Origin of the sequence: Methanocorpusculum sp. GPch4, from assembly GCF_012062385.1 — an archaeon.
GTDB classification, from domain to species: domain Archaea; phylum Halobacteriota; class Methanomicrobia; order Methanomicrobiales; family Methanocorpusculaceae; genus Methanocorpusculum; species Methanocorpusculum parvum.
Map to the genome: position 1 here is coordinate 1 of NZ_SIJA01000079.1, position 105,938 is coordinate 105,938.

The window sequence follows — 105,938 nt, forward strand, 5'->3', positions numbered from 1 at the left end:
CGCGTGGCCGGGACGGCGGAACGAAAAATGCTGGAAAACCCGCGTCGCGGGTTTTCTTTAAAGATTCTCAAATCTTTGTAATAATTATGCAGATTGGTTTTTAATCAGGAGAAAACCCGCGACGCGGGTTTTCCAGCATTTGTCCAAGAGCCAAAGGCTCTTGAGACGTCTCACGAGCTTTCAGCTCGTGGACTTTCCACGCTGGCGTTCCGTCCACGCGGAGCCGATGAGGCGAAGCGTAGGAACGCGGCCGAGGAGTGAAACGACGAGGACAAGAAGACAGCGTAAGGAAAATGCGATTCGCGAAGATTCGCGAAGATTCGCGGAGATTCGCGGTTAAATAATCTCAGGTATCTAAACAAATACGGTACACGAAATCGAAGTACATCCCATAACTAAGTTAGCCATTTAGTTGAGAGAACAGCGCGTAAGTTCTAATGGAAATAGAAAAATAAGAAATTATCTGTAGGTTTTCGTCAGATGCAGGACTTTGCAGCAGTGTTCCGCGAGCGAGGTGTAGAGATATGCCTGGTCGAGGTCTTTGCCGCCCGCAAAGGTCCCGTGTCCTTTGGCGATGACGATGTTTGCAGATGTGAGGCCTTTTGCCACGACGTCGGCAAGCTGCTGTGATCCGCAGGGTCCGTCAACGACCTGGATCGTCGGGGCAAGCAGTTTTCCTTCGCTGTCAATGGTCGTGATCTCGGCATCGCCAAGAAGGGAGAGGGCCACCGCATACGGCGGGTGGGCGTGGACGATCGCCTGATGTTGTGAGGCATTGTAGACCGCGGTATGCACCCGCCATTCGCTGGAGGCGCTCGGCGTGACCCGGCCGTTTAAGGGCATCAGGACGATCTGTTCCGGGTCGGCGTCCAGATATGAGCCGGTTTTTGTGATAAAGTATCCTTCATTGGCCCTGACACTCATATTCCCGAAGTTGCCGCCGACCAGATGTTCCAGAAACAGCCTTTTCCCGATACGGGTGAAATCTGCCCGCATTTCAGTGTCCCAGGCTCATCAGCCGGACGAGAATGGCTTTCTGGGCATGCAGGCGGTTCTCCGCCTGATCCCAGACCCCGCTCTGCATGGAGTCGATGACTTCATCGGTGATCTCTTCGCCCCGGTGTGCCGGCAGGCAGTGGAGAACGAGAGCGTCCGAGGCTGCCTTGTTCAGCAGCGCGGTGTCGAGCTGATAGCCGACGAAGTCTTTGAGTTTGGACTCTTTGATGTCCTCTTCGCCCATAGATATCCAGGTGTCGGTATAAATTGCATGGGCATCGGTCACGGCCCGCACAGGGTCGTCGTAGACGGTGACTTTGCCGCCGTTTTCTTTGGCGAATTTCACCGCTGCCGGATCGGGTTCGTAGCCTTTCGGCGTTCCGACCGCGATCTCCATACCGGTTTGGACGGAGGCCATGATGAGCGAATTGCAGACATTGTTTCCATCGCCTATCCACGCGATCTTCAGCCCGTCTAAGTCGCCGAACTTTTCCTTGAGGGTGAGTGAATCGGCCATGATCTGACAGGGGTGTTCCTTGTCGGAGAGAGCGTTTATGACGGGGATGGATGCGTATTTCGCGAACTCGGTGATGGTTTCGTGTTTGTAGGTCCGCATGATCGCCCCGTGAACATACCGGGACATAACGCGTGCCGTATCGGCGACGGTTTCTCCCCGGCCGAGCTGGGTCTCTTTGGCGTTGAGGTAGAGCGCATAGCCTCCCAGGTCGTACATGCCGACGTCAAACGACATCCGGGTCCGGGTGGACGCCTTTTCAAAGATCATTGCCAGGGTTTTTCCGGCGAGGAGGGGGTGGGGAACGCCGGCATACCGCTGGCGTTTGAGCCGGGCGGCGAGGGTGAGTATGTCTTCATACTCTTCGGCGGAGAGGTCGGTGATCGAAAGAAAGTCTTTTTTCATGAGCGAAGTTCCTTCATGTGGGCGATGCGTTTTGCAAACAGGGTCTCGGTTCCGATGTCGCTTCGGTATCTGACGTTTCCGGTGACGTTTCTGCAGGCCGCTTCCGCATATTTTTCCGCTTCGGCAAGACCGGCGCCGACGCCGACGTAGGCCATGGTCCGGGAGGTGAGTGTTTTCAGAACGCTGTTTTCCAATTCAACGTTTGCGTAGTAGAGGATGGTATTTTCCGCCGGACCCGGGGTGATAACGTCGCCTGCATGGGGTTTGTCAGGGTAGCCGGTCGGCACGAGATATTTGCAGACCGTGGCTTTCTTTTCAAAGGAGACGTCCTCTGCTGAAAGCGTGCCGCTGATGATGTGTTCTGCGATGGTGAAGAGGTCGGAGTTGAGGATGGTCAGGACGTTCATTGCTTCGGGGTCGCCGAACCGGGCGTTGAACTCGATGACTTTGGGGCCGGTTTTTGTGTTCATGAACTGACCGTAGAGGATGCCTTTGTAGGGGCTGCCCTCTTTTGCGAGGGCGTTGACGGTTGCCTGCATGATCGAAAGGGCACGGGCGTAGTCGGTCTCGGTGACGAAGGGGAACGTGTGGTCTTCGAGCGAGTAGGAGCCCATTCCGCCGGTGTTTGGGCCGACGTCTCCTTCGAATGCCCGTTTGTGATCCTGAACGAGCGGCATGGGAACGAGGGTTTTGCCGTCGGTGAATGCCATTAAGGTGAACTCTTCGCCGAGAAGACGTTCTTCGAGGATGATGACCTGATCTTTCAGGGTCATGGCATATTCGACGGCGCCTTCACGGTCGACCTGTTCGCCCATGACTTTGACACCTTTTCCGCCGGTAAGGCCGGTGGGTTTGACGGCGAGGTCGCCGGGATATTGCCGGATAAATGCGGCGGCTTCCTCCGGGGTTTTGCAGAGTTTGTAGGCCGGGCAGCCGTCGATTCCGTGCTTATTCATGAGTTCGCGGCAGAAGCCTTTGTCGGTTTCGATCCTGGCGGCTGCTTTGACCGGACCAACGCAGCCGATGCCTTCTTTGGTGAGGGCGTCGGCAAGACCTGCTTCCAGCGGAGCTTCGGGGCCGATGAAGGCGTATTGGATATTGTGTTCTTTGGCGAAGGCTCGTACTGCCGGAACATCCGTTTCTGCGTGGATGAGGGTTTCCCTGGCTATTTTGGCGATGCCGGGGTTCTTTTTACCCATGACGGAGTAGAGTTCGACGTTCGCATTTTTGGTGAGTGCTAAGCAGATGGCGTGTTCCCTTCCGCCACCTCCGGCCACTAGTATTTTCATATCCTTATCTATGGCGCGTCAACAGTCAAATAATGTTTCCACGAACACGGGATTTCCTGCGTGTCTGCAGACCTGATTCTGCTCTCCGGCAAGGAAATCTGTTCGCCCTGCCGCCATTTTCCGGCCGGGATGGCCGGATATCGATCCAGGTGTCATGTCTGCAGGTTCATTCGTCTTCGAAGGAGAACAGCTCCTCGACCGGGATCTTGAGGATCTTTGCCAGTGTGAAGCCGAGTTTGAGCGAGGGATTGTATTTGCCTTTTTCCAGATGGACGATCGTTTCTCTGCGGACGCCTGCGCGTTCTGCGAGTTCTCCCTGGGTCATTGCGAGTTTCTGCCGGCATTCGCGGATCTTTGTCTGCATCACTCCTCCCGGGATCTGACGTTTTCCGCCATTTCATAGATGATCAGACGGAGAATAAATACCATGACCGAAAAGACGAACACCAGAGTGAACAGGGTCGGGATCAGGGCAGGATCGCCGAGCAGGACGACTGCACAAAGGGCTGCGCAGAACAAGACGACCGAGGTAAAAAATGCGGTCGTTGCGGCTTTTTTTACATAGGTGTCAAAGAGTTCGTCGTATTTTTTCAGGGCATAAGTGAAGAACACAAAGAATCCAAAGAATCCGAAGTATCCAAAATTCCCGGTATAGAATCCGAGAAAGCCGAGGAACCCGATAAGTCCCATCAGTGCGATCATATTCATCTGTGATGTATTTGTCACAATATGTTATAAATATGTCACTTGAAAAAAGTTATGCGAGGAGTTCGCTTGCTTTGACGAGGGAATGGAGCGTGACTCCGTCTGCTGCGAGCAGTTTTTCTGCCCCGCCTTCCCGGTCGACTACGGTGATGACCGTATCGATCAGAGCGCCGGCTTTTCTGAGTTCATCAACGCCGTACTTTGAGGAACCGCCTGAGGTCGTGACGTCTTCGATCAAAAGGACGCGTTTTCCTTTGACGTTTCCGATGATCATTTCATTTTTCCCATGGTCTTTTGCTGCCGCCCGGATAACGGCGCAGGGTTTGTCTGCTGCCAGAGATACTGCTACGGCGAGCGGGACTCCTCCGACGGCCACTCCTGCGATGCACTCGAACTCGAAGGAAGCAGCGACCTCCGCGGCGATCTCTTGAAGCAGTTTCGGCTGCATGATCGCTGTTTTCACATCGATGTAATACCTGCTTTGGGCACCGGACGCGAGGGTGAAATCCCCAAACTCCACTGCCTTATACTGAACCAGAAGATCTAATATTCTGTTTACCATGGTACGTCCTTTAATCCGAGTAAGTATCCGATAATATTTGTTCCTCTATGTAATAGAGGTGACAGTATGAGGATCGCAATTAAGGTCGCGATGAAGAATCCGGCCGAGTCGAAGTTCTCGGCAAACCAGCCGATGTTTCCGGTCACGAGCAGAGCGAGCGTCATCAGAACAAGGGATCCGACGACCATGTCATACATGTCGGCGATCGGCCATTTGGCTCCCCGGTCCTTTCCCATCCTGCGCTTGAAGTAGCTCTTGATCATGTCGCCGAGAAGAGCGCCGGCAGCCAGGGAGCAGATGGTTACAAGGGTGTGTTTCGGCAGGAAATCCAGCTGGAAGCAGTCAACCAGAAATATCTGGACAAGACCGAAGATGATACCGACAATAATACCGCCGATCAGTCCGCGCCATGTTTTTCCGTCGCCGAGGATCCGGCGTCCGTCTTTTGCACATCTGCCGAAGTCTACCGGCGTTCCTCCGCCGAGTAAAGCGGCGGCAGGATTTGGAATGTAGGCCGGGATCATGATCCAGACTGCCCAGAGGCATGCCATTGCGGCTGTCATCAGAAGTTCCATACTCAAACTCTCACTCTCATTCTTTTATAGTTACACGCGAATTAGTATAATACTTCTATTTCAAGGGAGTTAACCATGACGCTCGTAAAGAAAACCAAAAGCCTGTGCCCCGTCTGTGGTAAATTGCTTGACGCGGAGATTACTGAAAAGGACGGCGCAATATGGATATGCCGGACCTGTCCTGAACACGGGTATGCAGAGACCCTCTACTGGTCGGATGCTGCGATGTACCGGAGGTTTGACACGTATGACCGCGTCGGCAGAGGCGTCGAAAACCCGAATGTGACGCTTTCCGGCGAGTGTACGACCCGCTGCGGGCTGTGTGCGAATCATAAATCCGGCACGCTTCTTGCAAATATCGACGTGACGAACCGATGCAATCTGAAGTGCGAGTTCTGTTTTGCCAATGCAAAAGCATGCGGGTATGTGTATGAACCGACCTTCGATGAGATCGCCTCGATGCTGGCGCTTCTCAGGAACGAAAAACCGGTCCCGTGTCCGGCAGTTCAGTTTTCCGGCGGAGAGCCGACGATGCGAGATGACCTGGCGGAGCTCATCAAAAAAGCCAGGGAACTTGGATTCAGTCAGGTGCAGATGGCTTCAAACGGGGTCAAGCTTGCCCAGAATCCCGAGCTGGCAAAGACGCTTCGTCAGGCAGGACTTTCGACGGTGTATCTCCACTTTGACGGTATTTCCAAAGAGACGAACCCTCTTCTGGAAAAGACCAGTCTTCCGGCGATCGAGAACTGCCGGAAAGCCGGTCTGGGCGTAGTGCTTGTCCCGACGATCATTCACGGGCAGAACGATCATGAGATCGGGGGCATCATCCAGTTTGCCGCGAAGAATGTCGATATCGTCCGCGGGATCAACTTCCAGCCCGTCGCTTTCACCGGCGCGGCAAAAGCGGATGATGTGCAGCGTGAACGGGTCACGATCCCTGATATCACCCGGTGTGTCGAGGAACAGATGGGCGGGCAGCTGAAGTCTTCCGATTTCTATCCGATCCCGTCGGTAATGACGATCTGTGATCTGATCGAGGCATATACCGGAAAGCCCCAGATCATGTTCTGCGCCCATCCTCACTGCGGGGCGGCCACCTACGGATTTATCAACGATGACGGGGATATCGTCCCGATCACGCGGTTTGTCGATGTGGATAAGTTCTTTGCCGAGGCAAATCTGATGGCGGAGAAGTTCAAGACCGCCGGCAAGACCGGGAAGTATCTGGCGATGGCGTCGGGTCTTGGCAGGATCAACAAGGCTCTTACAAAAGAAGAGGTCGAGGGGATCAGGATCGATCTGAAGAAACTGATCTACGATGCTCTCGTCAAACATGATTACGAGTCGCTTGGCAAGTTCCATGAAAAAGCGCTCTTTATCGGGACGATGCATTTCATGGACGCCTTCAACTATGACACCGACCGTGTTTCCCGGTGCTGTATCCATTATGCGACGCCGGACGGCAGACTGATTCCGTTCTGTACATATAACAGCGGGCCGACGTATCGGGAAGAGGTCTGGAAGAAGGGCGCAAAGCCGTTGAACGAGTAAGGTGGGCTGATGGGGTTTTGGAACCGTGAGGGTGTCTCCCCCTCGGGAACACTTTTTTCCTGGGATGAGCTTTCCCGTATTTCACGAAAAGGCGCACTGCTTTCTGCTCTGAAAGAAAAAGGTCAGCTGTATTCTCCGGAAGATCTGGAGCTGATGCTTAACCGTTATGCAAAAAAGCTTGAGAATGTGCCCAAAGACTACGGCGATTCTCTGCTGTATTATGCCCGGATCCAGATCGTCGACGGGTATCACCGGATGATGACCGATGAGCTGAGCGAGATCCGGGGGGCCGTTCCCCTTGCTTCTTCATGGAAGAAGTTCACGGCGGATGCAAAGGCGGCGGCATCGAAAGGAACGCCCGGTGACCGGCTTCGCTCTCTCAAATATCTGATCGCCGCCTACACGGTTTACATCAGGGAAGAGCCGGTTCACCCGGTCGGTATGCCGTTTCCCGGCGGGTTTTCCGTTGAACTGTATGACGGGGAGTATTACTGCCCGGTCCGCGCTGTCTGGAATGATATCGATGATGCATTCTGTAAATTCTGTCCCGCGATCCAAAGCAGGGAACGCGATCTTCTTTTGTCGAAATCCGAGCGTGATATTGTGACAAAAAAAGAGAAACTCAATAATTATTTTTATAATTTTAAAGGATAACTTTCCTTGACCGGCTTCTGCCCGGTCAACCATATATATTTTAACCAGACGGCACCAACTAACTACTGCAATGAACAGTGGCATCTGCCCGAAATGTGGTTTACCAAAGGAACTCTGTATTTGTGAAGAAGTCGCAAAAGAACAGCAGCGTATAAGTGTTAAAGTCAGCAAGAGACGGTACGGCAAAGAAGTGACGGTTGTCGACGGTCTCGATCCGTACGAGATCGATTTAGAGGATCTGTCCAAGTTTCTCAAAGGCCGGCTTGCATGCGGAGGCACCGTGAAGGAAAACTCTATTGAGCTTCAGGGAAATCATCGTGACAGAGTAAAAACTCTTCTGACGTCACGCGGATACAGTCTCGAAAATATCAATTAACCATATCCAATATTTTTCATCCGCTCTTTTTTCTGTAGAGAAACGGCCTTAAAAAAAATAGTTAGCTTTCGATGAATTCCTTGATCTTCTGATACAGGAACTCATTTACTTTTTCGATCTCTTCTTTGCTGCCCCGGAATGCCAGGAGTTCACGTTCGTCGTTGACCATGTTGGCATAGTTCAGCGGGCGGGTGACTCTGACAAGTTCGACGTTGAATTTCAGCGCCGCGTCGCGAATGACCGTTCTTGGAGTGCCCGGGGGGATAACTAAATCAAATTCTTCGTCTGCCATATTACTTACCTATCTTTTGGCGTTTTGCCATTATACAATGTCCGCCCCGGACCCCGCCGATCGGGCATTTTGGATTGCCGATACTGTTCATACACCGTCCCATCAGCGCTGCTCCGCGGGCGAGTCCGTCGTCGACGAAGACGAGGTGATCGACAGCATCGTCATAGATGCCGCGCTCTATCACGCCTTCAAGGATGTACTGGGGTTTGTTTCCGGAGATGATCGCACGGCCGGTGAATCCGATCGAGCTGTTTTTCGGGAGGAAATTTCGTTTGATACAGAGGTCGATGATCTTGAGCGCGACGTTTGCACAGACCCGGTCGCTCACTTCCCGGACGACCTCCTTATTTTCGTTTTTGGCAATGTCGGCTCCGATGGATTCCAGGTCGGCTGTCCGATCACCGTTCACGCCGATATCGACGCCTATCAAAACGATGCCCGAATCTTCGGCGACATCGGCGCAGACGGGAACTTTTCCGAAATGCGTGCGGTCACGCGGAACTTCGGTGACGTCGATGATCTCCATGCAGCGTTCGACGTAGGGCAGTGCTTTTTTCGTAGCACGGGTCGAGGAGGGTTTGCATTTTTCGCCGAACAGGTCGAGCGCGGTTCCTTTCTTTTTATCGACGAGACCTGTTCCTCTGATGATCGCATCTGGTATGGCGCCGGCGAGGCCGCAGAAGTTTCCGATGGTTTTTGCAAACGGATTTTCCGCTTTGGAATCGACATCGCTGGTGATACGGCCGTCAAGCGTTGTTCCAAAGTCCATGGAGATGCAGGGGTTTCTGAAGTCGACGCCTGTCCATTTGGCGCCCTCTTTTATTCCTGCCATTGCGAGTTCCCCCTCCATCTCGTTTGCGACCATCTCGACACCGGTGGATCCGATCGGGGGCATTACGCCGGCGATTGCTCCGGTGAAAACGAGCCGGTCGGCATAGGAAAAGTCTCTGAGTTTTTTCGGCAGGCTGTTGATCCCCATCGGGGGGGTCATCTTTTTTGGCGGGACGCCGGCGAGCAGGCATCCGTTTGCGAGTGCCTTGACGAACTCGCCGACCTGATCGGGCGAGTCCATTGCGGCAACGACGCCTGTACTTCTGACAACGAAGTCGAGTTCATCCTTGATGCTCAGATCTGCATCTTTGTGGCATTTGATCAGCGTGTCTTTGACAAGTTCGGTGACGGATTCCCGTGTGAGTTCCGTTCCGTCAAGGGTGGCTCCAAAGACTTCTTCTCCGTTTTTTGGTTTTCGAACGTCCCTGCTCATGGAAACGGTTTTGTTGATGATATAGGATTTTCCGGTATCAAGGTTCGTACCTGTCAGGATGCATTTGGTGGTGGTGTTTCCCATCTCTACGGATGCGACGATGAAATAAGGATTGGACTTGTATTCGGGCACCTGCATTCCTGCCCCGTGACCTGTCGAGGGCGGCGGTACACTCTCAACGATCCAGGGTTTCTTTGCAGCGAACCGGTCAAAAAAACCTGCCGACATAATACACTGAATCTGTATGCAATGGGGAAATAGGTTTCGTTATTGATTGGCTGGGTAAAAAAGAGGGTTATTCAAGTTCGTCGAAGACCAGTTCATAGATCCAGTCTTCAAGCATTTTGCAGTGTTCGACGGTACACTCCTCATCACAGGCTACACACGGAACGATGCAGTCTCCTGCCATCAGAAGGCTGGGGTCGACAGCCTGGGAGGTGTGGACAACGGTAATGAGATACGTTCGTGTCCCGTCCTTTTTGGTTTCTTCCCGGGCTATAAGGCCTGCATCCTCAAGTTTTTTGAGGATGCGCGAACATGTGCGGCTGTCCACCTCGATAGCTTTCCAGAGGTCACTCTGCAGAACACCTTTGGGATGCTCTTTGAGATAGGCAAATGTTTTTTCGTCCGCTTCGTTTAGTTCAGTTTCTCTGGACATATTCAGTTCAGCGGAGAGATGGTGAGGATGTTGTTTCCGCGGATGACGACGGTGCCGATGTTTCTTCGGCCGTTTGCGGTGATCTCGACGGTCTCTTCGAGGTGAAGGTTGAGATACTCGTCCATTGCGACGAGCCGGCCCTCGAATTTACATCCTTCATCTTTTATCTCCACGGAAATTTTTGAGTCAACGAGCGAGTTGACTTTTTTTATCGGAAGGACAATGCTGGATACCATATCTCTAAGTGTTAGTTATATGACGTAATTAATCTGTTCTTTTGTGACAAGGCATGCCTAAAGGATCAGGGATCTTACGGTCGGAAGGCTGCGGAGTTTCTGAATCGCTTCTGCCGGGATCACGCCGTCGATTATGATGACAAGGCGCGGTGTTTCGACCACGTAGGGGTCGGTGACGAAGATCTGCCGGAGCGTGAGGTCGTAGGAGGCAAGGACGTCAACTGCCGAGGAGACGATGTTTTTGTCGCCGGCATTGTTCGGGAGGATGGTGATCACGGAAAGGCCGAGGTTTTTGGCAACGTCCGTCAGGTCGGGGGTGACGCGCAGACGGGAAAAGAGGGACTGCAGTTCATCGATTTCGATGATCCGGCGAAGGGTGGCGTCCACGACCCGCCTGTCGACTTTTATGACTCGGGAAAGGGCGGATGCCGATATTTCTATGCCGTTTACTATGGTTTTTCCTTCGGGAGAGACGCCAAACCCGTTTTCAAGAAGAAAACGGACGACTCTCTGCTGCGAGGGGGAGTCCTGGAACTGATCAAGTATTTTCCGCCACATTGTATCTTTGTGTCTATCACGGAATACATATATACGCTTCCCTGGATTTTTGTACAGAGGTGACCCGGATCTCTGTGTAAATCCAGCAGATTTATTTACTTGACTGACCCACATGTATAGGTCGCACAGTGCGAGGGTAGCCAAGCCAGGTCAACGGCGCTAGCTTGAGGGGCTAGTCTAGTAGTAGTTCTTGGGTTCGAATCCCATCCCTCGCATATGGATGTGATGTTTTTGCATTCAGATTTCTTTTGATTCGTTTTGTACATTTTTGTTCGGAGGTTTACCTCCGTCAGATTTCCATCTTCGACTATTTCTTCCAGCTGTTTTTCTTTGACATTTTCATAAAAGAAACCGCGATTGGTTGTCAGGTTTCTGCATATCCTTTAATACTTCGCCGGATACCTTATTACCAGGAACAAAAGAGCCATGGCAGAAAATCCGAAGGAGGTTTCCGACAGACCCGTTATCGGCCTTGAGAAAGAGCTCCAGGAAATCAATGAGGCCGTTGAACGGTTTGGGGACGGGGTGCCGGCGCACATAGCGATCGTTTCCGAACCGCTTGGCGGCAGGACAACGATCGCCAATGAGATCCGGCGCCTTTACGGCGAAAGGGTCACCTATCTTCCGCTGAAGTTCGTGATGTCACCCTCCTCCCTCCCGGATTTTTCTGCCAGTCCGGGGGATATTATCCTGATAGACAACTGCCGTCTGCTTGCAACGCGGAGGATCGGCGGTTTCGATGTGCTTGATGCATTTTTGCTTGCCCTGATCTCTTCAAAGAAACTCTTTATCACGACATGGAATATGTACAGCTGGCAGTATCTTTCGGCAGTGATGAACATCGAGGCATATTTCTCGACCGTTATCGTTCTTGCGAGGATGGACGCGCCCGATCTCAAACAGGTGATCATGTCCAGGTATAAGCCCGGGGAGATCCGGTTTATCAACGACGGGGTTGCTGAGCGCTCGATGTTTTTCTCTCTGGTCCATAAACAGGTCCGTTTGCCGCTGAAGGGTGCTGAAGTATCAATTCCCTGGATAAAACTGAACTTTACTCTCATGCTTCGCCGGCTTCCCAGAAAAAAACGCATCCAGATATCCATTGAGGACTTGATATTTGAAAAGATCAACAGGATCTCCCGGGGAAATCCGGGTGTGGCCGTCCATCTGTGGGAGGCGAGCCTGGAAGATAATGTTATTTCGCTGAATGCTATCACCGAGACCGTCTATTCCATCAATCTCGATACCAGTGAATCATTCATCCTCACGATCATTTTGTCGATGAAATCCCTGCAGGAGGATGATCTGATCGCGATCGTCGGGTCGGAGATGGATATCCGGCGTGTGCTCTACCGTCTTGTCTGTGAGGGGCTTGTGAGGAATGATGACGGGTATTACAGTATTCCGGCGTTTGCACTTGAGCCGGTTGCCGAGTACCTGAAAAAGACCAGGAGACTGTGGTGATCATGGCTGATACGCTGCTTACAAATGTTACAACGGGTGTCGTCACCGAACTCCCGTTTAAGACCCTCGACCTGAATCTTGTTCTCTATATTGTATTCATCATCGTCTTTGCTTATGTCCTGAACCGGCTGCTCGGTTTTGTTCTGACCCATATCTCGGAACGGATGGGCTGGCACCGGACCACGGTGACCATGGTGATCCCGCTTCTGAAGCTTATCGTTTCGGTGACCGCCCTTTATTACATCATAATTGCCGTTATCGAGCCTTCGCTGACCCAATTGATCGCCTTTTCGGGTCTCTTCGGCGCTGCTGTCGGTTTTGGTTTGAAGGATGTTTTTGCCGATATCATCGGGGGGATCGTCATCATCTTTGAAAAACCCTACCAGATCGGCGACAAGGTATCCATCGGAGGTACGTATGGGGAGGTGAAAAACATCGGGATCCGTTCTACCCGTTTGCAGACCCCTGATGATGAACAGGTCTCGATCCCGAATGTTACGGTATTCAGTCAGCCGGTGACCAGCGGGAATGCGGGGGATCTTGCTATGATGATAGTCATCGATCTCTATATCCATCCGGAATCCGATGCAGAGATGGCTATGAAGATCCTTAAAGAAGCGTTGGTCACATCAAAATATGTGATCATCTCGAAAAAATATACTTATACCGTGCTTCTTGAGGATTTCCCGTTCTACATGCGTGTCCGGGCAAAGGGGTATGTCAATGATCTCCGGCTCGAGTTCGAGTTTAAATCGGAAGTTACCCGGCGGGCGTGGTCGGAGTTCAGAATAGCAGGGATCCGGCCGCCGTCGTTTGTTCCCGCTGCGGGGGATCAGGGTCATCTGCCGGGTGAAGCTGCGGCATAATTTGATTTTCAGGCAGTCGTCATAACCATTTCACAAAACTCGGCATCCAGTCCCCCATCTGATAACGACCGTACTCAAAAATACTGCTGTCCATCAGCTGTCAGAAAAAAGGAGACGGGTTATTTCATTTTCCTGTGACGTTATCCTTCTCCAGATACGAACGGATCCGATCACCCACATTCTTTCTGAGGTTCCCGTAAAAGACCGCATAGTCGTACATGTGGTAGACACCTTCCGGGAAGGTGACACTGGTCGCCGGTAATTCTTCCGGATTGGAAATATTCGTTATCACCAACGCGTTGTGTATGATTTGAGCTGCTGCAAAGTTCGGGTATCTGTCCGGATTTTTTGGATGCTCATGTTTAAAGAACACTGCTTCTATATTTTCCGAAGCAGGTACAAACGTGGTATCGGTTGTCCAACTCAGAGGATTTACCACAAACGTTCCGGGAATGATCGTTGGCCCCTCCTTTTCCTTGTCATCTGCATCGGATATCGTATTATATGTGATAAAACATTCCGTTTCCGTTGCAGATTCACAGATTTTCATCAGGGGATTTTGTTCGAGATCCGACGGTGTGATCGAATACCCGATAACATACGCCGCTACAAGTCTCTTCAGGGATCCTGCATCGCCGGTCAGGAGCTCTCCTGCTTTTGAGAGTTCAACGACCCTGACCGATCCCTGACTGTGGGCCGCGAGAATAATGGGGCGTTCGCCTTTGTTGAAATGTTTCAGAAAATAGTCAAATGCACGGATGAGGTCCTGCTGTCCCAGATCAAAGATAGGTTTTGCCTCGGTCAGCATCAAAGGATTTATTTTTACATTGTTCTGCCGGTAAAACGGTGCGTAAATATTTGCCTGCCCGTCGAATATGCTGGCCTGTTCCACGAGTGTCCAGTGCGCTTTCTCCCGTAATGCCGCATTGCTGATATCCATCAGATAGGTCACATTGTCGGAGAGAATGGTAGGATACACCCAGAACACATCGACCGGCTGTTTTTCCCTGCTGAAGTGTGCGGGCATTACAAGCCAGCTGTCGGGATTTGTATAATTCGGAGAGGCGGGGACATCCGTATCCGGATCAAAGGCAGGCAGTGTTCTCGGAATTCCTAACTCCCGGCCTCGCAAATCATCCAGTGTGAGTTTTCCTCCTTGGTTTACGGTCATAATCTGTTTATATGTCCAAGAAATGCATATTATTTTTGATTTGGGGTAGCTATTACCTCGCATTCTTTTGTTTTCAGAGTCTTGATCTATGATTTATCATCTTCGTCTTAGCGTATCTGCTGATTTTTATGAAAAATACGTAAAAAAAGGTGAGAGTGTTATTTTTATTTCCGGTCTGTATTCGGTCCGGCAAAGTAGAACACGCCTCTTTTTCCCCTCTGGATATGGACCGTTCCCTCTTCAAGAAGGCCGGAGAGGTATTTGGCCACTTCATGATGATGTAATCCGGTCATGGATGCGAGATCTTCGACCGTCGAAGGCCGGATGCGGAGAGTTTTCAGGATCTGTTCATGCGTGCTTTCTCCGGCTCTGCAGACATCGGGCTGCTCACAGCAGACTCCTGCCACATCTACAGGGATCTTGAGTTCGGCAAAGTATTTCCTGATATTTTCCAGCTCGTCCGGATCCGGGGCCGTGACCCAGTCCTCTGCCGCCGGCCGGTCGAGCGTGTTCAGCTGGATGCGTGCAGGTTGGATTTTATCTATAACGTCTCGAAGTGATGCCAGTTCTTCTAAGCTGGTGTTCAGATCCGGTATGAGGAAGATCTCCAGCCAGATCTCACCATGGAATTCCTTTCGAAACTCCAGTATGTCACTGATGATCGTTTTTATTAAGAGGCAGGTATCTGGGCGATGGATTTTTTCAAACGTTTCCTGCGATGTGCTGGTCAGGGTAGGGATAACCAGATCCGCCTGGGATAAATCCGCAGCGACCTCCTTATTCCCCAGCAGGCTCCCGTTCGTGAGAACGGCGACTTTATATTCAGGATAGGCAGTTTTCAGGTGTCTGATGATCCGTCCGATCGAGAGGGAGAGGGTCGGTTCACCGGATCCGGCAAATGTTATGTAATCCAAAGTAGGTCTTTCTCTGAGGACTGTATCCAGCTGGGAGATCACCTCTTCAGTTGGAAAAAACTCGGCCCTTTTTGTCGTGATATGGGTGGTCGCTCCGCATTCACAGTAGACACAGTCATATGAACAGGTCTTGAAGGGCAGAAGATCGATCCCAAGTGACCTTCCGAGTCTGCGGGACATGACCGGCCCGAAGATATGGTTTTCTGTCATTTCAATCCCCCGTATCTGTGCCAAGGGGCGTTTTTCGTCATTGGTATCTCATTTAGTGCTAAAAGATAATAATAGAATTTTTTGAGGGTCGTGCTGATAGTTTGTCTCATCGTTTTGTCTATCACCTGCAGCGTTCATTTATCTGAATCGTTCATCAGCCCTGGCCGACCCTGCGTTACCGGCGGTCTGATCGAGCCATCCTGCTTTTGCATCGGAAAACGCATCGAATGCCGGCACATAGGGTTTTATATCCAGCAGAGGTGTTCCGTCAAGAAGATCGACATTCTCTATTATCAGGACGTTTTCCTCGACCGCGATCAGTCTGACGATCGAGATTCCGATCGCATTCGGGCGTTTCGGCGCGCGTGTTGCAAAAACACCGTGCCGGGCAGTGTCCAGAAACGGCGTGACTTCGAGGGAGTATCCTTTCGATCTGTGAAATGCATAGATGAGGATTATGTGGGAGAATCCTTTCAGATCGGCAAGGCCGGCTGTCAGATCAGGACGCAGAGCGATGGTCCCGCGCACGCCTTTTGCTCCGGCCGGCTGGATCGGCATCCCTGCTGTATCGGTAAAGGGTGACCGAACGATCCCTATCGGCGTGTATCTGAATGAATCCGCCTGGCATACGGTAGAACCCATCTCCTCCTCATCTTTGTTCGCGGTTTTATCCATAGTGTCTGCTTTCATTTTATTTTTTAGATTATATGCGTTTTTCGGGGTTTGTAAAGGCCAGCAGTTTCACTCCTGTGATCTGTTTGAATGACGCTCCCTGTCCGACAGCGGCGAGAACACTTTTCCCGTCGATGACACGGGATCCTGCGATAATATCCGCCCCATGCTCAAACATAACCGGAGAAAGCGGCGTCGTCGGACCCAGAACAATGACCAGAGCATTCGGATCACAAAGGTCCAGGAGGCCGTCCATCGTATGATTTACCAGAGAACTCCCGGTGATCCCTACGACATCTGCACGAGGAATGATCTCAGCAGCTGCCTCTTTAGGATACTCATCTTCCCCGGGGTGTATCTCAAGGACCTGAAGGTTTCCGACGCGTTCCCGGAGTTTTTGAATAAACGGAAAATGCCCGACAAGCGCTACCGTTTTTCCTGCGCCTTTTTCCATCAGCAGATCCGCCGCGTTTATCTCCGCCGCATTTTGTTCATTCACTTCCAGAAGCGAGTTGATGGCGGCAACGCCGATTCCTGCTTCCAGGGGATTTTTCGAGAGAGCGTATCCGGCCAGCTCCTGAGCACTTTTCTCATGAAGATGTCCCGCATCGCGGACAACGATTGTGTGGTCGTGGACCTCCTCGCCGATAATCGTTGCAGCAAGGCCGCAGTGTGTACTGCAGACGGCTGTCCAGTGCGCTCCGATACAGACGGATCGGACGGGTACTGGTTTTTCCGGCAGATCTGCAAGCAGATCTTCAATAATACTGTTTTTGCTCATGTGATCCGTTCCTTTGCATGCAGAGTTTTTCTCTCTGCAGAGGGCAGTATGATTACGATACGATAGTTTAAATTACTTGTGCGCATATGTGTAAAATAATATTGAGGTTATATCTATCATGAAAGTATGTATTACAGCACAGGGTGCACTACTCGAGTCCAAAGTCGAAAACAGGTTTGGCCGGGCTCCGTATTTCATTATCGCAGACACTGAAACAGGATCGTTTGAAGCAGTTGTAAATCCGTTTGCCGACGGATCCGGCGGTGTGGGTCCAAAAGCCGCCAACTTGATCATAGAACATCAGGCCGGAGCTCTCATCAGTGGTCTTTTAGGGGGAAATGCAAAGGCCGTTTTAGATATGGCTGGTGTAGAACAGTTTGTCTATCAAGCTGGCGGAACGGTAAGCGATGCTCTGGACGCGTTCAAAAAGAACACGCTTGATCGGGTGAAATAACGCCCGCAGACCGATGAGATTGATTATCAATTCATTACATAATAATGAGTAAGAGTATGAAATTAGCAATAGCCAGTGGAAAAGGGGGGACCGGGAAGAGTATGACGGCCGCTAATCTTGCCTTCACCCTTGCATCGGATCGCTTGGTCAGTCTCGTTGATTGTGATGTGGAGGAACCTAATCTTCATCTTTTCTTTCCTTCCAAAACCACACCGCGTGACGTAACGCTGCCGATACCGGTGATCGATGAATCTGTCTGTACCTATTGTGGAAAGTGCGGAGAGTTCTGCCGGTACGGCGCTATCTCCGTACTGCCGAAAAAAATTCTTTTTTTTGCTGATCTCTGCCATTCCTGCGGCGGATGCACTCTTCTGTGTCCGGAGCATGCGATCCATGAAGTACCAAAACGGATCGGAACGCTCTCTGTCTCCACGCCGCTTCCCGGCCTGAAGCTGGTGACTGGCACGCTGGATTCGGGCAGCCCACTCGCCGTGCCCATTATCCACGCGGTAAAACTTGAGGCTGAATCGGATCCTCTCGTTATTCTGGACACGGCTCCTGGAACATCCTGTCCGGTTGTCGAGGCTCTTGAAGGATGCGATGCCTGTATCCTTGTTACCGAGTCAACGCCGTTTGGCCTGCATGATCTCGAACTTGCGGTTGATGTGACAAAACGTCTCGGGATCCCGGCGGCAGTTATCATCAACCGGAGTGACGGAAAGGATGAGGAGACACTCAGGTTCTGTGAACAGCAGGATCTTCCTGTTCTGCTGACGATCCCGTTCAGCCGTGAGATCGCTGCCGTTCAAAGCAGGGGCGATCTGCTCTGCCGGGCATATCCCGAGTGGCAGAAGGCGTTTCGTTTGGTCTTTTCCAAGGCTGAATCGCTTATGGAGGCAAAGTCATGATCAGGATAGCTGTTGTCAGCGGAAAGGGAGGCACAGGAAAGACGATGATAACCGCGGCCCTTTCCTGTCTTCTGAAAGGATCTCTCGTGCTTGCGGATTGTGATGTGGATGCTGCCAATCTTTCGCTTGTTCTCTCCCCCCGGCTGATCAGAACGGATCCGTTCATGGGAATGAAGGCGGCGGTGATCGACCCAGATCTCTGTACAGAGTGCGGGGCGTGTCGTGAGCACTGTCGTTTTGATGCTGTTGAGATAGATGACGGAGCCTACCAGATCAATCCTTCGCGGTGTGAGGGGTGTGCGGTCTGTACGCTCGTCTGTCCTGCTGATGCCGTGACAATGCAGCCCAGACAGACGGGCGTGATCATGTATTCGGAGGTCGATCGGGGTCATCTGGTCCATGCACGTCTCGTACCGGGTGCAGGGAACTCCGGCCTTCTCGTCCATGCAGTGAAAAAAACCGCCTTACAGGAGGACGGGGATGCCGAGAAGTTCCTCGTTGACGGACCGCCCGGGACCGGATGTCCTTTGATCTCGTCGGTGAGCGGTATGAACGCCGTGATCGTGGTCACCGAACCGAGCGTGTCGGGTCTTCATGATATGAAACGGGTCATCACCGTCTGCCGGCAGTTCCGGGTGAAGATCTTTGTCGTTATCAACCGGTATGATCTTGATGTAACGAAGACGGAGGAGACCGAGGCTTACTGTCTTGAGGAGTCAATCCCACTTATTGGGAAGATTCCCTTTGATCCGGCAGTGATATCAGCCGTTCGTGCCGGTGTTCCGGTAACGGATCAAGGTCAAGGTCCTGCGTCTCTCTCGATCTGCGGGATAGCGGATACCCTTGAAAAGGAGTTGGTAAATCTTGCCGCCCGGTAATGAAAATGATGAGTGCCGGGGAAGAAGAGGCCGCCCGCGGAGAAATCGGGGGATGTATGATTCGATACATGGCCGGTGTTATGCTCCCCAGTGTAATATCCATGAAAACACTGAAGTGGTGTATCTCTTCCCTGAGGAGATTGCCGCGCTTGACCTGATCGATATCCAGCAGCTTGATCAGGAGGAGGCAGCGCTTCGTATCGGTGTCTCCAGAAAAACCATCTGGCGTGATGTACATGAAGGGCGGCGTAAAATGGCCGATGCCATAATTCATGGAAAAGTGATCGTGATGAAGGAGTGTTCGGATCGGGGGAACGGTGCATGCCCAAAGCTGAATCTGACCATGTGTCCGAAGACGGACGGGGGGGTTTGCCCCCGTCCCTCCGGCGTGTCCGATCAGACGGATGATTCCCGACCTGATGCCTGAACCATATTTGCCGCAATAAATATCTTTATTTATTTTTACGCATATGAGTACATATGGTGCTGTAAACAGCATCAGGGAAGAAATTTTATGCCAGGATTAGATGGAACAGGACCCCGAGCAATGGGGTCAATGACTGGACGGGGCTTTGGGAAATGCCGGGGAACCGGACAGACAGAAGGTGTCATGTCAATGGAACAGGCACTTTGCGGTGCAGTGAAGCCGGGAGAATATCAGACTCAGTCTGCAGCGAAGGCACCTTTCTATGGTGCCGGTCGTGGCGGTATTCCGTGCGGCTGTGGGAACGGACGAAGATTCGGCGGCGGCAGAGGCTGCCGCAGGGATTAATCCCTTTTTTTAATACCATTTATCCTACCTGTCAAAGACGTATTTGTCTGTGCGGTAAGGATTTTTTAATCGAACAGCGCCGAACTCTATTGAAACTTTTGTAAAAAAAGGGTTTGCTTAGTTCTTTACAGGTTTTTGTCCTGCAAGATAATCATCGAACCATTCGGCCTTTGGGTTTGTTGGAAACGTCATGAACTTCCCGATATCATCATCATCTGCTGCCTGATGATACCTCATGAAGACATTCTCATCATCCTTCCCAACCACCTCGACTTTTCCGGTCGAATGGGACATGATGAGCCGTGCCCGTTTTGCAAGGCCGGAGCAGTTTTTCCAGGACTCCTGCAGGATATCATATGAGGTCTCGACCGGAAGCTGGAACAGACCGTTGCCGGTTGCAGGTCTGCACTGGAAGACATAGTAGGGTGAGATCCCTGCAAAGGAGAGTTTTCGAAACAGTGTCGTCAGCGTTTCCGGATCACTGTTGATCCCGTTCAGGATGGGCGTCTGGTTGACAACAATAACGCCGGATTTCTGCAGAGCTTCTGCGGCCTCGATCGACACCTCCGTGATCTCGTTTGGGTGGTTGAAGTGCGCCATCAGATAGATGCGCTTCTCCGGCGTGCTGTACCGGGAGAGAACGAACAGGAGTTCCGGATCATTGAGGATACGGTATGGATCGTATGCCAGCATTTTACTCCCGATCCGGATGATGTTCACGTGCGGGATCTCGCGGAGTTCACGGAGAACGGATTCGAGATGCCGGGTGTCCAGCGTCAGGGGATCCCCGCCGGTCAGAAGGACATTGGTGATCTCCTTGTGTTCCCGGATATACTCAAGATTTTCGGATACGTCTCTCACGGTCTCGCGTTCGCAGGACATAAAAAGGCGTTTTCGAAAACAAAAACGGCAGATGCCGCCGCAGACATCGGTCAAAAGCAGAAGGCCGGTCTGATCGTATTTATGCTGCAGGCCGGGTTTTTTGGTATAATCTTTTTCACAGGAAGGGTCATCTGATCCGCCGGATTCAAGTTCACGGGGATCGGGAACGATGATAGCTTTGATCGGGTCCCTCCGGTCTTTCCAGTCGATCAGGGACAGGTAATAGTCGTTTGCCCGAAACGGGAACACGTCGGTCACTCTCTCCATCATCTCCCGTTCTTTAGGAGCAAGCCCGACAAGATTGTCAAGCGCAGAAATCGATGTAATGTACTTTGGTTTCATTGTATCCCTCGTTTGCTGGGGTAATCTGCCCAAAGGGGGCAAACTTAATCTGTGCAAAAAGACCGGTCACATTGCCGTTAAACAGAAGATCTTAGTGACCTGATGCACAATTCTTTAAACACTTTTCTCTTGGTCATTATCATATAAACCCTTTCCGTATTTTTATCTTTATATGGGGAAACCTGCTGAAATTTGGTTGAATGTTTTCAGATATGTGGTTATATCTGCAAAAAATTGGGAGAATTTCGGAGATATGGTCTAAAGTTTTTTGTACCAGGTGTTCATGCTCTCTATCGATCCGCTGATGTTGGTGTTGTTTGGCAGCATCCCGCCGAAACGGTATCCTGCACCAGCAAAAACAGCGTTCATAGGGAGTGAGGCCGATCTGGCAATAGTATATGCGGTGATGATTCCTTCTCTTCTCATTGTCTTTTCCATCTCTTCAAGAAGGATCCCTGCAAAACTGCGCCCTCTGTAATGAGGGTCAACTGCAAAATCCGTCATCTCCGCCGTCAGACTCTCTTTATCGACCTCACAGGATGATGCAGCTGCAATTTTGTCTCCCTCTTTTATCAAAAAATAGCGTACGTTATCCTGCATGTTGGTTCTGATGTACTCCGGATCGGAGATGGGAAAGGGATAGGTGGGGAAGACTTTACGGAACAGATCTGCGAGTTTCTCGGTATCTTCTGTTCGTGCCGGCCGAAGGGTGAACCCATTAGGCAGAGATCCCCTTTCCTTTCGTCCGGTATGTTCCAGCGCTGCTGCACGTATCTCGGTAAGTTCCGTTGCATTTGCTGTTTTTCTTCGCTCGGGATCAAAGTACTTGGCCATAAATACCGCCTCTTCTTTACCCTGAAAAAAGGAGGGGATGGATGCTTCGACGACGTAACCGGCACTGGCAAACATATCCGCCGATGATGCGGGCACTTTCCCGAATATTTTGGTGTAATTTTCACGCTTGGCCAGATCGTCAGCAAATCCGATGATTCCCGGGAGATCATTTTCTGCAAGTGTCATGATATATATGCGGTTATTGAATCGACCGTGTTGGAGTATGCTGTTTCCATACTTCATAACTGAGTCAGAGGCTTTCATCATCTCTCCTTTCAATCCGTTCATTATTCTCCGGAATCAGGGTCGTCGTCTCGTCATAATCGGCGAGAAGTCTCGCGACCCCGACGACCTTGGATTCATCGGCATGTTCGATGTCCAGCTGGAGTTTGCAGGCATCACAGTTTTCATCGCAAAGGATCCGATCATAGTGTGCAGGTTCCTGATAGGTGCAGATTATCCCTTCATAATTTCGGAGCACGACTTTGTTCACCGACCAGGTCAGTAGGTAATTTGGGGAAACCGGGATCTTCCCTCCGCCTCCAGGCGCATCGACCACATAGCGCGGAACGGCAAATCCGCTGGTATGTCCGGTCAGACTCTCCATGATCTCGATCCCTTTGGATATGGGGGTCCTGAAATGACTGATTCCTTCAGAAAGATCACACTGATAAAGATAATACGGGCGTATCCGGTTCTTCACCAGCTGATGGACGAGTTCTTTCATGATGATCGGGCAGTCATTTATCCGTGCAAGAAGAACCGACTGGTTTCCAAGCGGAATACCGGCATCGGCAAGTTTGGCAATGGCTGATTGTGCCGAGTTCGTCATCTCTTTTGGATGATTGAACTGCGTGTTGATCCAGATCGGGTGATGCTTTTTCAGCATACGTACCAGCTCATCGGTGATCCTAAACGGCAGGACCACCGGGACTCTCGTCCCGATACGTATCACCTCAACATGCGGGATAGCGCTAAGTTCGGTCAGTATCCAGTCCAAAACCTCATCACTCAGCATTAACGGATCACCTCCGGAGAGAAGCACGTCACGGATATGGGAATTCTCCCGTATGTAGGCTATACCCTCCTGAATTTTTTCACGGTCAGGAATCGAGTCTAAGTCGCCGACTTTTCGTTTCCTTGTGCAGTGTCTGCAGTACATGGCACAGGTATTACTGATAAGAAAAAGGACCCGGTCAGGATATCTGTGGGTAATACACTCGCATGGACTGTCTTTGTCCTCGGAGAGAGGGTCGCTGAGTTCATAATTTTCCACGATGAGTTCTGCAGGGGAGGGAAATGCCTGCCGGAAGATCGGATCGTTTCGATAATCCTCAGTGTCAATAAGAGAGAGGTAGTACGGTGTAATACAGAGAGGAAACTTATCGACGGTTTTTTGGAGTTGACTGCGTTCTTCCGGGTCAAATGTGATCCCCAGGACCTGCTGGACCGTGTCGATGCTTCTGATCGCATGGCGGACCTGCCATTTCCAGTTTTTCCAGTATTCTCGTGTATCTATGCCGGCATATCCTCCCTCGGGAAAGGATCCTGCCTCATTTATCGCCGCACTCCCGCATGCGGTTTTGTCCGCGGACTCTGGCGGCAGTGTCATTTACCTGCCTCCCCCGTCCAAATCGGTCCGGAGTCACTTAATTCATAATGATGATCCATCACCCACTCGGCGACAGGATCTATTCTCAGTTCGTTTCCATGCAGATCAGGCTCTGGCTCATTACTAAGCCTGACAAATGATGTAATGTACAATGAATGCATTTTTTTCTCCTCAAAGCGGTGTTCATATCCACTAAAACGTGGTAAAAATCGGTCTGTGAAAACCAGAACCGTATTGAAATACCAAAAATCACCGGCATACGGCTTCACAGTCCGGTGAACACTTTAACTTTGGGCTCACGCTATAAACCTTTTGCCCTAATTCGATTATAATTAAGTGGAATGTAAAAATAGCTTGAAATTGAGTTCTGAATAAAAACAAAACTGTATTCTGGCAGCTCTTTCGTCACAGATATCCGAAGGCTGAATCGGATATTTGCTGGCAAAAAATTAGACTAAGGGTTCCGGCTGTTTACTCATATCCTCGACCGGCAGTTTGGTGTTTTTCACCAGGATCTGCTGATCTGTTTCGCTCAGTCTTTCCATGATCAGGCGTTTTCCTGCCTGGCTCACTGCATACACCGGTACACCCACCCCTCCTTGTACCAATGCTTTGGACACGGCGGCACGGACATATTTTGATGCACAGGCAAAGACCAGATCCGATGCGGCAACCAGTCTCTCTGCATTCTCTGCGCTTTTGACGCCGGACGTGTGAACGGCGATGATCAGTGCATTCGGATATTTTGTGCGGATCTCCTCTGCGAGTTCATGCTGAAATCCTGCAATCGTAACTGCCGTTTTCGTCCAGCCTTCAGTTTTTGCCCGTGCAAGTCCGGAGAGTACGTCAAGTTTCGCGGTCTCTTTATCGATCACGATACCGCCTGCTTCCTCGATTTTTTTGATAACTTCCGGATACGGAGTCGTCGAGACGAGTCCCGACATCCTTCCGCCGAGACCCTGGACAAGGTCCGGTGTCCGAACGATCACCGTACCGGCTCCGTCTGCGCAGATGACTGCCGCATCCAGCGTCTTCGTCCTTAGACCCGTGCTCATCAGCTCAGATGCGCCGAAGAGAACGAAGGTTTCCTTGTCAAGAACCTGACGATCGTTTGTACACATCCCGAAGTTTTTGATCCGCGACTCGATGTTTTTCTGCACAGATTCCTTCGTGATCGGGTCAACTGGTGTTGCAAACCGTTTTGCAAGCGGACAGAACCGAACCTCCGGCTCTCCTACTTCCACGACCTCTCCGTTCCTTATGACGACCCGCGTCATCCCGACTGCCTCGATAATATGTTCGTCTTTCATTTCCGATGGATAGATATGATATCCGAATCAACATAAATCCAATGAGAGGGTCACGCTACTTTGAACTGGATGCGGCACGCGGAGTTGCCCTCATTCTTATGATCCTGTATCATATCCTCTTCTGTCTGTACTTCTTTAAGACCGGGCTTGCCCCCTGGTTCGATCCGTATACCATGTCGGGTGCGCCGATCGCATTTCTCTTTGTAGTGATCGCCGGCGTCTCCCTCGTTCTCTCTACCGGCCGCGAGACCGCCCCTGTCCGTTCGGCGAAGAAACTCTTTTTCCGCGGTCTCTATCTCCTCTGTTTTGCTGCCGTCATTACGATAGTGACCTGGCTCGTCTATCCTGCGGAAACGGTCGTTTTCGGCATTTTGCATCTCCTTGGCGTTTCCACGATTCTTACCATACCGTTTGTGGTGATGAAAGTCAAACCATACATCCCGCTTGTATTCGGCATAATATGTATCGCCCTTTCTCCGATCGTCTCGCTGCTTCGGGGGCCTGCCTTTTTGATCCCGTTTGGTATCACCTACAATGGATTTGCAACTCTGGATTATGAGCCGCTCATCCCCTGGTTCGGGGTCGTTCTTCTCGGCGTGGCACTCGGATCGGTAGTATATAAAGACGGCATTCGGCATGGGATCCTCACCCGGCTTGGCGAGATGCCGCGGGGATTTGCCCCGCTCTGTTTCATTGGCCGCCACACGCTGATCATCTATCTCGTCCATGTCCCGGTCATCATAGGGGTCCTCTTCCTCCTTGGTCTCGTTAGTCTGTAACGATATTTTCTTTTGTCCAGGAGTAGACGTACATAGCATCATGTCACAGCGAGCCGCAGATGCAGTATTTCAGGCTTTGTTCTCCCTAACGGATATCAGAGCCATTCTCCGGACTACTGCCCCGGATCATTCCCTTGACGAGGACCAGAAGGCAAAAACCGCAAAGGCCCTCGCATCGGTGGAGAAACAGATATCCATACTTAGAGAGGAACTCTTATGAAATGCTGTGATAATATCGATGCACGCATGGTCGATGAGACATCCATCAATCTGGATCCTATCCAGGTTGGAGGCCGTCTTACTCCTGAAGCGATGAAGGCGATGATTGCCTGGGGAGATGGTTACTCGGTCTGTGACAACTGCAGAAAACCGTTCCGCCTGGATTATATCGAAAAACCGCCGCTCAAGGATTTCCATGTGGATGTTGCCGAGTGGCTTGGGATGGCCCAGGCACGCACGATCCCCGGAGCACGCCGCGGATTCCAGCAGGTTGCCGGTACGTATGTGGAAAAAGGCGATCCTGTTCTGATCGGTGCGCTTGCCCACTATACTTCGTATCTGTCCGTCGAACTTCAGAAAGGAATCGTTCGCGAGATCCCCAAAACTGCCGACAATCATATCACCGCTGAGGAAACCGCGAACCGGATCGAGGATGTTGTTCGTGAGTTTGGAACTGCCCCAAAGCTGCTCTATATCGATCATGTGGATTATCAGTTCGGCAACATGCATGATGTAAAAGGCATCGCAAAGGTCGCTCATCAGTATGATATCCCTGTCCTCTGCAATGGAGTCTACACTGTGGGCATCATGCCGGTGAACGGGAAAGAGCTCGGGGTCGACTTCATCGTTGGGTCGGGTCACAAAAGCATGGCTGCTCCGGCTCCTTCGGGAATTCTTGCCGCAACCGAGGAGCGGGCCGATGAGGTCTTCCGCACGACACAGATGGAAGGCGACATCACCGGACGGAAATTCGGTATCAAAGAGGTTGGCATTCTCGGCTGCTCCTTAATGGGTGCTCCGATCGTCGGACTTCTTGCCTCGTTCCCGGCAGTAAAAGCCCGTGTCGAACACTTTGACGAGGAGCTTGCCAACAGTAAGATCGTAGTCGAGGCTCTCAGATCGATAGACGGAACGAAGATCCTTTCCGAGTATCCGAGAAAACACACCCTGACACGCGTGGACACCACCGGTTCCTTTGATCAGGTCGCGCAGACCCACAAGAAGCGGGGTTTCTTCCTCTCCAGCGCTCTTTCCAAAAAAGGGATCACCGGCATCATTCCCGGAGCAACGAAAGTATGGAAGATCAATACCTACGGCATGACCAGAAAACAGGCCGAATATGTGGCAGATGCATATCTTGAGATCGCCGAAACGAATGGTCTGACCATTAACTAAGTATGTTCTTCCATCTGATCGTGACCGATGACTGCAATCTCTGCTGTTCGTACTGCAGGGGAAAGATGTTTGAAGAGGAAGACCCAGCGGGTCACTCTCCGGGAACGATCGATGAAACGATATGTGAAAATCTGGCTTTTCCATTGACGGAACTCTATGCATTTCTTGCGAAGGATCCGGAGGCCGTCCTCACGTTCATCGGCGGCGAACCGCTCATCCGCTCCGATCTGGTTATGGAGATCATGGACCATGCGCCGGTGAAACGGTTCATGCTCCAGACGAACGGGACCCTTCTTGGCAAACTCCCCCCTGAATACACAAACCGGTTTGAGACGATCCTTATCTCCATCGACGGGGACCGGGATCTGACCGACAGACACCGGGGGGAAGGAATGTATGATCTTGTGCTTGGCACCGCAGATCTCATCCGTGCGAACGGTTATCCCGGCGAGCTGATTGCCAGAATGACGGTTGCCGAAGACACGGATATTTTTTCTTCCGTGACCCATCTTGCAGAACATTTCAGCTCGATCCACTGGCAGATGGATGCGGATTTCACCGGGGATTTTTCCCACAGGAAGTTTGCCGCTTGGAGCGAAGGGTACAATACCGGTATCCGCCGGCTCGCTGACGAATGGGTTTCCCGGATCGGTTCGACGGGTGTTGTTCCCAAATGGTATCCGTTTCTTTCGACGACCGAGGACCTTCTGCTCGGCCGATCTTCAAAACTCAGGTGCGGCTCTGGGTATGCAAACTACAGCATAATGACCAACGGACGGATAGCCCCCTGTCCGATCATGGTCGGAATGGCGGATTATTATGCAGGCGATATCAGGGATGCCGATCCGCTCAACCTTCCTGAGATCCCTATTCAGGAACCATGTCTTTCCTGCGACATCTACGGATTCTGCGGAGGACGGTGTCTTTACTCAAACATCGTCAGACCGTGGTGTGATGAGTACCGGCTCGTCTGCGGCACTATCAGGAATCTGCATGACGCTTTGGTCGAAAATCTGCCCGGTATCCAGAGAATGCTGGATGAAGGCAGACTGACGATGGATGCATTTGCCCACACGCGGTATAACGGCTGCGAGATAATACCCTGACATCATGGACCCAATCTTCATCTGTATTTTGATCGGGACCGGCCTTCTTGCCGGGTTCATGTCCGGTCTTTTGGGAGTCGGCGGGGGTTTTTTGTATGCGCCGGTGATGTTTTTCGTCCTTCTTGGTTCGGGAGTACCGGGGGATATCGCGATTCTCGTGGCGTTTGGCACCAGTCTTGCAGCGGCATTTCCAACTGTATTGACCGGGGCTGCCGGTCATACACGAAAGGGGAACGTTGTATGGCGCGATGCGCTGATTATGGGGGTGTGCGGTATTCTGACCGGATTTATCGGCGGCACGGCTGCCACCTATCTCCCGGTTCAGATCCTGACGATCCTTTTTGGCGTGATGCTGATCATAGGCGCGATCCGGCTGGTGACCTGTCTCCCATCAGGAACGGGTGAGAGAATGGCCGCTCCCCTGGCGGGAGGTATCGGAGGTGCCGCTGGATTCCTGTCCGGCCTTCTGGGTATTGGAGGGGGAACCGTCCTCGTGCCGCTGATGGTGCTTCTGGGGAAGTTCAGCATGAAAAAAGCTGCGGCCACCTCCTCAGCAGCGATCGTTTTTATCACGCTTGGCGGTATCCTCTCTTATCTGATCAATGGTTTTTCTGCGGGAGCTGATCTGTCCTCATATGGATTTTATCTCTTCGGCTATATCGACGTCATGATGTGGGCAATCCTCGTCATCACGGCGATACCGATGGTAATATTTGCCGTCAGGATCTCAGGGCATGTACCGGATGTCTGGCTTCGCCGGATATTTTTCATCCTTATGCTGGTGATCGCTTTCCAGATGCTGATTTCCGGATAAATATTGAGATGATTGATTATGCGGATAAGCTGCCGACGAATTCTTCGATCAGCTGATCCTCGTTATGTTTGCTTTTCATGATGTCCAAAACCGACATATACCCGTCCCGCTCTTTTAAATTCATGCCGCCCGATGAGACGATCAGATGCACTTTTTCTTTTGGAACTTCGTCCAGCAGTTTTCTGATCGCCGGCGTGATTTTTCCGCACCACATCGGGCTCACGACGACATACTCGTCTGCTTCCCCGATTTGACCGTGAATCTGAATCGCAACAGCACCATTTTTCATGGCGTGTTTTGCAGCACGCATATAACCCAGCGCCCCATCCCAGTCCATGTTGTCGGTCACCTCGATCGGTTCAACTGAGAGTTTTTTTGCGATTTTTTCTGCAATTTTTCTGCTTGTTCCGCTTCGTGTAAAGTAAATCACAACGTATTTCATGATAATTTCACCCTCTGGTTACTAACTACATCACCGTATTTATACATAAAGGTAATTGCGGATACGGATCAAATTCCGCATTATTTAGTTTTTCCGTGCCTTTGCCCATCTCATACGGATTATATTCAGCATTACCAGACAGATGATCAGACCTAGTTTTGCCCAGAGGTGGATCGGCGCAATAATCGCAATAAGAAGCAGAATGCATCCAAGAAGGGCGTGCGCCAGCAGATTTTTCCAGTCGGTCAGATATGCTGCAAGACCTTTGCCGGCTTTTTTTGCGAAGATGGTTTTTTTGTTCATTCTCTCTCCCGGTTACATGCGGTCTTGGCATTTTGTGCAAGTCGTGCAAGCATATCATTCATCAAATCGATCTCCTTTGGTGTGAATCCATCCAGCACTTCGGCGTTCCATTCTGTCATGATAGTCATCAGCACTGCTTTGAATGCCGACCCCGCTTCTGTCAAACTAAACACAAACGATCTGCTGTCCTTTGGGTTTACTGCCCGGATAACATACGCTTTGGCTTCAAGAGACTGCATCGTCCGGGTCATAACGCTTTTGTCGTAATGCAGTTCTTGTACCAGTTGATCCTGGGTTGTTTCCGGTTCACTGGTCAGGATTCTGTCGATATTCTCTCCCTCGTTTTCCCTCTCCTTTTCCCGGACTGAGAGAAGAACCATTCCTTCGGCGATATTGAGATCATAATCATTAAGGCAATTTTTCAGATACACTCTGAAATATTTGTCAAATGCCATAATGTTGTGGCCGATACCTCTCTCTAACGGATTTTGCTGCATTATCATGTTATGGTTGCATTTGCAACTATTCATCTATGTTTGAAAAAAAAGAATTATTCCTCTTCTGCCTGTTCTTCTTTGATAAAGAAACAGAGGATCAGGATCCCTGCCGCCAGGATCACCGAGACGACAAACGCCATGTCAAAACCGAGTGCGAGGATCGATGCGCTGATCTGTGCCGGCGGCATCTCCGTGATACCTGAATTTCTTATGAGCGTGACGATCCCGACGATCAAAATCAGGTTGTAGACTGCCACGCCGATCGTCATGGGGGCGTAACGCTCCAGTCCTGTCAGACCTGATATCATTCCCTGTTTCGATGCAGGCACGGCTCCCATGATCAGTGTTGTAAGTGGTGTCGTCGTAAGGCCAAGGCCGAGACCTATCAGCGAAAGTGCGGTGATGATGACGCCTAATCCGGTGACTGGGCTCAGATGCGTGAGCAGATAATATCCGGAGCCGATCAGAACGACTCCGGCCATGACCATATACTTGATCTTTCCAACAAGTCTGCAGTAGATCTGCCCGGAAACAACTCCGGTGACCATCATCCCGACCGACATCGTCGTCAGGATCAGTCCTGCGTTCGAGGTCGAAAATCCGTGCACGTACTCAAGATAGAACGGGAGCATATAGTTCGCTCCGGCAAACGTGAAAAAGAGCAGCGCCAGGATCATGTTCACGATAACAAACGATCTGCTTTTGAACATGCCCAGGTCGATCAGCGGGTTTTCGTAGTGCCGCTCCCGGAAAATGAAACCTCCGATACAGAATACGGCAAGGAGCAGTGAAATGATGATCAGAGCTGAGGTCCAGCCAAGGGAGAATCCTTCCGAGAAGGCGAAGAGCAGCGCCGCAAGGCCGACAAAAATAAGAACTGCCCCGGCCGTGTCGAATTTTTTGAGCGAACATGATTTTGCCTCAGTCTTTGGAATCACGAACAGTCCAAGGACGACTGCGATGATCCCGACCGGGACATTGATGTAGAAGATCCAGTTCCAGGAAAGATATTCGGTGAGATATCCTCCCAGGGTCGGGCCAAGCGCCATGCCGACGGCGGCAAAGAGCATCACAAGCGAGAGGCCTTTTGCCCGCCGTTCTCCAGGCATGAATCGGGAAAGCATCGCCGGGGCCACTACCATCATCATCACGCCGCCGATCGCCTGAACGATCCTTGAGATCAGAAGGATGTGAAAAGAGTTTAAAAGTTCCGGAAAAAATCCGCAGGAAAAAGATCCGATCACAAAGATGGAAAATCCTGCCAGAAATATTTTTTTAAGCCCGATAGTGTCGGTAAGTTTGCCGACGATCAGCAAAAGTCCGGCAATGACAAGAAGATAGATGGTGCTTACCCAGGCAACCGATGATGTGGTGAGGCTGAATGCTTCAGCGATACTTGGGAGAGCGATATTGACGATCGTTCCGTCAAGGGATGACATGAATGCGGCAAGAGATGCCGAGATGAGTATGAGTATCAGCGTTTTTCCGGATGGAAGAGCATCTTTCATAGACAGTAATGGTTTTTCCCCTAATAAAGAGTTCAGAGAAGTGCGTATCCAAAGTCATTATTAGGATGTCAGGCATATTTGTGTGCATAATGGATCTTGTAGCGCAAGCAAAAAAAAATGCCGGGCATCGTGCGGCTGATATGGTTAAGGACGGGATGATCGTGGGGCTAGGAACCGGCTCGACGGTATTTTTCGCGATGGAACGTCTGGGTGAACGGATAAAAACCGAGGGTCTCTCGATCCTCGGGGTCCCGACGTCTCATCAGACCGCGATGCGTGCCGAGGAATACGGGATTCCTCTGACGACCCTCTCTCTTCATCCGGTACTGGATATCGCCATCGATGGAGCGGATCAGGTAACTCCCTCAAAGCAGATGATCAAAGGACGCGGTGCGGCGCATCTCAGAGAAAAGATCGTGGCTGATGCGGCAAAGCAGTTTGTCGTAGTGATCGATTCGGCAAAAGAGGTGCCTGTTCTTGATGCCGCGGTTCCAATAGAGATCCTGCCTTTTGCTTATGGGAGTGTCTGTAAGAAACTCGTTGAGCTTGGGGGCGAGCCTGTTATGCGTAACGGCGTAAAAAAGGACGGTCCTGTCATTTCCGACAACGGGAATTACATATTCGACTGTGCATTCGGGAAAGTGGGCGATCCTGCTCTGCTCGAGTCTGCAATCAATTCGATCCCGGGTGTGCTGGAGAACGGCGTCTTTGCAAAGATGACGGAAAAGACGATCGTCATCGTCGGAAAAAGCGCCTGATCCTTTTTTCACACTCTTTTTTTGAAATTAATTCCGTTGAAAAAACGTGATCAGAACCACGCATCCAGCGTGGCCTGCCCCTTTTTCGCACCGAATCTTTCCAGTCCCGCCTCCACCCTCTCCTGAGTAAAACCGTGCTTTCCGCAAAGCAGATCGATGACCCGGTCCGGATCCGGTGATCTGTTTTCGATATTGTATGATGTCTCAACCGGCGGGTCGAGGAAGTAGTGTATCAGCTGGTCCGGGTCTGCGGCATTTTCGGATTCGCCGATCCTGTCATAGAATGTACCCTCTCTGACGATCTTCACCGCGGTCTTCGGTCCTACGCCCGGCACTCCGCTGTTGTAATCCGTCCCGATCAGCAGCGCGGTCTGGACAAGCTCCTCACGAGTGAGAGATAATCCTGTAAGCACAGCCTCCAGATTCAGCCGCTCGGGATACACCGAAAGAACCTTTCCGCGGAAACGTTTTTTTCCGGATACTGTGATGTTTCGAACCAACTCCGGCGCTCCAAACAGCAGCGAGTCATAATCCTGTGATACTGCATAGGTCACGTCTCTCTGCTGCGCCATATACGAAGACTGGGCTTCCCCTTCCTCAGGTGCCTGGACCCAGGCTATTCCCAGAGCGGAAAGTAATTCCTTTGCCGAATCGATGACAAAGGCATCGACCTTTGAAGATGCCATCGCATATTTTCTCGCGCTCTCCTCATCTCCTTCTTTCAGTGCCTTTTCCCACGAGTCCGCGGCATGTTCCCTGACTTCACGGCGCTTCGCCAGCGTCGATGATTTGAATGCCGGCGGCTTTCCGTCAAAAACATATACTGGAGTGATATTCTTCTCGATCAGGTTCGCGTTTCGAAAGAGAAGACCGCTTAGATGGGAGGTGATGCGCCCCTCCCCGTCCATGAGGGGAGCTCCGTCTGCCTGACGTATTCCTGAAAGAAACTGATAGAGTGCGTTGAAGGCGTCGACCGCCGCAACACCGCCGAGCCCTTCCCATCCGGGCGTTTCTTTATACTCCGCAAGAAGCGGCCGGAGGGCAACACCCATCTAACGGTACATCCGCATCTTGATACTTTCGACCGCCTCGATCACCGTCTGTGAGGTAAGATCCTGTTTGGCGATGAGCTGTCTGCCAAGATCCTCCAGATTGCTTCTCAGCATGCGCTCACGCTGGATCGCCTGTTCCTCCAGCCGGCGGAGACGTATGAGGACCTGCAGGATAAGCCCGCCGAATGCAAGTATAAGCAGCAGAATTCCGACGGAAATAATGGCATCCTGCCATAATCTGCTGACAACCACGATCGCGGATACCGCCATCAGCAGGATGAGCAGTATCTCCGGAATGATGTCGCGAACATTCATAGTTTAACTAAGGTGAGGTGTAATATTAACTTACCTATATATGAGCGAATTTAATCTGCGTTCAGCGGCATCTTATGCCGGTCTGATTCTGATGATGGCGGTGACCAGTCTCCTTGCGATCCTTCTGATCGGTCCGGTGAAGGCGGCCGGTCTTGGCGCATTTGAGGATCCTGATTCGATCCTGAATGCATTTTTGTTCATTTTTGCAATGCTGGTGATTACAGCCGTTCTGCTGATCCTCATCAAATGGAAAGCACAGCAGGTGATCAGCGTCATCATTGGCTTTTCCCTGGCTGCGGTGATTTATTATGTGGTTATGGCTCTTCTGCACCAGGCTGGACTGGGTGTACTGGCCGATGCGGGCGGCGTGATCTGCGGTATCGGGGTCATTGCTCTGCTTTGGTTCTATCCGGAGTGGTATGTGATCAACACAGCAGGGATCCTGGTGGCAGCAGGGTGTGCGGTGATCTTTGGCGTCTCTCTCTCTCTCCTGCCGGTTCTCGTTCTTCTTGTTCTGCTGATGGTCTATGATTTTATTGCGGTAAAACGGTCCAAACACATGCTCACGCTTGCCGACGGCGTGCTTCGTCAGAAGATGCCGATCATGTTTCTTGTTCCGAAGACGAAAGGCTACTCGTATCGGAAGAGCGGTTTTTCGATTCGCAACGAGAAAGGGGAACGCGGCGCGTATATGATCGGTATGGGGGATGTGATCATGCCGGCAATACTCGTGGTCTCGGCCCAGGTGTTTGCCGGAGGTGAGGGCGTCATGTCGGTTTTCGGCATATATTTGCCGGCATTAGGGGCACTTATTGGCGGAATTGTCGGTCTTTTGATCCTGATGATCCCGGTAAACACCGGCAAACCTCAACCTGGCCTTCCGCTGATCAATGGATGTGCGATCATCGGTTTCTTCCTCTGCTGCCTTATTGCCGGTTCCTGGGACTGGCTTGTCTGGTAGAAATCTTTTTATACGAATTTATGTAATAGAATAGGGCACACTAGCATCGATAGTGTAGTGGTTATCACTAGGCGTTGCCAACGCCTAAACTCGGGTTCGAGTCCCGGTCGATGCATCTTTTCTTTTTGAGTTTTTCTCTGTCATTTCCTGCTTAGTCAGTTCATCAGCCGGAATATTATCCGTCCTGTCGATGACAGGGAAAAAGAGGAGTGTATTCTGTTATTGTGTTTTCAGATATTCGTTCAGGGCTTTCAGCGTTCCTTCAAGTGATCCGTCGCCAACAACTATCGGGTCGACTCCTCCCTCCTGCATGCGTTTTGCCGTGATATCTCCTATCGCGATCGGCAGGATCCCTGAAAGATCCGGCAGATTTGCTTGTGAGAAGGAGTTTGCGCTTGTAAACAGTACACTCTCCGCTCCGTTAAGATCAAGCATCTCGCCGGTCGGAACAAGTCCGTAACACCGGTACTCAAAGGCCATTCCGCCTGCCTGTTCTATGGCCTGAATCAGTTCCGGGTTTGGCACATCCGCCCGCGGAATGCCGATCCGCTTTCCCTCGATCCACTCGCCCAGATACGGCACGAAGTCCCGCGAATAAAAAGTCGGGAGAGTCTCCGCCGGGATCCCCTGATCGTGCAGGATCTTTGCGGTCTGCGGTCCGATTGCTATGACCCGGCATTTTTTCGTGATATTCCGGTCCAGATGCATACCAATGTATTTTGCCGGATATGCGCTTGTGAAAAATATCGCATCGAACTCTCCGTCGTTTGCCGCGAGAACAAAGGTCTGGACAAGGCTTGCTTTCAGTTCGGCCTTCAGCGGTGAGATTATTCTGGCTGAATGGCCGTATCTTTCGCACAATGTCTGATCGGCTGTACCTTTTTCTGCGAGGCGGGTGATCGCGATCTGCATGGATATACCATTGTTCTTTCTTGATAAAAAGTATCTCCGTTCGGTTCGCAAAATACTCATGTCCTTATATCAGGAACCGCATACTATTATTTCATGAAAATGTTCTGGTCAGGATCCCTTCCCGCCCCCTCTGTCCGAAGCGTGGGGGATATGGAGAATGTGTTTGCCACAAGACCGTCGAATCGTGATCCGGCTGCACCTCTCTATTATATGTACAGGGATCTTTATCAGACACATGGCGACCATACCTGGCTTGAACGTCACCATCTCAGATACGATATCACAAAAATTCCGCCGGGAATCATTAACGGCGAATACACTAAAACCAAAGGACATTATCATCCCTCAAACGCTGCAGGAGTGCCGTATCCTGAGGTGTATGAGGTATTGTCCGGGTTTGCGTACTACCTTTTACAAAAACGCGATCATACCGATGTCATACTCGTTCCGGCCCACACAGGAGACCTCGTCCTCATTCCCCCCGGATACGGGCATGTGACCATCAATCCGGGCCGTGAGGATCTGATCATGGCAAATCTGGTATCTACGGACTTTTCCAGTGAGTACGGCGAGATCAATGAGATGCACGGAGCAGCCTATTATTATATGAAAAAAGAGGGTTGGGTCCCAAATCCGCATTATGGTGAACGGATCCCGATGCATGTGATCCTTCCGCTGCCTCTTCCGGAGCTTGGTCTTGTTCAGGGAAGGTGTCTTTACGAGATGGTCGGCACGACCGATACTCTGGATGTGATGAACCGGCCTGAGGAGTATATGGATATCATCGGCCGGTTCTGTTCTGACAAAAAACGGTTTTGAATTTTAGAAAGGTATCATTCTAAGACCAGCCGGTCTTCGCACAATTCCTTCAAATCCGTGTGCTGCGACATACTTCAGCCCTTTTGCAAATGCCTGATCGATGAACTTCTGATCGACGGAACCGTCAACAATGATTCCTGCGGCATCATCATTCAGTTTCGGCAGGATTTTCTTGAGTTCCTGGGGGGAGTAGTCACCAATGACGCCGGCATCTTCTGTGAGAACTCTGGTCCTGCCGGTATTTTTCATATACTCGGTATGTTCCCGGATCGTGCTTGGGTTCTCCGGTTTTTTCTGTATGTCTGATTCCGGATTTTCGACAGAGGCCGTTGTTGGTTCCTCTGTTATTGTCAGCGGGGTTTCAGTCTGCGGCGTTTTGGGTTCTGGATTTCTGTCCTCTTCGATCAGTACAACTGTCTCTGTCCTCTGATCGTTTCCTGTGACCGATTCGATCTCGAAGACCAGATCAGAGATCGGTTCGTCCTTTTCGATGTGCGCTTTAAGGACCGATGCAGGAACCTTGTTTCTGAGGGATTTTACGATCTCTTTGCGGCTCATGTCCTCGACACTTCTTCTGCGCGGAGAAAATGCCACGAAGTCTATGTCGGCAACCTGAAGTAGTTCGCGTAAAATCAGATCCCCTCCCCGGTCACCGTCAACGAACACGGTAGTGTTTTTCTTATAGGACAGGTCGATGACCGTTTCCGGGACTTTTGTCCCTTCGACCGCTACGGTGTTGTTGATCCCGCACTTCAGCAGATTGAGTACGTCTGCCCGGCCTTCAACGATGATTATTGCATCGGAGTCCAGAACTGCAGGTCCGGCGGGAAGCCGCTCCGGCCCGATCGCAGTGATCTTTTCGATCCTGCTGGCCTGTCTGACTTCGGCAAGAATGTCGTATGTGGATATGCCTATCTCGTCGAAGGAGTCGAGGAGAAGTTCTTTTGCCCGTTCGACTATCTGCCGGCGTTTGATTGCCCGAAGGTCTTCGATGTTCTGGATCCGGATCACGGCCATACATGGGCCGATACGGTCGATCGTTTCCAAAGCTGCTGCTAATATCGCGGTCTCGGCGCGGTCGAGGGATGAGGCGATGTAGCATTCGCCGGCTGTTTTTCCATGTTTGCTGGTGATCTGGACGTCGATCCTGCCGATCCTTCCGCTTCTCTGCAGATCGCGGAGATCCAGGTCTTCACCAAGAAGCCCTTCGGTCTGGCCGAAGATAGCTCCGACTACATCGGTTTTTTCGACCACCCCCTCTGCTTCGATGTGGAGATGAATGAGATATTTGATACTGTCGATTGAATACATGTAAAGCCTCCATGGATGTGTAAATGAATGTGATAAAAATCCATAGGTACGGGATATATTTATTCTTGTACTACTTAAGGAACATGGAGACTTATTTTTACTCAACCAGAGTTACGGAACGCGAGATTACTTTCCCATCCTCTTTTCTGATGATGTCGATCCGGAGTGTGCAACCAGGCTGGACCATACTATCAATAAGATCAAAATCGCCGGAATTCCCAGGTTCCCATTCATACCCAGTTGGGCCGCTTCCGGAGATAGTACTTATCCCGAAATGATGTGTGTCAATAAAATCGTGGGCCTGCAGTGTATTGATAATGACATACTGTTTTACATCGTTTATATACACTTCAGCAGAGTAATTTTCATTGACGAGGGGCTTGGTTCCAATGTTTCGCAGTTTTACTTTACTGGCAAAGGTTAGCTTTTTGTCATTATAGTGATCGACTGACACGATAGCTAGTATTTCAGGGGGATCTTCAGAAAATTGACCAGATGAAGTGTAGCAATAATTCATTAGGCAAGCGAAAACAATAGCACAAATAATTAGCGTAAGGGCAATAAGAAGTAGCGTGGCAATAACAGGAGATACGCCGTCATCACCTTTGTTAGATGACATTTGTTTCATGGCTGAGAAGATGAATGTCCCCTGCCATTAACCGAGCCCGTTCATCGTATGCTGCTGCATGTTCTCGCGGTTCTTTGACCTGGCAGGAGGCGCCTGTGGCATGTTCTGTTGTCCCGGAACTCATTTCACGCGATCGCGTATAGATCGTACGGGGGCCTAAAACATGTCTGGTATTTTCGGCACGGATACTCTATTTGTTGTAATGGTTTTTACTCTTTTCGGCGAAGCTGACGTGCCCCGGCATTCATCCACATCTGCCCGCCGCCTGATGTGAACTCCCCGTCGTGCCATGCAGGGATCCCGCCGATCACGGTCGTCACCGGAAAAACTCCGTCCATTCCTTCGTAGGGCGTCCAGCCGCATCTGCTGTGCAGAGATTCACCTGATATTTTTACCGGGGTGTCAGCATAGACGGCAAGATCCGCCCGGCTTCCAGGGGTGAGCGAAGGGGCAGGTATCCTAAGTATCCTACATGGGTTTGTGACCGTTTTTCCAATCAATTGACCCAGCGTGATTTTTTGCTCTGTCACCGCGTTCATCAGCAGGGGCAGCATCGTTTCCACACCCGGAACCCCTGACGGTGCGAGGGAAAACGGCTGTGATTTTTCCTGAATTGTATGCGGGGCATGGTCCGAGGCGATAACCGGGATCTTTGCAAAGTTCTGGATGAGTGCGAGGCGCTCTTTTTTTGTGCGGAGCGGCGGGTTCATTTTCCAGAAGGTGTTTTCGGCTGTCGTCTCCTCACAGGACAAAAAGAGATGGTGGGGGGCAACTTCGAAACTATCTTTGATTGTGCCAAATGCTTCTGTTCCGCTGACATGACAGATGTGGAGCTTTGTGCCGTGCGGTGCGAGATCCTGCACAAGCCGAATAGTTTCTGCTTCCCCCTGAACAGGACGTGAACGGGAGTGTTCCGCAAGAGAGTGAACTTCTCCCGGGAGCACTTCTTCTGCGTGAACAGTCACCAGCATGTCATGATCCGCAAGGATCCGCAAAGAATCCCGGATCACATCAGGCGTGAGGGCATTCCCGTAGCTTGACGGAGCGGCAAACATCTCGCCGAATGCAAGGATGCCCGCCTCTATCAGGCCGAGAAAATCGGCATCCGCAGTGACCGATCCGTTGATTCCAAAGTGACATACAGAGTTCTTTGCAGCGAGGTCTGCTCTCTGTCTAAAATTTTCGGCTGTTTCCATCGAAGGGATGGTGTTTGGCTGATCAACGACCGTTGCCACTCCTCCCGCCGCCGCTGCTTCGGTCCCTGTTTTCCAGGTCTCCTTTGCTGCCTGCACTCCGTCACGCATATGAACATGCATATCCGCGGCTGCCGGAATACAGAGCCGATTTTTACAGTCGATCACTCTGTCTGCTGCATCGGAACTGCCGATGTGGGTGATGATCCCGTGATCTATCGAGATGTCCGCGATCCTTCCGTCGGGCAGCCGCGCGTTTGAAAGAACCAGTACGGTCATCTTCAGCAGACTCTTGGAACGGGATCGCCGAGAGGGGGTTCGATGAACCGCTCGCCGCCGATACGTGTCTGCATTACAACACCGGATCCTTCGACCACTTCACCGATGACTGCTGCATTTTTCCCGTAGGGGTGATTTTTCAGAGCGGCAAGAACACGTTCTGCCGCTTCCGGGGCGACACCCATCACACATTTACCCTCATTGGCGACCTGCAGTGGGTCGATGCCGAGCAGTGATCCGGCGGAAGCAACGCTCTCTCTAATAGGCACTGTATCTTCTCTCACAACGACTTTCACGCCGGCTTTGCGTGCCATCTCGTTGATGCAGGCCGCAAATCCTCCGCGCGTCGGGTCCTTCATCGCATGGATATTGCCGTTACCTGCAGCTTTCATAGCTGCTTCGATCATCTTCCAGAGGGGGGCAACATCTGACTTCAGCTGATCGCCGAGGTCAAAGCCTTCTCTGTATGATACGATGGCAAGTCCGTGATCTCCAAGCGTTCCCGAGACGATGATCTTATCTCCGACGGCTAGATTCCTGTCACGGATCAGAAATCCTCCCTCTTCAATTACGCCGACACCCGCAGTGTTGACAACAATACCATCCAGGCTCCCCTTTTCAACAACCTTGGTGTCTCCGGTGATGATCGATGCGCCGACCTCTCCCAGGGTTTCGTCCATGGAGGCTACGATCTTTTCCAGATCGGCGATCGGAAATCCTTCTTCAATGATCATTGCACATGTCAGAGCGATCGGCCGCGCGCCCATGACTGAGAGATCATTTACCGTTCCGGAGATCGCGACCCTGCCGATGTCCCCGCCGGGGAAGAAGATCGGTTTCACTACATGTGAGTCGGTCGTTAAAACGACGGTCTTTCCTCCGACGGTGAAGGTCGAGCCGTCATCCAGAGATTCAAGGCCGATCCCGCCTGCATTATTGTTTTTGAATGCCGTCAGCGTCTGAAGAAGTTCACCCATGACTTCTCCTCCGGCTCCGTGCATCAGATTAACTTCTGTATCCTTTTTCATGATGATTCACCTGTTTCGATCTCAAGATTTTTCACGAAGATCTCTCTTCCCTGGATCATGCGGGGCAGTTTCCCGCAGTTAGGGCAGACAAAGATCTCCGGTCCTTTATATCCGCATTCGCACTCTGCAACTGGAAGGATGGTATTAAAAACGAGTTTTGTTTCTGCGAACATCGGATCGTCAGAAATAAAAGTGCGAAACATGAACTCCACCTGCTCAGGGTTTACCATCGCCATGGAACCGACATCAACAAAAATGGTTTTCACGGTTACTGCATGATTCTCCTCGGCCGCCCTCTTAGAGGTTACGTACACATCATAGGCGATACCGGATTCATGCATGGTCGGATTCTTCCATCGCTTTATAAACTTCTTTAAACAGCTCCCGCGTTTCCAGTCCCTCCTCACGCGAAAGCCGCTGAATAGCAAATCCAACGTGTACAAGGACGAACTCGCCGACTTTCACGTCAACAAGATCGATGCGGACCTCCTGCTGGAGTTCACCGTAATCAACGAGTGCGACATTTCCGTCGCGGATTTCAAGAATTTCTGCGGGAACGGCAATACACATATAATGGTATATTGGTTGATAACCGTGATAAAGAAAGCGAAAAGAGACTGATTCAAAATGGCGCCGAGAGGGAGATTTGAACTCCCGAGGTATTGCTACCAGAGGCTTTCAAGGCCACCGCCTTTCCGGACTAGACTATCTCGGCTCCGGACCTTATGATATTAGTCGTTGTGGTAAAAATAGATTGTGTGTTGTTAAGAGGAAGAACTGATCGTTCACTCGGTGAGGATTTTCTGGAATATCTCTCCGTCCTTTGCGATCCAGAGTTCGGCCGACGAAACTGCTTCCCGGATGAATTTATCCATGTCAAGTTTGTTCTCCTCGGAGTCGATAAGCTCCTGAGTGGAACGGGTTGCCGGTTTTTTTGGGACCGCAAGGCATCCGGTATTGCCCGGACTTTCGTGATATGTGCCGATCCGCCGGGAGATCACTATGATCTCCTCTTTGTCGTAGGTAAGGAGAGGGCGCAGGATCGGGAGCTTCACCGATGCGGTGATCACGCCCATGTTCTGTAAGGTCTGGGAAGCCACCTGACCGAGATTTTCTCCGGAGACGATCCCCTCAATTTTATTCAGTTTCGCTACGCCTTCGGCCACCCGCATCATAAATCTCTTACAGAAGAGGCAGGTATAATGCCTTTCGCATGACGTTGTCATCGCATCGAAGAACGGTTCAAGGTTCACGATCCAGAGAGGAATGCCCCGTCCGGGACACCAGGTGGAAAGGATCCGGGCATTATCCATGGCGAGATCCCGCGTGGCCGGTCCCGCCCATCTCCCGCCGTCCATGAAGACACCAGACATCGCTACGCCTCGTTTCATCATGAGCCATGTGGCGACAGGGGAGTCGATGCCGGCTGAGAGGAGAGCTACTGCCTTGCCGGCTGTTCCCAGGGGGAGACCTCCCTGCCCCGGGATCCTTTCATCGTACACGATCCCTCCATACTCGCGTGCCTCGACAAAAATTTCATATTCCGGATCATCCAGATCGACCACGAAGTCAGGGATCTTCTTCCATATCACATCGGCGATCATGCCGGCAAGCTGCTGGCTCGTAAATCCGCTTACATGCTGGCGTCGTGCCCGGATCGCAAACCGCATCCCGCTCTTGAGTTTTTTCTCGGCAAACTTCAGGGCGGTTTTTGCCATGTCCTCCGGAAGGTTTGTGGTAGTCTCGCAGATACTGACATCAACGATACCGAATATCTTTGAAACGATCGGGGCGATCCGTTTTGTGTCGCCGAAGATCAGGATGCGGCCCCGATACTCCTCGATGGAGTAGTCGATTTTCTGTGCGTCCAGAGCCGTTTTGATGTTCCTCGTCAAAGCAAGCATGAACTGTTTTTTTACCGGCTCGCTTTTGAGCCAGAGTTCTCCGATCCGAACCATTACTGCTGTATTTTGTTCCATGAGTTTTCTCCTCCTGTTTTGTATTCCGTGAATGTAATTGTGGAAAACCCGAAGGTCTTCAGATCATCTGTGTATAATTCTGCGCTGGCACTTTCATTTTTTTCTGTCTCGATAACGGCATGCCCAGATGAAAGACGTACCCGAAGCATTCCTGAAACTCCTTTTTCCCGCAGGAACAATTCGGCTTCTGCGATTTTTTTCAGGTTGTCTCCGGTGATCTCCTCGCCGAATGGGATCCGTGTGGCAAGACATGAAGATGAGGGGATTATCGTGACGCCAAGTTCCTTTGCTAGTGAGTAAATCTCTTTTTTTCCGATCCCTGCCAATGCAAACGGACTGATGATGCCTAGTTCTGTTAGGGCTTTTCTCCCGGGCCGGTCTTCTGCGGAGTCATCCGCATGTGTCCCGTCACAGACCGTTCTGCCGTTGGCGGCTTCAAGCAGTGTGGTCATGACGAGTTTTTTGCAGATATAACACCGATTCGGCGGGTTGAACCACAGACGTTCCTCGGATAACACCGAAACGTCGATGACTTTCCACTCTACACCGAGCTTTCGTGTGAACTCCTCTGCCCGCGTGACCTCTTCGGGCGCGGTGAACTCTGAGCGGATCGTGATGGCGGAAACAGGGAGTCCTTCTTTCACGAATGCGGCGAGCAGAGTCATACTGTCTGTTCCGCCCGAGAGAGCGACAAGTGCGGGCGAATTTTCTTTCATGATTTCTGATAGTGTCATCTCTGATCAACAACCCGAAGTTTTCTGACTGCATGTGAGCTTTTTGCAAAGTATGCCGAGAGGAAGAAGGTGAACTCCGGGGACCAGATCTCCTCGCCGACTAGTACTTCGTATCCTTCTTCCATAGAAATCCTGACATGTTTACCGATCGATCCTGAGAGCATCTTCTGCTTATCCGCCAGAAGGTCATGGGCAGATGTGTATTTGCGGACGACTTCGGTGTAATATCGATCCTCACTGATCCACGGGCCTGCGTACTCATTTTCGCGAAGATATTTTTCCACGAAACTGTCAGCATTGTTATGTACCCAGACCGGCGGCCCTTCCCGAAGAACGATCGCCGGAAGCGTCGCAACAAGCAGTTCGAAGATGATTAGACTGCGTTCCGTCCCCATTGCCACTTCCGCCCGATGAACGGGGAAGTCTTCGCCGACCAGCTGATTACTGATGGATTCCATCGTTTTTCTCAACTGCGGGACAACGGTGTCCGGGACATATGCAGGTGTCTTTAAGGATACGGCAAGCATCGTGGTCCCGCGTTTTTTCAGGGTCGCTGAGAAATCGTTTTTCGATATCGAAGTAGGCGCATCCGGGATGAAGTAACACGGATCCGGGTTGGCGCAGTAATCTCTGGCAAGTTCGACGAACTCGGAGAAACGCGTGGGGGTAAGTGCCGCCGCCACGTTTCTGGTTTTGTCGGTCGGATCAATAACTATCAGCGGTTCGGAGAAAAGTTTTCTGACCGTTTTTTTATCAGGATAGAATCTCTCGATATCGATGACCTCTCCGTAACGGAACGTCGATGCTGCCTGAAGAAGTTCCGTGAATCCTCCATATGCGAGAATCAGCAGTTCGCAAAGGTATCCGGAGAATCCGCCGGTCATATGGTCTGAACCATAGACACCCCCGCCTTTTGTGAACTGTTTCAGGAGAAGAACATCATCACGCAGACCGCCGATCCGGTCAAGAAGATAGCGGGTATGAAACGGTGTCCGGTCAACAGCGCACTGCATCTCGGCGGTCGAATCGATATGGTAGCAGGGGACCAGATCGACATCAAACCCCTCGATTACGGCATTCAGGTAAGGATGTTCAGCATACTTCTCTTCGGAGGATCCCTTGAACATCTCTACAACTGCATATGCGGCGGCAAGTCCCTTTTCCTGCAGTTCCTCACGGGAGAGTGTTTTTGGAAACAGCATGAATATGTCGATGTCTTTATCTCCGCGGACCCATGTTCCGCGGGCAACTGATCCCGTCATCATCGCCGGCACTCCAGCGATCCGGATCACTGCATCGATGAGTTTTTGCCCCATCTCCTGAACTTCGCGCCGCTCCTTATCTGCCGGTCGGACGTTTAGTAATATCTCTTCCTCTATTGTGTTTCTCATAATCTCACCCGCGCAAGTGTGGAATATATTGATCCTTTTGAGGTTAATGTGCTCTGTTTCAGGAGTATCTCCCCGATCTGGCATGTGCCAAACTCTCTGTTCTGCAGGATCTCCGTTTTATCCGCGAGATCGGGCGTATACTCTTTTATGCGGGCAAGGGTGATATGGGGGGTGAACGGGCGTGCTTCTTTGGGAAACCCAAGCGGGAGCAGATATTCGTCGATTTGTCTTGCAATATCCGCACAGCATCCCTGATCGGTAACTTCAGCTTTGATGACCCGCCTGCCAAATGTGCTGACCCGCGCTGCGGTCAACGAAAACGGGGCGCTCCTTACCTTTTCAAGAGCGGCTGCAATGTTTTGGATCTTACTCTCCTGGACCTCTCCCAAAAACTTCAGTGTGATATGCATCTGATCTGCGGTCGGCAGTGTCAGACGTGCATTCGAACCCGAAAGGAACATCCCTGCCTCTTCCAGCCTGTTTCTCATCTCTTCTGCCGGTTCAACTGCTATAAATACCCGTACCATTCTAGGTGATTATTTGCCACTCATGCATTATGATAGTTACATTGGTCAAATAAAATTCCCACCTACCATTCTATAACCTCATAACACGCATATGTACGAAGAATGGAGGAAACAAAAACATTCGCGGAGTTCGCTATCTCTGAAGAACTACTTCAGGCGATAGGCGACATGGGATTTGAGGAGCCTACACCAATTCAGGCAATGGCAATACCACAGATTCTTGATGGGAAAGATGTAACGGGGCAGGCACAGACGGGAACGGGAAAAACGGCAGCGTTTGGGATTCCAATTATTGAAAGGCTTGATCCAGATAACAAAAATGTACAGGCATTAGTTCTGTCGCCGACAAGGGAACTTGCAATACAGACAGCCGAGGAGTTCTCCCGGCTGATGAAATACAAAAAAGGACTCAATGTAGTCCCGATTTACGGCGGACAGCCGATCGAGCGCCAGCTTCGTGCCCTCAAAGGCAGTGTGCAGGTCGTCATCGGTACTCCGGGTCGTGTGATTGATCACATCAAACGCGGGACCCTTCACCTTGACTCGATCAGCATGTTCATTCTGGACGAAGCTGATCAGATGCTCGATATGGGATTCCGTGATGATATCGAGGATATCTTCCGTGATACTCCGAAGAACCGGCAGACGATTCTGTTTTCGGCTACTATGCCGCAGCCGATTCTGGACATTACCAGAAGGTTCCAGCATGATCCTCAGTTCGTGAAGATCACCCGCAAGGAACTTACGGTCCCTCAGATCGAACAGACTTATATTGAAGTCAGAGAGCGCGACAAGCTTGAAGCGCTTTGCCGCACTCTTGATATGAACAACCCCGAACTTGCGCTCGTGTTCTGCAATACGAAGAGAACGGTTGATGATCTCATGAGCCGTATGCAGGCGCGCGGATACTTTGTGGAAGCTCTCCACGGAGATATGAAGCAGCAGCAGCGCGATCGCGTTATGGCACGCTTCCGGGCCGGAACCATCGATGTTCTGATTGCAACGGATGTTGCAGCACGGGGTATCGATGTCGATGATGTGGACATTGTATTCAACTACGATGTTCCGCAGGATGTCGAGTATTATGTCCACCGTATCGGCAGAACTGCCCGTGCGGGCAGGACTGGAAAATCCGTAACGTTTGTTGCTCCGCGCGAGATATACAAACTCAGGGATATCCAGAGATATGCAAAGATCCAGATCGCCAAGACCCCTCTGCCGACCTTAGACGATGTCGCCGAGATGAAACAGCAGATATTCCTGGACAAAGTCCGCGATATCATGTCTGCTGGAAATCTCGAGTTGTATCTGCCTCTTGTCGAACAGCTTCTTGAAACCGAAACCGAGGCCGATTCAGAATCTGCAGCAGAAGTGACCAGTATCCAGGTCGCCGCAGCTCTTTTGAAGATGCACCTTGATTCGGGCAAGAATGCGGGTCAGAGTGAGGAGATCAAACCTCTTCAATCATCCCCCTCGATCTCGGAGAACGTTACTCCGGGTACTGTTGAGAACAGCGGTGCTGAACCGGGAATGGTAAGATTCAGGATATCTCTTGGTAAAAACCAGCAGATACGCCCGAAGGATATCGTAGGCGCCTTTGCAGGCGAGTGCGACATTCCCGGATCTTCTATTGGAAGGATCGATCTGTACAACAACTACTCGTATGTTGACGTCCCTCTGGAGCATGCGAACCTCGTTGCCGAAGTCATGGGTTCCAAGACCATTCGCGGTCAGGAACTTGAGATCTCGATTGCAGCACCACGTACTGCTGAAGAGGAAGAACATGAACGTGACCGGGATAAAGGCGGAGATCGGCGCGGAGGTTCCTCTGGCGGATACAGAAGCGGCGGTTCATCCAACTCAGGCGGAGATCGCCGCAGTTACTCCAACAACCGCAGTGGGTCCTCTTATGGAAATCGCGGCGGAAGTAATTACCGCAGCGGTGACCGGAGCTCCGGAAGCGGCGAACGCCGCAGTTACGGCAGTTCAGGCAGCGGTGACAGAAGAAGTTTCAGCCGCGGAAGCAGCGGATCGGGTGCCCCCAGACGGGATTCCGGTCACGGTTTCTACGGAAGAGACTGACCTTCCCTTTTTTTAATATTCATATTCTATTCGTCCGCTCGAGGATACCTTCATTATTTCCAAGCACCTATAAGTAAAGAGTTTTCAAGGGTACTCCTGAAGAAACTTCCCGGTCTCATCTATGAAACCGGCGGTCTGCGGGATGGACAAGAATATTGCGGGGACTCACCTCCCCTGAGTCTTGTCCGGAGTGCAGTGAACCTCAAAAAGGTGAACAAACATGGATTTCAACTTATCTTTAAGAAGAGCAATGAAAACCGGCGAGGTAACCCTCGGCCAGAACTCTGTTGAGAAAATCGTTGCTGAAAACAAAGCAGAACTCGTCATCATCGCCAAGAATGCCCCGGATAAAGTCCGTGCATTTCTTGCTGCAAATGAAAACGTTCCTCTCTATGAATTTGACGGCAGCTCACGTCAGCTCGGCAAAGAATGCGGTAGAGACCACATGATCAGCGTGCTTGCGATCGTCAATGCAGGCGAATCCGACATCCTCTCCCTTAAGAGTGAATAAATATGAGTGAGATTACCATTTCCGAAGACGCCATGCGTATGATTGCCCAGTTCGAAAATCTCACCGGTGCGGGCGCAAGAGACTGTGTTGTCGATGATAAATTCGGCCGGATCCTCTTTGTCATCAATCCCGGAGAGATGGGACTTGCAATCGGAAAGAAAGGTGCCAGCATCAAGAAGGCATCTGACGCTTTCGGTAAGAAGGTCGAGGTCGTCGAATACAATCCGGACAAGGTTCAGTTTATCAGAAACTGTTTCCTCCCCGTCCAGGTACAGACCGTCACCTTCGAAGAGGATGAAGAGGAAAATACCGAAGTCGCCTACATCGAAGTTGCAGACGCCGACCGCGGTCTTGCAATCGGAAAAGAAGGCAGAAACATCATAAAAGCAAAGAAACTCGCGTTCCGCCAGTTTGATATCGCCAATGTCGAGCTCAAACAGGAAGAGGAAGAAGAGTCTGATGAGGATGAGTTATAACCTCACCTCTTTTTTGAGATAATATCTTTCGAAGTCTGATTTATAAAAATCGGAACTGTGTTACTTTTCCGGATGTTTTTCCTGATATGCAGCTTCGGGACCCATTGCCAGAAGCTCCTCAAGTGTATTCACGTTTCTGAAACTTTCAAGATCGGGATCCACTGTTCGAAACATCTCCGGCGGTATCCGTTTTGTGTTCAGTGTATTCACCATGTCACGAAGTGAAAGAGATTCATGGTTTATGACGTATTCTCTGAGAGCTGATACCCGGTAAACGGCATGCAGAGGTTCGAGATCGGTGTTCTCCCACTCTGGGATGATCGCATCATACTCTTCAATATTCTCAAAAAGATAGTGTACGATGGGTTTGTGAATCGTGGGCATGTCGCACGCTGAGATGAACACCAGGTCTCCCTTGATCTCATTCAGACCTGCTGAGATCCCGCCGATCGGTCCGAGTCCGGGTTTTGTGTCCCATGTACATCGTACGAGCTCCGAAAGTCCGGAGAAATGCTCAGTCTGTTTTTTATTTTTTGCGACGATGACGATCTCATCGACAAGTCCCTCAAATGTCATGACAAGTCGCGAGATAAATGAACAGCCCCTGTACGAGAACAAATATTTTTCGCGTCCGTTTACCCGCCGTGCCTCGCCTCCGGCCAGGATCATTGCTGATCTTTTTATCTGCATGAAAGCTCCTCTTTGAAATGTGTCAGATTTACGATCGTTTCATTTACCGGTGTGGAGATTTTGTGTTTTCTTCCAAGCATCACGATTGCCCCGTTGATATGATCGACCTCGGTTTTTCGGCCGGCTATGACATCCTGATACATGGAGCAGAAATGTGCTGCAGTGGGTGGTATTTTTTTTGTTCTGAGGAATTCCAGATATTCGCCGGCTGTTTTCTGTACAAGAACGACATTTTCTGCGCATGAAACCTCGAATGCCTCCTGAACAATGCTGGTGATGATGTTCCAGGCAGGTTCTTTGAGCAGTTCACCGTAGGGACATTCCATGATGGCCCCGAGAGGGTTGAGTGAACAGCTGTATAATGCTTTTGACCAGATAACTCCTCTGATGTTATCGGTCGAACTTGCCCGCATACCTGATTTCTTGAAAATATCTGCAAGAATGTCGGCTTTTATGTCAGTTCCGCCCGGGAACCTTCCAAATACTGTCTCTCCTCCGTCGACTGATACAAACACTGCGTTGTCAGCTTTCCACTCAAATCCGGTTATGATCATTGCGCCAAGCACATGGTCGGTGTATTCGGCGATGATCTCCTCGTTTCCAATTCCGTTCTGAAGGCTTACGACCTCTGCTTCGCCGAATAGGTGATTGTACTGCTCACATATCTCCCTTGTGGCGGCAGCTTTGGTGGATATGATAATATAATCCCAGGTTTCTTTCGGCGGAACACTTCCGCAGGGAAACCGGACGTTTTCCTCTCCCCAGATCCCTGTCAGAAAAAAACCCTCGTTTTCTATAGATGTGCTGCATCTATCACGGCATACCGCAAAAATCTCGGCATATTTTGATAATTTTGCGGCGACTGACAGACCTACGGCCCCGGCGCCAAGTATTAATATCTTCATTTGTTCTTACTCTATTGTCTCTAAACCACATTAAAAGAAAGGTTTTTCTAAGGAGTTTTTTGCTTTGTTTCCGGATACAGAACATCCAAATTATTTCAATAAATTATACCAAAAATTCTTAAAACATATTTAATGTATATAATATTTATAAATATTATATTTTACAATACGATTAATTAATAATGGAGATACACTAACATACTTGTATGCAGAAAAAGCTGATTCTTATTTTCATGGCTCTCGTTATGTGTGTCATGGTAGTTTTTACCGCAGGATGCACCGAGACCGGCAACGAGAATGCCACCGTTGAGATCCTCTATACCGGAGCAGGAACCATGCCCGGACTTCTCGCTACCGGCCAGATCGACGGTTACATCAACTGGCAGCCTTTCATTGCCGTTGCCTTAGAGGGTGAAATTGGAAAAGTGGTATCCTACAGTCAGGATTTACCACCTAAAGGGACCTGGACCGATCATACCTGCTGTGTGTTCGGCGCCAATTCCAAGGCATTGGAAAATCCGGATGCTGCAGCAAGCCTTTCGGCTCTGATGATCCTTGGAAACAAATATATCAACGACTATCCGGACAATGCCGCAGCTTTGACTGCAGACTGGCTTTTCTCCAGTCAGAACATGACTTACGGAAATGTGATCGTCAGTTCAACTGATGTAATGAAGACCTCGATTCCGACGATCAAGTTCTCCAGCGAAATCACTGACTCGTGGCTGAACAGCAATGAGGCGTTCATCCAGTCACAGCGCGATCTGGGTATCGTTACCGCCAAGCTCGCTTCGACCACAACGGACGAATCTGCAGCTCTCCTTTACGACTTTGGTCCGTATGACTCAGCAGTTAAACAGATCGAAAGCAAAACCTTCGTCACTCCTGCTGCGACCTCGACCATATCGATCGGGTATCTGCCAAGCGATCACGATGCGCCTTTGTTTGTTCTTTTGAAGGACTGGGAGTACTTCAAGAGTGCCTACAACTGTTATCTGAAACCCGTCACGGAGAAAACCGGAAAGATCACGGACGCAGAACTCTACATCAACGGTCAGAAGGTTGCCAATGTCAAACTCATCGAAGGAACCGGCGGACCTCAGCTGATGACGCTTCTCCAGCAGAATGCAATTCAGTATGCACTCGCCGGCACCCCGCCGTTTATCAGTGCAGTCGATAAGAGTACCGGTGATATGGGTCTCAAGATCCTCTCGCCCCTTATGCTTGAAGGCTCAGGACTTGTGGTCTCGACCTCTTCCCCGGCAAACGACTGGGACGGGTTTGTTGCCTGGATCAAAGCACGCAGCGCCGAAGGGAAAAATGTGGTTCTTGGTGACCCTCAGCTCGGGTCTATCCAGGACGTTCAGCTGAAGTCCGCTCTTGAATATGCCGGCATAGGCTACGTGGTTAAATCCGCGTAACCTCACTCACAATTTTTTGTTCTCTTTTTTCGGCATGTTTCTTTGGTTATTCACGCCGGAGTACCGGGGTAAAACAAGTAACACATTTGATATCCTGTAACATGTACATACATAAAAGAGGATGGTGAATAACAAAGATCATGAAATGGTACATTAAGCTGATACTTCCGGCACTTGTTCTTGTCATGTGGGAGGTTGCGGCAATTCTGATGAACAATGCATACATCCTCCCCCGGGTGGAAAACGTCCTTGCTGTTTTTCTGACGCCGTTTGCCGACCTCTACGGATGCGGAAGTCTGATGGAAAACAGCTGGGTCAGTATTTACCGGGTAACGCTTGGTTTTATCATCGCCTGTCTGATCGCAGTCCCGCTGGGTATCATTCTCGGCCGGTATCCGGTTCTTGAACAGTTTTCCGACAGTTTGATCCAGATCCTGCGCCCGATCCCTCCTATGGCGTGGGTGCCTCTTTCTCTCGCCTGGTTCGGTCTGGGGCTTACTCCTATCGTGTTCATTATCGTGATAGGGTGTATCTTCCCGATCCTTGTAAACACGATCGACGGTGTAAAGAGGGTCAAGAAGAGCTGGGTCGAAACAGCCAGGATCTATCAGGCAAATGAACGCCAGATCATCACGAAAGTACTCGTCCCCGCGGCAGGTCCCGCCATATGGAATGGGCTCCGTGTGGGATTTGGGATCGCCTGGATGAGTGTTGTCGCAGCAGAAATGATGCCGGGTACCGTTTCCGGTCTTGGCTATCTCATCATGTATACGTACAACTGGGGCCAGGTCCAGATGGTTATCGCCGGTATGATCGCTATTGGTATCATAGGTATTGTTATGGACCAGTTCTTCCAGTATGTTCTGCGGAAAAAGTTCGCCTGGGAGGTGCTTGACAAATGACTGACTGGGATAAAGTATGGGTGAAGGTGGAGGACGCCACAAAGACGTTCTCTTCCCGGAAAGGTGATGTCACCGCTTTGGAGCATGTCAATCTTGAGGTCCACGACGGTCAGTTCGTCTGTCTGCTCGGTCCTTCCGGCTGCGGAAAAACCACGCTGCTTCGGATGATCGGGGGACTTGATGTTCCGACCAGTGGGAAAGTCTCCATCGATGGAAAAATCGTGGACGGGCCTTCGCCGAAAATGACGATGGTCTTCCAGGAATACTCGCTTTATCCGTGGCGTACCGTTGCGGAAAATGTGGGTTTTGGTCTGGAGATGATGGGCGTTTCCAAAGAAGAGCGGATCATCGAGGTGAATAAGCGTCTCGCTCTGGTAGGTCTGACCGGATTTGCCGACAGTTATCCCTACGAGCTGTCAGGGGGCATGCGTCAGAGGGCTGCCGTTGCCCGGGCTCTAGCCTCGGATCCGGCCGTCATGCTGATGGATGAACCATTCGGCGCGCTCGATGCGCAGACCCGGAATAAAATGCAGCGCGAGCTTCTCCAGATCTGGGAGGAAACGAAAAAGACGATCCTTTTCGTTACACACAGTGTTGATGAAGCGGTTTATCTTTCTGACAAAATTGTCATTCTGACTCCCCGTCCGGGAAGAATATATGAAATATATCCAAATACTCTGCCCAGGCCGCGTGATCGTACCAGTGTGGAGTTTGCGAAACTCAGGAAAGATGTTCTCGCCGAGATCGAGAAATTAGAGGGGGAGAATGAGAACCTTTAATATGGTTTCCAACCAACCTAATTTGCACATTTAAGAGAGCTAGGAGTAATTAAAAATGGTAAGAAAGCCAGCACGAATGTATAATAAGCTCGCCAAGAAGGCATATTGCCGCCGTGAATATATGGGCGGTGTACCGGGCTTAAAAGTTGTAACGTTTGATATGGGAAACCTCTCTGAAGAGTTCCCGGTCGCAATTCATCTTGAAGCGCTTGAAGCATGCCAGATCCGTCACACGGCAATGGAAGCTGCACGTATCAACATGAACAGACGTCTGATGAAAGATGTCGGAAAAAACAATTTCCACTTAAAGATCAGACCATACCCTCACCACGTTCTCCGTGAACACAAACAGGCAACCGGAGCCGGTGCAGACCGTATTTCTGAAGGTATGAGACTTGCATTCGGCAAACCAGTCGGAACTGCAGCACGTGTTGAAGAAAGACAGCGTATTTTCACCGTCTGGACAACCCCGCAGTATATCGACCAGGCAAAGGATGCCCTGCTCCACAGCGGATACAAACTCCCGACTCCGGTCCGGGTAATCGTTGAGAACTAAGGCTTTTGCCTAAGCTCTCAATTTATGATACTTTTTTGTTGAAACTGTATGTTGGTTGCGATCTTGTGCAGGGTACCGTCTGATTCTGCACGTAACTACTGACTCCTCACCGATAGAGATTCGTGGTTTATTTCATTTTGCGGTGTTCGGGCTCTTTTGGTTTGTTCCGCCTTTTTCCTCTCGATGGGAATGTATTAATATCATCCTGCTGGAAACGTTAGGATTATGTTTGATCTGTTTAAAAAATCGAAGGCATCTTCCAATGCGCCTGAGATTGAGGATGATGAGTCTGATGAGGAAAATATTGTCATCTGGGAGCGGTACAACACAAAGACCGGTGAGGTGGAAGATATCCTTGAGCTGGAATGCTATGATGAGGACGGGCTTGAAGCGATGGAAACGCTCACCGACGTGAAAAAACCAAACGGTGAGTGGCAGGGGTACCGGTACGTGTACATATCAAACGGCGTGGAGAAACATATCCGTCCAAAAGACAATAGATATCCCTGATTTTTATATGAGCAACAGTTTTTTTCAGGTGGGGCCCGCGCTTGATACGGAATACATCCAAATATCACTTACTGTTACTCATCTGTGTGTATTATCTCGGCATTTTATGCTTTAATCCGGGGATATTATTCAGAAATGGGTGTGAATGTCCTGAAATTACAATTTGGGCATGATCCCGGGTCTGATGGAGGGAGACGGCATACCGGGTCTATGAACCATTTTTCATCACGAAGTAAGTTAAGGCTGGAGAACTATTATAGAACATCGCGGAACATTTCCGGGAATATCATCTGAACGATCCGCACGAACGGATATCCCGTTATGCGGAATCTGGTATGTGAACAAGCGTTCTTCAAAGCGAAGAACGGGAAAGAAAAAATGACAGAGTTTGTCGCAACCTTACAAAAACAAATAAAGCACCAGAAGCCTCCCGCAAAAACCCCGGGACAGTCTGCCAGAACCATTCGTCGAAAATATGAACTCATCGAACAGCTGAAAGAGTCGGCAAAGTGAGAATATATCTGCCGTTGTATTTAGGAGATGACATACTTTTTTGATCTTGACGCGGTGATATTGTTTCGATTCCCTGTGGAATGGAAATATTCAGGAACCGAAATGTATCCCTGAAGAAATTTTATCTCCTAAAAATGTATGATCTGCTTTTTTAAGCCAATGGTGATATTAATATAATTGGTACAATTTTACTATTGCATAGCAGTAGTAAGGAAAAAAATTCTGCAGAGCAAAAGGATGCGTGCAAAAATGGGAATATACCGATATCAGAAAGTGGATGCGTTTACATCAGACACATCAGCCGGTAATCCGGCTGCCTGCATTTTTTTGGATGAAGAACAATCTTTGTCAGAAAAAGCAATGTTGGAGATTGCCAGGCAGCACAAAGGGTTTGTTTCCGAAGTGGTCTACTGCCGGATGCACGGCGGTGTTTTTCTAACCTACTACTCATCTGAATGTGAAGTGAATTTCTGCGGACACGGGACGATCGCATGTATGTACTCCTTAGTTAAAAACACGGCGAGCCTTTCTGAATGCAGCGAAATACCGATCCATACGAATAGGATGGGGCAATTAACTGTCTATAACAGAATCAGAGATCAGGACACAGTATTTATCTCTGCTCCCAAGCCTGCGTATATCGCTTCGTCTCTGCAGGCAGCGGACATTTCTGCTCCTTTGCATTTGTCCGATGAAGATATAAGCAGGGAATTTCCGCTTGAGGTCATCGACGCCGGACTCCGGACATTGATCGTGCCGCTGAACTCTTTCCAAAAACTTGTCTCCATCTATCCGGATGAACCGGGTCTCAAGGAGTTCTGCCTGCAAAACGATATCGACATCATTCTGATCTTTTCTCTGGACCCGGTCGATACAAATAATATTGCCCATACAAGGGTTTTTGCACCGAAATTTGGATATTTGGAGGATCCTGCTACCGGTTCCGGAAATAGCGCGTTTGGATACTACATGTTAAAACACGATATATGGGATGGTTCATTGTGTTCCATAGAACAAGGGGGAAACAACAGAGTATTTAATTGTATCAAACTTCAGTTTCAGGATGATCTCCTGCTGTTTGGCGGTAAAGCCACGATCCGCATCGACGGTGTGTACTATTATTAACAGAGAACCCCAAAAAAGAATGTCCGACCATCAATTGAGATGAGGGCCTAGATAAAAATTGGCGGGGACTGGATTAAATACTGCCGTGCAGAACGTATCATTTACCTGAGAATATGATCGCAGCCAAACCTGAAAAAAAACAACTGACAAGAGAATTGTTTGCTTTTCTTGCCATAACCTTTGCCGCAACCTATCTCCTTGAGATCTTTGTGATTATGCAGGAGGGGTCCGGGATATTATCCAGCAAGTGGGTGCTCATTCCGATGTACATTCCGGCTGTTGGTGCAATACTGTGTATGGTCGGATTCAAATCAAAGGCTTTGACAAAGCAGTCAAAACAATTCCTTGCCATGTTCCTGCTCGCTTCCGCTGTCACGCTGGTGGAGGGATTATATCAGCCTCTTCTTGGAACGATCGGACCTCTTCCCCTTCTTACCGCGATCATCTCTGTTGCGGCATTCCTACTGGTTCTCCTGCAGAACCTGAAAGCATCCGGGAGGAGAAGCCTCTCTGACTCAAAACTATCCTTTGGACATAATTACCGGTACTACCTCATCATACCGGTAATCTTCTCGGTGCTGTTCATCCTTGCGTATTTCATGATCCATATGCTTGGACTGAGCCTTCCGACGATGGAATACAGTCCTGGCTCATTCTTCGTGTTCATTGGCATGTCCGTATTGACGTTCGTTATTACATGGCCCAAATATTTCGGAGAAGAGTACGGCTGGAGATTTTACCTTCAGGACAGGGTATTTGCCCTCTTTGGCGTTTATCCGGGAGTTGTCATTGTTGGGATCGTATGGGGCTTGTGGCACCTGCCGCTTATGCTCGTCGGGTTGAATTTTCCCGACACCCCCCTTGCAGGAAATATCATGTATATCGGATGGACGATCATTCTCGGTATTATATTCAGCTATGCCGTGCTGAAGACCCGGAGCATCTGGATTGCAGTCCTGCTGCATGCCCTCACGGATGCCTTCATCGGTACCGGGAGCGGGTTGATCGCAAACAGCAATATTCTCATAGCATTTCTGCCGATTCTTCTTCTTATGGGAATATTTGCTGCCGTTCTCATCAGGTCGCGGGTATGGAAGGATGAAACAGGCAGTGAAAGTATCGAAAAACCATCCTCTCTCTGAACAGCTCATCTCTGATCCATGTGAGTTCAACAGAGTTTTATCGACACCGAAAGGTGGTGGAAGTGTCAGCTCACTCTGTTAATTGAGATATTTCCGCTGTTCCGTCTCATAGCGACGAATACTGCCTTAAATCACGATTTAACGACCTTAAAAGAGAGCCGTCGGAGGGACTTGAACCCTCGGCCTGCTGATTACGAATCAGCCGCTATACCGCTAAGCCACGACGGCACACTGTGTGCTTAAACACATTGCCTGTTAGACAATAAATAGGTTATTGATTTATGAATATCCCTGAAGGGTCGGCGTATCCGTTCCTTCGGGATGCGCTCCGTTTGTTATCTGTCCAAACTTCGTCTCGTACTCATTCACACTCTTCTGCAGCGCGGTCAGAAGTTTCTTCGCATGGGTCGGGCTGATCGCGACGACTGCCTTTGCTTTTGCCTGATTTGCCATAGGGAGCTGATGTAAAAACATCATCGTGAACTCGTCATCCTTGAATGCGATCTGGATCATATTGCTGTAGACCGGGTCAAGGTTCTGAGGGATCTGAATGTTGAGTTCGTTGCCTGCCATAATTATTAATAGTGTGTTAAACGAACTTATGTTTATGGAGTCATCATGCCGGACGAAAAAATTTCTGTAACAGATGTGGTGAAAGCAGGCACCTGTCCCATGCAGTTGTACCTGGCAAAATCCGTCGTTATTCCCTACGAAGAGCCGATTGCCTACACGGTTGCAAAGCAACTGTCCTATTATCTTGGAGATATCCTCTCTGCCGAGGATGTCTGGGAAGAGGGGTTGAAAAATATGGTTCCCGAGGATCAGCCCGCGCTTTCGTACCTGGAAAAAATGGTTGCCGCCTGCAGCAAGGTGACCTGGCGTCAGGCCGAACGGTATGATGTATCTGTTTATTCTGAAAAATACGGGATATACGGGAAGGTAGACCGGTTCTTTGATGACAGTTTCTCACTTGTAAAAAGCGGCGAGGCGCCGACCCGCGGTGTCTATCTTCACGATCGCCTCAGAGTGATCTGTTATGCCGTCTGTCTTGAAGAGATGTTTGGAAAACCCTTCTACGGGCGCGTTGAGTATCTTGGTTCGGGAACGATCCGCAGTGTCGTTGTAGAGCCAAAAGACCGCCGCGCTCTTTTTCTTGCACTAAGGGCAGCAGAAAAGGTGATGAATGGGGGGATACCGAAAGTCGTCCGCGGCCCGTATTGTACCTGGTGTAAATTCGTGGACACCTGTTCCGCCGTTGAAAAACCCAAATCTCTCTTTTCCAAAATGATGTCAAAGGCATAACATAGATATTCTGAGAATAAAAGATACTAAGATAATAATGACCTTTGAACTCTCAGAAGATATTCTCGAAGCAATACTCAATACCGGAAAGGAGACAGTAAAGGTTTCGAATCTGGAAGATCTGGTACACGGTGATACCGAAGGACTCAGCAAAGCGGTAACCTGTCTCAAAGACAAAGGGTATCTCACCGAATCTGCTCATGGCCTTTCACTCACTGATAAGGGTTCAGTCAAAGCTGCCCAGGTGGCGCGCAAACATGCTGTCCTGACCAGTTTTCTTACCGATGTTCTTGGAACCGAACCTGATCATGCATCAAAAGAGGCATGCCTCATGGAGCACAGCATCTCGTCAGAAACGATTGACCGCCTTGACACATTTTTGGAAAAGCGCGGCCCGGGACATAAACCCGGCCGCGAAAGAGGATGGGGGAGACGCGCATCCACGTCGGAACAGACGAGTCCCAGGGAACATGAAGGACATGCCGGACTCACGAAACGAAATCCCATCGTGTCTCTCTCCGAGTGCGAGGAAGGTTCTCTCCTGCATGTCTCCATGATCCGGTGCTTTGCAAAACACAGCAGGCTCATCGATCTCGGCGTCATCCCCGGGGAGCTCATCACACTCAGACGAAAACTTGACAATCACGCGGTCGTCATAACCGTAAAAGGATGCGATATCGCATTAAGCCCCGAGGTCGCCGAGAATATCATGGTCGAGCGGTGCAATACCCCATGATGCGCCGGGCCGTTCTGATCGGTAATCCGAGTGTAGGGAAATCCCTTATCTTCAATCACCTGACAGGGCTGGGTGTCGAGGTGAGTAATTATCCGGGCACGACCGTAGGCCTGATGTCCGGACTCGTTCGTCACAACGGAACAGAGTTTTCACTTGCCGATCTTCCTGGGATCTATTCTCTCTCTGGAAGATCCGATGAGGAAAAACTCGTCAGAGAGTATCTTGTCACCGGAGATGCGGATCTCATCGTGGCGGTTTTGGATGCCAAACATCTCGAGCGGAATCTGTATCTTCTTCTTCAGGCCTCCGAGATCAGAAAACCTCTGGTGATCGTGCTCAATATGATGGACGATGCAAGATCTGCAGGCAAGATCATCGATGCTGATGCGCTTTCGAAAAAGTTCGGGGTTCCGGTGATCGAGACGATCGCAACAGAGGGTAAAAACCTGGAAAAGATCGCGGACTATGTCATCGGCGATGAACTGCCTGTGCCCGGGATCGTTCCGCGCTATGATCATCACATCGAAGCAGCGGCCAAGAACCTGCAGAAGTTTCATAATCTTTCGGAAGCCGAGTCGATGTTTGCTCTGGAAAATGTTTCCCTGAGCACTCTCTCCCCCGAGGTGATGGAAAGCGCTTCGGTCATCTCAGACGAGATCCAAAAACGGCATATGATGTCGCCGGATCAGATCATCGGGGCAAACCGGCACAACACGGCAAAGGCGATCTCCGAAGAGGTGACGACCATATCCCCGCAGAAGAAACGCCGCGACCTCGACTCGCTTCTCACGCGCGGGTTTCCCGGCGTTCCCATTCTGATCATCACGATGGTCGGTATTCTCGGCATCGTCTTTCTCCTGGGCGGATTTCTGGAGGAGGGCATCATCGGTTTGATGACGACCTACCTTCTTGATCCGTTTCACACTCTGGAGCTGAATCCGTTTCTGGATACGGTCGGGGGCGCCGTGATCCTTGCTTTGATGTCAGGTCTCGGCATCGCCTTTCCTTACGTGTTTTTGTTCTATATCTTCATCTCGATTTTAGAGGACACCGGATATCTGACCCGAGCTGCTTTCCTTGCGGACCGGGGTATGCACAGATTAGGTCTCCACGGGCAGGGACTGATTCCACTCGTGCTGTCATTTGGATGCAGTGTCCCTGCGATCATGAGCACGCGTTTTCTCCCGACCAGACGTGAACGGGTGATCGCCTCCGTTCTCGTGACGATGCTTCCCTGCTCTGCGAGGACCGTCGTCATCTCCGGGATCGTTGCTTCCTTCGTCGGGTTCGGCGCCGCATTTTCCATCTACGGGATCGTCTTCATTCTGGTCTTTGTTCTCGGCTGCGTGCTTTCCCGGATAACTCCCGGTGAACAGTACGGGATGATCCTCGAGATGGCTCAGCTGCGCCGTCCGATCCCGAAGTATGTGGTGAAAAAAGCATGGATGCGTGTCAGCGAGTTCCTCTACATCGCGATGCCTCTTCTGCTGATCAGCAGTGTATTTCTGGGGATCTTTGAGTACCTCGGACTTGTCACGATGTTCGAGTCATTCATAGATCCGATTTCCACCGCGGTCCTCGGGCTGCCTGGATTTGCGTTCACCGCTCTCATGTTTGGGATCCTTCGAAAAGAGATGGCATTTGAGACACTCGCGGTCTTAGGGGGAACGACCGATCTTGCTTCCATCCTTTCGAGCAGTCAGCTCTATATCTTTGCCTTGGTGTGTGTTCTTTTCGTTCCCTGTATCTCAACGATCGCCGTTCTGATGAAGGAGATCGGGGTAAAAGCGGCCGCTCTTATCACGGTGTTCACTCTTCTGCTCGGCACTTCCCTTGGCGCGCTTCTGCATTTTGTGTTCATGCTTGTATGAGCCGGGGACCCCCTCCCTCTCTCAATAAAAATAACATGAGCGAGAGCCAACAGATGAGTAACAATGCTGACTTTTATCGGGCTTGGCCTCTTTGACGAATCTGATGTATCGGTCCGGGGAATGGATGCCATCAGATCCGCTGACACGGTGTTTCTGGAAGTGTACACCTCGGTTCTTACCGGCGCTTCGATCGAACGGCTCGAAGCCTGTTACGGAAAAAAGATCACGCCTCTTTATAGGGAGGACGTGGAGATCCATGCAGATAAGATCCTCGATGCCGCCGAGTCCGGGAACGCGGTTTTTCTGACCGCAGGGGACTCGATGATAGCGACGACCCATTCGGATCTCCGTATTCGGGCGGCAGATCGAAACATTCAGACAAAAATCATTCACGGGGCCTCGATCACGACCGCGGTCTGCGGTCTTTCCGGTCTGCAGAACTATCGGTTCGGCAAATCCGTTTCCGTCCCGTTTCCGTACGGGAAATGGTTTCCGATGACCCCGATCGAGGTCATCTCGGCAAACCTGAAAGAAAATCTCCACACGCTGGTGTTTCTCGATATCCAGAAGGACAAGGAACGCTACATGAAGATCTCCGAGGCGGTCGATCTGCTGGAAGAACAGGCCCGCCGCGTGGATGCAAAGATCCCGCTGTATGTCGGCATCGCCCGTGCGGGCTCGTCCGAGCCGGCGGTCCATGCAGGAAGTGCCGGGGAGATGAGATCATTTGAGTTCGGCTCCCCTCTGCATATTTTGATCGTCCCGGCAAAACTTCACGACATCGAGCGGGAGTATCTCGAGAGGTTCGCTGGTCTATGCTGATCGATGCATACGGGAAGATCTTTGCGAAGGACTCTGATCCTGAGAAGACCGTGCCAAACGACACGGTTCTTGGACAGACCGCGGACGAGATCTGCGAGATGGTCTCCTGTTATGCATCGGACGGCAGGGTGTTTTACAAAAAAGGTGATCTGGTCAACGCCGTCGCCTCGTTTGCCTATGGGTATGGGTGGCTGGATGCCGGTCGTTATCTAGGCTACTTCGCCGGCTCGCCGTCGGCTCCTCCAAAGATCGATGAATGCCTCCCGGAATCTCTTGCAGAGCATCTGATCGAGAAAACCTACCGGTATCAGAGAATGCTGACGAGCGCCTTGGACGGAGTTACTCCCGCGCCCGACCAAAAGACCGCGATGTATGCGGCGGCATGTTCGATCGAGGAGATGGCACGCTCGTATTTGGACGGAGGGGCCGCTCATCTTCCAGACGATCTTATCAATGCTCTGGTGCTGTTTTCCTACGGATACGGCTGGCTTGACTGCGGGGTTCGTGTCGGTCTGTTTTCGATTTCCGGAGACCGGCATCTCTTCACCATCTAAAACAGTCTTTTCCGCCACTTTTTCACGAGCTTCAGCGTTTTCTCTTTGTAAGGAGGATACCGAAGGGCGATGTCGGGTCTTGTTTTTCGGATCACGACCGTACGTTTCCTCGTGAATGTTTCCAGCGAATCTTTTCCGTGATACTTTCCCATCCCGCTTGTTCCGACCCCGCCGAAGGGTGAATTCTGGTTTGCAACCTGCATCATCACATCATTGATGCAGACTCCTCCGGAGGGATGAAGGTCAAGGAGGGTTTTGCAGAACTGTTTGTTCGCAGAAAAAATGTACAGAGCCAGCGGATCTTTTTTGATCAGCTGTTCAAGTTCATCTTTCCTATCCCAGGTGAGGATAGGGAGGATCGGACCGAAGATCTCATTCTGCATTATCGTGTCGGACATACCGGCTGACAAAATCGTCGGCGCGATCTTTCTTCCTGTCGGATCGTGTTCTCCTGCACGGAAGATGAGATTGTCCGGTGTTTCAAATGAAATCAGACGGTCATATGCCTCTTTTGTCACGATTTTTCCGTAGTCGCCATTTGTTGCCGGATTACTTCCGTAGAGGGTAACGATCTCTTCTTTGAGTTTTCTCACGAGTTCGTCCCGCACTGAGCTGTGTGCCAGCAGATAGTCCGGGGCAATGCAGGTCTGTCCGGCATTTGCAAACTTCCCCCAGGCGATCCGTTTTGCGGCTACGGAGATGTCGGCTGTCTCGTCGACGATGCATGCATTTTTCCCGCCAAGTTCCAGGGTCACCGGCGTGAGATGGATCGCCGCCTTTTCAGCGATCATTTTTCCGGTATCTTTCCCTCCGGTGAAGAAGATGTAGTCATACTGGGCATCCAGATCGACCTCATCCTCTACACTGACCCACTCTTCGGGAAAAACTTCCGCAAGGATCGTCCGGATGATTATCCCAGTCTCCGGGGATCGTCGGGATGTTTTTCCGATAACCACGTTTCCTCCGGCGATGATGCCTGCAAGCGGGAGCATGAAGAGATGGAACGGATAATTCCACGGAGACAAAAGGAGAGCAAGCCCGAACGGATCGTGACGAATAACAGTTTTTGCCGGAAAAAGCAGCAGGGGGGAGCGGACCTTCTCATCTCTCAGGAGTTTTTTCGTGTGCCTGATCAGGTAATCGATCTCGTGAAGGACAGGCGCGATCTCAAATGCGTATGCCTCGAACGGACATTTGCCAAGATCGGCAAACAGGGCGGCCGTGATCTCCGGTTCATGGTCCTCTATGGATGCACGGAGTTTTTGCAGAGCGAGGAGTCTGCGCTTTATCGGGAGCGTATTGCCGGCGTCAAAAAAATACCTGTGAGCTTCGATGGACATATGTTCCACTTGTGCTTCACAAAAATAAAAAGGGATCTATTGATTTTTCAACGTCTGGTGAAGGGTATGGATCCGCTTGCGGGCTGCAGTCGTTTCCTCATCTTCTTTTTCAAATGAGAGTGAGAGGATATCGCCGACGGTTGTGCCTGCCGGCAGGTTTTCCAGAGGGAACACTCCAAGCGGTCTCTCGCCTTTTGGAACGCGAAGCAGGAGCGCGGCTTTGTTGTTTTCTATTTCATCCACGGTCACGAGCAGCTTCATACCCTGATCCCGTCTCCCGACACGAGAATATTTCCTGCGATATGTTCGTTTCTAGTGACGACGGAGTAGACTGATCCGTCGGTCGTCACAACCACATCCCCGTCAAGATCGGTCCGGTAGATATGGTCGGTGTATTGTGCGAACCGTGTCAGGGCTTCGATATGCGGATGACCGTACTCATTGTCTGCACCAAGACTCATGACGATGACGTTCGGGCTGACTGCTTTGAGGAATGCATCCGTGGATGCGGTCGAACTACCGTGATGTCCGGCTTTCAGAATTTCCGCATCAATCGAGGTTCCGGTGGAGAGAATGTAAGCCTCGGCCTTCTTTCCGGCATCTCCCGTGAGAATAAATGAGACATTCCCGTAGGTTACGTTGAGAACGATGGAGTTTTCGTTGATATCGGGCGATGATCCGGTCATAATCAGATCCTGCGGCGGGGAGATGATCTCGATTTTCACGCCGTTCCATGGTGATGGAATAACATCTCCTTCTCTGACAAGAGAGTAACTGACATTTTCGTCAGAGATGTACTGCAGGAGTTTTTCATATGTTGCGGATGTATGTTCCACACCGTTGTCATAGACAACTCCCACGTCGTAGGCCGCGAGAACATCCTTTGCTGAACCGATGTGATCATAGTCCTGATGGGTTAGCAGCAGGAACTCCAGTTTTTTGACGCCGAGTGAGTCAAGATATGCAAATATTGCCGAGCGGGATTCCCGGGCCGAAGGGGACATCGTCTCTCCTGCATCTATCAGCGCATATGTTCCGTCTTTGGCAAGAAGTATCGCATCCCCCTGCCCGATATCGATGACATGCATGGAAAATGCGTGCTCATCGGTGATCAGCGGGGCAAGCGGTGTTGAACCCCCGAAGCCGCCAAGTTCCGCACCTCCAAAGATGACTACAGCGGCGATAACGAGCAGACCTGCGATAAGGCTGATGATCTTTTTCTGTGCCGAAGCTGATGAACGCCGTTTTCTGCCTGATCTCTTTGCCATATGAGGTAATGATATGAACACTGAAGAAAAAAAGAGATTGGTTTGGGTATTTTGGATTATGCGTTCTTTACAGAGCCCGCAGTCCAGGAAAGGATCATCGCAAGGACCAGAACGATGAGTGCCGCAATGATGGTTCCGTCAAGCATCTGAAGGAAGGATGCTGAGTAGTTGTCCGAGGCTCCCGCAAGGAAGATGTTTTTCAGGATGGAAACGATCCCGATGGAAATTGCCATTCCAAGCATTCTGGTGGTGGAAAGCGTTCCTGAAGCCATTCCAAACTCCTGGCGTGTCACGGAGTTCATAATGGCAGTGCTGTTGGGCGTTACAAAGATCGCGATACCTACTCCGAAGAGTGCCTGAACCGCGATCATGCTCCAGATGGCGGTCTCCGTACCGCAGGTGAGAAGAACGACCATTCCTATACTGATGATGAGCAGTCCCGTGGTCGTTGCATATTTTGGCGGGGCGTGTTTGATGAGCCGGTCGATCGCGGTGAGGATCAGAGATCCGATTCCAAATGCGGCGATGCTTGCCGAGAGGATCGCTCCGGTCAGCCAGACAGGTTCCGCGGAAGCTGCGCCCATAAGGAATGCTCCTGCAATTCCTGCGATGGTGAGAAGTACGCCGGAAGCAAGAAGCCATCTTGGGAGAAGGTGATCATAGAATCTGCCCGCCACGATTGTGAATAATACGAGGATCAGTCCCTGTGTGGTGACGATAAGGGCACGCGGGAGCGCGTCTGTTATTCCCCAGACATTTGTCATGTAGAGCGAGACAAGGGACCCCATTGCATAGATAGCCACATAATACAGCAGGTTTGCCGAGTTGTTGAAGGTGAATCCCCTGTTGTGCAGGATCAGGTTGATTGGAATAAGGGGATTTGCATTCCTCTTTTCATAGAAGAAGAATGCGATCAGAAGAATGATCCCTACGATAAGAATCCCGAATGCTTCCGCGTTTGGCTGTTTGGAAAATCCATAGAGCGAAAGCGCCATGCCGATCATAAATAGAACAGCTCCGATCCAGTCGTAAGGACCTTTGTCGGTCGGCTGATCACGCGGAATGAAGGGAAGTGCAAGGAAGAAGGAGAGAAGCGCCACGGGACAGAGGATGAGATATACCATCGACCAGCCGAAGACATCGGTCAGTGCTCCGGCAAGCAGAGGTCCGGCGAGCTGTCCCATAAAGACGCCGGTCATGGCGATCCCTATTGCGGTGCCTCGCAGTTCGATTTTCACGGCCGATGCAAGCAAAGCTATCGCGGTTCCAAACATCAGCGCATTTCCGATGCCCTCTATCGCCCGCATCATCAGGACCATTTCGCCTGACGTTGACATCCCAACCCCGAGTGATCCTATGCCGAGCAGAAGGACACCAATACAGAAGAACCACTTCTTGCTGAATTTATCGGCAAGTCTTGCCGCAGGTATAAGAAAAATCGTGGATGTGAGCAGGTAGACGGTAAGGATCCAGCCGTAAAGACCCCAGTAGTCAGGTCCCATCGTATATCCCAGTCCGTTCAGCATATTCGGGAGGGCGATGTTCGTCGCTTCTCCGATGAACGGGGGCAAAAAGCAGGCAATTCCGACTGTTATGGCAATAAGATATTGTTTTGCACTCAGACGCAATGTTTCCATATACATCTGTATTGTTTTTTGGATGTATTAATGAGTGTCTATTTTGCGTTGTTACTCAAAAAAGAGTTCGATCAATTACGTCTGCGGCCTTCTCTGACGATCTCATCAGCTCTGTTCTCATTCAGACCTGGTGCAAGAAATCGCCACTCGCTTTTTATCTCCCGTTCATCTGCTGGATCCCTATATTTCATGAGCATCGTTACGGCATGCATGCAGGTTTTGCAGAGGGGGACGGTGTTTTCTGGATCGGATTCTTCACCGAATCGGAACTGCTGATGAGGAACCGAAGTGTCTGCTCCGCAGAGATAGCAGACGTTTGGGTGATATCTCACCGTCTGCTTTTTTGGATTCGGTTTTTCTTCGAGGAAGAAAGGAGCGGGTTCATCATCTGATCTTCCGATCACCGATTTATCTCTGGCGAACGTCTGAGACGTCGGATATGTTTCTTCAGAGGGTTCTGGATCGAAAACTGCCGGCTCGCTCATCTCCCGAGGCTCTTTTTCAAAAATGTCATCTTCAGAGGTATCCGTTATCCTATGAGAATGTTTTTCTCCCTCAGGTGTACGAGCATGATCTTTTGTAGGGAATTCTGGGGGTCGTCCTGATGATTTTCCCTGACCGAAGATCCCTGACAAAAACCCTCTTTTTTTTGGTTTGTCCGCCCGTCCGTCCGCCGTCAGGGCATCGATGCCGTAACCAGATAATGGTCCATGATTCGCTTCGTCATAGACGCTCGACGAACCTGTGTGTTCTTTTGATCCAAGAATAGGATTATTTTTTCTGATCTTTTTTGGTTTTTCACTGCTGATGGATCCGCCTAATGGATCAAACTCCTTTTTTCGTGCCAATTCAATGATCCCCTGTTATAGGGAATATACATTTTCGTTTACTTAATACCTCTGTCCCTTCTATCCAGATTTTTTCAGATTGCGTGTTCATTCCTGTATTTGAGATTTGGATCTCTCTACTTTTCGTACAAAAAGAATACATACTAGTGAGAGGTATTGTATAGTATCAGAACTAATTCTGATTAACACGAGAGTGATTCTATGAAAAAGACTTCCTATTTGTTTATTGCTCTGATCGTCCTCTTTCTCTTCGCCGGTGCTGGATCAGCACAAACCATTGGCGGTGACAAAGGTGTCGTTCAGGTAACCTGTGATGTGAACGGGGCATCCGCCTCTCTGATTTCCATCAACGGTGATGTTGTTGAGACCAAGACCATTACCAACGGTATGGCTGAGTTCTACGTGTACACGACCGGCACTCCTGTGAATCAGGTCATTGTTTCTGCAGACGGTTATTACACTGCCAGTGCCTCCGTCTCCGTCCCGGCAGCCGGCGAGACCACTGTTGTCCCGGTAACGCTTGAGGCAAAACCGGTTGGCGGCGACCGCGGTTTCCTCCAGGTAAACACCAATGTCATTGGAGCAAAAGTTGATGTTATGTCGTCAGGTTCAGTCGGCTATTCCGGATACACCGATGTTGACGGCAAGATCCAGTTTGCTGTGTATACGACTGGTACACCAATTAACTCTGTTGTCGTCTCGGCACCCGGATGGGTCACCCAGACCGTTTCAGTAACTGTCCCTGACAAAGGTCAGACTGAGATCGTCAATATTGAGATGGTTTCCACTAACCCTATAATTGGCGGCGACCAGGGCGTTATCAGCGTTACCAGCAATGTTGAAGGCGCAAAAGTCGAGCTGATCTCCATCTCCGGTTCTGTCGGTTACACAGGTATGATCTCCAACGGTAAAGCAGATATTGCGGTTGTCACGACCGGAACCCCGGTCAATCAGGCACGTGTCTCCGCGACCGGTTATCAGACCGCCACTGTCGGGGTAATCATGCCGTCAAAAGGTGAGACCCTTACCTTCAATGCTCCGCTGAACGCAACACCCGCATCCCCGATGGGCTTTGCCATACTCGGTCTTCTTGGTGTAATTGGTGTAGTTGCTTTAGTCCGCAGGGACTAATCTTATTTTTTTCTTTTCTCATTCACATTTCCTGTCAACGGGATTTAATATCTCAAAGTTCTATTCTGATTACAGCTATGAGTGATTTGGAACCGATCGATAATCCGGAAAGCTGGTTTTCAGCTGGTGAACGTGAACGTGATGCAGGAAATCTCCGTCAGGCTCAGTTGTGCTTTGAGCGGGCAGTCGTTCTCGATCCGCACAATGCAGTGTACTGGTCAGAATTAGGGCTCGTGATGCATGAGAACAATGATGAGACCGGCGATCCCCTCCGCTGTATTCGCCGTGCGCTCGAACTGGATCCGCGTTGTGCTGCGATCTGGTGCGCGAAAGGTGTCGTTCTCTTTCGTCAGGGAGATCCGCAAGCTGCAGTGGTGGCATTTCAGCGGGCAACGAAACTTAATCTTCGTGAGGCTGATTACTGGATGAATCTTGGTCTTGCCTACGCAGCTCTCGAAGAGTACAATAATGCTCTTCAGGCATTTGAGATCGGCATCGAACTTGTACCAACCGATGCAGGATTCTGGGAAAGAAAAGGAACGGTCCTTCGTGAACTTGGCGAAAAAGAACGCTCAGAGATATGTCTGGCCAATGCCCGCCGCTTTTCCTGAGGGCATAATCATCTTAAGGTCTCTTCAGGAACATATGCTCACACAGGCCTGATTACGCCTGCAGTTTCGAGTTTATGATAGAGGTATCCGTCCCGCACTCCGGATCTGCTGATGATCACCTTCTTACTTCCATAATATCCAGCGATAGTCTGGAGGATGATCATTCCAGGAATGAGCGTGTGGATCCGTTCGGGAGCCACGTTGAGGATGTATGATATTGCGGTTTTTCGATCTCCATCTGCCAACTCGATCATTTTCTGAAGATCATTGATGGTGTATTCTATTCCAGGAGCGTCTTTGCCATTCAGTTCGCGGTTCAGGCGGCAGCTTGCCCGGACCGTCCCCCCGACGCCGCAGATGGCTGTTGCAGGAATATGTTTACAGGATGCAGGAATCAAATCGAGTTTGGTCTTCACCTCCTTTTCGATACGTTTACGCTCCGCAGGAGTCGGCAGAAGATCTGAAATGAATGAGGTGTAAGCATTCAGGGAACCGATCTGCATCGATTCGGTGGTGAGGATCTCGTTATTCTGATAAAACACCAGTTCAGTACTCCCGCCGCCAATATCCACCAGAAGGCCGTCATGCATATCAACGGTCTGCAAAGCTCCATAGTAGTCGAAAACCGCCTCTTCTCTGCCGCTTAGGACATCAACATCGAATCCTGTATGTTTTCTGATCTCCTCGGTTACTTCCAGCGTATTCTCGATATTTCGAAGCGATGCCGTGGCAAATACATACAGACGCTCCACTCTCACACTCTCCAGTATCATTTTGAAGTCATGTAAGACATCCACTGCTTTTTTTATCCCTTCTGGTGTCAGACGCCGTTTTTTTACATACCCGACGAGTCCTGCTGTATGTTTTTTACTGAGTTTCGGCTCAAGAGCGCTGCCGTTTACGTTGTACAGTACCAGACGTACCGTATTGGAACCAAGATCTATCACGCCGTACATTGTTTTGGTTTCTCCCTCGCCATGCTCTGGTTATAGCTTACACGTGAAGATTCTTAATAGTGTGCTATAGAAAAAAAGAGGAGTGCAGTGAAATTTTCAGTTATTGAATTCTCTGATGACGTTGACCATCTCGATTGCCCCCACCGCGGCATCGAAGCCTTTGTTTCCTACCTTTGATCCGGCGCGTTCAATCGCCTGTTCAAGATTATCTGTTGTCAGAACACCAAACATGACCGGAATTCCGGATCTCAGCGAGACGGTCGCGATACCTTTTGTCACCTCATTACAGACATAGTCGTAGTGGCTTGTTGATCCGCGGATCACGGCTCCCAGACAGATGACCGCGTCATACTTTTTGGACGCCGCCATTTTTTCGGCGATCAGCGGGATCTCGAATGCTCCGGGGACCCAGGCGATCTCTATGTCGTCATCTGCCACATCATGCCGTTTTAGGGCATCCAATGCCCCTCCAACCAGTTTTGCTACGATAAACTCATTGAATCTTGCTGCAACTATACCTATTTTAATGTTTTTTGAAACCAGCTTTCCTTCGTAAACTTTCACACTAATCACCTTAACAGTCCATTGGACTCATCTTTTTCTGTTCAACTGCAAGAGCCGAAGCCTCCTGCTCTCTCCGGTATGTCTGGAGGTCTTTGATGGTCACAAAGATCAGATTATACTTCTTCGCCATCGAGATAAGCTCGGGAGTCCGCATCATTTCTCCATTGTCCGCCATGATTTCACAACAAAGTCCTGCCTCCTTAAGTCCCGCCAGTTTCATGAGATCGACGGTCGCTTCGGTGTGTCCTTCACGTTCGAAGACGCCGTTATCTTTTGCAACAAGCGGGAACATATGCCCCGGTCTTCGAAAATCGCCAGGGCGTGCCAAAGGATCGATACATTTTCGTGCCGTGATGCCGCGTTCTACCGCGGAGATGCCGGTGGTGGTGTCGACATGATCGATGGAGACAGTGAATGCTGTTTCGTGATTGTCGGTATTTTTTATCACCATCGGCGGGAGAGAGAGTTTCTCGGCGAGCTGTCCCGACATCGGCATGCAGATCAGCCCTCTGCCGTATTTCGCCATGAAGTTGACATTTTCCGTAGTGGCATGTTCGGCGGCACAGATCAGGTCACCTTCATTTTCTCTGTTTTCATCGTCGGTGACGATGATCATCCTCCCATTTCTGAGAGATTCCAGCGCTTCTTCGATTGTGTTAAATGTAAACATGGCTAAAATCCTGCTTTGCTGAGGTATTCCTCGGTTATGACACATCTTTGCGGTTCGCTCTTCTGCATTCGGGTGATGAACCGTTCAACGTATTTGCCAATCATATCACACTCCAGATTCACAGTCTCTCCCTGAGATTTTGTGAGAAGGGTCGTGGATCGTTCCGTGTGGGGAATAACGGCAATGCTGAATGAATTCTGAGTTGTGGATGCCACTGTAAGGCTGATGCCGTCAACTGCGATGGATCCTTTTTCAACGATGTATTTCAGAATGCTGTTATCAGCGGTAATGGTGACCCAGACGGTTTTTCCATCCCGGCGGATCATTGAGATAATTCCTGTTCCGTCAACATGACCGGTGACGATGTGCCCGCCGAAACGACCGTTTGCCGCCATGGCACGTTCAAGATTCACGAAACTTCCAGCTCTGAGTGCTCCAAGAGAAGTCCGTGCGAGTGTTTCGCTTGTGGTATCGGCATCGAAACTCTGCCCGGCAAGTTTGCTTACGGTAAGACAGACGCCGTTCACTGCCACACTGTCCCCTAGACGCAGGTCTTCAAAGATCCTGTCGCCTCTGATGGAAAGTATCGAGGAGTTTTGACCTTGCATGATCCTGGTCACTGTTCCGATCTCCTCTACGATTCCGGTAAACATGATCTTTGACTCCTGTGCAGGTTGAACCAGCCTGATTATCTATTCAACCCTCAGCTATTTAATCGTTATCAATTTTGAGTTTCAAATCAAAAATGAGTTAAAATGATTTTTGACCTGCCTGATGCCGGTGCTTTCCGGCTCTATGCAGCTTGATTCCCTCACGTATTTACTATGGCTGGCAGCGTCACGAAAAATCATAAAATAAAAACAAAAACAGTGGACCCGAAGGGATTCGAACCCCTGACCTCCGCCATGTAAGGGTTTTTGAAAAATCGGAAAGTTGTACGAATGATTTATTAGAAAATCAAGATATATCATTAAATCTTGATAAAAATACCCAATTGGAGACACTTAAAAAAGAAACGCAAAATCCGCGCGGTTGTCTTTGTACCTATCTTGATGACCCTGAGTTTAAACATAAGTATCTCAACTTCTGCGAACGGACCGGGACGAACAACGAAAGAACCCGAAGAGGGTATTATTCCGGATTGGAGTCTCTCTTACCCCTCACAACACCACGGGATTTATCAGATTATTCTGAAAATAACGGTAAGAATATCACTTCATCGGAGCGGAAAGGATTATTAAAACTGTTTAAGTATCTCGAAATAAAAGAGATGATAACGGTATTAAACAACTACCCTATTCAATTGTGGAGGGTTAATTTAAATCTTGCAGAAATGACTAAAGGAACGCGGTCTAATGGACGGTTAAAGGATCTCACAGATGATGAAATCTATGATGGTCTGTATAGTATCGAACCGGCATTCAGAGATTATTATCTATTAATGGCATACTCCGGAGCGAGACATTCACAACTGTATGAAGCTTTATCAAAACCACGTGAAATAATCCACGTTTCCGACACTGTCATTAAAATAGATGTCCGCGGTTTAAGTCAGGGGAAAAAGAATGCGTATTACTTTTATTTCCCGTCTGAAATGGAAGAAATTTTAATTAATTACAAACATACCGGATGTATCTATAATCTTAGTAAAGATATTTCTTCGGAGACTCCAAAAGGCAGGAAAATAAACCCCGCGGGTCTGAGAAAATGGCATTATACCTTAATGCGGTCCGGTGATGTCTGTATAGATTCGACTGCCGCAGACCATATACAGGGACGGAGTCCTAAAGGGATAAGCGATATCCATTATCTGGATCTTGATAAGATGAGTGATGAAGGATACTGCCGCATAGTTTCAAAACTTACCCGCGTGTTTTGCATTCCCCACTTGAAACAAACAGCGACAACCGCAGACAAGGCGTGCAATTAGAGAAAAAATAAAAGGAGATTGAACTAAAATGAAATTTTATGAAAATTCAGAACTTGTAGCCACATTGACCAACGAAGAAGCAGTCGAACACTGCATTAAATGCTCATATTGTTACCACAACAACGACGGGTCACACTCATGTATTTTAGGGGTTGAAGATTGGAACCTTGAAGAAGAGTTAGAGAACGAGGACGACAACCAACTTGAATGTTGGATATCCTAACCTTTTTTAATTCTTATGCGCGTTTCAGTATTCACCTTCAGGATGACAAAAGACATACTGAAAAACAAGAAAAATTAATAACCTCAATTTTAACTCTATTTTTAAAATAAAGGTATTATAAACCATATTCTCATTATTATAAGTATATATACCAATAAGCAAGTATATATACTTACAACACAATTAATATTGCATTTTCTGAGATAGATTATTATGCATATCCGTACAGATATTAATATTGTAGTTCGGTATCTTTTTGTATCGTACTGGACTGCGGGAAAAAAATAAAATGTTCAGCCAGAAGGTGAGAGTAGACATATTAATCCCGTATGGTCTACGCATCGAAGCCAAAAATCTAGGGATCTCAATATCACAGGTGACAACCGATGCGTTGAAAAATGCCATCGATGCTAAGAAATTAGAGTTGATTTAATGGAAAGCGAAATACATAAAAGGGGTCTTGATACCGATTGCACTCTGCATCAAGACAAGTTCAAAACACTCACAGTAGATTCGACCTCAAGGGATATATTGTTTTTCCATGAGGTCACGTCATGACGGTTATATCGATACATGATTCCTTAATGGACCTCGTCGATGTGATTTTATTAAAGAGTAGGTCAAAAATGCCTTTAGGATCATGGACGGAAAATACATACTCCCTAAACTCATCTGAGGTCCGGGTACACATCGCAAACGGTGGTAATATTGGATTTTTCCCGAAAAACGGTCTTTGTATTATCGACGCTGATTCTGAGGAATTGTATAACTCCGTCCCTCTTGGATGGAAAGATACGTACACAATCAAAACGGGACGAGCATCCGGTGAAGGTAAGCACGTTTATTTAGTCTGTAAAGATGCACCAACCGGAGCAAAATATGTATTTGGTGATAAAGGAGATATCCGTTTAACCGGTCACCGGTCCTATGTGCTCTCTCCCGGGTCGATTCATCCCGATTCAGGATTAGCCTATGAGGTGATTAATGATGCAGAGCCTCGTATCGTGTCTTGGACGGATTTAAAAGCGTGGATAAGGTCAATGGGTGGGTTGACAGACTCACAGCCGGAAACTCCCATTACGACCTCTTGGAAAGCACACTCTTTGAAAGAAGGAAACGGGTTAGCAGAAAGGCTTGGTTTAAAGGTCACTGATTATCTTATGCCTGTCGGGGAATCCACTTACATTAACGTGAAGGGTGAAATTAGAGGAGCTCATCCGATCCACGGCAGCGAGACCGGGAATAATTTTAGTGTAGACCCTGCCGCAAATGTATTTTACTGCTTTAGACACGAGACAGGAGGGTCCGGTCTCGAAGCATACGCTATAGCTAAAGGGATCATTCAATGTGAAGAGTGTAAACCGGGTTGGTTCATGGGAGAAAACGCAGGAAGGGTTCTGGACTCGTTAGAGAAAGATGGATACAAGACTCATGCCGACCTTGAAGGGATTAACATAGATGAACTCCGATCTTGCTTGAAACCCTCCACGGGAGGGAAGGAGGAACCCCTAACGCTGAATCTGGAGTCTGATAACCTCATTATGCAATATATTGCAACAAGTCAACTCAAAGGTGGATTTTTAGAGTACTCAACCGCGGGAGCCTTCGCTTTGATGAGCACATTAGCGGATCGGAAATTATCTATTACATTCCCAGAGATAGGCAACATTTATACAAATGTATGGGGTCTGATGATAGGTGATGCTTCAAGTGGTAAGACATCCACATTCGACGAGTTGTCTAGGATCTTGGACTTTATCGGGAATACCTCCCCAAAACTCGCAGCAGAGTATAGCGTCCAAGTAGTGGGTGAAATTCTATCTAAGAACGCTCACCGGGTTGTGTTTAACGATGAAATCGCAAAACTCCTAGAAGAATCCCACCGGAGCGGCTCACATATGCGGGGAATCCTTGATCTATTCTGTGTTCTGTACGACAACCCCAACGAATACGTTAAAGAATTAACAGGGAACAGAGAGTTTGCGGCACAAAATGTTTATCTGACTAATCTGTTCGCAACTACCGGATCTAAATTTATAGCCGAAAGTGAAGAGACGGATGTTACCGGGGGGTTATGGTGCCGTTTCTTACTTTTTCAATGTCAAGGTCCAGCTAATCAAAATCCGTTAAGCACACCCCGGAGGGAGAGGGGAGGCGGAGAGAACCCTTGGAACGATGTTATCATACACGCACGGAAGATTCAGCAGGCTCTTGATATGTTCGACCATTTCTCTTTATACCCTAGTGAGAAAGCAATGAACGAATACAACACATGGGATACATCCCGCACAAAGGCTCAACAGAACGAGCTTGAAGGCAGCCTTATCAAACGTCTTAGGATGTATGTATTCAAGCTTGCCATGCTCTTCTACATGGGTTCTATGGGGTTCTGTGAGGACGTGAAACATGAGTATAAACAGACCCCACACGATGGACGAGATTTACTAAGACTATCGTCCATGAATCCCGGCATTCAAAGGAAGGGGGTATGCGAACTCGACATACCGGATCAGTATATCACAGAAGCCAAACGGTTGATTGATGGTTACTTTATCCCTCGATCCTTCGAAACCTACACCCGTACGTGTCGGGAAGGTCGTACTCTGTATGCATCTGTTATGCAGGTTCTCGAAGATGCGAGAGGGACACCGATAAGTAAGGATGATATTAATAAAAGGCTCAAAAACCAGAAATCCTTTTCCAGCCGTGAGGTTATGAACACCCTCCTCGACGGAGAGGGGGATGGGGTTATCATGTTTACAAAAATACCCTATCATCATCCGGTCAAAGGTGAGTGTACGAAAAACGGGTATGTGTTGACAAAGTTTTTTGGAAGAAAAGATAATGTGGAAGTAAAGGGGGTAGTATGTTAAAAATGATAGTAGATATGGTAGATAGTGTAGATAGTATAGATAATTTGAATAATATAGATAGTCTTGATAGGGTAGATAAGGTAGACATCTTGAATATCTTGACATCTTGTCATCTTGTATTCGTACCGGACCATGCGAGAATACAAGATGTCTGCTTTCCTGATCTTCGTGGTGGGTTTTGTAGGTACACCTCGCTTGAGGATAGCGACAGCCGGACCTTCAAGGAGTTCAGATAATAATGTTTTCAAAAAATAAACCACGCGGTCCGGCACATCACAGCCAAAAAACACGGGGACCGCTTCTTAAAAACCAACCAAAAAACCAACCAAAAGGGAGAAAAAATAAATGGTAAATAACGTAACAGATATACCGGAAACAAGCTCAAATTGCGGATATTCTAGAGAACGGCTCTTAGATTTGAGCGGAAAAATCCTAGAAAAGCTTGAGCAGAAATTGACCCAAGGGGAAAGGTTCAAGATGAGTCAGTCTGACCCCACATACCTAGGGTATATTAGAGCGTTCAGCAGTCTCATGACGGCTCATAACTCCACTTTGAAGGATTTTGAGTTAGCCGAATTGGACCTAAGAGTTAAGCAGTTAGAGGTTGAATCGAGCCATAAGGAATTAGTGAGAGTGAAAGAATGACAACAGTAAATAATATTAAAAATAGGGTCGATGCATTAGCACCGGCAGAGGGACCCGTACCCACGGATCCCAAAAAAATGACCGATAAACAGCTTATGACTAGAATCATTAAAGATCGGTATGGGAGACTACCCACGCCGGAGGAGCTCACACCTGAAGGATCCAGTCAGTTAATTGAGACGCTGAGGAGGGAAAGAGATGAATAACCCGGAATTTGATTTGGAGAAATTCAAAGCGACAGAAAGAGAGACGGCCCTACAAAAAATTTTAAAAGACGCGGAACGACGGAGACTCGCCTCGGAAGCCGCAGCATGTATTAAAATTGCCACGGATTTAAAAACCGTCCGGGATATAGAGGAAAAAACAGGAAGTAAGAGTTTTAGAAGATTATGACACCAATCACCAATGATACCAACATGGTCCTTAGGGCCACATCCGACGCTAGAAAGCTTGAATTGATTTCCGCACATCTTAACATAAATTTGGCTGAAATTATCTTAGAGGAGACCGCGAAGGAGCAAGCAGAACAGTTAGCTGAACTTAAGAGGCAAGAGGAAGAGCTCCAAAAGGAACTCGTTCGTAAACTCAAAGCACAGCGCGAGTTCATTAAGCAGGGATTTTTGAGCGGATCCATAATAGCTATCACACCCAAGCGCAAACTTTGGAGCGATGTGGATCAGCTCACAGACTCGCAATGTTATACTATTAAAAATGCAGTCCATGAGATCTTAAACACAAACTCGTTCCCTGTATACGCAAGGGAAATTCATATCGACTGCGATGGGGTGGATCTTTTGATTCTGTGCCGCAAGTCAGCTTAAACCCCATACCATTCCTTTTTTGATTACACTACCACACTGTCTTAACACTGTCTTATATTGGCAATACACAAGCGTTTAACGGTCTTTTAAGCGGGTCTGATGTTGAGATGATACAAACACCTTACCCATTGAGAGAGAACCCTTTAACGGCACGCTGTGAAGGTCTGTGTTTTACCTCCTCCCCCACCACGTGGAGGGATTTATTCTATTTTTGCCAAATATCATAAAAAACAGGATTTTTTACTAAACTGTACTTAAGTATATATACCCTTGGGATAACCGCTTATTGTGTACGTACAAGACATTTTGTACTCACAAAACAAAAAGGAGGAAGCTCATGAGCCAAATGGTAAAACAAACCCGCAGGAATAGAGAACGAGTTAATGTTACTATTCCGCAGACCGTTAAAGACATTGCAACGAAAAACGGTTGGAATATGTCTAAAATCTTAGAACAAGCTATTTTAAGCCGTATTAAAAACAGTGGACCCGAAGGGATTCGAACCCCTGACCTCCGCCATGTAAGGGCGACGTCATAACCACCTAGACCACGAGTCCAAATTACCTTACTAAATACTATTTACGGAGTTATTAATCCTGCGGAAAAGGAGTGGGAATGATCCCGACCCGATTTCTGTCTTATGCAAGACCGAATGACTTCAGGGTAACAGCGGTGTCGACCTTTCCGACCTGATACACTTTGCCCGTGGAGACTTCGTTGATGATGACTTCGGCCGGTGAGAACAGGCTCTTGTCGATCTTGTAGAAGTCGTATCCTGCTTCCTTGAAGATCTCATTGAACGGTTTGCCGTATCCGTTCGATGAACAGCTGGGGATCTTCTCAAGATAGTCGACGATCTCCGGAGCATTCATCGTCAGGTTGATCTGTCCGTGGTAGATGGTTGCGTCGTTTGTAACGCCCATGGCGAGTTTTGCTCCTCGTACCGGCGGGATCGGGGCAGTACCTGCGGCCGCAATGATCTTTGTCGTGTCAAAGCCGAGTTCGTTCAGTTTGTACACTGCGGTCTCGACGCAGCGTCCGGCGACCTGAATAGAGCCGACGATGGATGACGTCGGGGCAACGAGTGCGCAGACGTTCGCGACATCGACCTTACACTTCTCTGCGATCATCTCCATGACCGCTCCGCTTGGCAGACGGTCTGCTTCAAGACAGATCACTGCTGCATCTGAGTCATCCTCATAGCCGATCACTTCATAGGTGTGTTTCGGCTGAAGGGACAGGGCGCGTGCGGGTCCGGATCCCATTGCGAAGAAGTTGTCAAGTTTCACGGTCCAGCCGGCTTTCTGTGAGCCGAGGCAGGAGATGGCCGGGAAATCGGTGTTCACATCGATGAAGGTCATCGGGAACTGGCCGACCATACCCTGACGGAAGGCAATGTCTCCAAGGCCGCCCATACAGATGCGGGTGAAGTAGTCACCTGCTCCGTATCCGCCTGGGACACTCACACCACAGTCGACCACACGGGAACCGTTGTCGAGTTCGTGGTATGCAACATTAAACAGATCTGCGTTCTCTACGAGTTCTTCGAAGAGATCAAGTCCAAGTTCGTTTACACTTACCAAAATAAATCACCCTAAGGAATATTATTCAGATATGGAACCGTCAAATAGATAAGAGTTATGAGTCGGGATCGTTTCTCTCAGTTCTTCTTCTGCAGGAGCTTACTGACCCGTTCTTTCTCATATCTGAGGTTCACATAGCGTTTTCTCCCGCTCCCTTTATTAGCATAGTCAACGGTGATCACCCGGAGATGATCGAGTTTTTCGACGATCTCATTGAATCGGGTAAGCTTTGGAGCATCCTTCGTCATCGATCTGCGAAGGTCTCCGGTCGTCAGCAGCGTTTGTGTGCCTGTCATCTTCACCAGCTGTTCGAGGATCTGGAGTTCATCCGGAGAAAGAGTTTTGATCGTTCCGGCAAGATGGAGGTCCTGTGAAGCTGACGCGGCTTTTTGCAGATCTTCCTGCGTGACCGCTCTTCTTGCATCCGTTTCCGCGTACATTACTGCGCGTTTGATCATATCCAGACCTATGCGGATGTCTCCGCAGCGCATCGTCCGGTCCACGATATAATCCAGCTGTTCTGAGGTGAGAACGTTTGGGTAGAGACCCTGGGCGACCCGCTGTGAGAGGATCCCTGCCACCTCTGCAGCGCTGTATGGTTCGAAGTTGACCGTCTCGTATCTGAAAACCGAGGCGACCCGTGCATCAAGTATGGACTCGAGGAGGATATCCGGGTCGCTGATGACGACGATCACCCCGATCGCTATCTTTTGGTAAACTTCGTGGATACGCAAAGCAGCGTAGAGAACATTGTTGAACTCTTTATTGTAAATCAGATAGTTCGCATCATCCAGACAGATAAGCGGGATCACTTCCTCCTTCTCAACATATTTTGCGAGCATGTCCATGAGAGTTTTGAAAGCGGTTCCTGAGGGCGGCTGCCTGTTTTTTGTCAGTTTCGTATATATCCGGGAAAAAACTGCATACTCTGTGCTGTCGATCTGGCAATTGATATGGATCGGAACGATTTTTGTTGCCGCTCCCTCCACCTCTTCAAAAAATTTCTTAACAGATGTGGTTTTTCCGGTGCCGGGAACACCCCTGCAGATTGTATTTAGGATGCTTCCGCCGATCAGGGCGGGTTTGACGGCAAATGCCAGTCTTTCGATCTGTTCGTCGCGGTAATCAAACTGCTCGGGGACATACGTGATCTCAAAGACTTCTATGTCTCTGAAGAGGGTCTGATCCCACATGAGCAGATTTTTTTTCATTTTATCCTCATTTCATACATTTTTTACAGAGTGTCTTCCCCATAAAAAGATTGGAGACGTCACGCTGCACTTTGGATACCGGAACCCCGCATTTCTCACAGACAAATTCTCCTTCATGGATCTCCGGTGTTTCCTTATTTTGGGTCGCGATCTCAGTCTGATCATCCTCCTCTGACTCTTCGGGCTGGATGATCCTTGTATCCTCCAGGATATCCGGGGGGATCTCCTCCCCCTCCTCGTCCACCGGATGGATGAGCGGAACTTCCTCCATTGGGAAGTAGCCGCTTTCCAGATCTTCCGGCGCGTCCCGTTCAAGCACCCGTTCTTTATATCTCTCGACCGCCGCTCTGGTTACGGTATCCTGCACACCGAATTCATCCAGGGTCTGTCCGAGAAAATCGACGAGCTCTCTTACTGCGCCCTCATCCTCGGCTATGTCGGAAACTTCGACCCTCAGGCTCTCATAATTGCCCAGATTGATCGTCACTCCAATCGTAACTGTTCTCTTGTCTACCATAAGCAGTATGATGTGTTAACGTATGTTTTGCAAAGAATTAATGATACTGATGAATGATATAATAGTTAATCGGACAGATGATGAAAGTTACCCCCGCTGAACCGCAAGGTCATGATGATGCGTGGTCCTGATGTCCCATCACTTTTCTTTATCCATGCTCGCTGGATCTTTGTGATCGCAATCTCCGGTTTTTTCATCTTCCCCTCCAAATAATGTACCCTGCATGGCAAAACGCGGTCTGAAAAAATGTGTCGTCTACCCTCAAATCGTCCCTACGGATGAGTCTGATACGATTTCAGCGCAGATCACGTTTCCATATCGTCATCTTAACTACTCATTTACAATTGAGATCCCGCTTTCTCTTTACAAGGGCGCAAAAAGATCGGGAAAGTCCGCCAAAGTTCCGGCAGGGATCCAGGATGCCTGGCTTGCCGGATATTATGCAGCCTTCACTCTCGATCCTTGTCTGAACCGGGTGTATCAGACTCTTCTGTCCAAATTTCGCAAAATCAGAAATGAGCGAAACCTGAATGATGATGAATATCTGGAACTTTTGACTGCGTATGTTCAGTCTCTTCCGTATGACACGGAAAAACTTTCTTCAATCGATCCTGCACCCCGCTTTCCGGTCGAAACGATCGTTGACGGCACCGGGATCTGCAGCGACAAGTCCCTTCTTCTTGCAGGTCTTCTCTCTCACGAAGGGTATGCGGTCTCAGTTCTCCAGTTTGCAAAAGAGAATCATCTTACAGTCGGTCTGCCCGCCCCGCCCGGATATGATTTCGCCGGGTGCGGTCATGCGGTCGTCGAAACCACTGCGATATCATATATCGGTCATCCTGCCGGTGAGTACGCCGACACAACGTCAAGGCCAAAGGTTTTTCCGATCGGGCACGGCACAAAGCGGTACGGCAGTATCCGGGATGTCGCCAAGATCCTTGAAATGCTCGATTCTCTCAATGAAAAGATATCTGAGAACGGGACGCTTACTTTGGAGATCGTCCGTCTTCATGAAAAACTTCTCGATCTTAAAGATGAACTTACGCGGTCCAGTGACGAACTCCTGGTTTTGTCTGCCGAAGAAAAAATTCAGGAGTACGAAGCGCTTCGTCATCGCCACAACGCCAATGTTGCCCGTCTTAAAAAAATGATCGACTCCTACAACAGACTTGTGGGCGAGTATCAGAAACTCGCCGGCCTTGCCGAGTTCATTAAACATAACCGGCTGGATCGTCCGGCTGTCTCCCGCAAACTCAACTCGGCCGTGGATTAATTTCCTCCCGGGTGTGGGAGTCTTATATGGGAAGAAAAACAAAACCTATTCCACATGTTGACCGAGGAACTTCCAAAGACCTACGACTTTGCCTCTGTCGAAAAACGCTGGCTTGACCAGTGGGACGACAGCGACTTTTACTTCGATAAAGACTCAAAAAAACCTCAATACGTAATAGATACTCCTCCGCCGTATCCGACTGGAAAACTCCACATCGGGCACGCTCTTAACTGGGTATATATGGATATCATCGCCCGCTATAAGCGTATGACAGGGTTCAATGTTATGTTCCCGCAGGGGTGGGACTGTCACGGGCTTCCGACCGAGGTGAAGGTCGAAGAGACTCACAATATCACAAAGAACGATGTCTCCCGTGAAGAGTTCCGCACAATGTGCCGCGAGCTCACAATAGAGAACATCACCAGAATGCGGCAGAGTCTGAGAACGATGGGATTCTCCGTTGACTGGAGTAATGAATACATCACGATGGAGCCGTATTACTACGCAAAGACTCAGCTGTCGTTTTTGCGCATGCTCAAGGCAGGTTACATCTATCAGGACGAACATCCGGTCAACTTCTGTACCCGCTGCGAAACGGCGATCGCCTTTGCCGAAGTATCGTATTATGAAGGAGAGACGCTTCTCAACTTCTTTGACTTCGACGGCATCGAGATCGCGACGACCCGCCCCGAGCTCCTCGCAGCCTGTGTAGGGGTCGCTGTCCATCCGGATGATGAGCGGTATACATCTCTCGTAGGGAAAACGCTCCGGGTCCCGATCTTTGGTCATGAGGTCGTCATAATCGCCGATGACGCCGTTGACATGACCTTCGGGTCCGGCGCTGTGATGATTTGTACATTCGGTGACAAGACCGATGTGTTCTGGTGGAAGAAACATCATCTCCCGCTCAGAAAGGCTCTGACGACCAAAGGCACGATGACCGCGATCTGCGGAAAGTATGAGGGCATGCCTTCTAAAGAGTGCCGCGCAGCCATCCTTGCTGATATGAATGAGCTCGGCATTCTAAAAGACCAGAAGAAGATCGAGCAGAGAGTCGGCGGCTGCTGGAGATGCAAGACTCCGATCGAGATCCTCTCCGAGCGTCAGTGGTTTGTGAAGGTGAACGGCGGCGAGATCGTCAAGGCTGCCCGGGAAATCAAATGGTATCCAGAACACATGCTCCAGCGCCTGGAAAACTGGGCGGAACAGATGGAATGGGACTGGTGCATCTCGCGGCAGAGGCTGTTTGCCACCCCGATCCCGGTCTGGTTTTGTGACAAGTGCGGTGAACTGATCCTTCCCGATGAGGCCGATCTTCCGATCGATCCGACGATCGAAAAACCAAAACATGTCTGTCCTAAGTGCGGAGGAACCGAGTTCACCGGCGAGAAGGATGTTCTCGACACCTGGATGGACTCGTCCATCACCGACCTTCACGTCACAGGATGGGACGGAAGCGGCATGCCGCCATACTTCCCAGCCCAGATCCGCCCGCAGGGTCATGATATCATCCGGACCTGGGCCTTCTATACGATCCTCAGAAGCATGGCCATTCTCGGGGAGAAACCGTGGGATGGTATCCTCATCAACGGCATGGTTCTTGGTGAAGACGGGTTCAAGATGTCCAAGTCACGCGGCAATGTGATCGGTCCGGAAGATGTTATGGGGCCTTATGGTGTGGATGCTCTGAGACAGTGGGCGGCTTCAGGCTCGTCGACTGGTCAGGATATCCTCTTCAACTGGAACGATGTGGTCGCTGCATCCAGATTCCAGACAAAGATGTGGAACATCGTCAGATTCTCGCTGATGCAGATCAAAAAAGAGTCGCCTGTTCCGGAAAGCGATGCTCCTTCAACACTGATCGACCGGTGGATGCTTGCTAACCTTTCAAAGACCATCGCTGAGGTCACCGGGGCGATGGAGGAGTATCTCTTTGATAAGGGTCTGAAAACGATCCGCGATTTCGCCTGGAACGTGATGGCTGATGAGTATCTCGAGTTTGTGAAAGGCAGACTTTACAGTGAGGAGCCTTCACGCGCCGGAGCGGTCTATACGCTGAAAACAACGCTTGATGCACTGTGTGCGATGCTCTCTCCCTATATTCCGTTCTTCGCTCAGGAGTGCTATCATCATTTATCCGATGGAAAGAGGATCATCGATCACCCATGGACGACGTTTTCCTACGTGGATGAGGATGCACTGCGCGACGGCGATCTGATCGTGAACATTGTCAGCCTTCTTCGCAAATACAAGCACGACTCGGGTCTCGCGCTGAACGCACCTCTTGGCAGTGTTACGATTTATACTCCCTCACATAACATCGATGACTCCGGCGATCTCGGCAGGACCGTGAACGCCGAGGTTGTGTGGAAAGCTGAGGAACCGGCTCTTGAAAAGAAGGTTGGCGAAGTCGTTTTCAATAAAAGTGTTGTTGGGAAAAACCTCAGAAATAAAGCAGGCGCATTTATGACTGCAGTAAATGCCCTTCCTGATGCTGACAAGATCACGCCTCCGGTCTCTATCTCCATAGAAGGTGAAGAGGTCAGTGTTCCTGACGGGGCCTGGACCACATCGTACATCTATTCAGTTTCCGGTGAATCGGTCGATGTTCTTATGCTCGATGACGTGATGATCACCATAAAACGCACCTGATTTTTCAGGTGTAACACGTTTTTTATATTCTCCGCTCTAACGTAGTAAGCACATGTCTGAAAGCTACGCATGTGGGACTTCCCAGAAACCACTTCTTGGAAGTACCGTAGGATACGTCTTGAACAGCATTGCGGCTAAATACCCCCGCAATGATGCTCTAGTATCCTTTCAGCCGAATCCCTACAGTAAACGGTGTATGTCTGCCGCGGCAAATTACTGCCACGAAGGGCTCGTTTCCGACGAGCCGAACTCGTACCGCGAGTCCGGACTAACCCTAACGACTGCAGGGTCTAAGGTCCTTCGCTACACCTGGGCGGAGTTCCTTGCTGAAACGAATGCCGTGGCAAAAGGTCTTATGATGCTCGGCGTGGAACACGGGACCCGTGTTGCCATCTGGGCAATGAATTATGCTGAGTGGGTACTCGTGCAGTTTGCGACCGCAAAGATCGGGGCAGTGATGGTCAACATCAATCCGGCATACCGGACGTTCGAACTGGAGTATGCCCTTAAGCAGTCTGAGGTAGACACGCTGATTCTGCAGGGCAAGTTCAAGACCTCTGATTATGTCGGAATGTTCTACGAAGCATGCCCCGAGGCATTCGAGGCAAAACCCGGCAAGATCCGGTCCGAGAAGTTCCCGTATCTACGCAACGTCGTATTCATGGGTGAGATCATCTACAACGGCATGTACCGCTGGAGTGAGCTTCTGGAAATGGGTGAGTATGTCTCCGACTTCGAGCTGGAAAACCGTGAGGAGTCCGTCTCCTTTGATGATGCGCTGAACATTCAATACACGTCAGGCACGACCGGATTTCCCAAAGGTGTCGTGCTTTCCCATCACTCGGTATTGAATAACGGTCTCTTTATCGGAGACGGAATGGGCTTTACCGAGAAGGATAAACTCTGTATCCCAGTGCCGTTCTACCACTGTTTCGGGATGGTCCTCTCGAATATGGCATGCGTGACGCACGGATCCACGATGGTCATTCCTGCACCCTTCTTTGATGCCGAGGCTGTTTTGCAGGCAGTCGAAGCTGAAAAGTGTACGGCGCTTCACGGCGTTCCGACCATGTTCATCGCAGAACTGGAACACCCGAACTTCGACCGATACGATCTTTCAAGTCTCAGGACTGGTATCATGGCAGGTTCTCCGTGTCCGATCGAAAAGATGCGGGAAGTTGCCTCACGGATGAACATGAAAGATATCGTCATCGTCTATGGCCTGACTGAAACGGCGCCGGGCATCACCATGTCCACCACCTCTGACACGCTCGAAAACCGTGTTGCGACCGTTGGAAGAGCATTCCCGCACACCGAGATCAAGATCACCGATCCGAAGACCGGAAGGATCGTTCCTCTCGGAGAGAAAGGCGAGATATGCGCCCGCGGCTACATGAAGATGAAATGCTATTACAATAATCCGAATGCAACCAAGCAGGTCATCGACAAGGACGGCTGGCTTCACTCGGGCGATCTTGGCACTATGGATGAGGAAGGCTACGTCCGCATGGCAGGTCGCCTGAAGGAGATGGTCATACGCGGCGGAGAGAATCTGTATCCGCGTGAGATCGAGGAATTCTTCCATCTCCACCCAAAGATCTCCGACATTTATGTCATTGGCGTTCCGGATGCAAAGTACGGTGAAGAGCTTTGCGCCTGGGTGAAATCAGAGCCCGGTACGACGGTCACCGAAGAGGAGATCAGGGCATTTGCTGAGGGCAGGATCGCCCGTCACAAGATCCCCCGTTACTACAAGTTTACGGACTCCTTCCCTATGACGGTCACCGGCAAGATCAAGAAAGGGGATATGCAGGAAGTGTCCATCGCCGAACTTGGTCTCGCTGACGTTGCGAAGATAAAAACTGCCTGATGATAAAAAAGAAAGAGTGATATATCTCGCTCTACCACATCTATTTTATGAAGAAAATTCTTATTGCATTTGTTCTCTGTGTCCTGCTTTTCTCAATCGGAACTGCGGGCTGTATCGGCAGTGAGCCGATCGTTGGAGACTGGCTTATATACGGTACCGAGATTCCGGTCGTATTCAACAATGACGGAACCGGAACAATAACTATAACCTTCTTCGGCATCACTTCCACCGTTCCAATGACCTGGGAGAAGACCGAAGAGAAAACGTATAAGCTCACCGGAACCTCAGAATTATTCAATGCAGGCACCTACACCCTCTCTGCTGACGGGAAATCCCTTGTGGAGGTTTCCACCGGACTTAAGGTATTTGTAAAGAAAACATAACCCTATTTTTTATTTCTTTTTCGGTGTTTGAAGAAATCTGTTCTTATCAGTTTAGAACTCCCATCTCCACCCGTCTGTTTTCATCAGTTTTTCTACGTCTTTGTAATCGGGCATCAGTCGTTTGACCTCATCCCAGTAGTTTTTCTGATGGTGGGGGAATCTCAGATGCACTATTTCGTGAACAACGAGATACTCCGCGACGATTTTTGGTGCGAGCAGCACCCGTGCATTGATGATGATGCCGTTTTTTGGTGTACAGCAGCCCCATTTTTTCTTCTGGAGCCTGATACGCAGCTGCGGTTTATTTACGCCGGCAAGTTTCGCATACTTCTCCACATACGGATCCAAAACCACGGTTCCCAGGCGCCGGTACAATAGCGTGACCAGATCACGTGCCAGATTCTTGGAATCATCTGGAGAAAATGTGTCAGGTATCGATAACCTAAGCTGTCCTTCGAAGATCTCCGTTCTGGCGGGTCCAATTGTGCGCTGTATGGTTAGAGGTTCGCCAAAAAACGATATTTTCTCTCCTTCTTCATAACTCCGCGGGTTCGCCTGTTTTTTTTGAAAAACAGACTGCTGTTTTGCGATCCACTCGACCCTGCTCTGCGCGATCTCTACTGCCCGTTTTTCCGAGATCATCGAAGGAACCCGCACAAGGACTTCTCCTGCGGTCGTAACTTCGATCGCCCAGGACTTTCTTCTGTCTGAGTAGATCACGTTGATCGGGATATAATCTCCATTCCATACAACAGCCGGACCCATATGTGAAACATTATCTCTCATACTCTCCAATATAAGTAACTGAATGTTAGTCCGTGCCATAGATCAGGAAGTGCTTGATCTCCTTTTGGAGATGGGCAGATCAAGTTTTCCTGATGAATATATCGTCATGCTGGGCATGGAAAAAGGGGTCATCAATGTTACCTACCCGATACCCGGCACTACTGTTTCGCAGGACAGCGCCAATATCTTCATGGATATGATCCCGCTGGGGATGCAGATCGCCGGCACCGCTCACAGTCATCCAAACGGCTGTTTATCTCCTTCTGATGCTGATCTTGCCACATTTTCCCAAAGCGGCCAGTGCCATATCATTGTAGGCGCGCCCTTCGATGAAAATTCCTGGAGATGTTACGGAAGGGACGGGAAAGTAAAAACTCTTGAGGTCATATCATGAAACGGGTCGTTGCCACCGGGACTTTTGACATCCTTCATCCCGGACATATCTACTATCTTGAAGAGTCGAAAAAACTCGGTGACGAGTTATGGGTCATCGTTGCGCGGGAAAAAAACGTCGTGCATAAACCCCGCCCTATCGTTTCTGAAGAGCAGCGGCTCAAAATGATCCGGAGTCTCCGGTGTGTGGATCATGCCGTTCTTGGGGATCAGACTGATATGTATAAACCGATCCGGGAGATCGATCCGGCAGTAATAACAATAGGTTTCAATCAGAAATGGTCCGAGGAAAAATTGACACGGGAGATGCGTGAACGCGGAATCTCTGCCGAGGTCGTTCGTATTGCTGAGTATTCCGGGATGCCGTTCACCTCATCAACTAAGATCATCGAAGAAGCCGTAAGGAGAAGATCGCAATGAAATCAGATAAGAAACTGGACAAGATGGACAAGATATCCGAACTTGTCAGATTTGTCGTTGAGAAGGGCGGCGAGGCAACGCTGATCCCGGCAAAAGATATTGTAACGGCTGAGTGGGTGAGACAGAAATGTCTCTTCGGGTGTAATGGATTTGGCCGCCGGTTTTCCTGTCCTCCTTATACGCCAACCCCTGCGGAGACCAGGAAAGTTCTCAAAGAATACAAAACTGCCATCCTCATAAAATTTGTAGGCGATGTCGGCGAAACCACCCCGGAGAGGCTTGTCTCCCGTGAGATGACTGCGTATGTCCAGAATGTCATGTATGATCTTGAGATGATGGCATTCTCAGCAGGTTTTTACAAGACATTCGGTTACACTGGTCATCAGTGCGGGCTGTGTGCTCACTGCAAAGCAAAAGATGACGATGCGGAAATAACTGACTGTGTCAACCGAAGAAAAATGCGCCCGAGTATGGAAGCTGCGGGCATCGATGTGTATGCCACCTGCGCCTCCGTCGGCTGGGGTCTCGAGGTTCTTTCCTGCACGGAAGTCGCGGGCGGATGCGTCCTGGATTCACCGATGACGACCGTTATGCTCCTTTTAATTGAGTGAATCATATGAAAAATTCCCCATTTTTAGCCCCTGTCCCGTTTTACTGGTGTGACAAATGTCATTCTCCGGTGATGGGAAAACTCTGCTCCTGCGGAGAAAAAACCCGTCCCGTCTCAGTGACGCCGCCGGGAGATGTCCGCCCCGCTTTTGACCGTGACAGAAATCTTGTGAACCGCCTTTTCGAAGAACAGTTTGGTGTCCCGCTGATCCCTGAAGGATTTCTTGCAATTCTGAATAAAGTCCCTGACGAGGACAGGATGGAGGAGATAATCATCGGCGGAGCGGTAGTCTGTGCGATCAGATATATCCCGGCTGAGTCCCGATGGGAAGTTCTCCCAAGGGAAGCGGCGGCATCGCTGGTCGTTCCGACCAAGCGTTTCATCAAAGTCACCGATGATGCGGCCGGTTATATCAAGGAAGGAAGCAGCGTTCTTATGCCCGGCGTTACCTTTGTCTCTCCCGATATCGCCGTAGGAGATAGTGTCTTCGTTATTGCCGAGTCCGGAGAATGTGTGGCAGTCGGCCGAGCAAAAATGTCTTATCAGGATACGGTGGGTGCGACCCGGGGTCAGCTCGTTCGGACCCGCCGGACCCAAAAACCCGTGGTAGATGCATCTCCTTCGACTTGGAATGATGCGATTTCAGCAAACAAAAACATTCTCGATCTCTATGAAAGAAAATCGATCGAGTTCATCCTGGACGTCATCGCCAAAAATCCGGACATCCAGCCTACCGTTTCCTACTCCGGCGGAAAAGACAGTCTGGTAACGCTTCTCATCACGCTCAAGGCCGGGCTCAGACTTCCGCTGATCTTTGCCGATACCGGACTTGAGTTCCCGGAAACGATCGAAAATGTCCATCAGGTCTCCGAAATGTTTGGCCTTCCTCTTATTGAGGAGTCGGGGGATTCCGGATTCTGGGAGGCATTTGAGACGCAGGGTCCGCCTGCAGTGGATTTTAGGTGGTGCTGCAAAGCATGCAAACTTACGCCGGTCAAGACGTTGATCGAAAACGAGTGGGGTGAGGCCATCTCTTTCATCGGTCAGCGGAAGTTTGAGTCTGCAAAACGGATGCAGAGTCCGCGGGTCTGGAGAAATAGAAATGTTCCCTGCCAGCTTTCAGCAGCCCCGATCCAGCACTGGACCGCTATGCATGACTGGCTGTATCTTTTCCGAGAAAAAGCGCCCTACAATCCGCTATACGAACTTGGCCTGGATCGGATCGGCTGCTTTATGTGCCCGTCGTCCGACATCGCCTGCATGAAGGATATCGAGGCGCGGTATCCGGAGATGTGGGCCGACTGGGAACGCAAACTGAAAGCATGGGGGGATGCAAACGGCAAATCACCAGAATGGGCGTCGAAAGGTTTATGGAGGATCCGTGAAACAAATGAAGAAGACGGTGACATAGATGGGCACTTCTGAAATCGCAGTTTTGGATTATGGATTAGGAAATCTCAGGAGTGTGGTCCGTGGTCTCGAGGCAGCGGGGGCCCGCCCGATAATCACGAACGATCCTGAGATCATCCAATCGGCTGACGGGCTTCTCCTTCCGGGAGTAGGGGCCTTTGCCGAAGGGATGAACAAACTCGCGCCCCTGATCGATCTTGTAAAAAAAGAGGCAGCAAAAAAACCTCTTCTGGGAATATGTCTCGGCATGCAGATGCTTCTAGAGGAGAGCGAGGAACACGGTCTTCACAAAGGGCTTGGCTTTGTGCCCGGAACGGTTCGGCTTTTTCCAAAAAAACCCGGGATGAAGATACCTCAAATGGGATGGAATACCATCTCACCCTCTGGCCATCCGCTTTTTGAAGGAATACCTGACGGGACATATGTCTACTTCGTCCACTCGTATTATGCTGAAACTACCCCTGACTTTACGATCGCGACGACCGATTATGTCGTATCATATGCATCGGCCGTCTGTGCGGGCAATGTAATGGGTGTTCAGTTCCACCCGGAAAAAAGCGGGGACGCCGGCATTTTGATTCTCAAAAATTTTGTTCAGATGATCGAATGAGATAAAGGCATTTTCTCCCTCTTTTCTCCGCATGAAAAATCATCTGTTTTATGCTGCTCCGTCTTTATCCATATGGAGATTATCCTTCAATTTGGGTTTATTCCAACCAGGTTTTCATTTGTGGTTCACCCACATTAATAAGCAATCCGCACTAATATAATAATGCAAATATATTTTTGAGAATCGCTTCCGAGCATGTTAACCATTTTCGAAATCGACTCCAAATCTATGTCAAATTGACAAGGAGAACCAAACTTAGATGACTGATAATTACGACGCCTCCCACATCACAGTTCTGGAGGGGTTAACCCCTGTCCGTGAAAGACCTGCCATGTATATCGGCAGTACCGATACCCGCGGTCTTCATCACCTCGTATACGAGGTCGTTGACAACTCGATCGATGAAGCCTTAGCCGGATTCTGTAAACATATCGTCATCATCATCAACCCGAATGGATCGGTATGTGTAGAGGATGACGGCAGGGGTATTCCTGTCGATATCATGCCGAAACAGAACAAGAGCGCCCTTGAAGTCGTTATGACCGTGCTTCACGCCGGCGGAAAGTTCGATAAAAACACCTATCAGGTCTCGGGCGGTCTGCATGGGGTCGGTGTTTCCGTTGTAAACGCTCTTTCCACGCGCCTTACTGCCGAAGTATTCCGTGACGGAAACATCTACTCAATGGTCTTTGGGAAAGGCATCCTTCTGCAGCCGCTTTCCTGCAGGCCAGAAACCGATGAAGAGTATCTTCAGCGCCAGAAGAGGATGGACAAGATTGGTCAGGCAAAAGAAACCACCACGGGAACCCGGATCACCTTCTATCCCGACGGCTCCATTTTTGAGACGACCGAGTTCGATTATGATGTCCTTGCCCACCGGTTCAGAGAACTTGCTTATCTGAATAAAGGTCTGGAGATCCAGATCGAGGACCACCGTACCGGGGATACCGACACCTTCTGTTATCAGGGAGGTCTTCGCGAGTTTGTCACCCACTTAAACGAAGGTAAAGAACTCCTTCACCCTGAACCGATCTATGTCGACAAATCCGACGATGTGAACAAAATCGAGGTGGAGGTCGCTCTTCAGTATAACGATACCTACGGAGAAGTCCTCTATACATACGTGAACAGCGTGAATACCCGCGAAGGGGGCACGCACCTGGAAGGATTCCGCTCGGCTCTTACGCGTGCGATCAATAATAGTGCCCATGCAAATAAACATCTCAAAGAGGATATCTCCGTCCGCGGTGAGGATGTTCGCGAGGGTCTGACCGCCGTAATCAGCGTCAAGATCGCGAACCCGCAGTTTGAAGGCCAGACCAAGATGCGGCTTGGAAACAGCAGTGTCAAAGGCCTTGTTGACTCGATGATGTATCAGGCTCTGACCGAGTTTTTCGAGGAAAACCCGAAGGTCATCGCATCTATCGCCAAAAAATCCCTTGATGCGGCAAATGCACGCGAAGCTGCCCGCCGCGCGAAGGAACTTGCGAGAAGAAAGACGTCTCTTGAGATGTCAGGACTTCCCGGTAAACTTGCCGACTGCTCCGAACGCGATCCGGCAAAAAGCGAGATCTATATCGTGGAAGGAGATTCTGCAGGCGGTTCAGCCAAACAGGGACGCGACAGAAAATTCCAGGCGATCCTGCCTCTTCGCGGTAAGATCCTGAATGTGGAAAAAGCACTGGAACACAAGGCTTTGAAAAATGCCGAGATCCAGACGCTTATCACGGCGATCGGTGCGGGATACGGCGAAAAGTTCGATGCCGAACGCGCCAGATATCACCACATCATTATCATGACGGATGCGGATGTGGATGGGGCACATATCAGGATTCTGCTCCTTACCTTCTTCTACCGGTTCATGAAGCCTCTTGTGGAAATGGGATATATCTACATCGCTCAGCCTCCTCTCTTCAGAATTGCGAAAGGCAAACAGGAAAAATACGTGTACACGGAAGAGGACATGCGCTCGGCAATCGCAGAGTACGGCGAGAAGGGCATCTCGGTCCAGAGATACAAGGGTCTTGGTGAAATGAATGCAGGTCAGCTCTGGAACACCACCATGGATCCCAAATTCCGTATCTTAAAGAAAGTACGGATCGAGGATGCAGGTTATGCAAATGAGATATTCGAAAAACTCATGGGAGATGATGTCATGCCCAGAAAAGATTTCATCAAACGTCATGCAGGGGAGGTGAAGAACCTTGACATCTGAAGAAGAAACCACGCACAAGACGGTCTCGATCAACATCGAAGATGAGATGAAGAACTGTTTCATCGATTATGCGATGAGCGTTATCATCGGGCGTGCGATCCCTGATGTCCGTGACGGTCTCAAACCGGTCCACCGGCGGATTTTGTATGCCATGTTCCACGACGAGGGGAACACGAGCGATAAGGCCTACAAGAAATCCGCCAAGGCAGTCGCAGCCACCATGGGTAATTATCACCCGCACGGTGACTCTGCGATCTACGATACGCTCGTGAAGATGGCTCAGCCGTTCTCCTATCGTTATACCTTAGTAGATGGTCAGGGTAACTTCGGTTCGATCGACGGTGACTCGGCAGCAGCAATGCGTTATACCGAGGCAAGGCTTACCAAAGCAGCCGAATCTCTTCTCGAGGATATCGACAAAGATACCGTCGATTTCGTCCCGAACTTCGATGAGTCGTCCCAGGAACCGGACGTGCTCCCAAGCAGGATCCCGAATCTTCTGGTAAACGGTACTACAGGTATCGCGGTCGGTATGGCGACCAACATGATGCCGCATAACCTCGGCGAGGTCTGTGATCTGGTGGATGCCTACATCGATAACCCGGAGATGCAGCTCGATGAGATGATGAAGATCCTCCCGGCACCTGACTTTCCGACAGGCGGAAAGATCATGGGTACTGACGGGATCGTCAATGCTTATCAGACCGGTCAGGGAAAAGTCATTCTCCGCGGCATTGCCGAGATCGAGGAACGCAAAAAAGGATTCGAGCAGATCGTTATCACCGAGATCCCCTATCAGGTGAACAAGGCATCGATGATCGAGAAGATCGCCGAACTTGTAAAAACGAAGGTGATCGAAGGCATCAGCGACATTCGTGATGAGTCCGATAAAGACGGGATCCGTGTTATCATCGAACTCAAGCAGAACACGCAGGCAAATGTTGTTCTGAACCTGCTTTACAAACATACTCAGCTCGAAAATTCGTTTGGTATCATCAATCTGGCTATCGTCGATAAGAAGCCGAAGATCCTTTCACTCGTCGAGCTTCTCCGCTATTTCATCTCACATCGGGTCGAAGTCGTTCGGCGCAGGTCCCAATTTGATCTGCGTAAAGCAGAAGAACGGATGCATATCATGGCTGGCCTTTTAAAGGCTCTTGATATGATCGATGTGGTGATCGCGACCATTCGTGCCTCTCCGGAGGCTTCTGTGGCACAGGAAGCCCTTGTTTCGACACTGGGCTTTTCTGAGGCGCAGGCCGAGGCAATCCTCAAGATGCAGCTTCGCCGTCTCGCGGCCCTTGAACAGCAGAAGATCGTGGATGAGACCACCTCACTCCAGCTGATCATCGACAAACTCACCTGGATCTTGTCATCCGAGGAGAACATCCTCTCGGTCGTGAAAACAGAGACTGCCGAGGTCCGTTCGGCCTACGCCGATGAACGCCGGACCCAGATCGATTACACGGCCAACACCGACTTCAACATGATGGACCTGATCCCGGACGAACAGACCCTTGTCATGCTCACGACCCAGGATTACATCAAGAGAGTTCCGCTGGATCTCTATCGCCAGCAGAAACGCGGCGGCAGAGGCGTGATCGGCATGACCACAAAGGATGAGGACTCCGTCGATAAAGTCTTCATGGCGAGCACGCATGATTATCTGCTGTGTTTCACCAACAAAGGCAGAGTCTACTGGCTCCGTGTGTATGAGATCCCTGAAGGATCAAGGACCAGTAAGGGTAAGGCGATCGTCAATCTGCTGAACCTTACTGATGAGGAAGTTTCGGCGGTCATTCCGATGCGGGATTTCGATGCTGAAAAGAATCTTCTGTATGCAACAAAGAAAGGCCGTGTCGGCAAGTTCAGTCAGGATCTGTTCTCACGGCCAAGGACCGGGGGGATCATTGGTATCACGCTCCTCGACGGCGATGAGCTTGTTGATGTGGTCGTGACCGGCGGCAGTTCTGATGTCGTTCTTACGACCGCATTCGGTCAGGCCCTCAGATTCTCCGAGGATGAGGTCAGAGCAACCGGCCGCGGTACCCAGGGCGTTATCGGTATCCGGCTGAAGTATGAGGGAGATTATGTATGTGGTCTTACCCTGGTCGAGACCCAGTATCTGCTGATGATCACCGACAAAGGATACGGTAAGAGGACCGAGTTCGATGCATTCATGGGTCATGGCCGCGGTACCCAGGGCGTAAAGTCTATCGTGGCGAACTTCGAGCGCGGCAAAGTCGTCTCCTCGCTCGCGGTCTCGGATGACGATCAGGTCATCATCACGACTGCCGCAGGAGTTGTGCTGCGAACCCAGGCTTCGGACATCTCGATCCAGGGACGCGGAACACAAGGTGTCCGTGTCATCCGGGTCGACTCTGGAGACAAGGTCACGGGTGTTGCCGTTGTTCCGCCGGATGAGGTTGATCCCGCTCTGCCGGAAGGCGAAGATCAGGCCTGATCTTTTTTTCTTTTTTCAGATATCCGCTCTGTTTTGGATGCGGGGCGCCTTCAGAAGTTTTTCACTGATTACTCAATGAAGAGCGGGAGCCAGGTGACATCTTTAATGCATATCTCCGCCAAATAGTACAGCATCCATGTCCTACATCGACCCGATCGTACTAATCATCGCCTTTGGTGCAGCTTCCGTCTCGTTTCTGTGGCTGAGAGATACCCGCATCTTTGTCAGAACCGGTAAAGAGGGGTATCGGAAAGCCGCCTATCATGGTGTTCTTTATTCAGCTCTGGGATGGTTCGGCTGTGCTCTTGCCGGTTTTGCCGAAACGACATTTATGTATCTGGGTGTCGGCTGTATGCTGATAGCTCTCTATCTCCAGTCCAGACTGAAGAAAGAGGATGTATGGGTAGGAAATGAATCTGCATGGACCCGGTTCATCGGATCGGCGCCCCGTCAGGAGAGAAAATAAATATGATACAAAAACCCCGCGGAACAAGAGATTTTCTTCCGGCTGAAATGACACAGCGCCGGTTTGTTGAACAGAAAATGCGGTCCGTCGCGGCAGGATTCGGATACGGCGAGATCGTTACGCCCATGTTCGAAGAGCAGGAACTCTTCACGATCAAGTCAGGCGAAGGGATCATCAATGAGATGTATGCATTCGAGGATAAAGGCGGCAGAAAACTGACGCTCCGCCCGGAACTCACTTCTGCTGTTCTCCGTGCCTATGTCAACGAGGCGCAGATGGCGCCAAAACCCCTCCGCTGGTTTTATTTCGCGGAATGTTTCAGGTATGAACGCCCGCAGAAGGGAAGATACCGGCAGTTCTGGCAGTTCGGCTCCGAGCTGATCGGTGCCGATTCTGCAGCTGCCGATGCTGAAGTAATAGCCCTTGCTTATGAATTACTGAAATGCAGCGGCGTCCGCTTTGTTTTGAAAGTCGGCCATCTTGCTCCGATGAAGCATCTTCTTTCAGGTCTCGATGCCCCATCACAAAAACAGGTCATGGCAGCTCTCGATAAACGTGATATGGATCTGCTTGAAACAACGCTTGCATCCCTTGACCGTTCTTATTTGTTTGCGTCGTTAAAGGTTCTCACTACGGCAAAAACGCTTCCGGAAATATTTGCCGTTACGGGCGACATTCCGGAAAAAACGAGGATCGAGGAGACCTTCGGTTATCTTGAAGTACAAAACATCCCCTTTGAACAGAACTTCGGGATCGCCCGGGGTCTTGACTACTACACGGGAATGGTCTTTGAAGGATTTGCCGACAATCTCGGTGCGGAAAATCAGATCCTCGGCGGAGGGGCTTACCGTCTCGCACACCTTTTCGGCGGAAAGGATGTTCCCTCCTGCGGATTTGGCATAGGGTTCGACCGTGTCATGGTCTCTCTTGGGGAGTTCTCCCTCGAGACAAAACCGGCGGCAGCGGTCATCTGCACGCCCGAGACCCGGATCCCGGCATACAAAGCCGCGTCCTCCCTTCGCAGCGCGGGGATCACCGCGGTCATGGACCTTCTCGATCGAGGATTTGGCGCCCAGCTGTCTTCCGCGCTGAAGTCAGGAGCATCATTCGCTGTCGTGATTGGCGAAAAGGAAGCGGCAGCCGGCACCATTACTCTTAAAGATCTCAGCACCGCTGTCCAGACTGAGATGTCACTGGAATCTGCCATCGAGGTAATTCATGGTTCTTGCCGATGAGCTCGCCAAGAAACAGCGAAGCATCAGTGTAGCGGAATTTTTTGAAAAAAATAAACAGATGCTTGGTTTTGATTCTCCGACAAGGGGGATCATCACCACCATAAAAGAGGCGATCGATAATTCGCTCGATGCCTGCGAAGAGGCACAGGTCCTTCCTGATATTCTTGTTTCGGTCAGGCGGATCTCGAATGATGTTTTCCGTGTCGTTGTCGAAGACAACGGTCCGGGGATCGTTCCGGAAAAAATGCCGAGCGTTTTTGCGAAACTTCTCTACGGCTCACGATTCCATCAGGTCAGACAGACCCGCGGTCAGCAGGGGATCGGTATATCGGCAGCGGTTTTGTATGCTCAGCTCACGACCGGAAAACCGACGATCGTAACATCCCGGACCGATGCAAAGAACAAAGCGCATACCATGTCTCTTGTCATTAAAACGGAGACAAACGAACCTGAAGTTCTCTCCCACGAAGAGGTTGACTGGATCCTTCCTCACGGAACGCGTGTTCAGCTCGAGTTCAAAAGCAATATCGCGGCAAGAAAAAAACTCATCGAGTATCTGAAATACACCTCGATCGTCAATCCCCATGCGAAGTTCCGTGTAGAGATCGATGACGAGTCTTTTACGTTTGAGCGGGTTTCATCCGAAGTTCCGCCCTGTCCGGTGGCGATCAAACCTCATCCTTATGGTATAGAACTCGGTGTTTTGAAACGGATGACGACCGCATCCGATCTGCCTTTAAAGGAGTTTCTTGTTGAGAGTTTTTCGAAGGTAGGTGAGAAAACCGCTCTCGAGATATGCAGTTCCGCAAGACTCGATTCCGCAGTAAAGGTTTCCTCCCTTGGCCTCGAATCACTCAATCCTCTTCTTGATGCCATGCAGACAACAAAGATCCCGGCTCCTTCTGCATCGCAGTGTTTGTCCCCGATCACCGACGAACTTATCGTGAAAGGCATGGAGAAGGAGTTCGAGCTTGACTTCATCAAAGCCAGGACACGTCCCGGAAGTGTGTACGGCGGTCACTCGTTCATCGTGGAAGCGGCGATCGGTTACGGCGGCAAACTTCCTCCCGAGGGAAGCGCTATTCTTTTGCGGTTTGCGAATCGTGTCCCGCTTCTTTATCAGCAGGGGGCCTGTGCGATCACAAATGCGGTTCAGAATGTGAACTGGAAATCCTACGGGGTTTCCCAGTCGGGCCTCCCCACCGGACCCATACTTATTCTCGTCCATGTGGCGGCGACCAATGTTCCGTTCACGAGCGAGTCCAAGGACGCCGTTGCGGCAGTTCCTGAGATCGAGCGGGAGATCACGCTTGCTTTGCAGGAACTCGGCCGCGACCTGAAGATGTTTCTGTCCCGCCGCGACAGAAATAAACTGCAGGATGACCGGGCACGTGCGATCTGCTCGGTAATTCCCCTGATCGCCGCGAAGGTCGGCGAGATCGTTGAACTCCCGACCCCTGACACTTCCCTCATCGAAGGAAGGATCATGCGTCGTGTGGTCCTCAAGAAAAGCTCGGCAGGCGGCAAAGTTATGATCCATATCGACAACTACACAACAAAATCCCAGGAGATCTCCCTGTATGATATCTCCGGAGACAATGCAGGCGACGCAACCGTCCCTCCCTCATTCGTATCTGAGATGGATGGCGAGTACACGAAGATCTGGAAGGTTACCCTTTCCGCAGGTGAAGCATTCGAAGTCACCTATACCGGCAGCGGCGGGGGAATGATCGAGATGCAGGGTGTGGCTGAAAACCTCAAAGTGGTGGTGGATCTGGATGTCTGACCCAACTGAAAGAGACACGGCAACGAAGAAACGTCTTATGGAGATGGCCAAAGTATGGTATGATCAGATGAACAGCGGCGAGATTCCGTCGATCACTCTGCCTACCAGAACAAAATACAATATCGAATATGACGATGAATCCGAGGTTTGGAAGTACGGCGACAAAGAGTCCGTCAGAAATGCCGGGACTGCGAAGTCGGCCACGCACATGCTCAAGATGGCCTATGTCATCTGGTTCATAAAAACCCAGCTGCAGGAAAATCGATCATCGACCTTAAGAGAAATGTATTACATCTCGGAGGGCTGGAAACAGGCAAAGTTTGGCGCTCAGAACGAGAGTAACTATCTGATCGAGGATCTCGAGATCATCACTGCTATGCAGAGGGAGTTTTTCCATATGCGTCCTGAAGAGGACGGGGCCTCGATTTTCGGACCGATCCGTATCCGGGAAAATACCCGGCGGGGGATGAAAGAGATCCACTGTCAGGATGATGTTGGAGAAGCGGGATACAACATTCCGAACAATGTGGAGAACGTGGAGCTTGTGGATCATGATGCTTCCTGTGTTATCGCCATCGAAACGGGCGGTATGTTTTCCCGTTTACAGGAAAACGGCTTCGATGAAGATTACAATGCTGTCCTCCTTCACCTGAAGGGTCAGCCGGCCAGAGCGACAAGACGTATGCTGAAACGCATGAACGAGGAGCTGGGTATCCCGGTTGTGGTTTTCACCGATGGTGATCCCTGGTCTTACCGTATTTACGCATCCGTTGCCTACGGTTCGATCAAGTCAGCTCACATGTCCGAGCTTTTGGCAACGCCGTCTGCCCAGTTCATCGGGGTCAAGCCTTCGGATATCCAGCGGTACAATCTGCCTGCCGACAAACTTACAGAACAGGATGTTTCAGCACTTCGGGCTGAACTGACCGATCCGCGGTTTGCGACCGATTTCTGGAGAAAAGAGATCAATCTCCAGCTTGAAATGAATCTGAAGTCGGAACAGCAGGCATTTGCCAGCCGCGGTCTCGATTTCGTTACAAAGGAGTATCTTCCCTCCATGCTCTCGGAAATAGGTGTTCTGAAACGCTGATGAATCCATCACTCCTTGCGCTTTACGTCGGCGTTTTCGCCTCGATGGCTCTTTCAAATGCAGTCGTTCCGATCCTTTCGATCATCACCCCGGATCCCGGTATGCAGGGAGCCGTCTTTGCCGCCTATTTTTTAGGCGCGTTTTTCATGGTGTTTCCTGCCGGCTGGATATCTGATACGGTCGGGCGTCCGCCGCTGATAAAACTTGGTCTCCTCGGGACCTGTGTGTCCGGCCTTTTGATCTGGTTTTTCCCGGGAGATCCTCTGTTTACCGTATCTCTGAGGTTTCTGGAAGGCCTTTTTACCGGAATGTTTGTCTCTTCAGCACTTTCGTATGTCAACTCAGAGGCCGATCATAAAAAACTGTCCGGGATGTACATTGCTTTGCTGAATGTCGGTCTGGTGGCGGGACTTGTGATTCCAGGTCTGCTGGCAGCATATCATCCCTATGCAGGGGTCCTCGTTTTTTCTGTTCTGAGCGGATGTGCATTTTTTACCGGGATATTTTTCCGTGACCATGCAGATTTTGTCTCGCTCAGGATCCCGATTAGAACGATCCTCTCGATCACTCAGTATCATAAATGGTTATGGGTGACGTTGTTTGTTTTTGCCGGAGCGACCGGTGTTGTGACAAGTATGTATCCGGAGATGTCTGGATATTCTGCTGAGATCTCCGGGATCGTGACGGCACTGATGAGTTTGGCCACCGCCGTATGCGTCTACGCCGCAGCGCATCTCGCTTTATCCGATTCTCTTGGTGTTATTCGAAAGACGGCTCTTCTCCTTGCCGTATCCATACCCCTCGTTCTGCTCACCCCGTTTGGCATGATCATCGTCGGCGGTGTGTTTGGGGTGATTTCGGCAGCTGTATTGAATTATATCGCCGTTACTCCTCATCCCCAGGGCGTGATGAACGGTCTTTTTACGACGATGCAGTATGCCGGCATGGCCGCCTTGCCGTTCGTCACCGGTCTTCTCGTCACACCTCTTGGTTATCCGTGGGTTTTTGTGAGTGTCGGTATTCTGGTTTTGGCAGGGGGTCTTCTGATCGTTCGGTGTCCCTGTTATGTCCCCGCGTTACGGTAAATACTGTAGTTCCTTCCTTACTTTCGTTTTTTTCGTGGATGGTAGTGATGTTTGGGTACGGTTGTTCCGGGAAGCAGGCATTCAGCGGTTCCGTCGCGGCAGTCTTTCAAGGGTGTACTGCAGTACTCCAGTATGCTCAGTGCTCTCTCGGCACCGATCGCCGGCTTGGTTGCTTCCAGCCAAAGATAAAATCCTACTCTGGACGGTGTCGGCCGTTCATATTTGAATCCGCCTGTTTTTGACGGTACCATTTTCAGATAGGTCCGCTGTTTTTTTGGTTTGAGGTAGATCACAGGCGACATCTCGGGAAAATCCACCGCAAGGATCACGCGCGAGTAGTTCTCTTGGAGTGAATCGGCGTCAAGGATTTCTGATTTGACCCGGAGGCCGTAATTTGTGATCAGCGCCTTGATCGCGGAAGGATATAGACCTCCGCAGATAACCTTTTTCACCAATGGCGAGACGGAAGGATCCGAGAAGTACTGATCCGGCGACATGTCATGGTCCATGGCGAAAAACAGCTTTGTGAGTGCGTCGTCGTGGAGTTTTTTGTAATCAAAGTCGCGTATCTTTAATGTCTCGCAGGGGATAAGCACCGGATTTTTTTCCGGATGTGTGGGGATGGATGTGATTCTGAGACCTTTGAGACAGGATTTCATCACTTCACATTCATGTGTCCCAATGTACGCATTATCCGGATCGGCTACGAGCCTTCGCACAACCTGTGTTCCGGAGATATCGACGGATGAAAAGAGAATGAATCCCACATGCTCCTGATTGAACATGTAGCCAAACAGCTTTTTCTTATAGATGATCTCTGCTTCAAGATCTTTGAGATCAGCAGGACTGGTCACGATCTCACTGAATACGACCTGTTTGTCTTTATCGAAAAGGAGGAGATCGACTTCAGCCAGATCCTGACCGTTCCCTCTGACTCTGATGTCGCCTTTTTCTGCAGAATATATCCCGTTCACGCCGAGCCTGATCTTTTCGCGGTGTTTCGGGACATCGGCGCCTTTTCTGACGATCTTCTTGATGGTATCGGTTTTTTCCGCGATCCTGATGAGCTGTTCGTATATGAGGTTTTCAAACCAGTATCCTTCGGCGGTCCTCATCAGCATAATGTCTTCCGAGAAGAGGTTTTTGCGTTCAGCTGGCCGCATGTGGCGCAGGGCTCGTACTGCCATCGCCCGATCGGGTTTATAGTGGCAGAACTGCTCACTAATCCACGAGAGCATTACAACTCTCCGCTATGTTGTTTCATAATGTATTTTATGCGAGGATGAGTATCCTTCGCGTGAGACTTTTATGCACTCTCTGCTCGTAGTATCCGACGATCTCAAAGAGATCTTCAGCGAGAGGTCTGATGTCTTTATGTGTCACGATAACAGCCCTGCCTCCGGATCTCAGCACACGCCGTATCTCTTTGAGGGATTCTGTGTAGAGAGTATCAATGCTTTCAGCCCCTATCGTGGTCGACTGACCGTATGGGAGGTCGGTTGCAATGGCATCAAAAACTCCGTCCGGATAGGGCATGTTCGTTGCATCGGCCCGAATGTATGCTCCGTTTGGCAGGTTCTGTCTGCATCCGTTGAGCATCTCGGGGTCGTAGTCGCTTCCGACTGCGTCTATGCCCAGCATTTCACATTCTAGAAGCATTCCGCCAGTCCCGCAGAAGGGGTCGCATAACCATTGACCAGGCTCGACATGGGTCAGGTTGACCATTGTCCGAGCCATCAAAGGCATCATGACACCCGGGTGGAAGAATGCTCTTCTCTGGGGGTTTCGGTAGGCGTATGATCCGCGGTCGATGGTTTGTAGTACCTGACCGAAGAAGCATCTTCCGTTTGTAAAGACAGCGCGGTATTCTACAGCCGGATCTTTAAGATCGACCGTGCCGCGAATTTTTTGTCCCATCATGCGCTCGAGTTCCAGTTGGGATGCATTGACGGTGACAGGATGAATCTTTCTTGCCCGGCAGCAGAATGTGCCGGGGGCTATGGGGGCGAGCTGGTCAAGGAGGCGTTCGAGGGCTTCCTTTGACGCATTGCATTCGCCAAGAAGGCGCATTACTACATGCGTCTGCGCGAGCCGTGTTGTTCTCCGCGGATCATCTACTTCAGCTATGGCAATGCCGTTTTCTGTACGGGTAACTTTCCCCACACAGGACAACTCGGCGATCGCCAGAGGCAGGTTCTCTCCGGAGAGTTCAAACAACAGGTTCATCCGCTTTATACATGTGCCGTCTGGCTAATAATATCTGTGGGGTCCGAAAGTTTCTGCGCTCTGCTGCTGGGCATAAATTTGCCGGAGTCAGCTGATCTCTTTTCGTTTGATGTACCAGATCTTCGCACATTTTTCCGGGTGGTATCGAAGTTTCGCCTCGCGAAGACCGGCGACGTCCATGTCAGACTCGCGATTGATCCAGGTGTATTTCCCCAGAAGCTGCCTGGCGGTTTCCTGGTTGATGACTTTGTAAATTCCTTTGTACTGGGCTAAGCCCTTTTCAAAATGAATGACTGCAGTTTCATAATTCATCTCTCCCCAAATAGCCGCCGCTCCTATTTTGTTCCGTGGGCCGACGCGGATCACCAGCCCTTCACACCCGAGTTCATGCCAATTTTCCAGCGCCGTGTGTGCGGCTCTGACTTCTTCATTGAGCACGGTGTTTGTATCGGCGATTTTTGTATCGCTCCATTTGTCGAGCATGTCATGGAGTTCGGGAATGGTTTCCGGTTTGATCGTCTCGACGGTGTATTGGTATTTGGTATTGAATCGGTTGATATGTCTGCGGATGTTGAGGTATTTTTGTCCGGAGAGTTCGGCCAGTTCCTTTGTTCTGTAGTAGTAATCGCTGCATCCCCTGGAGTGATAGACCGGGGTTTCGGGGTGGTAGAGGTGCATGTACGGAATGTATTTGTCTTCATAAAAGGCAATAGCGCAGTCTCCTGTGTTTTTTTTGGCAAAGGAGATGAGTTCTTCAAAAAGTGCAGGGTCGAATTCGCCAACCGGAGCATGACACGTGCTTCTGCCGTTGATCGTGTTGGAAAGGATGAGGTGGTCGTTTATTACCGCATATTCGCAAGGGGCGTAGTGTTCCCACGAGAAGAGCGTAAGGAAGTTGTGTTCGGAGTGATACTGGGGAAAACGCCGGAAGTAGTCATCGATGAGAGGCTTGTCTTCGAGGGTTATTTTTTTGAAGTCAGTTTTTTTCATGTTCAAAGAGCATTGGGGTGTAGTTTTTCATTTCAGAGAAGCCTGCTCTGCGGTAGATTGATTCTTTTCCAGGTGCAGAGACGAGGCCTATCCATGTCAGGCCGTGCGCTGATCCCAGGCGCTTCAGCGTTTTTGCTATGCGCTCTCCGATGCCGCGTCCCCGGAATTCGGGGAAGACAACCACGTCCTGAATATATCCGTCGGCAACTCCGTCGGAGATGATGCGGCCCATTCCGACTGCGCGATTCTGCGTGTCGTGGGCGATAAGGAAGATTGAGCTGCCCTCTATGATCTGCGCGATGCGGTCTGTGCTCCATCCCATTTCCCACCACCCCCCGGTCCTATATAGGTCGAGGATTTCGGACCTGTTCCATGAACGGGCTATGCTTAGGGTTATTTCTTCTTCTGACAAGGGTAATGCCGTCCTGTAATTTATTAGTTATATTTTCATCTGAGTGGTTTAGGATAATGATATTTATGGTCCGTTCTTCTCATCAAAACAGGTGTGTTTATATGTATGTTTGCCTAACATTATTACCTCACAAGACGCACGATCCAAGCCTTGTCCTGCCGGTTTCTTCCGGCGGGGCATGCCTGCTTTGATTCGGTGGGTTTATAAGTGATTGGAGGTAACTATGTTACCTCGCAAGGCTCTCGAACTGCCTTTTGGGCTCTCCGGCTTCTGATGCCTGAGTTTTCCGGAATGCGGTTCGAAGACTATATAAGCATTCGATGCTGATATAGTAGAGCTGTTTAAGTGGAGGACAAAACGCGAATCATCCGGGTTTCCCGGAGTGATTGTTGGTCCTGACG

At 50.0% G+C, this 105,938-nt stretch carries 115 protein-coding genes and 5 tRNA genes; 59 read left to right on the plus strand and 61 right to left on the minus strand.

Annotated features, from left to right (window positions below; translation table 11 throughout):
* Positions 1-459: 459 nt before the first annotated feature.
* From EYA77_RS07790 to EYA77_RS07825, 7 genes are all read right to left on the minus strand, one after another.
* The gene (locus EYA77_RS07790; RefSeq protein WP_167816375.1) at positions 460-996 is read right to left on the minus strand and encodes an aldolase; all 537 of its coding nucleotides are present in this window, start codon (positions 994-996) and stop codon (positions 460-462) included.
* 1 nt (position 997) lies between these two features.
* Positions 998-1,915 (minus strand): ornithine carbamoyltransferase, encoded by a 918-nt coding sequence (gene argF, locus EYA77_RS07795; RefSeq protein ID WP_095642345.1) that lies wholly within the window; start codon positions 1,913-1,915, stop codon positions 998-1,000.
* Entirely contained in the window at positions 1,912-3,204 is a 1,293-nt protein-coding gene (gene purD, locus EYA77_RS07800) for a phosphoribosylamine--glycine ligase (protein ID WP_167816376.1), read from the minus strand. Before purD ends, argF begins: the two co-directional genes overlap by 4 nt.
* 166 nt (positions 3,205-3,370) lie before the next feature.
* Entirely contained in the window at positions 3,371-3,568 is a 198-nt protein-coding gene (locus EYA77_RS07810; protein ID WP_042696467.1) for a helix-turn-helix transcriptional regulator, read from the minus strand.
* Positions 3,568-3,912, minus strand: coding sequence for a DUF3796 domain-containing protein (locus EYA77_RS07815; protein ID WP_209315036.1), 345 nt, complete (start codon positions 3,910-3,912; stop codon positions 3,568-3,570). The genes EYA77_RS07810 and EYA77_RS07815 overlap by 1 nt, the downstream gene beginning before the upstream one ends.
* Before the next feature lie 49 nt (positions 3,913-3,961).
* Positions 3,962-4,471 (minus strand): orotate phosphoribosyltransferase, encoded by a 510-nt coding sequence (gene pyrE / locus EYA77_RS07820; RefSeq protein WP_095642348.1) that lies wholly within the window; start codon positions 4,469-4,471, stop codon positions 3,962-3,964.
* Positions 4,465-4,995 carry a CDP-2,3-bis-(O-geranylgeranyl)-sn-glycerol synthase gene (locus EYA77_RS07825; RefSeq protein WP_245241232.1) on the minus strand — a complete coding sequence of 177 codons (531 nt, stop codon included), beginning with the start codon at positions 4,993-4,995 and terminating at the stop codon, positions 4,465-4,467. The genes pyrE and EYA77_RS07825 overlap by 7 nt, the downstream gene beginning before the upstream one ends.
* Before the next feature lie 126 nt (positions 4,996-5,121).
* Between EYA77_RS07825 and tes the strand changes: the two genes are divergently transcribed.
* The 3 genes from tes (at position 5,122) to yciH (ending at position 7,627) form a co-directional block, all read left to right on the plus strand.
* Entirely contained in the window at positions 5,122-6,597 is a 1,476-nt protein-coding gene (gene tes / locus EYA77_RS07830) for a tetraether lipid synthase Tes (protein ID WP_095642349.1), read from the plus strand.
* Positions 6,598-6,606: 9 nt separating this feature from the next.
* Positions 6,607-7,251 (plus strand): DUF2115 domain-containing protein, encoded by a 645-nt coding sequence (locus tag EYA77_RS07835; RefSeq protein WP_095642350.1) that lies wholly within the window; start codon positions 6,607-6,609, stop codon positions 7,249-7,251.
* Between the two features lie 70 nt (positions 7,252-7,321).
* Positions 7,322-7,627, plus strand: a complete 306-nt coding sequence (gene yciH, locus EYA77_RS07840; protein WP_167816378.1) for a stress response translation initiation inhibitor YciH — start codon at positions 7,322-7,324, stop codon at positions 7,625-7,627.
* A 61-nt stretch (positions 7,628-7,688) separates the two neighbouring features.
* On the opposite strand, the gene EYA77_RS07845 is transcribed toward yciH, so the two are convergent.
* The 5 genes from EYA77_RS07845 to EYA77_RS07865 all read right to left on the minus strand — a co-directional run bounded on the left by EYA77_RS07845 (position 7,689) and on the right by EYA77_RS07865 (position 10,635).
* Positions 7,689-7,919 carry a hypothetical protein gene (locus EYA77_RS07845; RefSeq protein ID WP_042696460.1) on the minus strand — a complete coding sequence of 77 codons (231 nt, stop codon included), beginning with the start codon at positions 7,917-7,919 and terminating at the stop codon, positions 7,689-7,691.
* 1 nt (position 7,920) lies between these two features.
* Positions 7,921-9,411 (minus strand): methanogenesis marker 14 protein, encoded by a 1,491-nt coding sequence (locus EYA77_RS07850; protein ID WP_042696458.1) that lies wholly within the window; start codon positions 9,409-9,411, stop codon positions 7,921-7,923.
* A 67-nt stretch (positions 9,412-9,478) separates the two neighbouring features.
* Positions 9,479-9,841, minus strand: coding sequence for a MarR family transcriptional regulator (locus EYA77_RS07855; RefSeq protein WP_095642352.1), 363 nt, complete (start codon positions 9,839-9,841; stop codon positions 9,479-9,481).
* A 2-nt stretch (positions 9,842-9,843) separates the two neighbouring features.
* Positions 9,844-10,077, minus strand: coding sequence for an LSM domain-containing protein (locus EYA77_RS07860; protein WP_011832702.1), 234 nt, complete (start codon positions 10,075-10,077; stop codon positions 9,844-9,846).
* 57 nt (positions 10,078-10,134) lie between these two features.
* Positions 10,135-10,635, minus strand: a complete 501-nt coding sequence (locus EYA77_RS07865; protein ID WP_042696453.1) for a regulator of amino acid metabolism, contains ACT domain protein — start codon at positions 10,633-10,635, stop codon at positions 10,135-10,137.
* A 130-nt stretch (positions 10,636-10,765) separates the two neighbouring features.
* On the opposite strand from EYA77_RS07865, the gene EYA77_RS07870 reads away from it, so the two are divergent.
* From EYA77_RS07870 to EYA77_RS07880, 3 genes are all read left to right on the plus strand, one after another.
* A tRNA-Leu gene (locus tag EYA77_RS07870) sits at positions 10,766-10,850 on the plus strand.
* 211 nt (positions 10,851-11,061) lie between these two features.
* Positions 11,062-12,099 (plus strand): hypothetical protein, encoded by a 1,038-nt coding sequence (locus tag EYA77_RS07875; protein WP_167816379.1) that lies wholly within the window; start codon positions 11,062-11,064, stop codon positions 12,097-12,099.
* Positions 12,100-12,101: 2 nt separating this feature from the next.
* Positions 12,102-12,965: a mechanosensitive ion channel family protein gene (locus EYA77_RS07880; RefSeq protein ID WP_167816380.1), complete on the plus strand. Its 864-nt coding sequence runs from the start codon at positions 12,102-12,104 to the stop codon at positions 12,963-12,965.
* Between the two features lie 124 nt (positions 12,966-13,089).
* Here the strand turns inward: EYA77_RS07880 and EYA77_RS07885 are convergent, their stop codons facing one another.
* The 4 genes from EYA77_RS07885 to EYA77_RS07900 form a co-directional block, all read right to left on the minus strand.
* Complete coding sequence (locus EYA77_RS07885; protein WP_167816381.1) at positions 13,090-14,136, minus strand: DUF3089 domain-containing protein; 1,047 nt, start codon at positions 14,134-14,136, stop codon at positions 13,090-13,092.
* A 164-nt stretch (positions 14,137-14,300) separates the two neighbouring features.
* Positions 14,301-15,260 carry a radical SAM protein gene (locus EYA77_RS07890; RefSeq protein ID WP_167816382.1) on the minus strand — a complete coding sequence of 320 codons (960 nt, stop codon included), beginning with the start codon at positions 15,258-15,260 and terminating at the stop codon, positions 14,301-14,303.
* A gap of 138 nt (positions 15,261-15,398) precedes the next feature.
* The gene (gene tsaA, locus EYA77_RS07895; protein WP_209315037.1) at positions 15,399-15,950 is read right to left on the minus strand and encodes a tRNA (N6-threonylcarbamoyladenosine(37)-N6)-methyltransferase TrmO; all 552 of its coding nucleotides are present in this window, start codon (positions 15,948-15,950) and stop codon (positions 15,399-15,401) included.
* A gap of 13 nt (positions 15,951-15,963) precedes the next feature.
* Complete coding sequence (locus tag EYA77_RS07900; RefSeq protein WP_095642358.1) at positions 15,964-16,713, minus strand: DUF364 domain-containing protein; 750 nt, start codon at positions 16,711-16,713, stop codon at positions 15,964-15,966.
* A 118-nt stretch (positions 16,714-16,831) separates the two neighbouring features.
* Between EYA77_RS07900 and EYA77_RS07905 the strand changes: the two genes are divergently transcribed.
* From EYA77_RS07905 to EYA77_RS07920, 4 genes are read left to right on the plus strand one after another with little or no spacing between them, the layout of a single operon-like run.
* The gene (locus EYA77_RS07905; RefSeq protein WP_011832716.1) at positions 16,832-17,167 is read left to right on the plus strand and encodes a NifB/NifX family molybdenum-iron cluster-binding protein; all 336 of its coding nucleotides are present in this window, start codon (positions 16,832-16,834) and stop codon (positions 17,165-17,167) included.
* Between the two features lie 56 nt (positions 17,168-17,223).
* Entirely contained in the window at positions 17,224-18,075 is an 852-nt protein-coding gene (locus EYA77_RS07910) for an ATP-binding protein (RefSeq protein ID WP_042696441.1), read from the plus strand.
* Complete coding sequence (locus tag EYA77_RS07915; protein ID WP_042696439.1) at positions 18,072-18,953, plus strand: ATP-binding protein; 882 nt, start codon at positions 18,072-18,074, stop codon at positions 18,951-18,953. The genes EYA77_RS07910 and EYA77_RS07915 overlap by 4 nt, the downstream gene beginning before the upstream one ends.
* A complete protein-coding gene (locus tag EYA77_RS07920) occupies positions 18,940-19,380 on the plus strand; it encodes a DUF134 domain-containing protein (RefSeq protein ID WP_280841935.1) in 441 nt (146 codons plus the stop codon). The genes EYA77_RS07915 and EYA77_RS07920 overlap by 14 nt, the downstream gene beginning before the upstream one ends.
* 462 nt (positions 19,381-19,842) lie before the next feature.
* Here EYA77_RS07920 and EYA77_RS07925 read toward each other — a convergent pair whose 3' ends face one another.
* The 5 genes from EYA77_RS07925 to EYA77_RS07945 all read right to left on the minus strand — a co-directional run bounded on the left by EYA77_RS07925 (position 19,843) and on the right by EYA77_RS07945 (position 24,705).
* Positions 19,843-20,949: a KamA family radical SAM protein gene (locus EYA77_RS07925; protein WP_042696437.1), complete on the minus strand. Its 1,107-nt coding sequence runs from the start codon at positions 20,947-20,949 to the stop codon at positions 19,843-19,845.
* A 258-nt stretch (positions 20,950-21,207) separates the two neighbouring features.
* Entirely contained in the window at positions 21,208-22,071 is an 864-nt protein-coding gene (gene ablB / locus EYA77_RS07930; RefSeq protein WP_052319879.1) for a putative beta-lysine N-acetyltransferase, read from the minus strand.
* On the minus strand, positions 22,034-23,395 hold the full coding sequence (ablA, locus tag EYA77_RS07935; protein WP_167816383.1) for a lysine 2,3-aminomutase: 1,362 nt from the start codon (positions 23,393-23,395) through the stop codon (positions 22,034-22,036). The genes ablB and ablA overlap by 38 nt, the downstream gene beginning before the upstream one ends.
* Positions 23,392-23,664 carry a hypothetical protein gene (locus tag EYA77_RS07940; RefSeq protein ID WP_167816384.1) on the minus strand — a complete coding sequence of 91 codons (273 nt, stop codon included), beginning with the start codon at positions 23,662-23,664 and terminating at the stop codon, positions 23,392-23,394. The genes ablA and EYA77_RS07940 overlap by 4 nt, the downstream gene beginning before the upstream one ends.
* Before the next feature lie 180 nt (positions 23,665-23,844).
* Positions 23,845-24,705 carry a methanogenesis marker 8 protein gene (locus tag EYA77_RS07945; protein ID WP_167816385.1) on the minus strand — a complete coding sequence of 287 codons (861 nt, stop codon included), beginning with the start codon at positions 24,703-24,705 and terminating at the stop codon, positions 23,845-23,847.
* 41 nt (positions 24,706-24,746) lie between these two features.
* On the opposite strand from EYA77_RS07945, the gene EYA77_RS07950 reads away from it, so the two are divergent.
* The 5 genes from EYA77_RS07950 to EYA77_RS07970 are packed head-to-tail and all read left to right on the plus strand — an operon-like array spanning position 24,747 to position 28,799.
* On the plus strand, positions 24,747-25,484 hold the full coding sequence (locus EYA77_RS07950) for a heparan-alpha-glucosaminide N-acetyltransferase (protein WP_167816386.1): 738 nt from the start codon (positions 24,747-24,749) through the stop codon (positions 25,482-25,484).
* A 40-nt stretch (positions 25,485-25,524) separates the two neighbouring features.
* On the plus strand, positions 25,525-25,704 hold the full coding sequence (locus tag EYA77_RS07955; protein WP_048061965.1) for a hypothetical protein: 180 nt from the start codon (positions 25,525-25,527) through the stop codon (positions 25,702-25,704).
* Entirely contained in the window at positions 25,701-26,879 is a 1,179-nt protein-coding gene (gene pscS / locus EYA77_RS07960; protein WP_167816387.1) for an O-phospho-L-seryl-tRNA:Cys-tRNA synthase, read from the plus strand. Before EYA77_RS07955 ends, pscS begins: the two co-directional genes overlap by 4 nt.
* 2 nt (positions 26,880-26,881) lie before the next feature.
* Positions 26,882-27,985, plus strand: a complete 1,104-nt coding sequence (locus tag EYA77_RS07965; RefSeq protein WP_167816388.1) for a TIGR04084 family radical SAM/SPASM domain-containing protein — start codon at positions 26,882-26,884, stop codon at positions 27,983-27,985.
* 4 nt (positions 27,986-27,989) lie between these two features.
* Positions 27,990-28,799, plus strand: a complete 810-nt coding sequence (locus EYA77_RS07970) for a sulfite exporter TauE/SafE family protein (RefSeq protein WP_167816389.1) — start codon at positions 27,990-27,992, stop codon at positions 28,797-28,799.
* A gap of 16 nt (positions 28,800-28,815) precedes the next feature.
* Here the strand turns inward: EYA77_RS07970 and EYA77_RS07975 are convergent, their stop codons facing one another.
* The 4 genes from EYA77_RS07975 to EYA77_RS07990 form a co-directional block, all read right to left on the minus strand.
* Entirely contained in the window at positions 28,816-29,241 is a 426-nt protein-coding gene (locus tag EYA77_RS07975; RefSeq protein WP_167816390.1) for an NAD(P)H-dependent oxidoreductase, read from the minus strand.
* Positions 29,242-29,325: 84 nt separating this feature from the next.
* Positions 29,326-29,544: a hypothetical protein gene (locus tag EYA77_RS07980; protein ID WP_167816391.1), complete on the minus strand. Its 219-nt coding sequence runs from the start codon at positions 29,542-29,544 to the stop codon at positions 29,326-29,328.
* Positions 29,541-29,999: a MarR family winged helix-turn-helix transcriptional regulator gene (locus tag EYA77_RS07985; RefSeq protein ID WP_209315038.1), complete on the minus strand. Its 459-nt coding sequence runs from the start codon at positions 29,997-29,999 to the stop codon at positions 29,541-29,543. Before EYA77_RS07985 ends, EYA77_RS07980 begins: the two co-directional genes overlap by 4 nt.
* 95 nt (positions 30,000-30,094) lie before the next feature.
* A complete protein-coding gene (locus tag EYA77_RS07990) occupies positions 30,095-31,549 on the minus strand; it encodes a DHA2 family efflux MFS transporter permease subunit (RefSeq protein ID WP_167816393.1) in 1,455 nt (484 codons plus the stop codon).
* 89 nt (positions 31,550-31,638) lie between these two features.
* Here EYA77_RS07990 and rpiA point away from each other — a divergent pair, with 89 nt between their 5' ends.
* Positions 31,639-32,307 carry a ribose-5-phosphate isomerase RpiA gene (rpiA, locus tag EYA77_RS07995; protein WP_167816394.1) on the plus strand — a complete coding sequence of 223 codons (669 nt, stop codon included), beginning with the start codon at positions 31,639-31,641 and terminating at the stop codon, positions 32,305-32,307.
* Between the two features lie 50 nt (positions 32,308-32,357).
* Here the strand turns inward: rpiA and fen are convergent, their stop codons facing one another.
* Both fen and EYA77_RS08005 read right to left on the minus strand, forming a co-directional pair.
* The gene (gene fen, locus EYA77_RS08000) at positions 32,358-33,359 is read right to left on the minus strand and encodes a flap endonuclease-1 (RefSeq protein WP_167816395.1); all 1,002 of its coding nucleotides are present in this window, start codon (positions 33,357-33,359) and stop codon (positions 32,358-32,360) included.
* Complete coding sequence (locus EYA77_RS08005; protein WP_052319878.1) at positions 33,360-33,674, minus strand: hypothetical protein; 315 nt, start codon at positions 33,672-33,674, stop codon at positions 33,360-33,362.
* A 40-nt stretch (positions 33,675-33,714) separates the two neighbouring features.
* Between EYA77_RS08005 and EYA77_RS08010 the strand changes: the two genes are divergently transcribed.
* Positions 33,715-34,635, plus strand: coding sequence for a presenilin family intramembrane aspartyl protease PSH (locus EYA77_RS08010; protein WP_052319877.1), 921 nt, complete (start codon positions 33,715-33,717; stop codon positions 34,633-34,635).
* A 43-nt stretch (positions 34,636-34,678) separates the two neighbouring features.
* Positions 34,679-34,750, plus strand: a tRNA-Gly gene (locus tag EYA77_RS08015).
* Between the two features lie 104 nt (positions 34,751-34,854).
* Here EYA77_RS08015 and EYA77_RS08020 read toward each other — a convergent pair.
* Positions 34,855-35,547, minus strand: coding sequence for a uroporphyrinogen-III synthase (locus EYA77_RS08020; protein ID WP_167816396.1), 693 nt, complete (start codon positions 35,545-35,547; stop codon positions 34,855-34,857).
* A gap of 93 nt (positions 35,548-35,640) precedes the next feature.
* Here EYA77_RS08020 and EYA77_RS08025 point away from each other — a divergent pair, with 93 nt between their 5' ends.
* Positions 35,641-36,366: a glucose-6-phosphate isomerase family protein gene (locus EYA77_RS08025; RefSeq protein WP_042696403.1), complete on the plus strand. Its 726-nt coding sequence runs from the start codon at positions 35,641-35,643 to the stop codon at positions 36,364-36,366.
* Positions 36,367-36,369: 3 nt separating this feature from the next.
* On the opposite strand, the gene dnaG is transcribed toward EYA77_RS08025, so the two are convergent.
* The 11 genes from dnaG to thpR all read right to left on the minus strand — a co-directional run bounded on the left by dnaG (position 36,370) and on the right by thpR (position 45,436).
* The gene (gene dnaG / locus EYA77_RS08030) at positions 36,370-37,677 is read right to left on the minus strand and encodes a DNA primase DnaG (protein WP_167816397.1); all 1,308 of its coding nucleotides are present in this window, start codon (positions 37,675-37,677) and stop codon (positions 36,370-36,372) included.
* A 97-nt stretch (positions 37,678-37,774) separates the two neighbouring features.
* Positions 37,775-38,296 (minus strand): type IV pilin, encoded by a 522-nt coding sequence (locus tag EYA77_RS08035; RefSeq protein ID WP_167816398.1) that lies wholly within the window; start codon positions 38,294-38,296, stop codon positions 37,775-37,777.
* A 218-nt stretch (positions 38,297-38,514) separates the two neighbouring features.
* Positions 38,515-39,777 carry a dihydroorotase gene (gene pyrC / locus EYA77_RS08040; protein WP_167816399.1) on the minus strand — a complete coding sequence of 421 codons (1,263 nt, stop codon included), beginning with the start codon at positions 39,775-39,777 and terminating at the stop codon, positions 38,515-38,517.
* Between the two features lie 2 nt (positions 39,778-39,779).
* A complete protein-coding gene (gene hypE / locus EYA77_RS08045) occupies positions 39,780-40,805 on the minus strand; it encodes a hydrogenase expression/formation protein HypE (RefSeq protein WP_167816400.1) in 1,026 nt (341 codons plus the stop codon).
* Positions 40,802-41,146, minus strand: coding sequence for a hydrogenase maturation nickel metallochaperone HypA (locus EYA77_RS08050; protein ID WP_042696393.1), 345 nt, complete (start codon positions 41,144-41,146; stop codon positions 40,802-40,804). The genes hypE and EYA77_RS08050 overlap by 4 nt, the downstream gene beginning before the upstream one ends.
* Positions 41,139-41,375, minus strand: coding sequence for a HypC/HybG/HupF family hydrogenase formation chaperone (locus EYA77_RS08055; RefSeq protein WP_042696391.1), 237 nt, complete (start codon positions 41,373-41,375; stop codon positions 41,139-41,141). Before EYA77_RS08055 ends, EYA77_RS08050 begins: the two co-directional genes overlap by 8 nt.
* A 58-nt stretch (positions 41,376-41,433) precedes the next feature.
* Positions 41,434-41,520: transfer RNA gene (locus EYA77_RS08060), tRNA-Ser, on the minus strand.
* A 70-nt stretch (positions 41,521-41,590) separates the two neighbouring features.
* Entirely contained in the window at positions 41,591-42,784 is a 1,194-nt protein-coding gene (gene thiI, locus EYA77_RS08065; RefSeq protein WP_167816401.1) for a tRNA uracil 4-sulfurtransferase ThiI, read from the minus strand.
* Entirely contained in the window at positions 42,763-43,500 is a 738-nt protein-coding gene (larE, locus tag EYA77_RS08070; RefSeq protein ID WP_167816402.1) for an ATP-dependent sacrificial sulfur transferase LarE, read from the minus strand. The genes thiI and larE overlap by 22 nt, the downstream gene beginning before the upstream one ends.
* A 14-nt stretch (positions 43,501-43,514) precedes the next feature.
* A complete protein-coding gene (cca, locus tag EYA77_RS08075) occupies positions 43,515-44,909 on the minus strand; it encodes a CCA tRNA nucleotidyltransferase (protein WP_167816403.1) in 1,395 nt (464 codons plus the stop codon).
* Positions 44,906-45,436, minus strand: a complete 531-nt coding sequence (gene thpR, locus EYA77_RS08080) for an RNA 2',3'-cyclic phosphodiesterase (RefSeq protein ID WP_167816404.1) — start codon at positions 45,434-45,436, stop codon at positions 44,906-44,908. Before thpR ends, cca begins: the two co-directional genes overlap by 4 nt.
* A 102-nt stretch (positions 45,437-45,538) precedes the next feature.
* On the opposite strand from thpR, the gene EYA77_RS08085 reads away from it, so the two are divergent.
* From EYA77_RS08085 to EYA77_RS08095, 3 genes are all read left to right on the plus strand, one after another.
* A complete protein-coding gene (locus tag EYA77_RS08085; protein ID WP_167816405.1) occupies positions 45,539-47,518 on the plus strand; it encodes a DEAD/DEAH box helicase in 1,980 nt (659 codons plus the stop codon).
* 220 nt (positions 47,519-47,738) lie between these two features.
* On the plus strand, positions 47,739-48,029 hold the full coding sequence (locus tag EYA77_RS08090) for a 50S ribosomal protein L30e (protein WP_095642384.1): 291 nt from the start codon (positions 47,739-47,741) through the stop codon (positions 48,027-48,029).
* A gap of 2 nt (positions 48,030-48,031) precedes the next feature.
* Entirely contained in the window at positions 48,032-48,505 is a 474-nt protein-coding gene (locus EYA77_RS08095) for a NusA-like transcription termination signal-binding factor (protein ID WP_042696383.1), read from the plus strand.
* A gap of 60 nt (positions 48,506-48,565) precedes the next feature.
* Here the strand turns inward: EYA77_RS08095 and EYA77_RS08100 are convergent, their stop codons facing one another.
* Both EYA77_RS08100 and EYA77_RS08105 read right to left on the minus strand, forming a co-directional pair.
* The gene (locus tag EYA77_RS08100) at positions 48,566-49,195 is read right to left on the minus strand and encodes a molybdenum cofactor guanylyltransferase (protein ID WP_095642385.1); all 630 of its coding nucleotides are present in this window, start codon (positions 49,193-49,195) and stop codon (positions 48,566-48,568) included.
* Positions 49,186-50,100 carry a ketopantoate reductase family protein gene (locus tag EYA77_RS08105; RefSeq protein WP_167816406.1) on the minus strand — a complete coding sequence of 305 codons (915 nt, stop codon included), beginning with the start codon at positions 50,098-50,100 and terminating at the stop codon, positions 49,186-49,188. Before EYA77_RS08105 ends, EYA77_RS08100 begins: the two co-directional genes overlap by 10 nt.
* Positions 50,101-50,306: 206 nt before the next feature.
* Between EYA77_RS08105 and EYA77_RS08110 the strand changes: the two genes are divergently transcribed.
* The 8 genes from EYA77_RS08110 to EYA77_RS08140 all read left to right on the plus strand — a co-directional run bounded on the left by EYA77_RS08110 (position 50,307) and on the right by EYA77_RS08140 (position 57,048).
* Positions 50,307-51,521, plus strand: a complete 1,215-nt coding sequence (locus tag EYA77_RS08110) for an ABC transporter substrate-binding protein (RefSeq protein ID WP_167816407.1) — start codon at positions 50,307-50,309, stop codon at positions 51,519-51,521.
* Positions 51,522-51,661: 140 nt separating this feature from the next.
* On the plus strand, positions 51,662-52,423 hold the full coding sequence (locus EYA77_RS08115) for an ABC transporter permease (RefSeq protein WP_042696379.1): 762 nt from the start codon (positions 51,662-51,664) through the stop codon (positions 52,421-52,423).
* A complete protein-coding gene (locus EYA77_RS08120) occupies positions 52,420-53,202 on the plus strand; it encodes an ABC transporter ATP-binding protein (protein WP_042696378.1) in 783 nt (260 codons plus the stop codon). Before EYA77_RS08115 ends, EYA77_RS08120 begins: the two co-directional genes overlap by 4 nt.
* Before the next feature lie 55 nt (positions 53,203-53,257).
* Complete coding sequence (locus tag EYA77_RS08125; RefSeq protein WP_042696377.1) at positions 53,258-53,758, plus strand: 50S ribosomal protein L16; 501 nt, start codon at positions 53,258-53,260, stop codon at positions 53,756-53,758.
* A gap of 225 nt (positions 53,759-53,983) precedes the next feature.
* On the plus strand, positions 53,984-54,268 hold the full coding sequence (locus EYA77_RS08130) for a hypothetical protein (RefSeq protein WP_095642389.1): 285 nt from the start codon (positions 53,984-53,986) through the stop codon (positions 54,266-54,268).
* Positions 54,269-54,589: 321 nt separating this feature from the next.
* The gene (locus EYA77_RS09835; protein WP_042696375.1) at positions 54,590-54,781 is read left to right on the plus strand and encodes a hypothetical protein; all 192 of its coding nucleotides are present in this window, start codon (positions 54,590-54,592) and stop codon (positions 54,779-54,781) included.
* A gap of 249 nt (positions 54,782-55,030) precedes the next feature.
* On the plus strand, positions 55,031-55,906 hold the full coding sequence (locus EYA77_RS08135; RefSeq protein ID WP_167816408.1) for a PhzF family phenazine biosynthesis protein: 876 nt from the start codon (positions 55,031-55,033) through the stop codon (positions 55,904-55,906).
* 113 nt (positions 55,907-56,019) lie between these two features.
* Positions 56,020-57,048 carry a CPBP family intramembrane glutamic endopeptidase gene (locus tag EYA77_RS08140; protein ID WP_167816409.1) on the plus strand — a complete coding sequence of 343 codons (1,029 nt, stop codon included), beginning with the start codon at positions 56,020-56,022 and terminating at the stop codon, positions 57,046-57,048.
* A gap of 156 nt (positions 57,049-57,204) precedes the next feature.
* Here EYA77_RS08140 and EYA77_RS08145 read toward each other — a convergent pair.
* Positions 57,205-57,276 (minus strand) — tRNA-Thr (locus EYA77_RS08145).
* A 51-nt stretch (positions 57,277-57,327) separates the two neighbouring features.
* The gene (locus EYA77_RS08150; protein ID WP_042696373.1) at positions 57,328-57,621 is read right to left on the minus strand and encodes a DUF3467 domain-containing protein; all 294 of its coding nucleotides are present in this window, start codon (positions 57,619-57,621) and stop codon (positions 57,328-57,330) included.
* 45 nt (positions 57,622-57,666) lie between these two features.
* Between EYA77_RS08150 and EYA77_RS08155 the strand changes: the two genes are divergently transcribed.
* The 5 genes from EYA77_RS08155 (at position 57,667) to EYA77_RS09840 (ending at position 62,333) form a co-directional block, all read left to right on the plus strand.
* A complete protein-coding gene (locus EYA77_RS08155; RefSeq protein WP_042696372.1) occupies positions 57,667-58,350 on the plus strand; it encodes a Dna2/Cas4 domain-containing protein in 684 nt (227 codons plus the stop codon).
* Between the two features lie 37 nt (positions 58,351-58,387).
* Complete coding sequence (locus EYA77_RS08160) at positions 58,388-59,086, plus strand: metal-dependent transcriptional regulator (RefSeq protein WP_095642391.1); 699 nt, start codon at positions 58,388-58,390, stop codon at positions 59,084-59,086.
* Positions 59,083-60,957: a ferrous iron transport protein B gene (gene feoB, locus EYA77_RS08165; RefSeq protein WP_095642392.1), complete on the plus strand. Its 1,875-nt coding sequence runs from the start codon at positions 59,083-59,085 to the stop codon at positions 60,955-60,957. The genes EYA77_RS08160 and feoB overlap by 4 nt, the downstream gene beginning before the upstream one ends.
* 63 nt (positions 60,958-61,020) lie before the next feature.
* Positions 61,021-61,779 (plus strand): diphthine synthase, encoded by a 759-nt coding sequence (gene dph5 / locus EYA77_RS08170; RefSeq protein ID WP_167816410.1) that lies wholly within the window; start codon positions 61,021-61,023, stop codon positions 61,777-61,779.
* Positions 61,773-62,333, plus strand: a complete 561-nt coding sequence (locus EYA77_RS09840) for a DUF357 domain-containing protein (RefSeq protein ID WP_209315039.1) — start codon at positions 61,773-61,775, stop codon at positions 62,331-62,333. Before dph5 ends, EYA77_RS09840 begins: the two co-directional genes overlap by 7 nt.
* Here the strand turns inward: EYA77_RS09840 and EYA77_RS08185 are convergent.
* The 5 genes from EYA77_RS08185 to EYA77_RS08205 all read right to left on the minus strand — a co-directional run bounded on the left by EYA77_RS08185 (position 62,330) and on the right by EYA77_RS08205 (position 67,426).
* Positions 62,330-63,682: an aldehyde dehydrogenase family protein gene (locus tag EYA77_RS08185; protein WP_280841936.1), complete on the minus strand. Its 1,353-nt coding sequence runs from the start codon at positions 63,680-63,682 to the stop codon at positions 62,330-62,332. The two genes, EYA77_RS09840 and EYA77_RS08185, sit on opposite strands and share 4 nt — an antisense overlap.
* 27 nt (positions 63,683-63,709) lie before the next feature.
* Positions 63,710-63,934 carry a DUF3006 domain-containing protein gene (locus EYA77_RS08190; protein WP_052319874.1) on the minus strand — a complete coding sequence of 75 codons (225 nt, stop codon included), beginning with the start codon at positions 63,932-63,934 and terminating at the stop codon, positions 63,710-63,712.
* Positions 63,931-64,941 (minus strand): ComEC/Rec2 family competence protein, encoded by a 1,011-nt coding sequence (locus tag EYA77_RS08195; protein ID WP_167816412.1) that lies wholly within the window; start codon positions 64,939-64,941, stop codon positions 63,931-63,933. The genes EYA77_RS08190 and EYA77_RS08195 overlap by 4 nt, the downstream gene beginning before the upstream one ends.
* Before the next feature lie 56 nt (positions 64,942-64,997).
* Positions 64,998-66,578: an MFS transporter gene (locus EYA77_RS08200; protein ID WP_167816413.1), complete on the minus strand. Its 1,581-nt coding sequence runs from the start codon at positions 66,576-66,578 to the stop codon at positions 64,998-65,000.
* A 71-nt stretch (positions 66,579-66,649) separates the two neighbouring features.
* The gene (locus tag EYA77_RS08205) at positions 66,650-67,426 is read right to left on the minus strand and encodes a hypothetical protein (protein WP_042696366.1); all 777 of its coding nucleotides are present in this window, start codon (positions 67,424-67,426) and stop codon (positions 66,650-66,652) included.
* 201 nt (positions 67,427-67,627) lie between these two features.
* Here EYA77_RS08205 and EYA77_RS08210 point away from each other — a divergent pair, with 201 nt between their 5' ends.
* A complete protein-coding gene (locus tag EYA77_RS08210; RefSeq protein WP_167816414.1) occupies positions 67,628-68,557 on the plus strand; it encodes a hypothetical protein in 930 nt (309 codons plus the stop codon).
* A 77-nt stretch (positions 68,558-68,634) separates the two neighbouring features.
* A complete protein-coding gene (locus EYA77_RS08215; RefSeq protein ID WP_042696364.1) occupies positions 68,635-69,168 on the plus strand; it encodes a tetratricopeptide repeat protein in 534 nt (177 codons plus the stop codon).
* A gap of 38 nt (positions 69,169-69,206) precedes the next feature.
* Here the strand turns inward: EYA77_RS08215 and EYA77_RS08220 are convergent, their stop codons facing one another.
* The 4 genes from EYA77_RS08220 to EYA77_RS08235 all read right to left on the minus strand — a co-directional run bounded on the left by EYA77_RS08220 (position 69,207) and on the right by EYA77_RS08235 (position 72,011).
* On the minus strand, positions 69,207-70,124 hold the full coding sequence (locus tag EYA77_RS08220) for a hypothetical protein (protein WP_042696363.1): 918 nt from the start codon (positions 70,122-70,124) through the stop codon (positions 69,207-69,209).
* Between the two features lie 96 nt (positions 70,125-70,220).
* Positions 70,221-70,694, minus strand: a complete 474-nt coding sequence (gene ribE, locus EYA77_RS08225; protein WP_342664201.1) for a 6,7-dimethyl-8-ribityllumazine synthase — start codon at positions 70,692-70,694, stop codon at positions 70,221-70,223.
* 4 nt (positions 70,695-70,698) lie between these two features.
* The gene (gene ribB, locus EYA77_RS08230) at positions 70,699-71,358 is read right to left on the minus strand and encodes a 3,4-dihydroxy-2-butanone-4-phosphate synthase (protein ID WP_042696361.1); all 660 of its coding nucleotides are present in this window, start codon (positions 71,356-71,358) and stop codon (positions 70,699-70,701) included.
* 2 nt (positions 71,359-71,360) lie between these two features.
* Positions 71,361-72,011, minus strand: a complete 651-nt coding sequence (locus EYA77_RS08235; protein WP_042696360.1) for a riboflavin synthase — start codon at positions 72,009-72,011, stop codon at positions 71,361-71,363.
* A gap of 341 nt (positions 72,012-72,352) precedes the next feature.
* On the opposite strand from EYA77_RS08235, the gene EYA77_RS08240 reads away from it, so the two are divergent.
* From EYA77_RS08240 to EYA77_RS08265, 6 genes are all read left to right on the plus strand, one after another.
* On the plus strand, positions 72,353-73,288 hold the full coding sequence (locus EYA77_RS08240) for an integrase (protein ID WP_167816415.1): 936 nt from the start codon (positions 72,353-72,355) through the stop codon (positions 73,286-73,288).
* 807 nt (positions 73,289-74,095) lie between these two features.
* A complete protein-coding gene (locus EYA77_RS08245) occupies positions 74,096-76,384 on the plus strand; it encodes a bifunctional DNA primase/polymerase (RefSeq protein WP_209315040.1) in 2,289 nt (762 codons plus the stop codon).
* A 345-nt stretch (positions 76,385-76,729) separates the two neighbouring features.
* Positions 76,730-77,029: a hypothetical protein gene (locus EYA77_RS08250; protein ID WP_167816417.1), complete on the plus strand. Its 300-nt coding sequence runs from the start codon at positions 76,730-76,732 to the stop codon at positions 77,027-77,029.
* Positions 77,026-77,235, plus strand: coding sequence for a hypothetical protein (locus EYA77_RS08255; RefSeq protein WP_167816418.1), 210 nt, complete (start codon positions 77,026-77,028; stop codon positions 77,233-77,235). Before EYA77_RS08250 ends, EYA77_RS08255 begins: the two co-directional genes overlap by 4 nt.
* Positions 77,228-77,422: a hypothetical protein gene (locus tag EYA77_RS08260; RefSeq protein WP_167816419.1), complete on the plus strand. Its 195-nt coding sequence runs from the start codon at positions 77,228-77,230 to the stop codon at positions 77,420-77,422. The genes EYA77_RS08255 and EYA77_RS08260 overlap by 8 nt, the downstream gene beginning before the upstream one ends.
* On the plus strand, positions 77,419-77,850 hold the full coding sequence (locus tag EYA77_RS08265; RefSeq protein WP_167816420.1) for a hypothetical protein: 432 nt from the start codon (positions 77,419-77,421) through the stop codon (positions 77,848-77,850). Before EYA77_RS08260 ends, EYA77_RS08265 begins: the two co-directional genes overlap by 4 nt.
* A 483-nt stretch (positions 77,851-78,333) precedes the next feature.
* On the opposite strand, the gene EYA77_RS08270 is transcribed toward EYA77_RS08265, so the two are convergent.
* The 4 genes from EYA77_RS08270 to EYA77_RS08285 form a co-directional block, all read right to left on the minus strand.
* Positions 78,334-78,407: transfer RNA gene (locus EYA77_RS08270), tRNA-Val, on the minus strand.
* 81 nt (positions 78,408-78,488) lie between these two features.
* Positions 78,489-79,433: a methenyltetrahydromethanopterin cyclohydrolase gene (gene mch, locus EYA77_RS08275; RefSeq protein WP_042696359.1), complete on the minus strand. Its 945-nt coding sequence runs from the start codon at positions 79,431-79,433 to the stop codon at positions 78,489-78,491.
* A 77-nt stretch (positions 79,434-79,510) separates the two neighbouring features.
* A complete protein-coding gene (locus EYA77_RS08280; RefSeq protein WP_042696358.1) occupies positions 79,511-80,644 on the minus strand; it encodes an ORC1-type DNA replication protein in 1,134 nt (377 codons plus the stop codon).
* Between the two features lie 7 nt (positions 80,645-80,651).
* Positions 80,652-81,161, minus strand: a complete 510-nt coding sequence (locus tag EYA77_RS08285; protein WP_143745018.1) for a hypothetical protein — start codon at positions 81,159-81,161, stop codon at positions 80,652-80,654.
* A 223-nt stretch (positions 81,162-81,384) separates the two neighbouring features.
* Between EYA77_RS08285 and EYA77_RS08290 the strand changes: the two genes are divergently transcribed.
* The 4 genes from EYA77_RS08290 to EYA77_RS08305 are packed head-to-tail and all read left to right on the plus strand — an operon-like array spanning position 81,385 to position 87,339.
* Complete coding sequence (locus tag EYA77_RS08290) at positions 81,385-82,434, plus strand: hypothetical protein (protein WP_042696356.1); 1,050 nt, start codon at positions 81,385-81,387, stop codon at positions 82,432-82,434.
* Positions 82,435-82,488: 54 nt separating this feature from the next.
* Positions 82,489-85,086 carry a valine--tRNA ligase gene (locus tag EYA77_RS08295; RefSeq protein ID WP_095642399.1) on the plus strand — a complete coding sequence of 866 codons (2,598 nt, stop codon included), beginning with the start codon at positions 82,489-82,491 and terminating at the stop codon, positions 85,084-85,086.
* A gap of 52 nt (positions 85,087-85,138) precedes the next feature.
* A complete protein-coding gene (locus EYA77_RS08300; RefSeq protein ID WP_167816421.1) occupies positions 85,139-86,956 on the plus strand; it encodes an AMP-binding protein in 1,818 nt (605 codons plus the stop codon).
* Positions 86,957-87,003: 47 nt separating this feature from the next.
* A complete protein-coding gene (locus EYA77_RS08305) occupies positions 87,004-87,339 on the plus strand; it encodes a hypothetical protein (RefSeq protein ID WP_042696353.1) in 336 nt (111 codons plus the stop codon).
* A 51-nt stretch (positions 87,340-87,390) separates the two neighbouring features.
* Here EYA77_RS08305 and EYA77_RS08310 read toward each other — a convergent pair whose 3' ends face one another.
* Positions 87,391-88,125 (minus strand): M48 family metallopeptidase, encoded by a 735-nt coding sequence (locus EYA77_RS08310; RefSeq protein ID WP_167816422.1) that lies wholly within the window; start codon positions 88,123-88,125, stop codon positions 87,391-87,393.
* A 22-nt stretch (positions 88,126-88,147) separates the two neighbouring features.
* Between EYA77_RS08310 and EYA77_RS08315 the strand changes: the two genes are divergently transcribed.
* The 12 genes from EYA77_RS08315 (at position 88,148) to EYA77_RS08370 (ending at position 101,909) form a co-directional block, all read left to right on the plus strand.
* Positions 88,148-88,519, plus strand: a complete 372-nt coding sequence (locus EYA77_RS08315; protein WP_042696351.1) for a Mov34/MPN/PAD-1 family protein — start codon at positions 88,148-88,150, stop codon at positions 88,517-88,519.
* Positions 88,516-88,938 carry an adenylyltransferase/cytidyltransferase family protein gene (locus EYA77_RS08320; RefSeq protein ID WP_042696350.1) on the plus strand — a complete coding sequence of 141 codons (423 nt, stop codon included), beginning with the start codon at positions 88,516-88,518 and terminating at the stop codon, positions 88,936-88,938. The genes EYA77_RS08315 and EYA77_RS08320 overlap by 4 nt, the downstream gene beginning before the upstream one ends.
* Positions 88,935-89,549 (plus strand): DUF2284 domain-containing protein, encoded by a 615-nt coding sequence (locus EYA77_RS08325; RefSeq protein WP_095642402.1) that lies wholly within the window; start codon positions 88,935-88,937, stop codon positions 89,547-89,549. The genes EYA77_RS08320 and EYA77_RS08325 overlap by 4 nt, the downstream gene beginning before the upstream one ends.
* 5 nt (positions 89,550-89,554) lie before the next feature.
* A complete protein-coding gene (locus EYA77_RS08330) occupies positions 89,555-90,973 on the plus strand; it encodes a phosphoadenosine phosphosulfate reductase family protein (RefSeq protein WP_167816423.1) in 1,419 nt (472 codons plus the stop codon).
* A complete protein-coding gene (gene hisH / locus EYA77_RS08335) occupies positions 90,960-91,568 on the plus strand; it encodes an imidazole glycerol phosphate synthase subunit HisH (RefSeq protein ID WP_167816424.1) in 609 nt (202 codons plus the stop codon). Before EYA77_RS08330 ends, hisH begins: the two co-directional genes overlap by 14 nt.
* Positions 91,569-91,827: 259 nt before the next feature.
* Positions 91,828-93,783, plus strand: coding sequence for a DNA topoisomerase (ATP-hydrolyzing) subunit B (gyrB, locus tag EYA77_RS08340; protein ID WP_095642405.1), 1,956 nt, complete (start codon positions 91,828-91,830; stop codon positions 93,781-93,783).
* A complete protein-coding gene (gene gyrA, locus EYA77_RS08345; protein ID WP_042696346.1) occupies positions 93,773-96,247 on the plus strand; it encodes a DNA gyrase subunit A in 2,475 nt (824 codons plus the stop codon). The genes gyrB and gyrA overlap by 11 nt, the downstream gene beginning before the upstream one ends.
* Positions 96,248-96,383: 136 nt before the next feature.
* A complete protein-coding gene (locus EYA77_RS08350; RefSeq protein WP_042696345.1) occupies positions 96,384-96,713 on the plus strand; it encodes a hypothetical protein in 330 nt (109 codons plus the stop codon).
* A 2-nt stretch (positions 96,714-96,715) separates the two neighbouring features.
* Positions 96,716-97,948 carry a histidine--tRNA ligase gene (gene hisS, locus EYA77_RS08355; protein WP_167816425.1) on the plus strand — a complete coding sequence of 411 codons (1,233 nt, stop codon included), beginning with the start codon at positions 96,716-96,718 and terminating at the stop codon, positions 97,946-97,948.
* Positions 97,932-99,734 (plus strand): DNA topoisomerase VI subunit B, encoded by a 1,803-nt coding sequence (locus EYA77_RS08360; RefSeq protein ID WP_167816426.1) that lies wholly within the window; start codon positions 97,932-97,934, stop codon positions 99,732-99,734. The genes hisS and EYA77_RS08360 overlap by 17 nt, the downstream gene beginning before the upstream one ends.
* Entirely contained in the window at positions 99,727-100,824 is a 1,098-nt protein-coding gene (locus tag EYA77_RS08365) for a DNA topoisomerase IV subunit A (protein WP_167816427.1), read from the plus strand. Before EYA77_RS08360 ends, EYA77_RS08365 begins: the two co-directional genes overlap by 8 nt.
* Entirely contained in the window at positions 100,824-101,909 is a 1,086-nt protein-coding gene (locus EYA77_RS08370; RefSeq protein WP_095642409.1) for an MFS transporter, read from the plus strand. The genes EYA77_RS08365 and EYA77_RS08370 overlap by 1 nt, the downstream gene beginning before the upstream one ends.
* Before the next feature lie 17 nt (positions 101,910-101,926).
* Here EYA77_RS08370 and EYA77_RS08375 read toward each other — a convergent pair whose 3' ends face one another.
* From EYA77_RS08375 to EYA77_RS08390, 4 genes are all read right to left on the minus strand, one after another.
* Positions 101,927-103,096: a hypothetical protein gene (locus EYA77_RS08375; protein WP_209315041.1), complete on the minus strand. Its 1,170-nt coding sequence runs from the start codon at positions 103,094-103,096 to the stop codon at positions 101,927-101,929.
* An 85-nt stretch (positions 103,097-103,181) separates the two neighbouring features.
* Positions 103,182-104,135, minus strand: coding sequence for a methyltransferase domain-containing protein (locus EYA77_RS08380; RefSeq protein WP_167816429.1), 954 nt, complete (start codon positions 104,133-104,135; stop codon positions 103,182-103,184).
* A gap of 87 nt (positions 104,136-104,222) precedes the next feature.
* Positions 104,223-105,125: a DUF2156 domain-containing protein gene (locus EYA77_RS08385; protein WP_095642411.1), complete on the minus strand. Its 903-nt coding sequence runs from the start codon at positions 105,123-105,125 to the stop codon at positions 104,223-104,225.
* Positions 105,112-105,537 (minus strand): GNAT family N-acetyltransferase, encoded by a 426-nt coding sequence (locus tag EYA77_RS08390; protein ID WP_245241231.1) that lies wholly within the window; start codon positions 105,535-105,537, stop codon positions 105,112-105,114. Before EYA77_RS08390 ends, EYA77_RS08385 begins: the two co-directional genes overlap by 14 nt.
* Positions 105,538-105,938 lie beyond the last annotated feature (401 nt).

Bases quoted from the DNA above. Each gene is read 5' to 3' on its own strand.
- EYA77_RS08385 (WP_095642411.1), bottom strand. From the start codon at position 105,125: ATGAAAAAAACTGACTTCAAAAAAATAACCCTCGAAGACAAGCCTCTC.
- EYA77_RS07810 (WP_042696467.1), bottom strand. From the start codon at position 3,568: ATGCAGACAAAGATCCGCGAATGCCGGCAGAAACTCGCAATGACCCAG.
- EYA77_RS08150 (WP_042696373.1), bottom strand. From the start codon at position 57,621: ATGGCAGGCAACGAACTCAACATTCAGATCCCTCAGAACCTTGACCCG.
- ribB (WP_042696361.1), bottom strand. From the start codon at position 71,358: ATGTTTACATTTAACACAATCGAAGAAGCGCTGGAATCTCTCAGAAAT.
- EYA77_RS07790 (WP_167816375.1), bottom strand. From the start codon at position 996: ATGCGGGCAGATTTCACCCGTATCGGGAAAAGGCTGTTTCTGGAACAT.
- EYA77_RS07955 (WP_048061965.1), top strand. From the start codon at position 25,525: ATGTCACAGCGAGCCGCAGATGCAGTATTTCAGGCTTTGTTCTCCCTA.
- EYA77_RS08155 (WP_042696372.1), top strand. From the start codon at position 57,667: ATGCCGGACGAAAAAATTTCTGTAACAGATGTGGTGAAAGCAGGCACC.
- EYA77_RS07925 (WP_042696437.1), bottom strand. From the start codon at position 20,949: ATGAAACCAAAGTACATTACATCGATTTCTGCGCTTGACAATCTTGTC.
- EYA77_RS07860 (WP_011832702.1), bottom strand. From the start codon at position 10,077: ATGGTATCCAGCATTGTCCTTCCGATAAAAAAAGTCAACTCGCTCGTT.
- EYA77_RS08365 (WP_167816427.1), top strand. From the start codon at position 99,727: ATGTCTGACCCAACTGAAAGAGACACGGCAACGAAGAAACGTCTTATG.
- EYA77_RS08190 (WP_052319874.1), bottom strand. From the start codon at position 63,934: ATGAAGCTGCTCGTGACCGTGGATGAAATAGAAAACAACAAAGCCGCG.
- EYA77_RS07890 (WP_167816382.1), bottom strand. From the start codon at position 15,260: ATGACAGAAAACCATATCTTCGGGCCGGTCATGTCCCGCAGACTCGGA.
- EYA77_RS08055 (WP_042696391.1), bottom strand. From the start codon at position 41,375: ATGTGTATTGCCGTTCCCGCAGAAATTCTTGAAATCCGCGACGGAAAT.
- EYA77_RS08375 (WP_209315041.1), bottom strand. From the start codon at position 103,096: ATGGCAGTACGAGCCCTGCGCCACATGCGGCCAGCTGAACGCAAAAAC.
- fen (WP_167816395.1), bottom strand. From the start codon at position 33,359: ATGGGTGTTGCCCTCCGGCCGCTTCTTGCGGAGTATAAAGAAACGCCC.
- tsaA (WP_209315037.1), bottom strand. From the start codon at position 15,950: ATGAAAGCAGACACTATGGATAAAACCGCGAACAAAGATGAGGAGGAG.
- EYA77_RS07815 (WP_209315036.1), bottom strand. From the start codon at position 3,912: ATGAATATGATCGCACTGATGGGACTTATCGGGTTCCTCGGCTTTCTC.
- EYA77_RS07835 (WP_095642350.1), top strand. From the start codon at position 6,607: ATGGGGTTTTGGAACCGTGAGGGTGTCTCCCCCTCGGGAACACTTTTT.
- EYA77_RS07875 (WP_167816379.1), top strand. From the start codon at position 11,062: ATGGCAGAAAATCCGAAGGAGGTTTCCGACAGACCCGTTATCGGCCTT.
- EYA77_RS08260 (WP_167816419.1), top strand. From the start codon at position 77,228: ATGAATAACCCGGAATTTGATTTGGAGAAATTCAAAGCGACAGAAAGA.
- argF (WP_095642345.1), bottom strand. From the start codon at position 1,915: ATGAAAAAAGACTTTCTTTCGATCACCGACCTCTCCGCCGAAGAGTAT.
- EYA77_RS08315 (WP_042696351.1), top strand. From the start codon at position 88,148: ATGTTAGTCCGTGCCATAGATCAGGAAGTGCTTGATCTCCTTTTGGAG.
- hisS (WP_167816425.1), top strand. From the start codon at position 96,716: ATGATACAAAAACCCCGCGGAACAAGAGATTTTCTTCCGGCTGAAATG.
- EYA77_RS08200 (WP_167816413.1), bottom strand. From the start codon at position 66,578: ATGGAAACATTGCGTCTGAGTGCAAAACAATATCTTATTGCCATAACA.
- pyrE (WP_095642348.1), bottom strand. From the start codon at position 4,471: ATGGTAAACAGAATATTAGATCTTCTGGTTCAGTATAAGGCAGTGGAG.
- EYA77_RS08380 (WP_167816429.1), bottom strand. From the start codon at position 104,135: ATGAACCTGTTGTTTGAACTCTCCGGAGAGAACCTGCCTCTGGCGATC.
- larE (WP_167816402.1), bottom strand. From the start codon at position 43,500: ATGAAAGAAAATTCGCCCGCACTTGTCGCTCTCTCGGGCGGAACAGAC.
- EYA77_RS08305 (WP_042696353.1), top strand. From the start codon at position 87,004: ATGAAGAAAATTCTTATTGCATTTGTTCTCTGTGTCCTGCTTTTCTCA.
- thpR (WP_167816404.1), bottom strand. From the start codon at position 45,436: ATGGTACGGGTATTTATAGCAGTTGAACCGGCAGAAGAGATGAGAAAC.
- EYA77_RS07945 (WP_167816385.1), bottom strand. From the start codon at position 24,705: ATGAAAGACGAACATATTATCGAGGCAGTCGGGATGACGCGGGTCGTC.
- EYA77_RS07855 (WP_095642352.1), bottom strand. From the start codon at position 9,841: ATGTCCAGAGAAACTGAACTAAACGAAGCGGACGAAAAAACATTTGCC.
- EYA77_RS08195 (WP_167816412.1), bottom strand. From the start codon at position 64,941: ATGGCAAAGAGATCAGGCAGAAAACGGCGTTCATCAGCTTCGGCACAG.
- EYA77_RS07980 (WP_167816391.1), bottom strand. From the start codon at position 29,544: ATGAACAAAAAAACCATCTTCGCAAAAAAAGCCGGCAAAGGTCTTGCA.
- EYA77_RS08035 (WP_167816398.1), bottom strand. From the start codon at position 38,296: ATGTCATCTAACAAAGGTGATGACGGCGTATCTCCTGTTATTGCCACG.
- EYA77_RS08160 (WP_095642391.1), top strand. From the start codon at position 58,388: ATGACCTTTGAACTCTCAGAAGATATTCTCGAAGCAATACTCAATACC.
- EYA77_RS08120 (WP_042696378.1), top strand. From the start codon at position 52,420: ATGACTGACTGGGATAAAGTATGGGTGAAGGTGGAGGACGCCACAAAG.
- purD (WP_167816376.1), bottom strand. From the start codon at position 3,204: ATGAAAATACTAGTGGCCGGAGGTGGCGGAAGGGAACACGCCATCTGC.
- EYA77_RS08280 (WP_042696358.1), bottom strand. From the start codon at position 80,644: ATGAAAAAAAATCTGCTCATGTGGGATCAGACCCTCTTCAGAGACATA.
- EYA77_RS08350 (WP_042696345.1), top strand. From the start codon at position 96,384: ATGTCCTACATCGACCCGATCGTACTAATCATCGCCTTTGGTGCAGCT.
- EYA77_RS07850 (WP_042696458.1), bottom strand. From the start codon at position 9,411: ATGTCGGCAGGTTTTTTTGACCGGTTCGCTGCAAAGAAACCCTGGATC.
- hisH (WP_167816424.1), top strand. From the start codon at position 90,960: ATGGGCACTTCTGAAATCGCAGTTTTGGATTATGGATTAGGAAATCTC.
- rpiA (WP_167816394.1), top strand. From the start codon at position 31,639: ATGGATCTTGTAGCGCAAGCAAAAAAAAATGCCGGGCATCGTGCGGCT.
- EYA77_RS08020 (WP_167816396.1), bottom strand. From the start codon at position 35,547: ATGCAGATCGCGATCACCCGCCTCGCAGAAAAAGGTACAGCCGATCAG.
- EYA77_RS08265 (WP_167816420.1), top strand. From the start codon at position 77,419: ATGACACCAATCACCAATGATACCAACATGGTCCTTAGGGCCACATCC.
- EYA77_RS08290 (WP_042696356.1), top strand. From the start codon at position 81,385: ATGGCAAAACGCGGTCTGAAAAAATGTGTCGTCTACCCTCAAATCGTC.
- EYA77_RS07880 (WP_167816380.1), top strand. From the start codon at position 12,102: ATGGCTGATACGCTGCTTACAAATGTTACAACGGGTGTCGTCACCGAA.
- EYA77_RS08310 (WP_167816422.1), bottom strand. From the start codon at position 88,125: ATGAGAGATAATGTTTCACATATGGGTCCGGCTGTTGTATGGAATGGA.
- EYA77_RS07975 (WP_167816390.1), bottom strand. From the start codon at position 29,241: ATGAAATACGTTGTGATTTACTTTACACGAAGCGGAACAAGCAGAAAA.
- EYA77_RS08135 (WP_167816408.1), top strand. From the start codon at position 55,031: ATGGGAATATACCGATATCAGAAAGTGGATGCGTTTACATCAGACACA.
- EYA77_RS08360 (WP_167816426.1), top strand. From the start codon at position 97,932: ATGGTTCTTGCCGATGAGCTCGCCAAGAAACAGCGAAGCATCAGTGTA.
- thiI (WP_167816401.1), bottom strand. From the start codon at position 42,784: ATGGAACAAAATACAGCAGTAATGGTTCGGATCGGAGAACTCTGGCTC.
- EYA77_RS08140 (WP_167816409.1), top strand. From the start codon at position 56,020: ATGATCGCAGCCAAACCTGAAAAAAAACAACTGACAAGAGAATTGTTT.
- EYA77_RS07865 (WP_042696453.1), bottom strand. From the start codon at position 10,635: ATGTGGCGGAAAATACTTGATCAGTTCCAGGACTCCCCCTCGCAGCAG.
- dnaG (WP_167816397.1), bottom strand. From the start codon at position 37,677: ATGTATTCAATCGACAGTATCAAATATCTCATTCATCTCCACATCGAA.
- EYA77_RS09840 (WP_209315039.1), top strand. From the start codon at position 61,773: ATGCTGATCGATGCATACGGGAAGATCTTTGCGAAGGACTCTGATCCT.
- EYA77_RS08245 (WP_209315040.1), top strand. From the start codon at position 74,096: ATGGACCTCGTCGATGTGATTTTATTAAAGAGTAGGTCAAAAATGCCT.
- EYA77_RS08255 (WP_167816418.1), top strand. From the start codon at position 77,026: ATGACAACAGTAAATAATATTAAAAATAGGGTCGATGCATTAGCACCG.
- EYA77_RS08250 (WP_167816417.1), top strand. From the start codon at position 76,730: ATGGTAAATAACGTAACAGATATACCGGAAACAAGCTCAAATTGCGGA.
- EYA77_RS08330 (WP_167816423.1), top strand. From the start codon at position 89,555: ATGAAAAATTCCCCATTTTTAGCCCCTGTCCCGTTTTACTGGTGTGAC.
- pscS (WP_167816387.1), top strand. From the start codon at position 25,701: ATGAAATGCTGTGATAATATCGATGCACGCATGGTCGATGAGACATCC.
- cca (WP_167816403.1), bottom strand. From the start codon at position 44,909: ATGAGAAACACAATAGAGGAAGAGATATTACTAAACGTCCGACCGGCA.
- EYA77_RS07915 (WP_042696439.1), top strand. From the start codon at position 18,072: ATGATCAGGATAGCTGTTGTCAGCGGAAAGGGAGGCACAGGAAAGACG.
- EYA77_RS07905 (WP_011832716.1), top strand. From the start codon at position 16,832: ATGAAAGTATGTATTACAGCACAGGGTGCACTACTCGAGTCCAAAGTC.
- EYA77_RS08050 (WP_042696393.1), bottom strand. From the start codon at position 41,146: ATGCATGAATCCGGTATCGCCTATGATGTGTACGTAACCTCTAAGAGG.
- EYA77_RS07825 (WP_245241232.1), bottom strand. From the start codon at position 4,995: ATGATCCCGGCCTACATTCCAAATCCTGCCGCCGCTTTACTCGGCGGA.
- EYA77_RS08130 (WP_095642389.1), top strand. From the start codon at position 53,984: ATGTTTGATCTGTTTAAAAAATCGAAGGCATCTTCCAATGCGCCTGAG.
- gyrB (WP_095642405.1), top strand. From the start codon at position 91,828: ATGACTGATAATTACGACGCCTCCCACATCACAGTTCTGGAGGGGTTA.
- EYA77_RS07990 (WP_167816393.1), bottom strand. From the start codon at position 31,549: ATGAAAGATGCTCTTCCATCCGGAAAAACGCTGATACTCATACTCATC.
- EYA77_RS08010 (WP_052319877.1), top strand. From the start codon at position 33,715: ATGAGCGAATTTAATCTGCGTTCAGCGGCATCTTATGCCGGTCTGATT.
- ablB (WP_052319879.1), bottom strand. From the start codon at position 22,071: ATGAACGGATTGAAAGGAGAGATGATGAAAGCCTCTGACTCAGTTATG.
- EYA77_RS08210 (WP_167816414.1), top strand. From the start codon at position 67,628: ATGAAAAAGACTTCCTATTTGTTTATTGCTCTGATCGTCCTCTTTCTC.
- EYA77_RS07985 (WP_209315038.1), bottom strand. From the start codon at position 29,999: ATGGCATTTGACAAATATTTCAGAGTGTATCTGAAAAATTGCCTTAAT.
- EYA77_RS08110 (WP_167816407.1), top strand. From the start codon at position 50,307: ATGCAGAAAAAGCTGATTCTTATTTTCATGGCTCTCGTTATGTGTGTC.
- yciH (WP_167816378.1), top strand. From the start codon at position 7,322: ATGAACAGTGGCATCTGCCCGAAATGTGGTTTACCAAAGGAACTCTGT.
- feoB (WP_095642392.1), top strand. From the start codon at position 59,083: ATGATGCGCCGGGCCGTTCTGATCGGTAATCCGAGTGTAGGGAAATCC.
- EYA77_RS08085 (WP_167816405.1), top strand. From the start codon at position 45,539: ATGGAGGAAACAAAAACATTCGCGGAGTTCGCTATCTCTGAAGAACTA.
- pyrC (WP_167816399.1), bottom strand. From the start codon at position 39,777: ATGACCGTACTGGTTCTTTCAAACGCGCGGCTGCCCGACGGAAGGATC.
- ablA (WP_167816383.1), bottom strand. From the start codon at position 23,395: ATGACACTGCCGCCAGAGTCCGCGGACAAAACCGCATGCGGGAGTGCG.
- hypE (WP_167816400.1), bottom strand. From the start codon at position 40,805: ATGAAAAAGGATACAGAAGTTAATCTGATGCACGGAGCCGGAGGAGAA.
- EYA77_RS07910 (WP_042696441.1), top strand. From the start codon at position 17,224: ATGAAATTAGCAATAGCCAGTGGAAAAGGGGGGACCGGGAAGAGTATG.
- EYA77_RS07900 (WP_095642358.1), bottom strand. From the start codon at position 16,713: ATGAGCAAAAACAGTATTATTGAAGATCTGCTTGCAGATCTGCCGGAA.
- EYA77_RS08325 (WP_095642402.1), top strand. From the start codon at position 88,935: ATGAAATCAGATAAGAAACTGGACAAGATGGACAAGATATCCGAACTT.
- EYA77_RS08090 (WP_095642384.1), top strand. From the start codon at position 47,739: ATGGATTTCAACTTATCTTTAAGAAGAGCAATGAAAACCGGCGAGGTA.
- EYA77_RS08220 (WP_042696363.1), bottom strand. From the start codon at position 70,124: ATGTACGGCGTGATAGATCTTGGTTCCAATACGGTACGTCTGGTACTG.
- EYA77_RS07970 (WP_167816389.1), top strand. From the start codon at position 27,990: ATGGACCCAATCTTCATCTGTATTTTGATCGGGACCGGCCTTCTTGCC.
- dph5 (WP_167816410.1), top strand. From the start codon at position 61,021: ATGCTGACTTTTATCGGGCTTGGCCTCTTTGACGAATCTGATGTATCG.
- EYA77_RS08105 (WP_167816406.1), bottom strand. From the start codon at position 50,100: ATGAAGATATTAATACTTGGCGCCGGGGCCGTAGGTCTGTCAGTCGCC.
- EYA77_RS08025 (WP_042696403.1), top strand. From the start codon at position 35,641: ATGAAAATGTTCTGGTCAGGATCCCTTCCCGCCCCCTCTGTCCGAAGC.
- EYA77_RS08100 (WP_095642385.1), bottom strand. From the start codon at position 49,195: ATGCAGATAAAAAGATCAGCAATGATCCTGGCCGGAGGCGAGGCACGG.
- EYA77_RS08300 (WP_167816421.1), top strand. From the start codon at position 85,139: ATGTCTGAAAGCTACGCATGTGGGACTTCCCAGAAACCACTTCTTGGA.
- EYA77_RS08095 (WP_042696383.1), top strand. From the start codon at position 48,032: ATGAGTGAGATTACCATTTCCGAAGACGCCATGCGTATGATTGCCCAG.
- EYA77_RS07965 (WP_167816388.1), top strand. From the start codon at position 26,882: ATGTTCTTCCATCTGATCGTGACCGATGACTGCAATCTCTGCTGTTCG.
- EYA77_RS08285 (WP_143745018.1), bottom strand. From the start codon at position 81,161: ATGGTAGACAAGAGAACAGTTACGATTGGAGTGACGATCAATCTGGGC.
- EYA77_RS07845 (WP_042696460.1), bottom strand. From the start codon at position 7,919: ATGGCAGACGAAGAATTTGATTTAGTTATCCCCCCGGGCACTCCAAGA.
- EYA77_RS09835 (WP_042696375.1), top strand. From the start codon at position 54,590: ATGCGGAATCTGGTATGTGAACAAGCGTTCTTCAAAGCGAAGAACGGG.
- tes (WP_095642349.1), top strand. From the start codon at position 5,122: ATGACGCTCGTAAAGAAAACCAAAAGCCTGTGCCCCGTCTGTGGTAAA.
- EYA77_RS07885 (WP_167816381.1), bottom strand. From the start codon at position 14,136: ATGACCGTAAACCAAGGAGGAAAACTCACACTGGATGATTTGCGAGGC.
- EYA77_RS08125 (WP_042696377.1), top strand. From the start codon at position 53,258: ATGGTAAGAAAGCCAGCACGAATGTATAATAAGCTCGCCAAGAAGGCA.
- EYA77_RS08235 (WP_042696360.1), bottom strand. From the start codon at position 72,011: ATGTTTACCGGAATCGTAGAGGAGATCGGAACAGTGACCAGGATCATG.
- EYA77_RS08215 (WP_042696364.1), top strand. From the start codon at position 68,635: ATGAGTGATTTGGAACCGATCGATAATCCGGAAAGCTGGTTTTCAGCT.
- EYA77_RS08005 (WP_052319878.1), bottom strand. From the start codon at position 33,674: ATGAATGTTCGCGACATCATTCCGGAGATACTGCTCATCCTGCTGATG.
- EYA77_RS07950 (WP_167816386.1), top strand. From the start codon at position 24,747: ATGAGAGGGTCACGCTACTTTGAACTGGATGCGGCACGCGGAGTTGCC.
- EYA77_RS08320 (WP_042696350.1), top strand. From the start codon at position 88,516: ATGAAACGGGTCGTTGCCACCGGGACTTTTGACATCCTTCATCCCGGA.
- EYA77_RS08115 (WP_042696379.1), top strand. From the start codon at position 51,662: ATGAAATGGTACATTAAGCTGATACTTCCGGCACTTGTTCTTGTCATG.
- EYA77_RS08295 (WP_095642399.1), top strand. From the start codon at position 82,489: ATGTTGACCGAGGAACTTCCAAAGACCTACGACTTTGCCTCTGTCGAA.
- EYA77_RS08370 (WP_095642409.1), top strand. From the start codon at position 100,824: ATGAATCCATCACTCCTTGCGCTTTACGTCGGCGTTTTCGCCTCGATG.